Source organism: Streptomyces chartreusis (assembly GCF_008704715.1).
GTDB classification, from domain to species: domain Bacteria; phylum Actinomycetota; class Actinomycetes; order Streptomycetales; family Streptomycetaceae; genus Streptomyces; species Streptomyces chartreusis.
In genome coordinates, this window is record NZ_CP023689.1 from 7,085,852 (window position 1) to 7,201,194 (window position 115,343).

The window sequence follows — 115,343 nt, forward strand, 5'->3', positions numbered from 1 at the left end:
ACAGCGCGAAGAAACAGGAAGCCACGGATTCCCGACCGGAAACCGTGCCGCGTAGCGGCACAGCAACCAGTCAGGGAAGGCCAGAATCCTCGCCCTTCAGGGCGAGGAGCAAGTCAATTCCAGGTGTCGTTCGTCGAGTACTCCGAGGAAGTGCCCGTGGTGTACGACCGGTTGGCGCCGGACTCCCAGGTCACGTTCCCCGATCCGTCCTTCTTGATGTACTTGAACTCGAAGGCGGTGCTCCTCGGCACGATCACCGTTCCGCTCCACTTCGGGTAGGACGCCGGCGACAGCGGGATCGCGTCGGCCGGGTTCCAGGAACCCAGGGCCGCGATGGAGCCGACGACGAAGACGTTGGTGCCCCAGACGGTGGTGGCGGTGACGTTGAAGGTCATGTCGGTGCCGTCGCCCGGCTCCTCGCATGAGGTGTCGCAGGGCGTGAACTCGCCGTCGTAGAAGGCGACCGCGCTCTTCGCGGAGATCGTGAGGGTGGCGTTGCCGCCGGAGACCGTCACCGTCGTGGCGCCGTTGTCGGTGACGTTCGCGTACGTGCCGTCGGCCATGCCGGTCGCGAAGGTGTACGTCGCCGCCGACGAGCCGTTGTTGATCGCGACGTAGCCGGCCGTGCCGCGGCCGAAGCCGATCACGCTCGACGACTTCGTCGCCCAGTTGGTCACCGCCTCCGCGCCCACCGCGTTGTGCCACTTCACCATGCCGATGACGGCGGTGTCGCGCTGGAGGCAGTACCAGCCGCCGGAGCAGTTCGTGTCCGTGACGAAGCCGCCGGAGTTGGGCGGGGCCTGGTCGGAGGAGGAGAACTCGAAGCCCGAGTAGACCGTCGGCGTCGACCACTTGTAGGCGAGCTGGAAGACGTTCGCGAGCCGGTAGGTGTCGCCGTCCTTGTAGCTCATGTGCAAACCGTTGCGTTCGGTGTCGTGGTTGGTCACGAAGGACACCGAGTTGGCCGGCGGCAGCACACCCGAGGCCGGCAGCGACTCCAGGTCGCTCACGGTCCCCTGGAACGCCGACTTCACGCGGCTCGCGTACGTGAAGTCCAGGACGTCACCGACCGGGTAGTAGTCGGAGGCCGCCGGCGTCGAGCCCGGGTACACCTCCTGGAAGACGTACGGCTCGGCGCCCGACGTGGTGTCCGTCAGCTTCGCCCGGATCGCGTCGAGGTCGGCGACCGGCATGTGCTTGGCCGCGTCGACGCGGAACCCGTCCACACCCAGCGCGATCTGCTTGTTGAGGAAGGCGGCGATGCCGGAGCGGACGTCGTCGTCCTCGGTCTCCAGGTCGGGCAGGCCGAGCAGTTCGCAGTTCTGGATCTCGGCGAGGTTCGACCAGTCGTCGATGATCAGGTCGGAGTCGTTGCACTCCGCGGACGTGTGGTAGTCGTCGGGGTCCCAGTCGGGGGTGTCGTACTTGTTGGTGATCGTCGTGCCGTTGTAGCCGGTGCCGGTCTGCGCGGCGGTGTGGTTGATCACCGCGTCCGTATACACCTTCACGCCCGCCGCATGGCAGGCGGTGACCATCGAGGCGAACTCCGCCGCCGTGCCGAAGCGGCCGCTGAGCTCGTACGAGTAGGGCTGGTAGACGTCCCACCAGTAGTAGTTCGGCTGCTTGAGCGACTCGGCCGGCGGGGCCACCCAGACCGCGCCGTAGCCGTTCGGTCCGAGTACGTCCGTGCACTCCGAGGCGACCGAGTCCCAGTTGTAGGACCACAGGTTGGCGATCACATCGCCCGAGGTCGTGGCGTCGGCGCGGGCGGGGGACGCGGGCAGGGCCACGGCCCCGGCGAGGGCGAGCGCGCCGGCTGCGACGGCGCTCAGGGTGCGGCGCAGTGCGCCGGGGGAACGAGGTCTGGTCGTCATGTGCGGCTCCGTATGCGGATGGCGTCGGATGTCGATCACAGGCCAGAGGTTCAACCACGAGTGAGCGTGAGGGAGTTGAGAAGGGCACGTCAAGGTTGCGGATGAAAGTACTTGCTATGACTTTCAACTCTCTTGCTGTAAACCTTTCGCGGCGGTACGGTCACGCCGGCGCCCGGCAACGACGCCTGGCCGTCATCGCAAGGAGTCACGCCTGTGATATCGAGATGGTCCGTCACCGCGACCGCGCTGGCCGCCACTTCGGCGGCCCTGATGGCCCCCGCCACCCCCGCCGCCGCGGCTCCGCCCGGCACCAAGGACGTCACCGCGGTGATGTTCGAGTGGAACTTCGCCTCGGTCGCCAAGGAGTGCACCAACACCCTCGGCCCCGCCGGCTACGGCTACGTCCAGGTCTCCCCGCCCGCCGAGCACATCCAGGGCTCGCAGTGGTGGACCTCGTACCAGCCGGTGAGCTACAAGATCGCCGGCCGTCTCGGCGACCGCACCGCCTTCCAGAACATGGTGAACACCTGCCACTCGGCCGGTGTCAAGGTCGTCGTCGACACGGTCATCAACCACATGTCGGCGGGCAGCGGCACCGGCACCGGCGGCTCGTCGTACTCGAAGTACAACTACCCCGGTCTGTACTCGTCGTTCGACTTCGACGACTGCACCAGTCAGATCAGCAACTACCAGGACCGCTGGAACGTCCAGCACTGCGAGCTGGTCGGCCTCTCCGACCTCGACACCGGCGAGTCCTACGTCCGCGGAGCCATCGCCGGCTACATGAACGACCTCCTCTCGCTCGGCGTCGACGGCTTCCGCATCGACGCGGCCAAGCACATGGACGCCGCCGACCTCGCCAACATCAAGTCCCGGCTCAGCAACCCGTCGGTCTACTGGAAGCAGGAGGCCATCTACGGCAGCGGGGAGGCCGTCCAGCCCACCGAGTACACGGGCAACGGCGACGTCCAGGAGTTCCGCTACGCCTACGACCTCAAGCGGGTCTTCAACAACGAGAACCTCGCCTACCTGAAGAACTACGGCGAGGGCTGGGGCTACATGAACAGCTCCGTCTCCGGCGTCTTCGTCGACAACCACGACACCGAGCGCAACGGCTCCACGCTCAGCTACAAGGACAACGCCAACTACACGCTGGCGAACGTCTTCATGCTGGCCTACCCGTACGGCGCCCCGGACATCAACTCCGGCTACGAGTTCTCCGACACGGACGCCGGCCCGCCGGGCGGCGGCTCGGTGACCGCCTGCTGGCAGAACGGCTGGAAGTGCCAGCACAACTGGCCGGAGATCAAGTCGATGGTCGCCTTCCGCAACGCCACGCGCGGCCAGGCCGTCACCAACTGGTGGGACAACGGAGCCGACGCCATCGCCTTCGGCCGGGGCGGCAAGGGCTACGTCGCCATCAATCACGAGTCGGGCAGCCTGAGCCGCACCTACCAGACGTCCCTGCCCGCCGGGACGTACTGCAACGTGCAGAACAGCACGAGCGTGACCGTGAACTCCAGTGGCCAGTTCACCGCCACCCTCGGCGCCGACACGGCTCTGGCGATCTACGCCGGCAAGTCGAGCTGCTGAGCGGCCAACTGAAAGTTTTTGCCGATGGTTTCAAGCCTCTTGCTGTAAGTGTTGCGGCGGCGATACGGTCGCGCGGGGTCGGACCCAAAGAGCCGTAATCGCAAGGAGCCCATCTGTGATACCGAGATGGCCGACGCCGTCGAGGCGCCGAACCGCCCATGCCGGACGGGTCGCTGCGGTCACCGTGACCGCGCTGGCCGCAGCGCTTGTCCAGCCACTCGCGGCGCGGGCCGACACACCGCCCCCGCCTCCCTCCGACGCCCGGCTCGCCGCAGAGCCGGCCCGGCACGACGTCACCCGTGACCAGTTCTACTTCGTTCTGCCGGACCGTTTCGCCAACGGTGACACCGGCAACGACAAGGGCGGCCTGACCGGTTCCCGCCTGTCCACCGGGTACGACCCCACCGACAAGGGGTTCTACCAGGGCGGCGACCTCAAGGGCCTGACCAAGCGCCTGGACTACATCAAGGGCCTCGGCACCACCGCCATCTGGATGGCGCCGATCTTCAAGAACCAGCCCGTGCAGGGCACGGGGAGCGACGCCTCCGCCGCCTACCACGGGTACTGGATCACCGACTTCACCCAGGTCGACCCGCACTTCGGCACCAACAAGGACCTCGAGACCCTCATCTCCAAGGCGCACGCCAAGGGCATGAAGGTCTTCTTCGACGTCATCACCAACCACACGGCTGACGTCGTCGACTACGAGGAGAAGTCCTACGACTACCTCGCCAAGGGCGCCTTCCCGTATCTGACGAAGGACGGCAGGCCCTTCGACGACGCCGACTACGCGGACGGAAAGTCCGCCTTCCCGGCCGTCGACAAGGACTCCTTCCCGCGCACGCCGACCGTGCCCGCCGCGAAGAAGAACGCGAAGGTCCCGTCGTGGCTCAACGACCCGACGATGTACCACAACCGGGGCGATTCCACCTTCGCCGGCGAGAGCTCCGCCCACGGTGACTTCTCCGGGCTCGACGACCTGTGGACCGAGCGTCCCGAGGTCGTCGGCGGCATGGAGAAGATCTACCAGCGCTGGGTGCGCGACTTCGACATCGACGGCTTCCGGATCGACACCGTGAAGCACGTCAACATGGAGTTCTGGACCCAGTGGGCCACTGCCCTCGACTCCTACGCGGCCAAGCAGGGCCGCGACGACTTCTTCATGTTCGGCGAGGTCTACTCCGCCGACACCTCCATCACCTCGCCGTACGTCACCGAGGGCCGCCTCGACGCCACCCTCGACTTCCCCTTCCAGGAAGCCGCACGGCAGTACGCCTCCCAGGGCGCCGGCGCGGGCAAGCTCGCGGGCGTCTTCGGCGACGACTACAAGTACACGACCGACAAGGCCAACGCCTACGAGCAGGTCACCTTCCTCGGCAACCACGACATGGGCCGCATCGGGTACTTCCTGAACCAGGACAACCCGAAGGCCACCGACGCCGAGCTGGTGAAGAAGGCGAAGCTCGCCAACGAGCTGATGTTCCTCAGCCGCGGCAACCCGGTCGTCTACTACGGCGACGAACAGGGCTTCACCGGCGCCGGCGGCGACAAGGACGCCCGCCAGACCCTGTTCGCCTCGAAGACCGCCGACTACCTCGACGACGACCAGCTCGGCACCGACCGCACCCACGCGAGCGACGCCTACGACACCAAGGCCCCGCTCTACCGGCAGATCAGCGCGCTCTCCGAGCTCCGCAGGGCCAACCCGGCCCTCGCCGACGGCGTCCAGACCGAGCGCTACGCGGCCGACGGCGCCGGTATCTACGCCCTCTCCCGCACCGACGCCCGCACGGGCACCGAGTACGTCGTCGCCTTCAACAACGCGGGCGACGCGAAGACGGCGACCTTCGCGACCGGTTCGGCCGGCATGACCTTCAAGGGGATCCATGGCGCCGACGGCTCTGTGAAGAGCGGCGCCGACAAGAAGGTAACCGTCACGGTCCCTGCCGGTTCCGCGGTCGTCTACAAGGCGGCCGGCAAGCTCGCCAAGCCCGCCACCGCACCGACGATCGGCCTCAAGGCCCCGGCCGCCGGCGCCACCGGCACCGTCGAGATCGGCGCCGATGTCGACGGCGGACAGCTCAACCGTGTCGTCTTCGCCGCCCAGGTCGGCAGCGGCAAGTGGAAGACCCTCGGCTCCGCCGACCACGCCCCGTACAAGGTCACCCAGGTCATCGGCGAGGACGTACCGGCAGGCACCGCCCTGCGCTACAAGGCCGTCGTGATCGACACGGCGGGCCGCACGAAGAGCGCCACGGCGGCCTCCACCACGGGCACCCCGCCCGCGCCCGAGACGCCCACCGCCTCCTCCCGCGACTACGCGGTCGTCCACTACAAGCGCGCCGACGGCGACTACGCGAACTGGGGCGTGTACGCCTGGGGCGACATCGCCGAGGGCGAGTCCACGAACTGGCCGGACAGCCACCCCTTCACCGGCCGTGACTCCTACGGCGCCTTCGCCTACGTCAAGCTGAAGCCGGGCGCCTCGTCCGTCGGCTACCTCGTCATCGACAAGGACGGCAACAAGGACGTCTCCGCCGACCGCACGATCGACGTCACCAAGACCGGCGAGATCTGGGTCGAGCAGGGCAAGGAGGCCGTACGCACCGAGAAGCCGGCGGCCGACTACCCGGCGCCGGACAAGTCCAAGGCGGTCCTGCACTACCACCGGGCCGACGGGAACTACGACGGCTGGGGACTGCACACCTGGACGGGTGCCGCGAACCCCACCGAGTGGTCGAACCCCCTGAAGCCGGTGAAGACTGACAGCTATGGTGCGGTCTTCGAGGTACCGCTCACCGACGGTGCCACCAGCCTCAGCTACATCCTCCACAAGGGCGACGAGAAGGACCTGCCCTCCGACCAGTCGCTCGACCTCACGGCGAACGGCCACGAGGTGTGGCTGTTGAGCGGCCAGGAGAAGTACCTGCTCCCGCAGCCGGCCGGGTCCGCCGCCGCGCTCGACCTGACCACCTCCAAGGCGGTCTGGATCGACCGGAACACGCTCGCCTGGAACGGCTCCGAGGCCGCCGCCTCCACCCAGCTGCTGTACAGCCGGGACGGCGACATCGCGGTGAAGGACGGCGCGCTGACCGGCGACGCCAAGTGGCTGCGGCTGTCGAAGGGCTCCCTCACCGACGCCCAGAAGGCGAAGTTCCCGCACCTCAAGGACTACACCGCCTTCTCCGTCGACCCACGTGACCGCGACCGGGTCCGCGAGGCCCTGAACGGTCAGGTCGTGGCCTCGCAGCGCGCCGCCAACGGCGCCGTGCTCGCCGCGACCGGAGTGCAGATCGCCGGCGTCCTCGACGACCTGTACCCCGCGGCGACGAAGGCGGACCTCGGACCGACCTTCGACAAGGGCCGTCCGACGCTCTCCGTGTGGGCGCCCACGGCGCAGTCCGTGAAGCTGGAGATCGGCGACTCCACGGTCGCCATGAAGCGCAGCGACTCCACGGGCGTCTGGTCCGTCACGGGCTCCAAGTCCTGGAAGAACAAGCCGTACCGGTACGTCGTGAAGGTCTGGGCGCCCAGCGTCCGCAAGGTCGTCACGAACAAGGTCACCGACCCCTACTCGGTCGCCCTCACCGCGAACTCCGAGCGCAGCCTCCTCGTCGACCTCGACGACCGGACCCTGGCGCCCAGCGGCTGGTCCACGTACACCAAGCCCAGGGCCGTGCCGCTGAAGGACGCGCAGATCCAGGAACTGCACGTGCGGGACTTCTCGGTGGCGGACAAGACGGTGCCCGCGAAGGACAAGGGCACCTACCTAGCCTTCACCGACAAGCTCAGCGACGGCTCCAAGCACCTGAAGAAGCTGGCCGAGGCGGGCACGTCGTACGTCCATCTGCTGCCGGCCTTCGACATCGCCACCATCCCCGAGAGGAAGTCCGACCAGGCGAGCCCCGACTGCGACCTCGCCTCCTTCCCGGCCGACTCCGACAAGCAGCAGGAGTGCGTGGCGAAGACCGCCGCGAAGGACGCCTACAACTGGGGCTACGACCCGTACCACTACACCGTCCCGGAGGGCTCCTACGCCTCCGACCCGGACGGCACCGCGCGCACCGTCGAGTTCCGCAGGATGGTCAAGGCGCTGAACGAGGACGGCCTGCGCGTCGTCATGGACGTCGTCTACAACCACACGGCGGCCAGCGGCCAGGCGGACACCAGCGTCCTGGACCGCATCGTCCCCGGCTACTACCAGCGGCTCCTGCCCGACGGCTCGGTCGCGAACAGCACCTGCTGCTCCAACACCGCGACCGAGAACGCGATGATGGGCAAGCTGGTCGTCGACTCGATCGTCACCTGGGCCAAGAAGTACAAGGTCGACGGCTTCCGCTTCGACCTGATGGGCCACCACCCGAAGGCCAACATCCTGGCGGTCCGGGGGGCCCTGGACGCGCTGACCCTCGCCAAGGACGGCGTCGACGGCAAGAAGATCATCCTGTACGGCGAGGGCTGGAACTTCGGCGAGGTCGCCGACGACGCCCGGTTCGTCCAGGCCACCCAGAAGAACATGGCCGGCACCGGCATCGCCACCTTCTCCGACCGCGCCCGTGACGCGGTGCGCGGCGGCGGCCCCTTTGACGAGGACCCCGGCGTCCAGGGCTTCGCGTCCGGGCTGTACACCGAGCCCAACTCGTCGAAGAACAACGGCACCGAGGCGGAGCAGAAGGCGCGCCTGCTGCACTACCAGGACCTGATCAAGGTCGGGCTGTCCGGCAACCTCGCCGACTACCGCTTCACCGACACCGACGGCAAGGAGGTCAAGGGCTCCGGGGTCGACTACAACGGCGCACCCGCCGGCTACGCGGCCGCCCCGGGCGACGCCCTCGCCTACGCGGACGCACACGACAACGAGTCCCTGTTCGACGCGCTGACGTACAAGCTGCCCGCCACGACGAGCGCGGCCGACCGCGCCCGGATGCAGGTCCTCGCCATGGCCACCGCGACCCTGTCGCAGGGCCCGGCGCTCTCCCAGGCCGGCACCGACCTGCTGCGCTCCAAGTCGCTGGACCGCAACTCCTACGACAGCGGCGACTGGTTCAACGCCATCCACTGGAACTGCGCCGACGGCAACGGCTTCGGGCGGGGGCTGCCGCCGGCGGCCGACAACGCCTCCAAGTGGCCGTACGCCAAGCCGCTGCTCGGCACGGTGAAGGTCGGCTGCGAGCAGATCGACGGCGCTTCGGCGGCCTACCGCGACCTGCTGCGCATCCGTTCGAATGAGAGCACCTTCTCCCTCGACACCGCCGAGCAGGTGCAGTCGAAGCTCTCCTTCCCGCTGTCCGGCAAGGAGGAGACGCCCGGCGTGATCACCATGCGGCTCGGTGACCTCGTCGTCGTCTTCAACGCGACGCCGGACCGCCAGGAGCAGCGCGTGGCGTCACTCACCGGCGACGGGTACCGGCTGCACCCGGTACAGAGCGCGGGCGCGGACCCTATCGTCAAGTCCGCCTCCTTCGACGGGAAAACGGGCACGTTCGCCGTTCCGGGGCGTACTGTCGCGGTCTTCACCCGATCCCTCTGATACCGCACTAGCGTGAGTGGGGCGGACCCGGCCATCGGGTCCGCCCCACTCACGCGTATCCGAGGGCTCTCGACGATGACCGATGACGTCAAGCAGTCGGACACGACCGTGATGGTCGTCGACGACGTCCCGACCAACCGCTACGCCATGGGCGCGGTGCTGCGCCGCGCCGGCCACCATGTCGTACCGGTCGCCAGCGCGGGCGAGGCACTGAGCGAACTCGACATACGGCTGCGAGCGGGCGCCCTGCCGGACGTCGCCCTCGTCGACGTCGGACTGCCGGACATGAGCGGCTTCGAGCTGTGCCGCCGGGTCAAGTCCACGCCTTCCACGGCCGCGCTGCCCGTCGTCCACTTCTCCGCGACGGCCGTGGACGCGAAGGACCGGTGCCGGGGACTGGACGCGGGCGCCGACGCCTTCCTGCCCGTGCCGGCCGAGCCCAGGGAGATCCAGGCCGTCGTCCACGCGGCGGTCCGCAGAGCGCGCCGGCGCACCGACGCCGAGGCGCTCGCCCACCGGCTGACGCTGCTGTCCCAGGTCATCATCACCGTGCAGACAGCACGCTGCCTGGGAGAACTGGCCGACGCGGCAGCCGCGGGCGCGGCCCGCCTGACCGGAACACCGGCGGTCGTCTTCGTCATCGGCCCGGACGGCGAAGCCCACCACGGCACGTCCCGCAGTCGGCTGGCCCTGTCCGACGCGGGCCCACACCAGGCTGCGGCCCGGCTGATCACACGGATCGCGGACCGCAGGGCCGGCGTGCACAGCACAGTCGTCCCGGCACCCCTGTGGCCGACGGGCCTCTTCCGCCCCGGCGCCCGGGACGACGCCCACCTGGTGCTGGCGGCGACGAAGGAGGGCCGAGCCCGGGTCTGTGTGGCGACTCCGGCAATTGCCGCGCCCCCAAGGGGCGCGGGGAACTGCGCGCTCGGCCAGGACGCAGCCGCGCACGACCGACGGCATCACGCGGCACTCTCTGTCGCGGAGCGCCTCGCACAGGCCACCGCGCTCGCCGCCGAACCCCTCCTCATGTACCAGGCAGAACGGGACATCGCCCTCACCCTCCAGCACAGCTTCCTGCCCCAGCCGCACCGGCTGCCCCACCTGCCGGGCGTGGACCTCGTCGTCCGGTACGTGCCCGCCTCCCGGCACACCGAGATCGGCGGGGACTTCTACGCCGCCCTGCCCACCCGCGACGGCGTGCTCACCGCGGTCGGGGACGTCGTCGGGCACTCGCTGGACGCGGCCACCGTCATGGTCGAGATCCGCCACGCGCTGCGCGCCTACTGCGTCGAGGAGAGCGACCCGCGTGCCCTCGCCGAACGGCTCGACCGGATGCTGCTGCACTATCACCCGGAGGTGACCGCCACGGTCTGCCTGACCCTGCTCGACCCCGGCACGGGCAGGGTCCGGATCGCCAACGCGGGGCACATTCCGCCGGTGATCCTTCGGGACGGCGGCCGGGCCGAGTACGTCCGGGTGTGCGGACCCCTGCTCGGGCTCGCGCTCGACCGCCCCGAGCCGGTGGAACTGGTGCTCCACCGGGAGGACCGCCTGCTCATGGTCACCGACGGTCTCATCGAGACCCGCGGCGTCGACCTCACCACGTCCATGGAGCAGCTGCGCACGGCCGCCGCCGGGGCCCCGCCCGGCCTCGACGCGCTGTGCGACACCCTGCTGGGCTGCTTCGGGCACGACAGGGAGGACGACATCGCGATGCTGGCCCTGCGGTTAGGGTGAGCGCTGCCGACGTAGAACAGGAGTGCTCATGCCGCAGATCACCGTCGACCACTCGAAGACGATCTCCTTCGACCGGGCCGCCTTCGCCCGGGACCTGCACACCGCGACCGTCGAGATCGCGGCGGCCAAGCCGGAGGCGTGCAAGACGCAGTTCCGGCCCGGCGACTTCACGGCCTTCGGCTACGAGGACCCCGAGGAGCAGCGTCACGCGGTCGTCCACGTCACCCTCGGCCTGCTCGCCGGCCGCAGCGACGAGACCAAGGCGAAGCTCACCGAGACGGTCCTGGAACTGCTCCGCAAGCACATCGAGGACGACGGAATCGTGCTGCACGCCTCCGCCGAGATCCGCGACCTCGACCCGTCCTACCGCAAGTTCGAACGCTAGGCCGGGCTCAGGAAGCCAGCGAGATCAGCCGGGTGACCAGGTCCGCGAACGGGCCGTCGTCCGGCTCGTCCTTGAGCATGCCGCGCAGCAGCGTGCCCATCTCCTCGTCCTGAGCGGCGCTGACGGCGGCCAGCGCGGCGAAGTCGTGCACGAGCTGGACCTCCAGCTCGCCGCGCGGGATGCGCCGGCCGTCCAGCCAGATCAGCGCCGTGGACTCGGCGAGCGAGATCCAGGAGCGGACGACCAGTTCCAGTCGCGCGGGCGGATCCTGCACGCCCAGATGCGAAAGGATTTGGACATACGCGGCCTGCCGCACGGAGTCGATGAGCGCGTTGGTCGCCGAGGAGCCGACGGCCGGACCGCCGCGCATCAGCGCCGAGAAACCGGGGCCGTGCTCGTCGACGAAGTCGAAGAAGCGCCGCATCACCCGCAGCAGCCGCGCCCCCAGCGGCCCCTCGTGCGGCTCGACGAAGCGGCCCGCGAGATCCTCCGAGGCACGCTTCAACGCAGCCTCGTACAAGCTGAGTTTGCCGGGGAAGTAGTGGTAGACCAGCGGGCGCGAGATGCCGGCGGCCGACGCTATCTCGTCGATGGAGACAGCGTCGGGCGAGCGTCGGCTGAACAGGTCGAGGGCGACACCGATCAACTGCTGCCGTCGCTCCTCGACGCCCATCCTTCGCCGTATCCCGGTAGTCATGCGAACACCTTACCGATCGATTCCGGCCCCGAACGGACCGGACCGACCATGGACGTTCACATGTCCAGTACGAGTCGATCACCCCGCGCCCGCGAGACACAGATCAGCATGGAGTCCGCGCGCTCCGCGTCGGTCAGCAGTTCGTCCCGGTGGTCCACCTCGCCCTCCAGCACCCGCTGTTGGCAGGTCCCGCAGAAACCCTGCTCGCAGGAGTACAGGGTGTTCGGGAACTCCTCGCGCACCGCGGCCAGTACGGTCGAGTCGGCGGCGACACTCAACGTCCGCCCGCTGCGCCGCAGTTCGACCTCGAAGGCGTCCCCGCCCGAGGCGCGCGGCGCGAACCGCTCCAGCCGGACCCGCGGGAACCGCTCCTCCACCGCGGCCATCAGCCCTTCCGGCCCGCAGCAGTAGACGGCGGCACCCTCGGGCACGTCAGCGAGGAACCCGTCGAGGTCCGCCGGCCCCTCCACGACCGTCACACGGTCCCGGCCCAGCTTCTCGACGTCCTCCAGGAACGGCATCGACGCCCGGTCCCGCCCGCAGTACAGCAGCCGCCACTCGGCGCCGTCCGGCAGCGCCCGCAGCATCGGCAGGACGGGCGTGATCCCGATGCCGCCCGCGACGAAGACGTACGACTCGGCCTCGACGAGCGGGAACCGGTTCCGCGGCCCCCGCACCTCCAGCTCCATGCCCGCACGGATCTGCTCGTGCACCTCCCGCGAGCCGCCCCGCCCGTCCGGCACCAGCCGGGTCGCCACGGTGTACGACGAGTCGTCCTCCGGGTCGCCGCACAGCGAGTACTGCCGCACGAGCCCCGACGGCAGCACGAGGTCGAGATGCGCGCCGGGCTCCCAGCCCGGCAGATCGTGCCCCTCAAGGCGTAGTTGTACGACCCCCTCGGCGACCTCCTCGCGCGCGGCCACCAGCATGCGCAGCGCCCGCGACCGGGGCCGCCCCGAGACCGGCTCCTGAAGGGCGGGCATCGGCCACAGCGGCGAGGTGCGGATACGGCGCCGCATCGCCCGCCGGACCAGCAGGGCGGTACCAGCGACGACGGCCACGGTCCGGAGCTTCGGCATCAGGCGGCACCCTTCGCGGACTGCTCGGCCGTCTCGGCGGCCAGAGCGGCGGGGGAGGAGGCGAGATACGCGACGGCCTGCTCCGTGGAGCCCTCGTGCGAGGGGTGGTACGCGCGGCTCAGATACCGCGGGATGGACTTGAGCATCTCCCCGGTCGCGGGCAGCGTGCCGTGCCGGCCGCGGACGTAGAAGTCCTTGAAGGTGGCGCGGCCGTCGATCAGCGTCGGGTCGTTCTCCATGAAGAACCGCGCCCCGCGCTGCCAGAGGAAGACCAGGGCCGTGAAGGCGGTCGCCCAGGTCCGCACCCGCCGCCGGTAGCCGCCGTCGACGTGCATGAACAGATCGAAGGCGACCGAGCGGTGCTCGACCTCCTCGGCGCCGTGCCAGCGCAGCAGGTCCAGCATGGTCGGGTCGGCGCCCCGGCGGTCCAGCTCCTCGGCGTTGAGCACCCAGTCGCCGAGGAAGGCGGTGTAGTGCTCGATGGCCGCGATCAGCGCCACGCGCTCCATCAGCCACCAGCGGCGGGCCCGGCCCGGCGGCAGCGTGCGGTCGCCCAGCAGCTTCTCGAAGAGCCAGTCGACCTGCGCGGTGTACGGCGTCGGATCGAGCCCCTGCTCCCGCAGGTGCGGCAGCACCTCGTCGTGGGCCTGCGAGTGCATCGCCTCCTGCCCGATGAACCCGAGCACGTCCTCGCGCAGTTGCTCGTCGCGTATGTACGGCAGCACCTGCTTGTAGACGTGCACGAACCAGCGCTCACCGGCCGGCAGCAGCAGATGCAGCACGTTGATGGTGTGCGTGCTGAACGGGTCCCCGGGCACCCAGTGCAACGGGGTGTCGTCCCAGGAGAAGGACACCTTGCGGGCCTTGAGGGGCACGCGGTCCGGCGTGTTAGACATGGCGTCAATGTACTGACGGGTAGGGCTCTGGTGAACCCTCCTGCCCGCCCTTATTTACATTTCTGTCAGCAGGGCGGGTTCCCGTGTCGCACCGGGACGCCCCGGTCTCACTGGAGCCCGTTGATCACGCGGCCGCTGTTCAGCGTGCCCTTCAGCTTGGCCTGGGCGCCCTGCTCCGCCTCCGTGGCCAGCAGGTTGTTCCCGGCCGTGCCCTGAACCCCGCCCGTCGCGGTGATCGACGCCGTGTCGGCGGTGCCGGCCGCCAGCAGGTACCAGCCGCCCGCCTTCGCCTTCCACAGCACCCCGGCCAGCACATGCGGGTCACGCTCCCCGCACGCCGGAACGTTCTGCGCCTTCGCCGCCACCGCCCCGACCTTCGAGCCCGGCGTGCGGAACTGCGCCAGCACCCGCTCGCCGCCGCCCCGCCAGGTCTCGGCGCGGGTGCACACCCAGTCCGCCGTACCCGTGCCGTCGGGCAGCGGCTGCGCGGCGAACGACCAGGCGTTCACCGATCGGATCCCCGCCGAGCGCATCGCGCCCAGCCAGCAGGAGTACGGCGCCCAGGTGTGCAGCGCCCGCGCCCCGGTCACGTCCTCGGCGGCCCCGGGACGGCCCGTGGTGAGCCGGGCCGGCACCAGTTCGGCGAGGTCGGTCAGCAGCCGTGTGCCCGTCCTGTCGGTCACCTGAAGGACGTTCCACGACGAGCACGCCCCGGTCTGCTGGCCGATCGGGCTGGACAGCGGCGAGGTGATGCCCTCCCGCACCCCGAGATCCATCGCCCCGGCACCCGGCTTCAGCAGGTCCCGCTCGGCCGCGTCCTTCACCCAGGGCGCCAGCAGGTAGCGGACATTGCCGTCGGCGCGGCTCAGGACCACCGCGCTCGCCTCCGCACGGCCCGCGCCGTCGACACGGGAGAAGTCCAGGGCGGCGCCGGCCGTGCCGTCCGTCGGCTCGGCGTAGCGGGCGATGCGCAGACCGTCGTAGAGGATCACCACGCGCGCGGTGTCGACCGTCCCCGCGTACAGCAGCTGCGGCGCGCCGGGCGGGCCGCCCGCCGGGGTGCCGGGGGTGGCCGAGACGGTGACCGTCTCGCCGGGGCGGGCCCACACGGCGAGGGCGCGGCGCAACAGGGCCGAGTCGCCGGTGAGGTCGCCGCGCGCCGGCCACACGGAGAAGTCGGTGCGGGTGGCGGACTGCCAGGCCAGCGCCGGGACCTTGGTCAGCTGGGCCGGGTCGAGGGCGGCCTCGGCCGCCGGGTTCTGCGCGTACGAGGGCGCGGCGGGACCGTCGGGGCCCCAGCCCTCGCCGGGCAGCCCGAGCAGCGCCCCGCACACGAGCAGGGCGGCCCCGGCGGCGAGCGCGGCCCGCAGATGCTGCCTGCGCCGCATCAGGTCGGTGGGCCGCGCCTGGAGCGAGCAGGGGTCGAACTCGGGGGAGTCGAGCAGTGCGTACTGCGCCGGTACGGCGTCGGCCTCCTCCAGCGCGTCGTCCGCGTCCTCGACGCCGGCCGCCGTCAGCACCTCGCGTACGTCACCGTCCGGGAGCTTCTCCAGGCCGCGCAGGACGTAGGCCGCCCGCGCCGGGCCGGACAGCGCCGACAGCCGCTGGTCCAGGGCGAGTTCGTCGGCGCCGCCCGACCTGGGGAAGAGGCGCAGGCCCCAGACCTGGGGCAGCAGGGGCGGCAGTTGGGAACGCTTGGGCCAGGCGGCGCGCTTGAGCGTCCAGCCCGCCTCCAGTGCCGTACGCAGCACGCGCAGCCGCAGGAAGGCGTACCCGGGGTCGCTGTCGCGGCCCGTCGACTGCGCCGGGATCACGGGTGCCGCCGCCGTCCGGCCGCTGGGCAGCGCGCGCTGGGTGAGGGAGTGCGCGGTCAGGACGCGCCGGTTGCGGCCGAGGCTCGGAGGCAGCACCAGGTAGGCGAGCCGGACCAGACGCGGGTAGTGCTCGACGAGCGCGGCCTCGGCCCGCTCGACGTCGACGACCGGGTCGGCCGAGGCGGGCGCGGGGCGAGAGGCGACATCCTGTGACTGCACGTTCAGCAGAACGAGCGAATGGCGGGTAGGTCACAGCCAACGGTTCGGCAGCGCCGCCCAGGGGCGCGGGGAACTGCGCGACCAGCCACGACGCACCCGCAGACGCCACACGACCAATCCCGGCAATTCCTACGGCGCATCCACCAGGGCCCGCGCATAATTCGCCATCGACCTCTGATATCGAGGCAAATGCGCGGCCAGCGCACCCAGCACCAGCGACAGCCCCTCCCGGTCCCGCCCGAGACTCGACAGACACAGCGCCAGCGTCGCCCGCACCGCGTCGTCCAGCTCGTCCGACGGCGCGTCCAGCTCGGGCGTCAGCAGCGCGACCCCCTCCTCGGCCTGCCCGACGTTCCGCAGCGAGCTGGACAGCTGGATCTTGGCCCGCCGCCCCTTGTAGCCGTTCAGTCCGAGCTTCAACGCTTCCCGGTACAGCGGCACCGCCTTGTCCGAGTGGCCCGTGGAGTCCCACGCGCAGGCCTGCTCGAACGGCCCGAGCGGGCTGCCGGCGGGCAGTTCGGCGACGAGGGCGTCGACGACGGCGCGGAAGTCGGCCGCCTCCGCCTCGGCGTAGGTGTCGAAGGACGCCCATGCGGCGGCCACGCGGTCTTCCCAGTCCTGGTTCACCGGCCCACACTCGCACACCCGTGCCCATGAGAGCCTGCTGTTTGAGCGCATCGCCCGTCACAGCCGTATGGGAGACGAGGGCCCTTGCCGGGGCTCCGTGCGGCATGGACCGGAGGAACAGATGACATTGACCCGACCGATGCTCGCGCTGACCGGCGCGGTGGCAGTGCTCGCGCTGGCCGGCTGTGGCGCCGGCGGCGACAAGGCGGCCGACATGCCCGAGACGGCGACCGGCAGCCTGGAGCATCTGGCATCGATGGCCAAGTGCGACCCGAACATGCAGACCGACGCCGACGAGATCCGCCAGGCCATCTGCAAGACCGGCAAGGACAAGTACATCCTCGCCACCTTCGCCACCGACCGCGGCCAGGCCGAATGGCTGAGCGGCGCGAAGGACTACGGCGGCTACTACCTCGTCGGCCGCAAATGGGTCGCCGTCGGCCAGGAGAAGACGGTCACCACGCTCCAGAGCAAGCTCGGCGGGACCATGGAGGAAGGCTCCGCGCACATGAACCCCGGCGGCAGCCACAACAGCGGCGGCCATCACAGCTGATCGCGAATCGAGCACAGCAGAAAGCCGGCGGTGGGAATTCCCACCGCCGGCTTCCTACTGGATGAGGACTACTGGCAGTCCTGCCCGCTGTTGATGCACTGGACCATCTCGTTCATCGTGTTCTCGTCGAAGAAGTTGATGAAGTCGTTGTGGTCGGTGATGGCCTTGTGCAGCTGGTCCGGGAAGGAGTCCACCGCGAAGGCGTTCTGGACCTGCCCGTTCTGGATCTGCGGCGCCTGGACGTCGTAGACCAGGCGGACCTGGAGCTGGGGGATCGCCTGGAAACCGTTGGCGCAGGTGCCGTCGCCCTGGACGAACGCCACGTGCGTACGGTGGTTGGCGCTGTCGATGTTCTGACCGTCCCAGCAGCTCTGGAAGTTCGACGTCCGCACCACGGAGCTGCCCTCGGGGCAGATCGGGAGCTTGTCGTGCAGCTGGACCTTGTCCTCGAAGCCGGTGCAGCTCCAGTTCGCGTTGGCGTTGTTGTTGCCGTTCACGAAGGACTTGGCGTCACCGGTGATGATGCGCAGGGCCTGCGGCATCGCGACGACATCGCTGTTCTTGTTGCCGACGAACTTCAGCTGGGCCTCGCTGGCCTGGACGATCGTGCCGACGTTGCCGTCCTGACCGCCACCGGGGGCGTTCGCGTCGATGTCGTTCTGACCGTCCTGCACACGCAGCACGGGCCAGAAGTACGACGACCGGTCACCCTGGTTCTGGCAGGTGGTGTCGCCGTTGGCCAGGTCCTGGTCGCTCGCGAAAGCGTTGTTGGCCTGGTTGCCGACGTAGTCGTGCTGGTGCTGCGCACCGTTGCTGACACCGGGAGCGACGATCACGTTGTCCGAGTTGCGATTCTCGTTCTCGTTGGTGCCGCAGCTCGTGGTGAAGCTGCCGGTCGAACCGCCGTCCCCGTTCGCGGGGAGGCCGTTCGCGCCGACGCCCAGCTGCGCGTTGCCCTGGACCTGCGTGATGTCGACGAAGTCGTCCGCCGACGGGCCGTTGCCGGCCTGACCGCCGTTGCCGCCCTGGTCCTGTCCGCCGCCGTCCTGGCCGCCCTGGTCCTGACCGCCGTTGTTCTGGCCGTCCTGGTTCTGGTCCTGACCGTCGTTGTTCTGGTCCTGACCGTCCTGGTTCTGGTCGCCGCCCTGCTGACCGTCGTTGGTCTGGGGCTGTTCGGCCGGGACGCCCTGGCACTGGGCGAGCTGGTCGAGGTTCTGCGGTCGCTTGCCGCCGGCCCGGTTGATGTTGATGCCGATCCGGTCGAGCGTGGCCACGCGCTTGGACTTCAGCGGGCTCAGGATGGCGTTGTTGACGTAGTTGGCGTCCCCCGCCTGGGCCTGCCGCGTCTCGGCGAGACGCTTGTAGGCATCCGTGACCTGCCTGTCCAGCAGCGCCAGCTCCTTGGCGACGCCCCTGCGTGCGCTCCGCGGCACCTTCGTCAGCTTCTGGCCGACATCAGGGCAGTTGATCGTCGCGACGCGGGCGTTCGTGGACTTCGTCCGGTTCCACCCGGAGTTGTCCTCGTGTGCCGAAGCATAGAAGTTGGCCCATACAAGCCCGCCCCCACCGAGCGCTAGGGCCGCCGATGCGGCTATGGCCTTGGTGGCCAGCGGCGTACGGCGTTTTCGAATGTTGCGTCCCATGGAACTCCTCTGACTTCCTTTTTCGGGGCATCGAGGCGCCCGACAGGAGTGAAGCGGCTCCCTTTCATACGGAGGGGGTCCCAGGGGTGTTCAGCCGCCACAGAAATTGTTGAGAGATTCGTGAGAACACTGTGTCCCCAACAACCCCTGAAATACCTGGAGTTGTTGATCCCGTACGGCGGGTGAATGGGCGGGTCCGGTTTTACCGGCCATGGTCGAGATATGCGAGAACCGCCAGCACGCGACGGTTGTCGTCGTCCGACACCTCCAGGCCCAGTTTGGCGAAGATGTTGGCGGTGTGCTTGGCGATGGCCCGTTCCGTGACGACGAGCCGCTCGGCGATCGCCGCGTTCGACCGCCCCTGCGCCATCAGCTCCAGCACCTCCGTCTCCCGGGGTGTGAGCCTCGCCAGCGGCTGGTCGTCGGCCGCGCGCCGGCTCAGCAGCTGCTGGATCACCTGCGGGTCCATCGCGGTGCCGCCCGCCGCGACCCGCCGTACGGCGTCCACGAACTGGTCCGCGTCGAACACCCGGTCCTTCAGCAGATACCCCACCCCGCCGCTGCCGTCGGCGAGCAACTCCCGCGCGTACAGCTGCTCCACGTGCTGCGACAGCACCAGCACCGGCAGCCCCGGCTTCCTGCGGCGGGCCTCCAGCGCGCACTGGAGGCCCTCGTCGGTGTGGGTCGGCGGCAGGCGTACGTCGACGACGGCGACGTCGGGCTCCAGCTCGGCCAGCGCCCGGGACAGCTCGGGCCCGGTCTCGACGGCCGCCGCGATCTCGAAGTCGTAGGCCTCCAGAAGCCGGACGAGCCCGTCGCGCAGCAGGAACAGGTCTTCGGCTAGGACAACGCGCAAGGAATCTCCATGGTGACCATGGTGGGGCCGCCCGCGGGCGAGCTGACGGCCAGGACGCCGTCGAATGTACCCAGTCGCCGCTCGACCCCGGCCAGCCCCGAGCCGGCCCCGATCACCGCACCGCCCTTGCCGTTGTCGGTGACGTTGATCCGCAGCATGCCGGCGCCCTCGTGCACGTGATGCAGGTCGATCCAGATCCGGTCGGCGCCCGCGTGCTTGACCGCGTTGGTGAGCACCTCGCTGACCGCGAAGTACGCCGCCGACTCCACGGGCGCCTCCGCACGCCCGGGCAGCTCCACGGTCACCTCGGTCGTCACCGGCAGCCGCAGCGCCAACGCCCGTACGGCGTCGCCCAGTCCGCGTTCGGCGAGGACGGGCGGGTGGATGCCGCGCACCAGGTCGCGCAGCTCCGAGAGCGCGTCGGCGGACGACCGGCGGGCCTGCGCGACGAGCTGCCTGGCCTTCTCCGGGTCCTTGTCGAGCAGCATCTCGATCGTCCCGAGGTCCATGCCCATCGCCACCAGCCGTGCCTGCGCCCCGTCGTGCAGATCCCGCTCGATACGGCGCAGCTCGGCGGCCGAGGTGTCGACGGCGTCCCGCCGGGTCTCCGTCAACACCCGCACGCGCTCGGCCAGTTCGCCCTGGTTGGAGCCGAGGACCGCCCGGGTGAGCCGGAAGTGGGCCTGGAGCAGGCTCGGGGTGTAGAAGTGCGCGAGGAAGAGCAGTCCGACGCCGAGAGCGGCGGCGCCGAACGCGGACGTCTGGTCGGTGACCGGCACGAAGCCGTACCAGTACGTGCCGCCCGCGTCCGTGAAGACCCGCCACAGGCCCGCCGCGATCGCGAACCCCTCCAGCGGGTAGAGCAGCAGCACGGCCGGCAGCAGCGCGGTGAAGAACCCCGCCGTCATGTCGACCGGCAGCCACAGCAGGTCCCGACGGGTCGCCGGGTCGGCCAGCATCCCGAAGGTGCGGGTCCACGGGTTGGCGTCCTTCGGCAGCGGCCGGTACGCGGGCGGGATCCGCACCCCACCCCACTCGGCCGCGAGGACCCGCCGCCAGTCGGCGAACGCCCGTACCCCCGTCAGCACCCACGGCGTCGTGACGATGCCGACGCCGATCGGTATCAGTGCGATGGAGACGAGGGAGAGGACGAGACAGAGGACGGATCCCGGCAGGGACACCAGCGCCAGCGCCAGCCCGCGCACCGCGGCGATCCCCATGCCCCGCGCCCTCGAACCCGTACCGGGGCCGCTCTTCGTGTCGTTGGTCATGCCGTTCAGTCTCGCCGAGCCGGCAGCGGTGGTCACTGGGCCGGGCCCCCGGCTCAGGGGGTGGTGCCAGGTACACCCTGAGCCGACGCCGCGAGCACCTTCGCCTCCACCTCCGGATCGAGGCCCTTGACAGCCCGCGCGGCTCCCGTGGGGACCGTACCGCCGATGTCCCCGAGCCAGGCCCAGGTGTCGGCGACGGTCTCGGTGACGGGACGGCAGCGCAGCCCCGTGGCGACGGCCCGGGACACATCGGCCGAGTGCAGGGCGTCATGCACGTCGCTGCCCGGCGGCACCCACGCGGGCAGCTGCGTCCACGGCTCGATGCCCGCGTCCAGGATCACCTCCGGGTCGGTCCAGCGCAGCTCGGCACTCCCGCCGACGGTGGCCACGCAGGCGTCGAGCAACTCGCCCATGGTGGCGTGCCCCTGCGGGCTCGTGAGGTTGTACGGCCCGCTCAACCCCTGTTCCACAGCGCCGAGGATCCACTCCGAGTGGTCGCGGATGTCGACGTACTGCAGGGGCAGGTCCCGCGGCCCCGGCGCCAGCACCGGACCGCCGCGCGCGATCCGGCCCAGCCACCAGGGCAGCCGCCCGACGTTCTCGTACGGTCCGAGCAGCAGCCCCGCCCGCACCAGCACGGAGCGGTCCACCCCGAACTCCTCGACCGCCGCCAGCTCGCCGCCCCGCTTGTCCCGCGCGTAGTCGGTCTGCTCCGCACCGGCCTCGGCGCCCTGGACGAGAGGCGCGTCCTCGCCGTATCCCGCGGCCGGAGCCCACTCGTACACCGAACGGCTCGACACGTACACATACCGCCCGGCGCGGTCCCGCAGCAGCCGCGCCGCGTCCCGCACGGCACGCGGCGCCGCCGACCAGGTGTCGACGACGGCGTCCCACTCGCCCTCGGCGAGGGCGGTGAGCCCGTCCGGCGAGGTGCGGTCACCGCGCAGGGACCGCACCCCGGCGGGGGACTCGTGCCGCCCCCGGTTGAAGACGGTGACGTCCCAGCCCCTTCCGAGGGCCGCCTCCACGACGGCCCGCCCCGCGAACTCCGTACCACCCAGCACCAGAAGTCTCATACCGCCGACTCTGCCCGGTGGCGGGGCGGGACGGAACAGGACTCTGCTGTCGGCAGACAGCCTTCGCGGGGGCGGGCCGGGGGATCAGCGCCCGGTCGGCGGGGCGTACTTGTATCCCACCCGGCGCACCGTGCGGATGGTGTCGCGGTGCTCGGCGCCCAGCTTGCGGCGCAGCCGGGCGATGTGGACGTCGACCGTACGGCCGTCTCCCACATGCCCGTAGCCCCACACCGTGGTGACCAGCTGGTCGCGGCTGTGCACCCGGTGGGGGTTGGCCACCAGATGGGCGAGGAGCTCGAACTCCAGGTAGGTGAGGTCGAGTTCACGCCCTTCGACGGCGGCGGTGCGCCGCACGGAGTCGATCCGGACGAGCGGCTCGGCGTCGGTGTCGACGGCCGCCGGGACCGGCGGCCGGTGGTCGGCCGGGACGAGCACCAGGTAGCCGATCATCGGCGGCTGCCCCGGCAGCGTGGGCAGGGAGTGCTGGGGAGCGGGCAGCCAGGTGGCGCCCGGCGGCAGCAGGTCCGCGACATCGATCCCCAAGCTCTCAACTACGTTCGAGCGGGGGAGACCCCAATCCTCGTCCCGGTCCACGGCACGCAGATGATGCCGTGGCGCGTTCGAGGCGGGGTTGAGCGGGGCGGTGGACAGAGAACGAGTGGTCGCCATGAGAGGTCAGCTCTTTCGCGCGAGAGGTCCGTCGTGGGGGAGGAACGTCGTTCGCGCTGGCCGAAGGCCGGGTGACGGCTTTAGAGGGCCCGCGCGTTCATCGCGCGGCAACACACCCGGTCGAAGTCGTGGTGCTGACGGGAAGGCCAGAAGGGCTCGAGGTCATGGCGACCTGTCGCGGAGTGCTTCTGGATGCTGGCCATGCCCCCATTGAAGCAGAAGCTGTCCACGGAAAGGACCCTTCTCTCACTGGTCGGACGCTTCCCTGACGCCGATCCGGTGTCGCGTGCCTCACCCCTGAAGCCGTCGGCGCCAGTCCAGCGGCGTCACGCCGATCGATGTGCCCGGCGACCCGTCCCACTGCGTGGACAGCCCCGCGGCGTCCAGCGCGGCGACGACCTCGTGCCCGATGCCCGCGGTAGTCTCCTCGGAGCCGTCGAAACCGCCGTAGTACAGGGCGAGCCCGTGCCCCTCGGCGGCGTGCTCGACGACCTGAGCGTGGAAGAACACGAACCCGCGCGCGTCCTCCCGCTCCGCGCCGATCTCCGCCATCCCGCAGCCCCGGCAGCAGGTGAAGTTCTCGCGGGCCGTGATGCCGCTGGCCTCCAGCGCCCGGAAGGCCGCGGTGAGTCGCTCCGGGTCGGTCACACCCTCCCACGCCGCCTGCTCGTCCAAGCGCTCCAGCCACAGCCGGTCGACCAACTCCCGGGCCTGCGCGTCGGAGACGGGCCGGCTGTCGCCGTCGACCAGATACTCCTCGGCGGCCTCGGCGAGCGCCGCCCGGTCGTCGTACCCGCACCGCAGCAGCACACGCACCCGGTGCTCCACCTCCGCGCGCACGGTGGGCGCAAGCTCGGGCACCTCCCGCGGCGGATCCATCTCGACCGGCGACCAGGCGAACCCGCTGTCCCAGCCGCCCCGCTGCCGGGCCCACCCCACCAGCGCGCCGGTCACCGCCGCTGCCTCCGGGACCGCCGCGGCGACGAAGCGCTCGCGGCTCTCGCGGTGCTCCAGTTGGTAGTCCCCGCCCCGCTCGTGCCACACCTGCGCGAACACGTCCGGCACGTCCGGTATCCGCTGCATCACCAGCCAGTGGTCGCCGCGCCCGCCGAGCCGGTGCACCAGGTCGCTCAGCTGCTCCTCGGACGGCCGGACGTACGTCTCGCCGTGCTCCGTCTGCACCTTGACGGCCAGACCCTCGTCGTTCTGCATGCCGTCCACGATGGCATCCGTCACTGACAACCGGGCCGACGTACGGCGAAGGGGCGCCCACCCGTCGGTGGACGCCCCTTCACGGAGCTGTGCGAGCCCTGCCGGGATCAGACCTGGCCGGCCTTCTCCAGCGCCGAGCAGCAGGTGTCGACGAGCAGCCGCGTCACGACGTACGGGTCGACGTTGGCGTTCGGGCGGCGGTCCTCGATGTAGCCCTTGCCGTCCTTCTCGACCTGCCACGGGATACGGACCGAGGCGCCGCGGTTGGAGACGCCGTAGGAGTACTCGTTCCACGGGGCGGTCTCGTGCAGGCCCGTCAGGCGGTCGTCGATGCCGGCGCCGTAGTTCTTGACGTGGTCGAGGGGCTTGGAGCCCTCGCCGAGCGACTCGCAGGCGGTGATGATGGCGTCGTAGCCCTCGCGCATCGCCTTGGTGGAGAAGTTGGTGTGCGCGCCGGCACCGTTCCAGTCGCCCTTCACCGGCTTCGGGTCCAGCGTCGCGGAGATGCCGAAGTCCTCGGCGGTGCGGTAGAGCAGCCAGCGGGCGACCCACATGTGGTCGGAGACCTCCAGCGGGGAGACCGGGCCGACCTGGAACTCCCACTGACCGGGCATGACCTCGGCGTTGATGCCGGAGATGGCGAGGCCCGCCTTGAGGCAGTTGTCGAGGTGGGCCTCGACGACGTCACGGCCGAAGATCTCGTCGGCGCCGACACCGCAGTAGTAGCCGCCCTGCGGGGCCGGGAAGCCGCCCTTGGGGAAGCCCAGCGGGTAACCGTCCTGGAAGAACGTGTACTCCTGCTCGATGCCGAAGATCGGCTCCTGCGCGGCGAACTTCTCGGCGACCTCGGCCAGCGCGGCACGGGTGTTGGACTCGTGCGGCGTCATGTCGATGTTGAGGACCTCGCACATGACGAGGACGTCGTCGCCGCCGCGGATCGGATCCGGGCAGGTGAAGACCGGCTTGAGGACACGGTCCGAGGCGTGGCCCTCGGCCTGGTTCGTGGAGGACCCGTCGAAGCCCCAGATCGGCAGCGCGTCCAGACCGGCGGGCGCGCCCGCGATGATCTTGGTCTTGGAGCGGAGCTTGGCCGTCGGCTCGGTGCCGTCGATCCAGATGTACTCAGCCTTGAAGGTCACGGGCCACATCCTTCGGGGGTGGGTCTAGGCGCACTTGCGGGTGCTGGCGGCGCTGCGGCACTGAGGCGCCGCGTTGATGCCCGCGAGCCTGTCAACAGGCGATTTCCCGGTCATTGCTCCAATGTGAACCCCGTGTTACCTGGTGTTCGTGTGGCGCGATTCACGTGGCGTGCGTGGCCTGTACAAATACGCGGGTGCACATACGCGGGCCCTGCCACTCGTGGCCGCGAGTGGCAGGGCCCATGACACGTACGAAGTCGACGCTCTCGGCGTCACCCCACCTTCTCGATCACCGCACGGCGGATGAGGAACTTGCCGGCCTCGCGCACCTGCTCGAAGGCCGCGTTGTTCAGCAGCACACAGCTGCCGGACACCGAGGTGACCTCAACCGTCGTGGACTTGTTGTTGTCCAGGTTGGTGACCTTCAGCTTGGTGCCGGCCGGGAACTGGTTGCTGGACGCGGCCGGAGCCCCGCCCTCGCCGGAGAGCGTGACGGTGGAGCCGTTGCAGACCTGCTGCCCGGCCGCGGCACCACCACCGGCGTTGCCCGCGTTCCCGGCGTTGCCCGCGTTCTGGTCGCCCCCGGCGTCACCGGCACCCGCATTTCCGGCACCCGCGTTACCGGCGTTCCCGGCACCCGCGTTCCCGGCGTCGCCCGCGGGGGCGCTCGGCTGTGCGGCCTGGGAGTCCTGAGCCGACTCCCCGGCAGCGCAACCGGACGCTTCCTGCTGGACCTTGATCTGCGCGATGACCGCCTCGCGGTTGGCGATCCGGGCCGCGGACTGGGCGTCGGGGTTGGCCTTCTGCCCGTCGATGAACTTCTGGTTGTTGCCGAGGGCGGTGGCGAGCCCCTGGCACACGGTCGAGTCCGCGGCCGACTTGACCGTCGGTGTCTGCGAGGCGTTCGAGGTGCTCGCCATGACGAAGGCACCGCCACCCGCCACCGTCGCCGCACTGACCAGCAGAGCGATCTTCTTCTTCGTGCCGAGAGTTCTCCTGCGCGACATGCGCGCCTCCTGAGCGGTAGGGGAGCGTACGTCGGTATGTACGAGATACCGAACGGAGTTACTCAGCGGTTACGAGAGTCTCTGAAGTAACCTGCGTCACATCGCGCCTGACGGAGGTTCAGCTCTTGCGGGACAGGGCGTCCTGGACGGCCTCGTCCGTGCGGCCGACGACGGCCGTACCGTCCTGCGCGGTGATGATCGGCCGCTGGATCAACTTCGGGTGCTCGGCGAGCGCCTTCACCCACCGGTCCCGCGAGGCCTCGTCCCGCGCCCAGTCCTTGACCCCGAGCTCCTTGGCGACGGCCTCCTGGGTGCGGGTGATGTCCCACGGCTCGAGTCCCAGCCGGTCCAGCACCTCGCGGATCTCGTCCTCGCTCGGGACGTCCTCCAGGTAACGGCGGACGGTGTAGTCGGCCCCCTCGGCGTCGAGCAGGGTGAGGGCGCTGCGGCACTTGGAACAGGCCGGATTGATCCAGATCTCCATACGGCCCACGGTATCCCGCACCCACTGCGGACCCGCCGTCGACCGGGGCTCCGACCCCCGCCTCGGCGCCCGCCTCCGGAAGGTCTCTGTTCGAATTCCCCGGTGCCCCTCGCGCATCCCCTTGATCCGGTGTGACACGGTGACAGTTTCATTGCTGACCTGGGGATTTCCTGGCCGTATCAGGTTCCTCGATTGTCAGTGGCGGGCACTAAACTGTAAGCAGTGTTCGAGAGTGTCGCCGGGGAACCCGGCCGGCGCTCGACCGCGACAGGAGGATGCCTGTGCCCGCTGCCGCACTGAAGCCGAAGCCGACCCGCAAGCCGTTGCCCACCCAGTCCACCGCCAAGCACCCGGTGCTGCTCGACCTGCCGTACGCGCCGGTGGAGAAGCGAGCGCTGCCGCCGGGGCGCCCGCGCGAGTGGTACGTCACCCACAACCGCCGTCTCAAGGCCATGCGCCTCGCGATAGCGCTCCTCGACTCGGGCGTCTACATGCCGAACCAGGCACGCAACGACACGATCAGGACCGCAGCGGAGACGATCGGCGTCCACCCGCCGTCGGACACGACCTGCCACATGGTCCGGGCGCTCATGAGGTACTCCAGGTAGGCCCGGACGCCGGGTGCGCCGCGTATCGGGGCGCGCCCGGTGTTCGCGCGGCGAAGGGGGCGGGGCGGACCCGGCGTTCGCGTGAGGACGGGGGCGGGGCGGACCCGCGGCGGGCTCGTCCACGGCCGCGCCCGCCGCACCGACCGTCGGAGGGGGGCCTGTCAGGCCGACAGCTCCTTCTCCACCGGAGTCCGGAACCGGGGCGTCACCCGGGCCGCCCCCATCCACCCCCGCAGCCGCTCGGCCTGCGCCGCGACCGCCGTCTCGGCCGCCTGCCGCTCCTCGCCGCCGAGGTCCGCGAGCAGCCGCCAGACGATCTCGCCGTCCCCGCGCTGGGCCCAGCCGCCCACGACACGGCCGTTCCACCACACCGTCGGGCCGACGTTGCCGCTCCCGTCGAACAGCGACGGCCGCAGCTCCGGCGCCAGGTACCAGTCGCGCTGCTGCCAGCCCATCGCCGTGGGGTCGAGCCCGGGCAGCAGCGCCGCCCACGGCTCCGCGGGGTCGTCCACCGGTCCGGCGTCGCCCTGGACGACGTACCCCGTCCCCTCGTCCACGGACACGGCCTGCGCCCCGATCGCCGAGAGCGCCCGGCGGACCTCCGTGACCTTCCACCCGGTCCACCACTTCAGGTCGGCCTCCGTCGCCGGCCCGCACACCGTGAGCCAGCGCCGCAGGAGTTCTGCCTGGGCGGCGGCCGCGTCCAGTTCGGGATGCTCGGGCGTGACGGCCCACCGGAACTGCGAGGACGTCCAGGAGCCCAGCGGCCGGCCGCGCACGACCTTGCCCTCGACGCCGAGCACCCGGAGCAGCCGCGTCGAGACGGTGTGCACGCCCTCGTAGCTCTTCCCGGCCGCGTACACGAACCGCTCGCGCAACCGCGGCTCGTCCTGGGCGAGTTCGGCCGCCGTGGCCTGTCCGCGCCGGGCGAGCGCGGTGAGCGCCGACTCCTCGACCTCCGCCAGCCAGGCCGCGTCCGGCGCCCCGGCCTTCGCCATGCTCTTGATCAGCGAGGCACGTTCCCGGGCGGCGACCGCGAGGCCCGTGGAGGCGTGCACCACGGCGGTCAGCTCCGTGGGGAAGACGAACACGGTGTGCCGCATGCCGTGCATCCGGACCAGCGTCCGGTCCTCGTACAGCGCACGCTCGGTGTCGGCGACGGTCTTCGCGGGGTCGGCCAGTCGCGCGCCGACGGCCAGGTACACGGTCGCCGGATCGGTGCCGTGCAGCGCGACCAGCGAGTCGGCGACCCCGGCCGGGTCCTGCGCCAGTGTGGCGCCGGTCAGCCGGTGCCGCAGCCCCAGCCGGGCCCGTCGCTCCGCCGTGCCGATGTACCGCACCCCGTCACCCATCCCGGCCTCCACCCGTCACACCATCGCTCCGCCGCGGCGCCGGACGGTCACGCCGCCGAGTCCGCACACCACTGCCCGCATCCTCCCGGACACCACTGACAGCGTGCGCTTTTCCTGCCGTGGCAGCGCCCCGTGCCCGCTCCCCGCACGCCCCCCGCTCACCCTCCGCCATCACCCGAAACGCCTCCCCGACGTGCGCGGACGCGTCGCGCCGCTTTCACTGCGATCAGGAGGTGGCGGACCTCCCCCAACGGGCTGCGGGCAGTGGGAGGTGCGATGGGCAGGTTCGGCGGGCGACAGCCGCGGTGCACGTCGGTCCGACACGGGGCCCTCGTCCGATGACCAGCCCGACCACCCCCGCCGACCGGTTCCTGCGCGGCAAGGCCGCCCGCAAGCGCGCCCCGCGTTCCGCGCACGCCGCCTGGATCCCGTCCGTCGACCGCCCCGACCCGGTCGTCGTACTGGAACGCCAGGGCCGCGACCGGCTGCCCGAGCTGCTGCCGATCCGCTACGGGCGGATGGCGGCGTCCCCGTTCGCCTTCCTGCGCGGCGCCGCCGCCGTGATGGCCGCCGACCTCGCCGCCGCCCCGAACTCCGGCCTCACCGTGCAGCTGTGCGGCGACGCCCACCTGCTCAACTTCGGCCTGTACGCCTCCCCGGAACGCACGCTGCTCTTCGACCTCAGCGACTTCGACGAGACGTACCCCGGCCCGTTCGAGTGGGACGTCAAACGGCTCGCCACCTCCGTCGCCGTGGCCGCCCGCGAGAACGGCCACCCGGATCCCGCGGTCGCCCGCGCGGCCCGCGAGTCGGCCGCCGCGTACCGCACCGCGATACGCCGGCTGGCCAGGCGCGGCGAGCTCGACGTCTGGTACACCCGCATCGAGGCCGAGCAGCTGCTGCCCCTGCTCCGCACCGGCCGACGGCACCACCGCGTCGAGGCCAGCCTCGGCCGCGCACGCCGCCGCACCAGCCTGCGCGCCTTCGGCAAGCTGACCGAGACCGTCGACGGGCACCGGCGCATCATCCACGACCCGCCGCTCCTGGAACGCGCGGGCACCTCCGACATGGCCGGCCTGCGCAAGACCTTCAGCGACTACCGCTCGACCCTCTCCGAGGAGCGCCGCCTGCTCCTGGACCGCTACCGCTTCGCCGACGCCGCCCGCAAGGTCGTCGGCGTCGGCAGCGTCGGCCTGCGCTGCTTCATCGTGCTGCTCGTCGGACGCGACGCCGGCGACCCCCTGTTCCTCCAGATCAAGGAGGCCCGGCAGTCCGTACTGGAGGAACATCTGCCGAGCGGGCCGTACGTCCATCCCGGTCACCGTGTCGTCGCCGGGCAGCGGCTGTTGCAGGCCGCGGGCGACATCTTCCTGGGCTGGATGTCGGGGCCGCAGGGGCGCGCGTTCTACTGGCGCCAGCTGCGCGACATGAAGGGCACGGCGGACGTGGCCTCGATGGGCCCGGCCGACCTGTGCACCTACGCCCGCCTGTGCGGCACCGCCCTCGCGCGGGCCCACGCCCGCTCCGGCGACCGCATCGCCATCGCCGGCTACCTCGGCGGCGCCGACACCTTCGACCGCGCGGTGGCCGACTTCGCGCTGGCCTACGCCGACCAGACCACCAACGACCACACGGCTCTGGGCGCGGCGGTGGAGGCGGGCGTGGTGCGGGCCGTACCCGGCGCCTGACCGGCGCTCAGCGGTCGCCGTCGGTGGCCAGTACGGCCTTGACGAACTCCCGCCGGTCCTCGGGGTGTTCCTCGAACCACATCCCCAGCATGTGCTCGGCGCCGGGCACGTCGAACCGCGTGAACCGCGCCTTGGCGGCCAGGGCGTCCTGCACCGCCGCCGTCACCTCCGGCGGGATGATCGCGTCCGTCCCCGGCACCGCCAGCACCGCACGCCCCTCGTAGGCGCGCAGCACGTCCAGCGCGGGCGTCCCGCGCCAGCCGTCCGGCCTGCGGATGATCTCGCTGAACCGCCCGTCCCCCTCGCCGAAGGGCACGTCCCACGCCTCCTCGGCGTACACGGCCGGCGCGCACAGGCCCACCGCCGTCACCCGCTCCCCGTAGTGCCCGACGAGATCCGTCACTGTCTGTCCGCTCATGCTGAACCCGACGACGATCAGCGGGCCGTCCGCCGGCACCCGCGCGTCGATGACCGCGACCGCCTGTTCGAAGCGCCGGCGCAGGCTCAACTCCCGCAGTTCGCCGCTGCTTTCACCGTGCCCGGAGAAGTCGAAGGCCAGTCCGTGGCAGCCCCGGGACACGAACTCCGCGAGCATCGGGAGCAGCCGTTCCTTGCTGCCGATGCCCGCGCCGTGCAGCAGAACGGCCGTGGCCGCGGGGCCGTCGGCGGCACTGCCGTGGACCCCGCTGAGGAGTTCGCCGTCATGGGCGTGGGTGAAGGAGGAGAGCTCGGTCATGCGCTCCATTCATTCACACCGGACACCGGCCGAACTCCCGCCCCCGGAAAAGGAGATGCACACGCAGTGACGGGATCCCTACCCTGGACATGCGTAACGGAGCAGTTCACGCCGCTTCCCGCAGGGAAGGCGTCACCCTGCGGACCCGGGGCTACTCTCTACGCACCGACGGACGGCCGCCCGTCCCCCAGCGCCCCGTCGGAGACATTCACGCACCGCTCAGTACCGACCCACGCCCACGGAGGCCCGTGATGGGCACCATCGTCATGTCCGGGACTGTCGTCCTGGTGATCCTAGGATTCGGAAACCACGTCTACTGGCTGGCCGCGGTCGCCGTGCTCTTCCTCTACCTCCAGTACGGCCGGAGCCCCTCCGCGCCGACCGGCAGGCCCGGGGGAGGGCCCGGCGGAGGATCCTCGTCCGGAGGCGCCATGCCCGCGGACTACCGCTCCTACCGCGACCGCCGCGACATGCAGGCCAAGTGGGAGCGCCGCTACCGCCGCGAGCGCCCCCTTGAGTCCCGTCGTCAGGAGCGCGAGAAGAGCAAGTGAGACCACCTGTGGTGGTGACCCGAGGTTGAGGGTGCCCCCGGTCACAGGCCGGGGGCACCCCACACCGGGAACCAGCGGTTCAGGTCCTGCTCGATCCGCAGGTCGCCCGCGAGGGCGGCCTTCACCCGCAGCTCCAACGGGTTGTCGCGCCGCTCGGCCGCGCCGGGAAGCGGCGCGAAGGGATAGAAGGTGCCGCGCTTGTAGAGATAGACGAGCGCGAGCCGCTGGTCCCTGTCGTCCTCGAATCCCACCAGCGAGCACAGCAGCTGCGGGCCGAAGCCGTTGACCTCCATCGCGCTGTTCACCGCATGCAGGTCGTTGACCAGGTCCGGGAGCTGATCGGGCGCGCGCCGGGAGACCAGCCACGAGTAGCCGTAGTCGTCCCGGGCGAGCTGCACCGGCCGGCCGTCGCGCTCGGCGTCCGCGTCGAGCAGCGCCTGGACCTCGCGGTGCGTCTGGTCGAAGGCGGCACCCTCGACCGTGGCGAAGCACACCGCCCCGCTGCCGGTCGGCCGGAACCCGGCCGCCGCCTCCAGCGTCACCGCCGCCGAGGGCAGCGCGAACAGCCGGTCGAGATCGGGCGCGACCGGTTTCGTACGGCCGAGCAGGATGTCGAGCAGCCCCATCTCACGCCCCTTCGGGAGTCGCCGCCTCGCCCAGCTCGGCGGAGATCCGCCCCAGCTGTTCGAGTCGCTGCTCCAGCCTCGGGTGGGTGGAGAAGAGCTGGGCGATACCGGGGTCACGGCCCAGCGCCGGGGTGAAGTAGAAGGCGTTGAAGGCCTGCGCGGTCCGCAGGTCCTTCGTCGGGATCCGGGCGATGTCGCCGGAGACCTTGGTCAGCGCGGACGCCAGGGCCGAGGGACGCCCGGTGAGCAGGGCCGCGGCCCGGTCGGCGGCGAGCTCGCGGTACCGGGACAGGGCCCGGATCAGCAGGAAGCTGATCGCGTAGACGGCCGCGGACACCCCGAGCACCATGGCGAAGATCGCGGCGGTGTTCTGGTCCCGGCGTCCGCCGCCGAACAGCTGGCTGTAGAAGGCGAACCGCACGATCAGCCCCGCGATCACCCCGAGGAACGAGGCGACGGTGATGACGGCGACGTCCTTGTGCGCCACGTGCGACAGCTCGTGCGCGAGCACACCCTCCAGCTCGTCCGGCTCCAGCCGCCGCAGCAGTCCCGTGGTCACACAGATCACGGCGTGATCGGCGTTGCGCCCGGTCGCGAACGCGTTCGGCATGTCCATCTCCGACACGGCGACGACGGGCTTCGGCATGTCCGCGATGGCACACAGCCGGTCTACGACCCCGTGCAGCGCGGGATACTCCTCCCGCTCCACGACCCGCCCGTGCATCCCGAACAGCGCGACCCGGTCGGAGAACCAGTACTGGGCACCCAGCAGACCGGCCGCCACGACCACCACGAGCACCCAGGACTTCAGCAGCACGACCAGCGCGGCCACGAAACCCACGTACAACAACCCGAGCAGAAACAGCGTGACGCCCATACGAGCGGTCAACTGCCGATCACTCCGGAAGCGGCTCTGCATCTTGCACCACCCCGCACTCAGGCACTCGTCCCACTGCCAGTGTGCCTCCGCCCCACCCCATGAAGCGGTCCCGAAGGACCCTAGGAGCGGCAAAGGGTCCCTATGGATCGGGGGCGGCGTGGTCGGGGGCGGCGGTCACGGGGCGGTGAAGGCCGTGACGAAGGACCGCCCGCCGCTAGCGGCCCACCCCCGCCTCCCACTTCCTGCGTCGCAGCACGTAGGAGCTGAAGAGGTGGGTGCAGCGGTCCAGCAGCGCCTCCACCTCCGCTTCCCCGCCGGGCAGGCCGGCCGGCGGATGCCACCGCTGCACGGCCTGCTCGGCCCAGCCGCGCAGCTTCGGATCCGGATCCTCCAGCAGCTCGACCGCCGCACGCAGCGGCACGATCCCGGACCCCGCGCTCAGCAGCCGGAACGCCGTCACCCGCACATGCCGGGGCCACCGTTCCCCGAGGCGCTCCATCAGCCAGTCCGCGGGCAACTCCTGCGCGGACGGCAACAACGCCAGCCCGGTCTCCCGTACGACACCGGGCGCGGGGTCCTCCAGAAGCGGCCGCAGCCGACCGGCGTCCACCACGTCCAGCAGCCTCAGCCCAGCCACGGCCCGCGCCCGCACCGCCGGCACCGGATGCGCGAGCAGCGGCCACAGCAGCACGGCATCCGCCCGCTCCCCGCACTCGGCGAGCCCGATCACAGCCCCGGGCACGGGCACGAACGAGCCGCGCTCCGGGCCCTGGCCACTTTCCGGCTCCCGGGCGTGACCGGTCTCCGGCTCCGGCTCCCGCGCCTGGCCCGGCGCCGGCTCCCGCGTCTGGCCCGTATCCCGGAGCCCGATCACAGCTCCGGGCACGGGCACGAACGAGCCGCGCTCCGGGCCCTGGCCACTTTCCGGCTCCCGGACGTGACCGGTGTCCGGCTCCGGCTCCCGTACCTGGCCCGGCGCCGACTCCCGCGTCTGGCCCGTATCCCGCTTGGGCTCCCGCGTCTGGCCCGTATCCCGCTCCCCACCCGCCTCCGGCCCCAGCTCCGAGCACCAGGCCCGATACAGCGGCAGCGGATCCGTCCCGAGCCGGCGTACGACATACCGCGCACACGCCCGCACCACAGCGGACCGGTCGGTGAGGAACCGCTCGGCCTCCGCCGCCCGCCCGGCCCGCCGCAGTGCGGTGACGCCGGAGGAGCGGGCTCGCGGATTGCGGGCGGTGAGCAGCGGTCGCAGCACGTCGTCGCCCACGTCCGCGGACACGGTCTTCAGCACCGCCTCCGCACACAGGTCCTGGATGACGGCGTCACCGTCCCGGGCCGCCGAGCGGGCCAGCTCGGCAGGGGAGAGGAACCCCTCCGCCACGGCCAGGCGGTGGGCGAACCGGCGCACGGTGCGGTCGGCGGAGCCGTAGAGCGGGCCCAGCCGCTCGCCCGGTGCCCGGCGCAGCACCTCACCCAGCAGCCGTACGCCGAAGTCACCCCGGCCACGGCGCCCCACCAGCAGGATCAGCGGCGCCAGCGCGACGGCGGCGTCCACGTCGAGGACGTCACGCAGCAGCTCCCGGGCGGCTTCGCGCACCGGCTCCGCCCAGTCGGCCGCACGGACGACGATCAGCGGCAGCAGATCCGGGTACTCCCGGGCCCGGGCGAGCGCCGCCCCGCGGACCCGGCCGTCGGGATGGCACAGGGCGAGTGCGAGCAAGGGCTCGACGGACTCCACGGCGTCTTCGGCGCCCCGCTCGCGCCGCAACCGGCCGACCGTGGCGGCGATCAAGGAGGAGACGGTCGACCCACTCCGGCCCTCCACCCACGCCAGGCCCGGCGGCAGCCCCGGCCGATACCGGGCGGACGCACGCACTTCCACATCCAGGTCGATCCAGGAACCCGGCGCGCCCACATCGAGGACATCCCGCAGCGGCACCCCCGAGGCCAGCCGCTCCACCGTCGACCCGGTCACGGCACGCACCTCCCGCAGAGGCGCGCCCGACGCCCGCCGCGCTCCCACCGACTCGACCACGCCGCCGACGTCTCCCAGCCGCGCCACCGCGCCCTCGTCCCGCCCGTCGTCCTCCCGCATGCCCGCCCCCGCTCAGCCCGATCCGTCGGGTGATCGTAGGCCGGGGGAGACGGTCCGGTCGCGGGAAATATCGGCACCGGGGGACACCGCCCGGTCGTGGGGAATGTCGTGCCGTCCTCCCCGGTGGGACCCGCCCCGGGGTGTGGCTAGTACGGCGCTCGGAAGTTGATGTATCCCAGCAGGACGATCACCGCGACCACGCAGCCCAGGACCACCGTCGTCGACACCCAGGACGAGCGGCCGCGGGAGGCGACATGGTCCGGGTCGGCTCGGAAGGGCTGCGGCTCGGGCGGGTTCTCCTTCCAGCGGGCGGCGAGCATGCGGGCCCGTGCCGAGGGCTCCTTGTGCTCGGCGTTGTCCGCCCACCTCAGGTCGAACTCCCGCTCGTGATCGTCCTGTTCGTGCTCAGGCATCCCGTCCACCCCCGTGTCGTGTCACCGGCAGAATAGAACATACGCCCGCGCCCCCGCCGTCGGTACGACAGCGGGGGCGCGGGCGTGGTTGCCTCGGTCAGGCGTCGATCACACGTCGAAGTACATCTCGAACTCGTGCGGGTGCGGACGCAGCTGGAGCGGGGCGATCTCGTTCGCGCGCTTGTAGTCGATCCACGTCTCGATCAGGTCCGGCGTGAAGACGTCGCCTTGGAGGAGGAACTCGTGGTCGGCCTCGAGGCGGTCGAGGACGGCCGGGAGGGAGGTCGGGACCTGGGCGACGCCCGCGTGCTCCTCGGGAGCCAGCTCGTAGAGGTCCTTGTCGATCGGCTCGGCCGGCTCGATCTTGTTCTTGATGCCGTCCAGGCCCGCGAGCAGCAGGGCCGAGAACGCCAGGTACGGGTTGCCGGAGGAGTCGGGCGCACGGAACTCGACGCGCTTGGCCTTCGGGTTCGAGCCCGTGATCGGGATACGCATCGCGGCGGAGCGGTTGCGCTGCGAGTACACCAGGTTGATCGGCGCCTCGAAGCCCGGCACCAGACGGTGGTACGAGTTCACCGTCGGGTTGGTGAAGGCGAGCAGCGACGGAGCGTGCTTGAGGATGCCGCCGATGTAGTAGCGGGCGGTGTCCGACAGGCCCGCGTAACCGGCCTCGTCGTAGAACAGCGGCTGGCCGCCGGTCCACAGCGACTGGTGGACGTGCATGCCCGAGCCGTTGTCACCGAAGATCGGCTTCGGCATGAAGGTCGCGGTCTTGCCGTTGCGCCAGGCGACGTTCTTCACGATGTACTTGAAGAGCTGGAGGTCGTCGGCCGCGGCGAGCAGCGTGTTGAACTTGTAGTTGATCTCGGCCTGGCCGGCGGTGCCCACCTCGTGGTGCTGGCGCTCGACCTGGAGGCCGGAAGCGGCCAGCTCCAGGGAGATCTCCGCGCGCAGGTCGGCGAAGTGGTCGACCGGCGGGGCCGGGAAGTAACCACCCTTGTAGCGGACCTTGTAACCGCGGTTGTCCTCCAGCGCGCCCGTGTTCCAGGCACCCGCCTCGGAGTCGATGTGGTAGTACGCCTCGTTCTCGGCGGTCTTGAAGCGCACGCTGTCGAAGACGTAGAACTCGGCCTCGGGGCCGAAGTACGCGGTGTCGGCGATACCGGTGGAGGCGAGGTAGGCCTCCGCCTTCTTCGCCACGTTCCGCGGGTCACGGGAGTACTGCTCGCCCGTGATCGGGTCGTGGATGAAGAAGTTGATGTTGACCGTCTTGTCGCGGCGGAAGGGGTCGACGCGCGCGGTGGACAGGTCGGCGCGGAGCGCCATGTCGGACTCGTGGATGGCCTGGAAGCCGCGGATCGAGGAGCCGTCGAACGCGAGCTCTTCGGCCGGGTCGAAGGCCGTGGCCGGGATCGTGAAGTGCTGCATCACACCCGGCAGGTCGCAGAACCGGACATCAATGAACTTGACGTCCTCGTCCGCGATGAACTTCTTGGCCTCGTCAGCGTTCTGGAACATCCAGCTCCTCCTACTCCCGGCCCGTCCGTGCCGGGGTGGTAGTTCGTTCGTGCGGCCAGTGCGGTGGCACACGCTGACCTCGACCCTAGGGACGGGTGATTTCTCGGGCGTGACCCATTTGTTTCGCACACGTTAACCGGACATCCCGCTCCTCACCCCTCCTGTCCACATCCCAAAACGGGCGCAGTACCGTGGTCGCGTGGACAAGAGGCAAGCAATCGGATCCTGGCTCTCGGGCCCTCGCGCGGCCGCCGAGGACGCCGGTGTCGACTTCGGATACAGGGGTCAGCAGCTCGGCCTCCCGGAGGAGGGGCCGGGCTCCATCGCCCGCCCGGGGCGACGGCTCGGAGCACTCGTCGTGGACTGGGGTCTCTGCGTCTTGATCGCATACGGTCTCATCACCGACGGCTACGGCCAGGCGACCAGCAACTGGGCCCTGCTGCTGTTCTTCGTGCTGGGCGTCCTGACCGTCGGCACCGTCGGCTTCACCCCGGGCAAGCGCCTCTTCGGCCTGCGCGTGGTCGCCCTGGAGAGCGGCACGGTCAACCCGCTGCGCGCCCTGCTGCGCACGGCCCTGCTGTGCGTCGCCATCCCGGCCCTGATCTGGGACCGCGACGGCCGCGGCCTGCACGACCGGCTCGCACAGACCGTGGAAGTCCGCATCTGACGGCGGTCCGGCGAGGACGCCGGCACGGCCGGAAGACGGCCGTACGACGAAGGGGGCGCCCGGTGTGAACCGGGCGCCCCCTTTCTTGTACGGGGTGATCAGCGAGCCTTCGGCCCGCCCTTCGGCAGCTTCATGCCCTTGGGCATCGGGCCCTTCGGCAACGGCATGTTGCTCATCAGGTCGCCCATGGCCTTGAGCCGGTCGTTGGTGGCGGTCACCTGGGGGCCGGTGAGCACGCGCGGCAGCTTCAGCATGGTGGTCCGCACCTTCTTCAGCTCGACCTGGCCCTCGCCCGTGCCGACGATGATGTCGTGCACCGGCACGTCCGCGACGATGCGGTTCATCTTCCTCTTCTCGGCGGCCAGCAGGGTCTTCACCCGGTTCGGGTTGCCCTCGGCGACCAGGACGATGCCGGCCTTGCCGACGGCCCGGTGGACCACGTCCTGGCTGCGGTTCATCGCCACCGCGGGGGTCGTCGACCAGCCCCGGCCGATGTCGTCCAGTACGGCCGCTGCTGCGCCCGGCTGGCCTTCCATCTGGCCGAATGCGGCCCGCTCGGCCCGGCGCCCGAACACGATCGCCGTCGCGAGGAAGGCGAGCAGCAGGCCCAGGATGCCGAGATAGATGGGGTGACCGATCAAGAAACCGATCGCGAGGAAGACACCGAAGGTGACGATTCCGACAGCCGCGAGTACAAGACCGATCTTCTTGTCGGCCTTGCGGGTCATCTTGTAGGTCAGAGCGATCTGCTTGAGTCGCCCGGGGTTCGCAGCGTCCGCTGCCGTGTCCTTCCTCGCCATGCCACGAAGTCTACGTGGCCGCACAAGCGCCTTCGACGGCAGCGCCCTCAGAGGCGGGGAGCGGGGGTCTGCTCGAGGACGCGCTCGGCCTCCACGCGGTCCTTCGCGCGGCGACGGTCCTCCAGGACGGAGGTCCAGGCGTTGCGGCGGGCGGTGCGCTGGCCGCTGCTCATCAGCAGCGACTCGACGGCACGCAGTGCAGTGGTGAACGACGGGATTGCGGTGGCGCGAACCGGCGCGGCCTGCATGGTGGAGGTCCCCCCTCGGGATGGCGGCTTCGGTGGGTGGTGCACGGGGTGTACAACCAGGGTCACTGATTGGTGTTACCAGGGCGTGACCGACCGGTCAAACACCAATGAAGCCTTAATGCGCCGTCCGAAAAACTTGACGCGGCCCTGATGAGGCCCCTATCTGCGGGGACGTCCAGGACCGCGTCAATCGGCTTCCGCCTGCAGTCAGTTGCTTGTGCGCAGATTCACATGCGCCGAGTGGCACTCCGTGCCATCAGACGGCCTGCGAGGCCACGTACGCGCCACGCTTCTCGACGGCCATCTGGTACAGCCGCCCGGCACGGTAGGAGGACCGCACCAGCGGGCCGGACATCACACCGGAGAAGCCGATCTGCTCGGCCTCGTCCTTCAGCTCCACGAACTCGTGCGGCTTGACCCAGCGCTCCACGGGGTGGTGGCGCACGCTCGGGCGCAGGTACTGCGTGATGGTCACGAGCTCGCAGCCGGCCTCGTGCAGCTGCTTCAGCGCCTCGCTGACCTCCTCGCGGGTCTCGCCCATGCCGAGGATCAGGTTGGACTTGGTGACCAGGCCGTAGTCGCGGGCCTCGGTGATGACCTTCAGGGAGCGCTCGTAGCGGAAGCCGGGGCGGATCCGCTTGAAGATCCGCGGCACCGTCTCGACGTTGTGCGCGAAGACCTCGGGGCGGGAGGAGAAGACCTCGGCCAGCTGCTCGGGGACCGCGTTGAAGTCGGGGGCGAGGAGTTCGACCTTGGTGTGCCCGCCCTCGCGGCCGGCCGTCTGCGCGTGGATCTGGCGCACGGTCTCGGCGTACAGCCAGGCGCCGCCGTCCTCCAGGTCGTCGCGGGCGACGCCGGTGATGGTGGCGTAGTTCAGGTCCATGGTGACCACGGACTCGCCGACGCGGCGCGGCTCGTCACGGTCGAGCGCCTCGGGCTTGCCGGTGTCGATCTGGCAGAAGTCGCAGCGCCGGGTGCACTGGTCGCCACCGATGAGGAAGGTCGCCTCGCGGTCCTCCCAGCACTCGTAGATGTTGGGACAGCCGGCTTCCTGGCAGACCGTGTGCAGGCCCTCGCTCTTCACGAGGCTCTGCATCTTCGTGTACTCGGGACCCATTTTCGCCCGGGTCTTGATCCACTCGGGCTTGCGCTCGATGGGGGTCTGGCTGTTGCGGACCTCCAGGCGCAGCATCTTGCGTCCGTCCGGTGAGACTGCGGACACGTCGGCTCCCTGTGCTTCGATTCGTCGGCGTACACCAGGGTACGCCCGTGTTTACTCAGCCCTGCCGTCAGGCCAACCCCATGACTTCCGGGCTGATTCCTTCCTCAGGCGGTCGCGGTCTCGATCAGCCGCGGCTTCAGGTCCGCGTTCTCCAGTACGTCCCGCAGATGCCGCTCGACGACCGGCAGCACCTCGTCGATGGTGACGTCCCGGCCCAGCTCGGCGGCGAGCGAGGCGACCCCCGCGTCCCGGATCCCGCACGGGATGATCCGGTCGAACCACTTGTTGTCCGGGTTCACGTTCAGTGCGAAGCCATGCATGGTCACGCCCTTGGCCACCCGGATCCCGATCGCCGCGATCTTGCGGTCCTCGCGCCGCTGGCCGGCGTTGGAGGGCGCGTACTCGGGGCCGTTCAGCCGCGGGTCGAACTCCTCGTCGGTGAGCCGCGGGTCGAAGTCCAGGGCCAGTCCGCCGAGCGCTGGGCGCTGCTCCACCGGGTCGCCCAGCACCCATACGCCGCTGCGGCCCTCGACCCGGGTGGTCTCCAGGCCGAACTCCGCGCACGTGCGGATCAGGGCGTCCTCCAGGCGTCGTACGTGCGCCACGACGTCCACCGGACGGGGCAGCTTCTGGATCGGGTAGCCGACCAGCTGGCCCGGGCCGTGCCAGGTGATCTTGCCGCCGCGGTCCACGTCGATGACCGGCGTGCCGTCCAGGGGCCGCTCGTTGTCCGCCGTGCGCCGGCCCGCCGTGTAGACCGGAGGGTGTTCGAGCAGCAGGACCGTGTCGGAGATCTCGTCCGCGAACCGCGCCGCGTGCACCCGGCGCTGCTCGTCCCACGCCTGCTGGTACTCGACGGCCTCCGCGCCGAATCCCATGCGGACGAACCGCAACTCACTCACGGCAAGCGCCTCCCTGGAAGAGCCCAGAACGTCGTAAGGCACAAAGCGTGCCTACGCCACTGTACGACCGGCCCGTTCGAGTGCGATCCCGCGGCCCGCGTCAGCCCGGTGGGGCAATCCTCACACGATCGGATGAATGGACGCCGAAATGTGCGATCGGCTGCTTACTCTCCGCTACATTCGCGCCGTTCGAGAGGCCAAAATGGCTGCTCACCGGCAATCCGGGCACTCGCCGGCCACATGGCCCCGCGAGGCCCGAAAGGCAGGAGACCGCACCGCAGATGACGGAACGACCCGCGCAGCGCACTCCCAACCGCCAGCTCGCCGCGCTCATCGCAGAAGCGGGATTCTCCAACGCGGGTCTCGCCCGTCGGGTGGACCAGCTCGGGCTCGAACACGGGCTTGATCTGAGATACGACAAGACATCGGTCACCCGCTGGCTGCGCGGGCAGCAGCCGCGCGGCACGACCCCGGCCCTGATCGCCGAGGTCTTCACCCGGCGCCTCGGCCGCCGGCTCAGCGCCCAGGACCTGGGCCTCGACGCCTGCGCGCCCGTGTACGCGGGCCTGGAGTTCGCCGCGACCCCCGAGGAGGCCGTCGACATCGTCAGCGGCCTGTGGCGCAAGGACTCCGGCAGCCACGCCGAACTGCGCAAGATCGCCTTCACCCCGGCCGGACTCGTCGTGCCCAGCCGGGACTGGCTGATCGGCCGCGCCGACGACAAGGTCGCCCGCGGCGAGCCGATCGCCCGCATCCCGGCCCAGGGCCGTCCCGTCGCCTCCCCGAAGTTCCCGGCCCCGCTCGAACCCGGCGGAACCCCGTCCCGCCAGCGCCCCCAGGCCGAGCGCGGTCCCGGGCAGAAGGTCACCGGTGGTGACATCGCCGCCCTGCGTTCGGTCGGCGAGCTGTTCCGCTCCCTGGACGACATGTACGGCGGCGGCCACGCCCGGCAGGCGCTCGTGCGCTACCTGGAGCACGAGTGCGAGCCGATGCTGCGCGGCACCTACGGCGAGCAGACCGGCCGGCGCCTCTTCGCGGCCGCCGCCGACCTGACCCGGCTCGCGGGCTGGACGTCGTACGACATCGCCGCGCACGGACTCGCGCAGCGCTACTTCGTGCAGGCGCTGCGGCTCGCCCAGGCCGCCGGGGACCGGCCCTACGGCTCCTACGTCCTCGTCACGATGAGCCGCCAGGCGGTCTACCTCGGGCACGGCCGGGAGGCCGTCCAGCTGGCGCGGGTGGCCCAGCAGGGCGTGGGCACGAGCGCGCCGCCGGTCGTCCAGGCCCTGCTGCACGCGTGCGAGGCGCGCGGGCACGGCGTACTCGGCGAGGTGCGTGCCTGCACGGCCTCGCTGGTCCGGGCGGAGCGCTCCCTGGAAGGGGCCAGGCCCGGCGACGACGTCCCGTACTGGGCCCGCTTCTTCGACGAGGCCCAGCTCGCCGACGAGTTCGGGCACTGCCACCGGGACCTGCAGCAGTTCCGCGCGGCGGCCCAGCACGCCGAGCGCTCCCTGCAACTGCGCGCCCCCGCCTACGCCCGCAGCCGGCTGTTCAGCCGGGTCGTCCTCGCCTCCGCCCGGCTCGGACTCGGCGAGCTGGACCAGGCCTGCGCGCTGGGTGCGGAGGCGGCGGGCGCCGCCTCCGAGATGCGGTCGGTGCGGGCGGTCGAGTACGTCCGGGACTTCGAGCGGAGGCTGGAGCCGTATCGGGATGCTGCGCCGGTGCGGGGGTATCGCGACAAGGTCGCTGCGCTGGGGTAGGCCGACGGGGCGGCGCCGTGACTCCGGCCGGTTGTGTGCCGGGTGCGGGTTCGTCGCGGCTGATCGCGCAGTTCCCCGCGCCCCTGAAGGTGCGCGGGTGCGCGGTCGGCTTTCAGGCAGCTGCCCGTAACGGTTCCGCACGGCCCCGCGCCCCCAGGACAAGGGCGCGGGGATCCCGCGAGATCTATGCAGCTGCCCGTAACGGTTCCGCGCGGTGCAGTGAGCCCGCCGATCCCAGGTCCGCCAGGATGGCCGCCGCCGCCCTGTGGGCCGAGTGGAGGGCGCCCTGGACCGTGCTGGTGTCGCGGTGGTCACCGCAGACGTACAGGCCCGCCAGGAGGCGCACCGGGCGGCGCAGGTCGTGCGGTGGGCGCATCGCCGGGACCGCCTCCGGGGTGTGGTGCACGGCGAGCGTCTCCCAGCGGGACGTGGAGGTGCCGTAGAGCCGGGAGAGGTGCATCCGTACGGCCGTGTCGATGTCGGGCGGCGGGGTGCCGAGGACCGTCGAGGAGATCAGGGCCCGGCCCGCCGGTGCGCGGGTCGGGTCGACCTGACTGATCAGTGCCGTGTGCGCGACCGGTCCGCCCCGGTCGGCGTCCAGGAGCAGGGACGCGCCGGTCGTCGGCGGCTCGTCGGTCGTGTGGTGGACGACGGTGACCGGGTGGAAGTCGGGTACGCGCAGGCCCGGCAGCAGCTCGGCGGCGGTCCGTGCGTCCGTCGCCAGCAGCACGGCCCGGCACCGTATCTCGCCGTGCTCGGCGGTGGTCACGGACGTCGTGGCGATCGACGTCACCCGCACCCCGGTGTGCACCGTGCCCGGCGGCAGTGAGCGCGCCAGCAGTTCCGGCAGTGCCTCGGCGCCGCCCTCGGGCACGCACAGCCGTCCGCTCGCGAAGGCGCGCAGCGCGAGGTCCGCGCACCGGCTGGACGTGGTCAGCTCGGGGTCGCACAGCAGGGCGGCCAGCAGCGGCCGCAGGAAACCGTCGACCGTCCGTGCCGGAACCCCCCGCTCCGCGAGTGCCCGGCCGGCCGGCAACTCGGGCCGGGCCAGCAGCCGTTCGACGGGCGAGGAGGCCAGCCGGGCCAGCGCGGCACCGAGCCGGGCCTGGTCGACGGCGCTGCCCAGCGGGGCGCCCGCGCGCACCCTCGGGACCGAGGACTGCCCCGGGACCCGTGCGGCCCCCGTCCGAGGGGCGCTTGCCAGGGCGCGCACCGCGTGCAGTGCGCCCCTCGCGCGCCTTGCGCCCATCGCGCTCGGTACCGCGCCCGCGCGCTGCCGGCGTCCGTCGCTGTGCAGCAGCACGCCGGGGGCGAACGGGCGCAGCGCGAGCGCGTCGAGGCCGGGTGTCAGGCGTAGTTCGGGATACGACGTCGACAGGAGTTGCCCGATCCGGTCGAGTCGGAACCCGTCGACCTTCTCGGTCGACATGCGGCCGCCCGGGTAAGGGGCGGCCTCCAGGACTGCGGTCGTTACTCCTGCGCTGGTCAGCCGATGCGCCGCGGAGAGTCCGGCGACCCCGGCTCCCACGATGACGACGTCCGCCTGGTACGCGGGCTCAAGCACGTGCCCCTCCTCGAGGTTGCGCGGCCGGTGGAGACGTCATGCCCCCAACAGGCTCCGGGGATACCCGAGTTCGGGTCGAGGTTAGGGCCGTGATCGGTCAGGAACAGTCGCGCATCGACAGAGCACGGTCGCACGGTGGTCGCATGCAGACCCGGGTGTCCGCCCGGTCTGCTACCCGGCGGCCGCCCTGATCGCACCCTCGATCTCCGGGAACGCGAAGACGAACCCCGACTCCAGCAGCCGCGCCGGCAGCACCCGCTGACTGCCCAGCACATCCCCCGCCATCTCGCCGAGCACGGTCTTCAGTACCGGCGCGGGGACCGCGAACAGGGTCGGCCGGCGCAGCACCCGGCCCATCGCCTCGGTGACCTCACGGTTCGTCACCGGCTGCGGCGCGGTCACGTTGAACGGCCCCGACAGACCGTCGGTGTCGAGCAGATGCCGGATCGCGGCCACCTCGTCGTGCAGCGCGACGAACGACCAGTACTGCCGCCCGTCGCCCATCCGTCCGCCGAGCCCCGCCCTGAACAACGGGAACAGCCGCTCCCAGGCTCCGCCCTCGCGGGCCACCACCAGCCCCGTGCGCGGGAACACCGTCCGTACGCCCGCCTCCTGGGCCGGGGCCGCCGCGGCCTCCCAGTCGACGACCAGCGACGGCAGGAAGCCCTCACCGGCCGGGGCGCTCTCGTCCACGGCACGCCCGCCGGTCTCGCCGTAGTAGCCGATCGCGCTGCCGTTGACGAAGACCCGCGGCCGCTCCTCGGGCCTCAGCGACGCGATGGCCTGCGCCAGCGCCGCCGTGCCCCGCACCCGGCCGGACCGCAGCGTCGCCTTGTACTCCTCCGTCCAGCGCCGCGAGCCCACGTTCGCCCCGGCGAGGTTGACGACCGCGGCGCACCCGGCGAGCCCCGCCGTGTCCACCGAGCCGTTCTCCGGGTCCCAGCGCACCTCGTCCCTGGACCTGGGCGCCCGGCGCACCAGCCGTACGACCTCGTGGCCGTCGGCCGTCAAGGAGCGCACCAGTGCCCCGCCGATGAGTCCGGAGGAGCCCGCCACGGCGATTTTTGAAAGTTCCATAACTCCATCCTGCCTCTGACCGCATGAAACCCCGGTGGGGTTCGCGCACCCGGGACTTAGGGTGGCGCTCATGCCCGAGCCCCACCAGTCGCCGTACATACGCATCGCCCTGCCGGACGACGAGGAGGAACTCTCCCTCCTCGACCGTCGCACGTGGTCGCATCTGCATGCGGTCACGCCGCGCCCGCAGCCGCCCTACTCGCCGTTCTTCGACGAGCGCCACGCCCCCGGCGACCATCTCGTCGCCGAACTCGACCGCCGCATCGTCGGCTACGTCCGTCTCGGATTCCCCACCCCGCTCGCCTCGAACGCGCATGTGCGCCAGATCCAGGGCCTCGCCGTCTCCGACGAGGCGCGGGGGCACGGCGTCGGGCGGGCGCTGATCCGCGCGGTCGTCGAGGAGGCCCGCCGCAGGGGAGCGCGCCGGCTCACCCTGCGCGTCCTCGGCCACAACACACCGGCCCGCAAGCTGTACGAGTCCGAGGGGTTCGTGGTCGAAGGGGTGCTGCCCGAGGAGTTCTTCCTGGAGGGCGGTTACGTGGACGACGTGATCATGGGGCGGACGCTCTGAAGCCGGCTTGACGGCCGTCGACCGATCCCGCGCGCCGTCCGCGCGCCTTGGGCGGCCTCAGGAACTGACTAGTTCGCCCGTGTCCACCGCTTGGGTCGCGTTCGCCGCGCGTCTGGCGTCGGAGGCCACCTCGGCCGCCGTCAGGACGTAGCCGGTCTCGTCGTCGGAGGTGGAGCGGGCGAAGACCACGCCGAACACCTTGCCGTCGGTGGTCAGCAGCGGGCCGCCGGAGTTGCCGGGGCGGACGGTCGAGCGGATCGAGTAGATCTCGCGCGTGACGGTGTCGTCGTTGTAGATGTTCTGGCCCGTCGCCCGCACACGGTTCGCGACGGTCGCCGCCTGGAGGTTCAGGTCGCCGTCCTCCGGATAGCCCGCCACGACCGCCGAGTCGCCGCGGGCGGCCTCGTCGTCGAACTTCAGGACCGGGGCGCGCAGTTCGGGGACGTACAGCACGGCCACGTCCCGCTCCGGGTCGAAGAGCACCACCCGTGACTCGTACGACCGCCCGACGCCGCCGACGCGGACGCTCGGCTCGTCGATGCCGGCCACCACGTGGGCGTTGGTCATCACGTGCCGCGGGGAGTACACGAAGCCGCTGCCCTCGCGGCCCTGGGTGCCCGAGGAGCCCTCGATCTTGACGGTGCTGAGCTTGGCGGCGTTCGTCGCTGCGGCCGTGACGCTGTCGCCGGTGGGCTTGGCGACCTCGGCCGTCGACTCGTTCTCGAACGGGTTGAAGACCTGCGGGAAGCCGGCCTCGGTGAGGGCGGAGGTGGCCCGCGAGAACCACGCCGGGGTCGTGTCCGGCATCGCGTCCTGGACGGTGCCGAGCAGGCGGGAGTCCCGGATCGCCGAGGTGAGCAGCGGGGAGGAGGAGGCGGCGAGGACGCTGGCGGCGACCCAGGCGACGATCAGTACGGCCACCGAGTTGGCCACGGCCCCGCCGACGCCGTCGGCCACTCTGAGCGGGCCGCGGTCCAGTTCCCGGCGCAGCCGCAGGGCCAGCCTTCCCGCGAGCTCGTGCACCGCCACGGCCGGGACCAGCACGGTGAGCACCGCGGTCACGGTGGCCTGCGTCGTACCCGGTGTGACCAGGTCCATCATCCACGGCAGGATCCATACGCCGATCACCGCGCCGCCGACGAAACCGGCGAGCGAGACGCAGCCGGCGACCAGGCCGCGGCGGTAGCCGGACGCCGCGTAGGCCAGGATCACCAGCAACAGCAGGATGTCGAGCAGGTCCACAGAGCCGCCTTTCCCTCGGACCCCTTAGTACGTGCGGAAAGCTCCCGTTGATCAGCACACACGCCCGCGCCGCAGGGAACCGGCCACGCCGCGTGCACCTGGAGAAACGCCTCGGACCGGGACGATGGTTCCACTGCGTGTGACACCACACATCGCGGGCGGACCGGATCCGTCGGACAGTAGGACCATGTCTGTCTTCCGACGGGTAACCCGAGGGGTCTTCCGGAGAACACGGGGGAGACGAAGACCTCGAGCCGTACGAATACCTTGGGCTGCGCGGATACCGGGGGCGGGGTGGGGCGCGCGGGGTGCTTCCGGCGAGGCGGTGCGGGGTGCGCGAGGCGCTGCCGGCGAGACCTTAGGGGGTGCGCGGGGTGGCTCCGGCGGGGGCGTGGAGGGTGCGCGGGATGCTTCCGGCCGGGTCGTGGAGGGTGCACGGGATGGCTCCGGCGGGGTCCTGGAGGGTGCCGGCGCGCGGGATGAGGCGACCGGGGCTGCGGGTAGCGCGGTCGGTGGGGGTGTGGGGGCTGCGCGGCCCGAGTCCACCGGGGTGGAGGGGGCACGCTGCGGCGGTGCGCGGCCTGTGGAGGGGGCGTCCGGGGCTTCGCGGGCGGTGGAGGGTGAGCGGGCGGGGGCGGTCGGGGCGGAAGATTCGGCAGGGCCAGATCAAGCGGTGGTGGGGGAGCGAGGCGTCGAGCGCCAGGGGCCTGCTCCGCAGGAGCGACCTGTCGTGCGGGATGAGTCGACTCCCGATGGGCCGCCTTCCGGGCCGGAACAGTCGGCCCAGGGGGCGCGGCGTCCCGCGTCGGCAGAGCAGGTCCCGCAGGCCGAGCTCCTCGCGTCGGAGCAGTCGGTCCCGCAGGCGTCGTCCTTTGGGCCTGAGCGGCCGGCCGCCCGGCAGGTCCAGCCCCTCGGGCCGGAGCGGTCGGCTGCTTCGCAGGTCGACCCCCTCGCGTCGGAGCAGCGGGCCCCGCAGGCGCCGCTCCTCGGGCCGGAGCGGTCGGCCGCCCCGCAGGTCAAGCCCTTCGGGCCGGAGCGGTCGGCCGCCCCGCAGGCCGAGCCCCTCTCACCGGAGCAGCCGGAAGTCGTGCAGGGCCGGCCCCCTGCCGCCCCACAGGTTCGGGCCTCTACGGTCGCCCCGGCTCATGCCGAGCGGCGGGCTCGGCGGCGGGTGTTGCGGGGACGTGGGCGGGCGTCGGTCGGGAAGGTGGGCGGGGAGCGGCGGGAGGCCGTCGAATCGGGCCCTGCTCGAACGGCGGCCTCTGCTCGGGCGGCGGCTCCTGCTCGGGAGTCGGCGCCTGCGGCTCGGGAGTCTGCCCGTGCTCGGGGATCGGTTCCTGCTCGGGAGTCGGCCTCTGCTCGGAGATCGGTCCCCTCTCGGGAGTCGGTTCGGGCTCGGCGGCGGTTGCGGGCGCGGCGGTGGGGGCGGATTCGGGGGCAGGGGGAGCCGGGGGCCAGGGCCGGGGGCCGGGCGTCGGGTGGTGGCAGGGCGTTGACGGGGCGCGGGTGTCCGGGGTGCTGGTCGTGTTGCTCGCCTGCGTTCCCGGGCTCGCCGCCGTTCTCGCGCTGCTGCTGTGCGCGCAAGGCGTCGAGCGGAGTGTCGCCGAGGAGGAGCGGCCCGTCGCGGCCCGGCCCGTCGGGGCGTATCAGGCGGCCCGGCCGGAGATCGTGCCCAGGTCCGCCTGGCTGGGCGGCGACGCCCGGCGCGCTCAGCCGCCCCCGCGCTACGACGACAAGGTCGTCGCCGTGTTCGTCCATCACACCGACTCGCCCAACGGCTACGACTGCGCCGACACGCCCCGCATCATCCGCTACCTGTACGCGGGCCAGACCGGCTCCCGCGACTGGGACGACATCGGCTACAACTTCCTCGTCGACCGGTGCGGCACGATCTACGAGGGCCGTGCGGGCGGCGTCGACCGCGCCGTCACCGGCGCCCACACCCAGGGCTTCAACCACCGCACCGCCGGCATCGCCGCCCTCGGCACCTTCACCGCCGGTGTCCCCGTCCCCAAGGCCATGACCGACGCGATCGCCGCGATCGCCGCGTGGAAGCTCGGGCTCTCCGAGACGGACCCCCGGTCGACGGTCCCGCTGACCTCCAGCAACAGCCTCAGCCGCTACTCCAGAGGCACCACGGCCGACCTCCCGGCCATCGCCGGCCACAACGAGGGCTACATGACCACGTGCCCCGGCGCGGCCCTGAGCGCCCGCCTCCCGGACATCAGAGAAACAGCCGCCCGCCTCCAGGGCAGACACTGACCACGCCCACCGGTCCCACGCCCCAGCCGGCCCCACCAACCGCGCGCACCTGCCGTCTCCACAGCAGTGCCCCGGCAGGCAGCCCCTCACCACGCGCCGCCCCCGGCACCTGCCGTCTCCCCACCGGCGCCCCATGAGCCAGGCCCTGACCACGCGCCGCCCCCCGGCACCCGCCGTCTCCTCACCGGCGCCCCAGCAGCCAGGGCCTGACCGCACGGCCGCCCCGGCACCTGCCGTCTCCCCACCGGCGCCCCAGCAGGCAGGCCCTAACCGCTCGCCGCCCCGCCCCTCACCGCCGCCCCAGATAAACCCCCACCGCCCGCTGCAGCGCCTTCCCCTGGCTGCCCACCGGGCGTTCCCACTCGCCCAGGTACTCCACGGCCCTGCCGCCCGCGCCCGTCTTGAACAGGAGGCGGCCGAGGAGGCGGTCGTCCGTCAGGGTCGGGGTGATGGAGCGCAGGTCGTACGTGCGGGCCCCGGCCTGTCTCGCGTCGCCCAGCATTCGCCACAACAGCACGCTGCTCGGGCGCAGTTCACGGCCCCGGCGCCCGGAGGACGCGTAGGAGTGCCAGACGCGGGAGCCGACGCCGATCATGAGTGCGGCGGAGAGGACCTCGCCGTCGTACTCGGCGAGGTAGACCCGCACCCGGTCGCCGTCCACCGCGTTCAGGGCCGCCCACAGACGCTGGAAGTAGCTCAGGGGCCGGGCCCGGAACCCGTCCCGTTCCGCGGTCGCGGTGTACAGGCGGTAGAACTCCGGCAGGTCCGCCGCCGTGCCCCAGGACACCAGGACCCCCGCCCGCTCGGCGGTGGCCAGGGACTGCTGCCAGCGCGGCGCGAGGGCGTCCCGCAACTCGTCCGTCGAGCGGCCCGCCAGCGGCACCTGACAGCCGTAGCGCGGCTGGCCGAGGCCAAAACCGCTGCCGTTGCCGTCCGCGCACCGCCGCCACCCGAACCGCCCCAGCCGCTCCGCGAGGTCCAGCGCGTATCCGTCGAGGCCGTCCGCGGGCAGGTCGTGCAGATGCCGTACGTCGGGGTCGGCGACGCCCGCCGCGACGGTGTCCGCCTCCCAGTGCCGCACCACCAGCGGCGGCCCCATCCGCAGCGAGAACGCCCCGCGCCGCTCCACATGGGCGACCAGGGCGTCCAGCCACCGGTCCACCCGCGGGGCCCGCCAGTCGATCCCCGGCCCGTCGGGGAGATAGGCGAGACAGCGCCGGGTGCCGGGCAGCGGGCGGTACAGGACCAGCGCCGACGCGATCAGGACCTCCCCGGCGGGCCCGTCCTCGAACCAGCCGACGCTCTCCGCCCGCCAGTCGGGCTTCACATCGCCCCACTCGGGGATCTGGAGATGGCTCGCGTCGGGGTACAGCCGCAGATGGGACAGATGGTCCTCGCGCGTGATCTCCCGTACGTACGGGCTGGTCATGGACTCGATGCTCCTGTTCGGGGCGGCCACCGTAAGCCGCCGATCACGCAACCGGTCAAGAGACCGCAGGTGAACCTTCTCCACAGGTTTCTCGTAGCCGGCTCAAGGACCCTCCCGAGGCGGCCTCCCTATGGTCATGAACACGCACTGACCGGAGGTGGGGATCATGAGCAGCAGCAACAGCGGGCACGGCGGCAAGCGGGTCTGGACGGCTCTCTGCGCGGTCGCGACCGTCGTCCTGGGGCCGGCCGCCGTCACGGCGTCCGCGCTGGACCAGGCCAACAAGGCACCGATGCACCACGCGGTGACGGTCGAGCGGACGCAGGCGTACATCCCGTCGGACCCGGGCCGCAGGCGGGCCGTGGCCTGAGACGCGAGGCCGAGGCCCTGAGACCCGGGCGCCCGGGCTCAGTCCTTGAACCGCTCCCACAGTTTCGGGAAGCGCTCCGCCAGCACCCGCGCGTTCTCGAAGTCCACCGGCGTGCCCTCCGGCTCCGGGGGCGCGGGCGGGATGCCGAGGTCGGGGGCGACCGTGCCGGTGAGCTGCTCGTAGGCCTCGTCCGCGGCGTAGCCGAGCTCCTCGCCGTCGCCGTCGAACTCCTCGTCGAAGTCGTCCAGCAGGTCCGCCAGCGAGTCGGGGTCGTGCACCCCGCCCTCGTACACCTCGCGGCCCTGGCCGATCAGCCAGCACCGGAAGAAGTCGAACGCGTCGTCGCTGGCCCCGTCCAGCAGGACCCAGGCGGCCCCCCACAGGTCCCAGGTGTACGCGCGGTTGTAGCGGGCCTCGAAGTGACGGGCGAAGTCGAGCACGGCGTCGGGGTCCAGTTGCAGCAGCCGGTCCACGAGCAGGTCGGCCTGCTCCTCGGGGTCACCCTCGGCGCCCTCACGCGCGCCGTCCACCAGCTCCCAGAACTCCGTCTCGTCCATCACGGGTCAAGCATCGGCCCTGGACGGGTGGGGCGCACGTGGAGTGTGGCGGATTGTTATGCGCCGACGCTCATCCGCCGTACAGCGTCGCCGGCCGTATCGCGTCATCCGCCGTACAGCGTCGCCAGCCGTATCGCGTCGCCCGCGAAGCGCTCCCGCAGCGAGGGCGGCTGAAGCACCTCGATCTCCGGGCCGAGCGACGCGAGCTGGGTGTGGGCGACCTCCTCGGACTCCACCGGCAGCGTCAGCGTCACCCAGCCGTCCCCGTCCGGGGCGCCCGCCGCCTCCACCGCCTCCCGCGCGGACTGCGGATCCACGGTGTACGGCAGTCTGCGCACCCCGCCCGGGGACACCCGCACCACGACCTCGGACCGCAGGATGGACCGCGCGAACTGCTCGGCCCGCTCGTCCCAGAACTCCGGCAGGTCGAACTCCCCGTCCCGCTCGAACCGCTCGCCCGCGGCCTCCACGGCCGTGAACCGGTCGATGCGGTACACCCGGTACGACCCCTGCCCGGCGACCCGGGCGCACAGGTACCAGACCCCCGCCTTCAGCACGAGCCCGTACGGCTCCAGCTCCCGCTCGGCCTCGCTCTGCGCCTCCCCGCGCCGGTAGCGGGCCACGATCCGGCGGTCGTCCCACACCGCGTCCGCGACCGCGGGCAGCAGCTGGGGGGTCTTCGGTTCCTTGAACCAGTTCGGGGCGTCCAGATGGAAGCGCTGCGCTGCCGTACGGGAGGCGTCGCGCAGGGACGGCATCAGGGCGGCGGACACCTTCAGCCGGGCCGCGGACGCGGTGTCCTCCAGCCCCATCTCCCGCAGCGCCCCCGGCACCCCGGAGAGGAACAACGCCTCGGCCTCGCTGCGCCCGAGCCCCGTCAGCCGGGTCCGGTACCCGCCGATCAGCCGGTACCCCCCGGCCCGCCCCCGGTCCGCGTACACCGGGACACCGGCCTCGGACAGGGCCTGCGCGTCCCGTGTGACGGTCCGTTCGGACACCTCCAGCTCGCGCGCCAGCTCGGCGGCGGTCATCGAGGGCCGGGACTGCAACAGCAGCACCATCTTGATCAGCCGGGCAGCACGCATACGGCCATCATGCCGGGACCCACCGACAACGAAGGGGCACGGCCGCGGCCGTACCCCTTCGTCGTCGTCACTCGGTCCTACAGGCCGTACTTCTCCCGGGCCTCCTTGACCGCCGTCGCCTTGACCTCGCCGCGCTTCGCGAGCTGGGCCAGGGCCGCCACGACGATCGACTCGGCGTCGACGCCGAAGTGGCGGCGGGCCGCCTCTCGGGTGTCGGAGAGACCGAAGCCGTCGGCGCCGAGGGAGGAGTAGTCCTGCTCGACCCACTGCGCGATCTGGTCCGGGACCTGGCGCATGTAGTCGGAGACCGCCAGCACCGGGCCGTCGGCGCCCTGCAGCGCCTGCCGGACGAACGGGACGCGCTCCTCGCCGCGCAGCAGCGCGGCGTCCGCCTCCAGGGCGTCGCGGCGCAGCTCCGTCCAGGACGTCGCCGACCAGACGTCGGCCGCCACGCCCCACTCCTCGGCGAGCAGCTTCTGCGCCTGGAGCGTCCAGTGGATCGCCGTGCCGGAGCCGAGGAGCTGGATCCGCGGGGCGTTCGCGACCGGGCTGAGGCCCGCCGACTCCGCCGTGTTGAAGCGGTACAGGCCCTTGACGATGCCCTCGTCGATGCCGAGCCCGGACGGCTTCGCCGGCTGCGGCATCGGCTCGTTGTAGACGGTCAGGTAGTAGAAGACGTCCGGGTCCTCGCCCGGCGCGGCCTCGCCGTACATCCGGCGCAGACCGTCCTTGACGATCGCCGCGACCTCGTAGGCGAAGGCCGGGTCGTACGTCAGCGCGGCCGGGTTGGTCGCCGCGATCACCGGCGAGTGGCCGTCGGCGTGCTGCAGGCCCTCGCCCGTCAGGGTCGTACGGCCCGCGGTGGCGCCGACGAGGAAGCCGCGGCCGAGCTGGTCGCCGAGCTGCCACATCTGGTCGGCCGTGCGCTGCCAGCCGAACATCGAGTAGAAGATGTAGAACGGGATCATCACCTCGCCGTGCGTCGAGTACGCGGTGGACGCGGCGATGAAGTCGGCCATCGAACCGGCCTCGGTGATCCCCTCGTTGAGGATCTGGCCGTTCTTGGCCTCCTTGTAGTACATCAGCTGGTCACGGTCGACCGGCTCGTACGTCTGGCCCTTGGGGGAGTAGATGCCGAGCGACGGGAAGAGCGACTCCATACCGAAGGTGCGCGCCTCGTCCGGGACGATCGGCACCCAGCGCTTGCCCGACTCCTTGTCGCGGACGAGGTCCTTGATCAGGCGGACGAAGGCCATGGTGGTGGCCACGTTCTGCGAACCGGAACCCTTGTCGAAGGACGCGAACGCCTTCTCGGCCGGGGCCGGCAGCGGGGCCACCGGGTGCACACGGCGGGCCGGGGCCGGACCGCCGAGGGCCGCGCGGCGCTCCTGGAGGTAGCGGACCTCGGCGGAGTCGGCGCCCGGGTGGCCGTAGGGCACCTGGCCGTCGGCGAAGGCGCTGTCGGAGATCGGCAGCTCCAGCAGGTCGCGCATCGTCTTGAACTCGTCCACCGTCAGCTTCTTCATCTGGTGGTTGGCGTTCTTCGACGCGAAGCCGGCACCGAGGGTGTGGCCCTTGACCGTCTGGGCCAGGATCACGGTCGGCGCGCCCTTGAACTCGACGGCGGCCTTGTAGGCGGCGTACACCTTGCGGGCCTCGTGGCCACCGCGGGAGAGGTGGAAGCACTCGATGATCTTGTCGTCGCTCAGCAGCTTCGCCATCTCGACCAGCGCGGGGTCGGCGCCGAAGAAGTCCTGGCGGATATAGGCCGCGTCGCGGGTCTGGTACGTCTGCACCTGCGCGTCGGGTACCTGGCGCAGGCGGCGTACGAGCGCGCCGGTGGTGTCGAGCTGGAACAGCTCGTCCCAGGCCGTGCCCCACATCGTCTTGACGACGTTCCAGCCGGCGCCGCGGAACTGCGCCTCCAGCTCCTGCACGATCTTGAAGTTCGCGCGGACCGGGCCGTCGAGGCGCTGGAGGTTGCAGTTGATGACGAAGGTCAGGTTGTCCAGACCCTCACGGGAGGCCAGGGCGAGTGCCGCCGTGGATTCCGGCTCGTCCATCTCGCCGTCGCCGAGGAAGGCCCAGACGTGGGAGTCGGAGACGTCCTTGATGCCGCGCGCCGTCAGATAGCGGTTGAAGCGCGCCTGGTAGATCGCCGACAGCGGGCCGAGGCCCATGGACACCGTCGGGAACTCCCACAGCCAGGGCAGCCGGCGCGGGTGCGGGTACGACGGCAGGCCGTTGCCGCCCGCCTCCTGGCGGAAGTTGTCGAGGTGCGCCTCGGTGAGGCGCCCGTCGAGGAAGGCACGGGCGTAGATGCCGGGGGAGGCGTGGCCCTGGATGTAGAGCTGGTCGCCGGACCCGTCGGCCTCCTTGCCCTTGAAGAAGTGGTTGAAGCCGGTCTCGTAGAGCCAGGCCGCGGAGGCGAAGGTGGCGATGTGGCCGCCGACGCCGTATTTGGAGCCGCGGGTCACCATGGCGGCCGCGTTCCAGCGGTTCCACGCGGTGATCTTCCGCTCCATCTCCTCGTCACCGGGCACGGTCGGCTCGGCGGCGGTCGGGATGGTGTTGACGTAGTCGGTCTCGAGGAGCTTCGGCAGCGCGATGCCGCCCGCCTCGGCCCGCTCCAGCGTGCGGCGCATCAGGTATGCGGCGCGGTGCGGACCTGCCGCCTTGGCGACCGCGTCCAGCGAGGCCTGCCATTCGGCGGTCTCCTCCGGATCACGGTCGGGGAGCTGGTCGAGCGCGCTCGGCTGGATGGCGTTGGGGTCGGTCATGTCGCCGCCTTCCTCAGTCGAAGGGGGTTCCCTCATCGGTAAGGGTTCGGGGTTGCCCTTTGTCTTTGGCAGGACAGGGCGAAGACCTCGGTGGAGGTCCGTCGGCGACAATAACTCTCTGATCGATGATCGATCAAAGGGTAGAGGGTGAAAACCTCTTGATCACGAGAAAGTCGGCACGCGGTGCCTTTCGGACAGGCACCGGGTGCCGCGTTTTTCCCGGGTTTTCGCAGGTGAGGCCACGTATGAGCGGGGCCGCGCTCAGGACTCGTGCCGGGGGGCGCAGCCGAGCACATGCGCCTTGACGATCTCGGCGATCCGGGGGTCCCGGCGCCGGAACGCCGCCACCAGCTCCTCGTGCTCCTCCGCGTACGACTGCTGCACGGTGCCCAGCCAGCGGATGGACAGGGCCGTGAAGACCTCGATGCCGAGGCCCTCCCAGGTGTGCAGCAGCACGGAGTTGCCGGCGGCGCGGACCATCTCGCGGTGGAAGGCGACCGTGTGCCGGACCTGGCCCGTGCCGTCGGAGTTGCGGTCGGCGTCGTAGAGCGCGGTGACGTGCGGGTCCAGGGCGGAGCAGTCCTCGGCGAGGCGGTCGGCGGCGAGCTCGGCGGCGATGGCCTCCAGGCCGGCCCGGACCGGGTAGCTCTCCTCCAGGTCGGCGGCGGTCAGGCTGCGGACGCGTACGCCCTTGTTCGGCGCCGACTCGATCAGGCGCAGGGACTCCAGCTCGCGCAGTGCCTCGCGTACGGGGGTCTGGCTGACCTCCAGCTCGGTGGCGATACGCCGCTCCACGATCCGCTCGCCCGGCTGCCAGCGACCGCTGATGATCCCCTCCAGGATGTGCTCGCGGATCTGTTCGCGCAGCGAGTGGATGACGGGGGCGGTCATGAGGGCTCCTTAGGGCGCGTTGACGTTTAGACAATACGGCCGTGGCGCTCCGCTGGGTGAGCCGACAAGGGGGTCTTGGTGCAGGTGAGACGAGACTTACACGGGGTTGGGGTGGGGTGGGCGCCCAATGGGTGGGTTCGACTGTCGGCGGGCGGGTGCGGGTAGTCGTGGGCTCGTCGCGCAGTTCCCCGCGCCCCTTAGGGGCGTACATCGCACCCACCTCAAGGGGCGCGGGGAACTGCGCGACCAGCCACGACCCGCCCGCACCCGCCCGACAACCCCGCGCACCGAGCTCTCAGGCGCCCCAAAAAGCGACGCCCCGCCCGGAGAAGTTCCGGACGGGGCGTCGTACCGCTTCGTCGGCGATTACAGACCGAGCTCGACCTCGAACTCGCCGGCCTCCAGGATCGCCTTGACCGCCGTCAGGTAACGGGCCGCGTCGGCGCCGTCGACCAGGCGGTGGTCGTAGGAGAGGGTCAGGTAGGTCATGTCGCGGACGCCGATGACCGTGCCCTCCTCCGTCTCGATGACGGCCGGGCGCTTGACCGTGGCGCCGATGCCGAGGATCGCGACCTGGCCCGGCGGCACGATGATCGTGTCGAAGAGCGCACCGCGCGAACCGGTGTTGGAGATGGTGAAGGTCGCGCCGGACAGCTCGTCGGGCGTGATCTTGCTGGCGCGGACCTTGCCGGCCAGGTCGGCCGTGGCCTTGGCGATGCCGGCGATGTTCAGGTCGCCCGCACCCTTGATGACCGGGGTCATCAGGCCCTTCTCCGAGTCCACCGCGATTCCGACGTTCTCGGAGTCGAAGTAGGTGATCGTGCCCTCGGCCTCGTTGATCTTGGCGTTGATGACCGGGTGGGCCTTCAGCGCCTGGGCCGCCGCCTTCACGAAGAACGGCATCGGGGAGAGCTTGACGCCCTCGCGCGCGGCGAAGGAGTCCTTGGCCTGCGTGCGCAGACGCATCAGACGGGTCACGTCGACCTCGACGACCGAGGACAGCTGCGCCTGCTCGTGCAGCGCCTTGACCATGTTGTCGCCGATGACCTTGCGGATGCGCGGCATCTTGACGGTCTGGCCGCGGAGGGGAGAGACCTCCAGGGCCGGTGCCTTCTTGGCGGCGGCCGGGGCAGCGGCGGCGGCCGGAGCCGGAGCGGCAGCGGCGGCCTTCGCGGCCTCGGCGGCGGCGATGACGTCCTGCTTGCGGATACGGCCGCCGACGCCGGTGCCCTTGACGCTGGCCAGGTCGACGCCGTTCTCGGCGGCGAGCTTGCGCACCAGCGGGGTGACGTAGGCGCCCTCGTCGGTCGCCTGGGCGGCGGCCGGAGCGGCCGGAGCCGGGGTGACCGGGGCCGGAGCGGCCGGCGCGGGAGCCGGAGCCGCGGGGGCGACCGGAGCCGGGGCGGCAGCGGCGGGCGCGGCCGGAGCGGCGGGGGCAGCCGGGGCTGCGGGCGCGGCCGGAGCCGGAGCAGCGGGGGCGGGGGCCGGAGCCGCCGGGGCCGGGGCGGCCGCCGGAGCGGCACCCGCGACACCGATGACGGCCAGCTTGGCGCCGACCTCGGCCGTCTCGTCCTCGCCGACCACGATCTCCAGCAGCGTGCCGGAGGTGGGCGCGGGGATCTCGGTGTCGACCTTGTCCGTCGACACCTCCAGCAGCGGCTCGTCGGCCTCGACGCTGTCGCCGACCGACTTCAGCCAGCGGGTGACGGTGCCCTCGGTGACGGACTCGCCGAGCGCGGGCAGGACGACGTCCGTGCCCTCGGCGGAGCCGGCGCCGGCGGTGGCCTCGGCGGTGGGCGCCGGAGCCGGGGCGGCCTGCTCGGTGGACGGGGCAGCGGCCTGCGGGGCCGGCTCCGGCTGGGCGGGCTCGGCGGCCGGGGCCGGGGCGGCAGCGGGGGCACCCGTGCCGTCGTCGATGACGGCCAGCTCGGCGCCGACCTCAACGGTCTCGTCCTCGGCGACCTTGATGGAGGCGAGGACACCGGCGGCGGGCGAAGGGATCTCGGTGTCGACCTTGTCGGTCGACACCTCGAGCAGCGGCTCGTCGGCCTCGACGCGCTCGCCCTCGGCCTTCAGCCAGCGGGTGACAGTGCCCTCGGTGACGCTCTCGCCGAGCGCCGGAAGGGTTACGGAAACCGCCATGGTTTCGGTTGCTCCTTACGAATTGCGGAAGTCTGTGTCGTCGCTTCGTGACCGAGGGTCAGTCGTGAGCGTGCAGCGGCTTGCCGGCCAGGGCCAGGTGGGCCTCGCCGAGCGCCTCGTTCTGCGTCGGGTGGGCGTGGATGAGCTGGGCGACCTCGGCCGGCAGCGCCTCCCAGTTGTAGATCAGCTGGGCCTCGCCGACCTGCTCGCCCATACGGTCGCCGACCATGTGGACGCCGACCACCGCACCGTCCTTCACCTGGACGAGCTTGATCTCGCCCGCGGTGTTGAGGATCTTGCTCTTGCCGTTGCCCGCCAGGTTGTACTTCAGAGCGACGACCTTGTCCGCACCGTAGATCTCCTTGGCCTTGGCCTCGGTGATACCGACGGAGGCGACCTCCGGGTGGCAGTAGGTCACGCGGGGGACACCGTCGTAGTCGATCGGGACGGTCTTCAGACCGGCCAGACGCTCCGCAACCAGGATGCCCTCGGCGAAGCCGACGTGCGCGAGCTGGAGCGTGGGCACCAGGTCACCGACGGCGGAGATGGTCGGGACGTTGGTGCGCATGTACTCGTCGACGAGGACGTAGCCGCGGTCCATGGCGACGCCCTGCTCCTCGTAGCCGAGGCCGGCGGAGACCGGGCCGCGGCCGACGGCGACCAGCAGGACCTCGGCCTCGAACTCCTTGCCGTCGGCGAGGATGACCTTGACGCCGTCGGCGGTGTACTCGGCCTTGGAGAAGAAGGTGCCCAGGTTGAACTTGATGCCGCGCTTGCGGAACGCGCGCTCAAGAAGCTTGGAGGAGTTCTCGTCCTCGACCGGGACGAGGTGCTTCAGGCCCTCGATGACGGTGACCTCGGAGCCGAAGGACTTCCACGCCGAGGCGAACTCGACGCCGATGACGCCGCCGCCCAGGATGATCGCGGACTTGGGCACGCGGTCCAGGACGAGGGCGTGGTCGGAGGAGATGATCCGGTTGCCGTCGATCTCCAGGCCCGGCAGCGACTTCGGCACGGAGCCGGTCGCCAGCAGGACGTGGCGGCCCTGGACGCGCCGGCCGTTCACGTCGACGGAGGTGGGGGAGGACAGTCGGCCCTCACCCTCGATGTACGTCACCTTGCGGGAGGCGACAAGACCCTGGAGGCCCTTGTACAGGCCGGCGATCACGCCGTCCTTGTACTTGTGCACACCGGCGATGTCGATGCCCTCGAAGGTGGCCTTCACGCCGAACTGCTCGCTCTCACGAGCCTGGTCGGCGATCTCGCCCGCGTGAAGCAGGGCCTTGGTGGGGATGCATCCCCGGTGCAGGCAGGTGCCGCCGACCTTGTCCTTCTCGATCAGGGCGACGTCCAGGCCCAGCTGCGCCCCGCGCAGGGCCGCAGCGTAACCACCGCTACCACCGCCGAGGATCACTAGGTCGAAAACGGTGCTGGCGTCGTTCGCCACGTCACGTCCTCCATGCATGTGCGCCGTACGCCGGTCAGCGTTGACCGGGCGGCGGCTGGTGTCCGGCCGCTCTTTCTTCGGCCCTGTGGTGGGGGCCCTGTCCTGCCGAGCCCCATCTTCGCACTTGTCCACACCGAACGAGACGCCGGGCCGGTGTGTGAGACGTCCCACGTTCAGCTGAGCGCACGGGAGAGGCGGGCATGGAAGAGGGGCTCCGCCCTACCCGCGCGCGGAGCCCCCTCAACCCGAACGACGTCAGCCCAGGTCGCCCGCGGCCGTCAGCTCGGCGAGCCGGACCAGGGTGCGCACGGCGGAACCGGTACCGCCCTTGGGCGTGTAGCCGAAGGGGCCGCCCTCGTTGAACGCCGGCCCCGCGATGTCCAGGTGCGCCCAGGTGATCCCCTCACCCACGAACTCCCGCAGGAACAGACCGGCGACCAGTCCACCGCCCATGCGCTCACCCATGTTGGCGATGTCGGCGGTGGGCGAGTCCATGCCCTTGCGCAGGTGCTCCGGCAGCGGCATAGGCCACGACGGCTCCCCGACCTCCTCGGCGGCCTCCACGATCGCGGAGCGGAACGCCTCGTCGTTGGCCATCACGCCGAAGGTGCGGCTGCCGAGCGCCAGCACCATGGCGCCGGTCAGCGTGGCCACGTCCACGATCGCGTCCGGCTTCTCCTGCGAAGCGGCCCACAGCGCGTCGGCGAGCACGAGCCGGCCCTCGGCGTCGGTGTTGAGCACCTCCACGGTCTTGCCGCTGAACATGCGCAGCACGTCACCGGGGCGCACCGCGGATCCCGAGGGCATGTTCTCGGCCAGCGCCAGCCAGCCGGTGACGTTCACCTGGAGCCCGAGGCGGGCCGCCGCGACCACGCCGGCGAACACGGCGGCCGCGCCGCTCATGTCGCACTTCATCGTCTCGTTGTGCCCGGCCGGCTTCAGCGAGATGCCGCCCGAGTCGTAGGTGATGCCCTTGCCGACGAGCGCGAGGTGCTTGCTCGCCTTGGAGTGCGTGTACGTCAGCTTCACCAGCCGCGGACCCGCCTGCGAGCCGGAGCCGACGCCGAGGATGCCGCCGTAGCCGCCCTTGGTGAGCGCCTTCTCGTCGAGCACCTGCACCTTGATGCCGTGCTCCTTGCCGGCCGCCGTGGCGATCGCGGCGAACGACTCGGGGGTGAGGTCGTTGGGCGGGGTGTTGATCAGGTCGCGGGCGCGGTTGAGCTCCTCGGAGACGGCGGTGGCGCGCTCGATCGCGGCCTTGTGCTCCTTGTCGCGGGGCTTGCCGCCGAGCAGCGCGGCCTCGGCGAGGGGGGCCTTGCCGTTCTTCTTGCCCTGGGCGCCGGAGTCCTTGCCGTTCTCCTTGTACACGTCGAAGGCGTACGCCCCGAGCAGCACGCCCTCGGCGACGGCGCCGATGTCGGCGGCGTCGCCCAGCGGCAGCGCGAACGCGGCCTTCTTGGAGCCGGCGAGGGCGCGGGCGGCGACACCGCCGGCCTTGCGCAGCACCTCGGCGTCGTAGTCGGCGTCCTTCTCGGGCTCGGCGCCCAGCCCCACCGCCAGCACGAGCGGGGCCTTGAACCCGGCGGGGGCGGGGAGCTTCGTCACCTCGCCCTCGGCGCCGGAGGCACCGAGGGTCTCAAGGACGCCGGCGAGCCTGCCGTCGTACGCCTTGTCCACGGCCTCGGCGCCCGGTGCGACGACGAGTCCCGCGGACTTGGACGCAGCGCCCTTGGCGACACCGATCACGATCGCGTCGGCCCGCAGGCCGGGCGCCGCGGCGGTGCTGAGAGTGAGAGCAGTCACGGTGGTGAAATCTCGCTTCCGATGTGAAGTTGCGATGGCCGAATAGTGTGGGTCGACCGGGCCCGACGGCCGACCCTAGTTCCGACCTGTGGGTGCGTTGGCAGCGGGGCCTTCCCCGGTACGGCGAACACTCGGGACGAGCCTACGCTCGTGTGAGCGTTCGCTCATTCCTACGGACGTTCACCTGTGAGTGGCGTCGCGGCCGTTTCCTGATCCTCGCGACCGGCGAGCGAGCCACACTCTGTCTGGTTCCGGCGAGCCGCTCGCTCGCCGTTTCGCATGATTTCCATGGATCCTCTGCCGATTCTTCGCAATCGGCCTGCAAGGGGACCTTCTGGGGGGAAGGAAAATCAATGGCGCACACCGCGCACAGATGGAGAAACGCGGCAGCTGTCGCCGCGGCGGCCGGTCTGCTGACGCTGGGGCTCTCGGTGCCCGGCGCCGCGGCCGCCGAGGACCCGCGCATCGATCTCAGGGTCCTGGTCGTGGACAACGGCGACAGCTCCGTGAAGGCCATCACCGACCAGCTGAAGACCACCGGCATCCCGTACACCACCGTCGACCTGAACGCCTCGAACCGCCCGGCCATCACGTCGGCGTTCCTCAGCGACACCGTCAACGGCAGGCCCCGCGCCAAGTTCCAGGGCGTCGTATCGCCCAACGAGGCACCGTTCGGGGCGGGTTCCGCCGAGCAGGCGGCGCTGGAGAACTACGAGCGGACCTACGGCATCCCGCAGGTCGACGCCTACACCTGGGCCCACCCGGGCGTCGGCCTCGACTACACCACCGAGGGCGGTTGGGCCGGCTCCCTCGACGGGCACGAGGCGTCCGTGACCGCCGAGGGCCGGGCCGGCTCCTTCGGCTATCTCGACGGCGCCTTCGCCTTCGAGGACAACGACCCGTCCGTGCCGGAGAGTTACGGCTACGCGGCCCGGCCCCGCGCCGGCTTCACCAGCTACGTCGACGTGCCCGTGCCCGGCGGCACCGGGCGCGGCAGCCTGGTCGGCGAGTACAGCCACGACGGGCGCCGCGAACTGGTCGTGACCTTCGCCTACAACCAGTACCAGCAGCAGTTCCGGCTCCTCGCCCGCGGCATCGTCGAATGGCTGACCCAGGGCATCCACCTCGGCCAGGCGCGCAACTACTTCGCCGTGCACGTCGACGACGTCTTCGCGCCCGACGCCCGCTGGGACACCGAGCGCAACTGCACGCCCGGTGACATCGACTGCGTGGGCGGTGGCGGCGAGGAGGCCCCGCCCATCCGGATGACCGCCGCGGACGCGACGTACGCCGCCCAGTGGCAGCGCGATCACGGCTTCAAGCTGGACATGGTCTACAACGCCGGCTCCGGCGAGGAGTGGAAGACCGAGAACGGCGGCACCGACGCCCTCGCCGACCGGCTGCTCGCCGACAAGGCGCAGTACCGCTGGATCAACCACACCTACACGCACCCGTTCCTCGGCTGCGTCCAGGACACCTCGACCGTGCCGTGGAGCTGCGCGAAGAACGCGAACGGCTCGACGCAGTACATGAGCCGCTCGGAGATCTCGGCGCAGATCAGGAACAATTACAACTGGGGCGTCAACAAGGGACTTCCGCTCGACCGCACGGAACTGGTCACCGGCGAGCACTCGGGTCTGAAGACCCTGCCGCAGCAGCCCGCCGACAACCCCAACCTGGCCGGTGCCCTCGCCGACAACGGCGTCAAGTGGATCGCCTCGGACAACTCCCGTGAGCCCGCGCAGCGTTCGGTCGGCGCCGCGCTCACCGTGCCCCGGTACCCGATGAACGTGTACTACAACACGGGCACCGAACAGGAGATGGCCGACGAGTACAACTGGATCTACACCTCGACGGCCGACGGCGGCAGCGGCATCTGCGAGAACAACCCCGCCTCCACCTGTCTGCCCGAGCCGCTGGACACCGCCACCGGCTACGACGACCACATCGTGCCGCAGGAGGCCCGCATCGCCCTCGGGCACGTGATCGGCAACGACCCGCGTCCGCACTACGCCCACCAGTCCAACCTGGCCGAGGGCCGCATCCTGTACCCCGTCCTCGACCGGGTCCTCGCCGACTACCAGGCGCTGTTCGCCGCCGACACCCCTGTGGAGAACCTCGCGCAGGGCGCCATCGGCACCGAGCTCCAGCGCCGGGCCGCCTGGCAGAACGCGGTCGCGAACGGCTCCGTCACGGCGTACCGCATCGGCAGGACCGTGACCGTCAACGCGCCGTCCGGGACCCAGATCCCGGTGACCGCACCCGAGGGCACCGTCAAGCAACTCCTGCTCGGCACCTCCGCGTTCGGGACCCCGTACGCCGGAAAGCGCTCGGCCTGGACCACGCCGGCGCTGCTGCAGTCAGCGGTGACGCTCAAGCTGCCCTGAGGGCGACGCCCCTGAAAGGGGCGCGGGACTGTATTCGATCCGCGGCTGCCGCCGCGTGGGCGCGACCTGCCCCCATGCGGCGGCAGCCCGGCTCCCGAGCGCAGTTCCCCGCATACCATCCGCATCACAGGGGGGAGCCGGGCTGCGATGCGCCCTGGCCGTCACGTCACCATGCTCACCGAAGGCACCTATCCACATGTCCACGGCGGGGTCAGCACCTGGTGCGACCAGCTCGTCAAGGGCATGCCGGAGGTCGACTTCCACATCGTCTCGCTCACCGGGACCGGCCGCGAACCCGTCACCTGGGAGCTGCCGCCCAACGTCCACCGGCACACCTCCGTACCCACCTGGGGCCCACGTCCGGGCCGGAAACGAGCGCCGCGGGGCCGGGCCCGGCGCCGTTTCACCGACGCCTACGAGCGGTTCCTGCTCTCCTTCCTCGACCCCGGGGCCGACGGAGAAGACTTCGGCGACGCACTGGACGAGCTGGCCGAACTCGCCCGCGACGGACGCCTGTCGGCGGCGCTGCGCTCCGAGCCGGCGCTCAGGTCGCTGATGTGGATGTGGACGATGCCGCATCTGCCGACCGCGGCCGCCCGACCCACCGTGCACGACGCCCTGACCGCGACCGACCTGCTGGAACACGCCCTGCGCCCGCTCGGCATCCGGATCGCCGAGGACAGTGTCGTCCACGCCGTCAGCAGCGGCCTCGCCACCCTCCCGGCCCTCGCCGCCCGCCGGCTCGACGGCGTGCCCTTCCTCCTCACCGAGCACGGCATCTACCTGCGCGAGCGCTACCTCGGCTACCGCAGCGCCGCCCAGCGCTGGCCCGTGAAGGCGTTCATGCTCGGCTTCTACCGCGAGCTGAACTCGCACGGGTACCGCACGGCCGACCTGATCACCCCGTGCAACCGGTACAACCGCCGCTGGGAGGAGCGCGGCGGCGCCGACGCCGACCGGATCCGCACCGTCTACAACGGCGTCGACCCGCACGCCTTCCCGCACGCAGGACCCGAGCCGGACGTCCCCACCCTCACCTGGTGCGGCCGCGTCGACCCCATCAAGGACCTGGAGACCCTGCTGCGGGCCTACGCCATGGTCCGCGCCGAACTCCCCGAGACCCGGCTGCGGCTGTTCGGCCCGGTCCCGCCCGGCGGCGAGGCCTACCGCACGAAACTGGAGAAGCTCGCCGCCGAACTCGGCGTGACGGACGGCCTGACCTTCGAGGGCCGCATCACCGAGGTCTGGCGCGCCTACGCCGCAGGCCACCTCGTCATGCTGTCCTCCATCTCCGAGGGCTTCCCGTTCTCCATCATCGAGGCCATGTCCTGCGGCCGTACGACCGTCTCAACGGACGTCGGGGGAGTGCGTGAGGCCGTCGGCGACACCGGCATCGTCGTCCCGCCGCGCGAGCCGGAGAAGATGGCCGCGGCCGCCCTGACCCTCCTCAAGGACGACGAACGGCGCCTGGAACTGGGCGAGTTGTCCCGCCAACGGGTCATCGACCGGTTCACGCTGCGCCGCTCCGTCGACAACTTCCGGGCCATCTACGAGGAGCTCGCCGGCAGCACCGAGGTGTACGAGCCCACGCTGGAGACGGTCGCCGACTGGACCGCCGAACTGCACGACCCCTGGTACGAGAAGGTCGCGACGGACGGAACCGACTGGTGAGCGGCAGCCTCTGGATGCCGCCGGGCTCCCGCCCCGAGACCCTCCCGGTGGTCCCCCGCCAGCGCGCCGCACCTGGCTGGGCCCGCCCCGACCCCCTCGACGAACTCGCCGCCCGCCTCGACGACTTCACGGCAGCCGCCGTCCACCCGGACGAGATCGCCGCCCTGCTGGAGTCCGACGGCCTCTCGGACGACCAGATACGCGAGCGCTACGGCGTGAAGAACTCCTTCGCCCTAGCCGAGGAACTCTACGAACGGACCGAACGCCGCTACCCCGAGCCGGAGGACCCGCCCCACGACCCCTGGCGGGCGGGCCTGATCGGCTGCCTCCTACGGGGCCTGCTCTTCGCCCTGCCCGGCCTCGGCTACGTCCTCGGAGCCCCCCTGCTCGCGGGCCCCCGCGACGCCTCCGGCCTCCCACCGGCCACGCTCCCGCTGCTCGCGGGCGCCCTGGTCGGCTGGACCTGGAACCAGGGCCTGGCGCATCGGGCGTACGTCTGGCTGGGACTGGGCGACCGTGCTGCCGCCCGTCGGACCCTGCTCCTCGGCGCCCCGGCCGGCGCACTGCTCGGCACCCTGATCGCGCTGACCGTAGCGGGCACGTCCGGCACGACGGCCATCGCCTTCGCCGCCGGGCAGTCCTGCTACCTCGGCGCCGCCACCGTACTGCTGGTCATGGGCCGCGAACGCGCCCTGCTGGTGGCCCTGTTGCCGATGGCGGCGGGCGCGGTCCTGGCCTTGTCCGAGCCGGTGCCCGACACGGCAGGACTCGTGCTGCTGCCGGCCTCTCTCTTCGCGGTGGCGCTGCTCGCTCTGCATGAGGTCGCCCCCGCCGTACGCGCCCCGAAGGGGCTCGGGGTGCGACGGACAACGGGCCCCCGCCTCTCCGCCTCCCTCCCGTACGCCCTGTTCGGCCTGGCCACCGGCGTCCTCGTCCTCTGCACGGCCGTCGAGGACACACTGGCGGGCGAGCGGCACAGCGCCCTGGCACCCGCGGCCGTCGCCCTCACCCTCAGCATGGGCCCCGCCGAATGGCTCCTGTACCGCTTCCGCAGCGGCACCCTGACCGGCCTGCGCTCCACCAGCACCGCACGGGCGTTCCGACGGGCGACGATGCGCACGGCCGGACGATGCCTGGCGGCCTACCTCGCCGCCCTGCTCGGCCTCGTCCTGGCCACCTCGGCCGTCTGGCCCGGCACGCCACAGATCACCGGTGTCCGCCTCGCCGGCCTGCTCCTCCTCGGCGTGGTCCTGTGGACGGGCCTGCTGCTCCAGTCCTTCGGCGCGGTGCTCGGCACGGCCGCGATCTGCTGCACGGCGGCCCTCGCCCAGACGCTCGCGCTCCTCACCCACACCGGCAGCCCGCACTGGACCGCCCCGATCGTCCACGGAACGGCCGCACTGGCCCAGGCCACCCTCGTCTGCGTCCTCCTGGGAAGGGCGACCGCACACCGATGACCGACCTGCTGATCCCCTATTACGAGCACCCGTCCGACCGCCCCGCCGAATGGGACGCGATCATCGCCGCCGCGCCCCGGCTCCACGGTGTCGTGCTGAACCCGGCCAGCGGCCCCGGCGACGCGCCCGACCCGGCGTTCGCCGAGGTCGCGGCCCGGCTGGCGAGCGCGGGCGTGCGGGTGCTCGGCTACGTCGACACCGACTACGGCCGCCGGCCGCACGCCGAGGTCGTCCGCGACATCGCCCGCCACCGCGACTGGTACCGGGCAGACGGCGTCTTCCTCGACCAAGTCGCCACGAGCCGCGCTGAGTTCGCGTACTACCAGCGGCTCGCGACGGCCGCGTGGGGTGCCGGCTGCGGCACGCTCGCCCTGAACCACGGCACGGAAGCGGACCCGGCGTACGCCAGGATCGCCGACCTCCTGGTCACCTTCGAGGGCCCGTACGCCTCGTACACCCGGCTCGTCCGGCGGCACCGGCGGCCCGCCACCGGAGCGCGGCTGTGCCACCTGGTCTACGGCGTCCCGCCCGGCGTCGACCTGACGGAGACGGCCCGGTCCCACGGCGCCTCGGTGCACTGCGCGGTCCCCGGCAGGGGCCGGCATCCCTGGGGCACGCTGCCGCACACCGTGGAACATCCGCCGTGATCCGGCCCGGCCTCGCTCGGCCCGGCCACCGCACGACGACCCGCTCAGCCCAGGGAGAGCACCACGAGCGCGGTCGTCGCCGCCGTCTCCGCGAGGCCGCCGAAGACATCGCCGGTGATGCCGCCGAAGCGGCGCGTGCAGTGCCGTAGGAGGAGTTCGGCGACGGCGAGTGCGGCGAGGACCGCGAGGGCGGTGCGGGCGAGGTCGTCCGTCCCGAGCAGTGCTCCCGCCGCGGCGGCGGCCCCGGTCACGGCCAGGGCGACGGCCACCGCACCCCGTACCGGGACGACGCCGGCCACCGCGGCCCCCAGCCCCTCCGGCCGGGCGGCGGGTACGCCGGTCCGGGCGGCGAGGGTCAGGGCGAGGCGGGCGGCGACGGCCGCGACGACGGTGGCGAGGGCACCCCGGGCCCATGAGTCGTCGTACAGCCGCGACAGCGCGGCCACCTGCGCGAGCAGCACGAACACGAGCGTGATGACGCCGAACGGCCCGATGTCCGACTGCTTCATGATCCGCAGGGCGTCCTCGGCGGGCTTGCCGCTGCCGAGCCCGTCGGCGGTGTCGGCGAGCCCGTCGAGATGCAGCCCACGGGTCAGCGCGGCGGGCACGGCGGCGGCCGCGACGGCGGCGAGGAGGGAGCCGGCGCCGAGGAACAGCAGCACCAGCGCGAGCAGGGCGGCACCGCAGCCGAGCACGACCCCCACCAGCGGGGCGCAGAGCATCCCGCCGCGTGCCGCCTCCCGGTCCCAGCGGCTCACCCTGACGGGGATCACGCTCAGGGTGCCGAAGGCGAAACGGAGACCGTGCAGGTGCGGCGGGGTCATGGACACGCCCGCAGGGTAGCCCGGACGTCGTTCCCACCAGGCAGCCCACCCCTGCCCGGCAGACACTGAGAGCATGGGTGACTGGTGGCAGACCAACATCGTCGAACCGGGCAAGCTCCCGCTGCTCCTCGCCCTGACCGCGTTCGTGGTCACCTTCTTCGTCACCCGGCTCATCACCCGTCTCATCCGGGCGGGCAAGGGCCCCTTCCGCAACATCGAGACCGGCGCCGTCCACATCCACCACGTCGTCCCCGGAGTGGTCCTCACCGTCATCGGCGGCTTCTGCGCGGTCGCCGGCGGGCAGCGCGGCTTCGGCTCGGCGGCGGCCGCCGTGATCTTCGGGGTGGGCGCGGGTCTGGTCATGGACGAGTTCGCGCTGATCCTGCACCTCGACGACGTCTACTGGACCAAGGACGGCCGCAAGAGCGTCGAGGTGGTCGTGATCACCATCGCCCTGGTCGGCCTGCTCCTGATCGGCTACGCGCCGTTCGGGGTGAACGATCTCAACGACAGCGAGATGCAGAACCGCGGGACAGTGCTCAGCACGATCGCCGTGAACTTCCTGATCGCCCTGATCGCCCTGTTCAAGGGCAAGCCCAAGATCGCGCTCTTCGGGGTGATCATCCCCTTCGTCGCGCTGTTCGGCGCGATCCGGCTGGCCCGTCCGACGTCCCCCTGGGCGAAACGCTTCTACCGCCGCCGGCCACGCGCCCGCGCCAAGGCGATGCTGCGCTCCTACCACCACGACCGGCGCTGGCTCGGTCCCAGCCGCAAGTTTCAGGACTGGATCGGCGGCGCCCCCGACGTGGAACCGGCGCGTGCCCTGGAGCGCCGCTGACGCACCGCCGACACCGCGCACAGCACCAGCACCGCCGTGACGGCCGCGACGTGCTCCTTCCCGGCGAGGTTCGGCTTCAGCGCGACCTCGGCGACCATCGCCGCGACCACCACACCGGCCGTGACGTACGCCCCGTACCGCCAGCCGAGGAACACGGCCAGCCCCACGACGGCCGCCGACGGCCCGGTGTCCACGACCCGCGCGTCCGAGGCGGGCAGCCCGAACGGGCTGTCCGGGCCGATCGCGATGGCCACGCGCGCGTACAGGGTGCCGGCGAGGGTCGCGACGTAGGCGATGACCAGCGTGCGCCACCGGCCCAGGCACATCTCGGCGATCCCGAACGCGATCAGGACCTGCGCCAGCGCACCCCACACCGGCAGGTCGAGCGCGGGCACGAACAGCGACAGCGGGGTCCGCAGGAGTGCCAGCCACAGAGGGTCCTCGGCACGTACGGCGCCGAGATCCTGGACGATCCGGTAACCCCAGGACCGGTTCTGCACGACCTGAGTGACTCCGGTCAGACACACGACCCCGACGGTCATGGGCGCGGCCCGCCACCGCCGCTCCACCACGGCCCCCCGTACGGCGAGGTACAGCGCCCCCCACTCGGCACGGGCCCAGCGACCGAGGGTGTCAACTGTCACAAGTTGTGATCATATGTCCACTCTCGATGCCGGTCCCGCTGAGCCTGCGGCCGTCTATTCGGCTTCCTGCGCCTCGGAGTCCTCCGGCTTCACCGGCTCCTCCAGCTCTTCCGCCTCCTCCGGCTTCTCCGGCAGCTCCGCCGCCAGTGCCGCGGCGGCCTGGACCGTCGGCAGTGCGAGCAGACCCCCGGCCCCCTCGCCCACCCGCACAGCGTGGTCGAGCACCGGCTCCAGGGCCATCCGGTCCAGCGCCTTCGCCTGACCCGGCTCCCCGCTGTCGTGCGCGGCCAGCCACCAGTCCGGCGCCCGGAACGCGATCCGCTGGCCCACCAGCGCGCAGGCGGCCACGACGACGCCGTCCAGCACCACGGGGAGCTTGCGCACCGCGCTCTGGAGCAGGAACCCGGTGATCGCGGCGAGGTCGGCCCCGCCCACCGTCGCCAGCAGCTGGAGCTGGTCCCCGAGCACCGGCCGGGCCCGCCGCAGCGCGTCCCGGATCGCCGCGCACTTGCGCATCCATACGAGGTCGTCGATGGCGAGGCCGCCCCGCCCGGTCACCACGGACGCGTCGGTCCCGCACAGCGCGGCGACCAGCACCCCCGCGGCCGTGGTCCCGCCGACGCTCACATCGCCGAGCACCACCAGATCCGTACCGGAGTCGGCCTCCTCGTCGGCCACCGCGACGCCGGCCCGGAAGGCCGCCTCGGCCTCCTCGAGCGTCAGTGCGTCCTCGATGTCGATACGGCCGCTGCCGCGCCGCACCCGATGCCGTACGACCGTCTCCGGCAGCGACTCCGGGTCGCAGTCCAGCGACATGTCGACGACCCGCACCGGAACCCCGAGCCGCCGCGCGAGCACCGACACGGGCCGGCCGCCCGCCAGGATCTCCCGCACCAACTCCCCGGCGCCGCCCGCGGGCCGCGCCGACACGCCCAGCTCCGCGATGCCGTGATCGCCGGCGAACAGCACGACCCGCGGCTGTTCGATCGGCCGCACCGGCACCGCGGACTGCGCCGCCGACAGCCACTCGCCCAGTTCGTCGAGGCGGCCCAGCGCACCGGGCGGCACGATCTGACGCTCACGGCGGGCCTCGGCGTCACGGCGCACCCCACCGTCGGGGCGCTCGATCAGGTCGGAGAAGTCGTCGAGATTAAGCGAGCTCATTCGCCGAACAGTACCGGCACCGGTCGAACAGAACGGCGCCACATGGCCACCACGAGGTTCGCCACGTCACCCCCGTATCCACGCGACGTCGTTGCACCCTAGATCCTCATCCCATACGTTCCGTTTTGCAGTGGATTGTCGGGGCATGCTCGGACCGTCTCGCACCGCCTGTGCCGTACGCCCCTCTCGTACGCCCCCACGCCCGGGAGCCGCCATGACCGCGACCGCACCCCCCGAACGCCCCCGCGCCGACTGCGCGTTCACCCCCGCCGGGTGCCGGGAGCACACCTACGTCCCGCGCCACCTGGGACTCACCCGGCGCGGCCCGCGCCGGCTGCGCGCCGCGGCCCGCGTGGCGCTCCCCCTCCCCGAGCCGGAGAGCTGGCTGGATGTCGGCACGGGTTACGCCCGCTTCCCGGAGACGGCGAAGGAGGTCTTCCCCTACACGGCGTTCGACGGCCTGGACCCGACCTACCGGGTCCTGCACGGACGGGTGGCCGAGCGGGTCGAGGAGGCCCACGTCGGCAGCCTCACCGACCCGCGCGTCACCGCCCGCCTGCGCGCCCGCTACGACGTCGTCAGCATGTTCCGCCACCTGGAACACGCCCCCGACCCCCGCGAGGAACTGCGCGCCGCCCTCACGGTCCTGCGCCCGGGCGGCCATCTCCTCCTCGAACTGCCCAACCCCCGCTGCCTGTTCGCCGGCCTGCTCGGCAGACTCTGGGTCCCGCACAGCCCTCCGGGCCATCTGCACCTGCTGCCCATGGAGACCCTGTGCGACGAACTCCGCGCCCAGGGCTGCACGATCGTCGCGACGGGCCACCGCACCGCCCACATCCCCTACGACCTCGCGGCCGCGACCTCGCTGGTGTTGTCGTACCTGCTGCCGGGCCTGCTGTCGCCCCTGGGCTCCCCCCTGGTGGCCGCCGCCTGGACCCTGGACCACCTCCTGGCCCCACTCCTGCGGGCCACCCGCTACTCGAACGCCTACCGAGTCATCGCCCGCAAGGAACCGACCTGAGTTACGCGCAATACACCAATCCGCCGCACTCTCATCCGCGCAGCACAACCGCCTGCCCCGCCACCACCAGAACAACCTGCTCGCACTCACCCGCGAACGCGGCGTTCAACCGCCCGAGCTCGTCCCGATACCGCCGCCCCGACGCCGTGGCCGGCACGATCCCCGACCCCACCTCGTTCGACACGGCGACAACGGTCCGCCTAGTGGCCCGCACCGCCTCCGTGAGCCCGCGCACGCGATCCCGCAGCGCCCGCTCCCCACCCTCCGCCCACACCGCGTCGTCCCACGCCCCGACGGAGTCCATCGCGTCCGTCAGCCACAGGGACAGACAGTCGATCAGCAACGGCGCCCCGTCCTCGGAGAGGAGCGGCACCAGGTCGCACGTCTCCGCCGTACGCCACGACCCCGGCCGCCGCTCCCGGTGCACGGCCACCCGCTCCGCCCACTCGTTGTCCCCGCCCCGCGTGCCGCCGGTCGCGACGTACAGCACGTCCGGGAAGGACTCCAGCCGCCGTTCCGCCTCGACGGACTTGCCCGACCGGGCGCCGCCCACCACCAGGGTCCGCCGCGGCACGTCCGGCACGTCCTCGTACGCCCCCACTTCCAGCGTCGTCCCGTCCGGCACCGCCCGCGCGCCCGCCGCGGCCAGCCGGCGCCGCAACTCCGCGCCCGGCGCCGCGTCATGGTCCAGATGGACGGCGATGACGTCAGTCGTGGGCCCCACGGCCCCCACCGCCCGCAGCTTGGCCAGGGCGTCCGGCCGCCCCACCACATCGGCGACGACCATGTCGTACATCCCGTCGGCGCCGTTCTCCAGCCCGGCCGGCGCGCCCCCGGGCGGCAGGTACAGCAGCCGCTGCCCGTCCGGCCCGGTCACCGCGTACCCGGTGCCCGGCGCGTCCATCGCCACCGCCCGCACCCGATGCCCCGTCAGCAGCGCCAACTCCCGCCCGTCCGGCACCCGCCCGGGCTGCGGCAGCCCGGCCGGCACCTCGACGGCGGGCCCGTCGTGCGGATGCGACAGCAGCACCTGCCGTACGTTGCCCAGCGAACGGCCGGCGCGCGCCGCCGCGAACGCCGCCCCGGGCGTCAGATCGAGCAGCAGCGCCCCGTCCACGAGCAGCGCGGTGGCCGCCCGGGCGTCACCACCTAGCGCACTGGCACACGCAGCGCACGGACAGTCGGGGCGGGGGAGTCCCGCGGGGGCACCGGTGCCGAGGAGAGTCAGTTCCACGCACTGATTTTCGCCGCTCGCCGCTCGTCCCGCGTGATGGAGGCCCCCTAAGGAGCAGACGCACACGAACCGCATACGCTGGTGCACTCAACGTGCTGACACCTTGGAGGCGTACATGGCGGCATGGACGTGGCGGTTCGAGAAGGCCGACGGGGCGGAGATCCAGCCCGCGGTGCAGCCCGAGGAGTTCACCACCCAGGGGGACGCGGAATCCTGGATCGGGGAGCACTGGAAGGCACTTCAGGAGGGCGGCGCGGACCAGGTGCGGCTGTTCGAGGACGCCACCGAGATCTACGGGCCGATGAGCCTGCACGCCGAGGCGTGACCGGACGGGGGGCGAGGGGCACACCCCTTCGCCCCCGTCACTGTTCGCCCAGCGTCACATCGGCCTTCTTCCGGTCACCGTCGCGGGTGTACGTCACCGTCGTCCGGTCTCCCGGCTTCTCGTCGGCCAGTGCCTCGGACAGCGAGGTGATGGTCGTGATGTCCGTGTCCCCCAGCCGGGTGATGATGTCCCCGGGCTGCAGACCGGCCTCGTCGGCCGCCCCGCCCTCCTCCACCTCGACCACGGCCACACCGGCCGCCTGATAGGCGTCGTTCACGACGGTACGGCCGGTGATGCCGAGCGCGGCCCGGCCCGAGTCGGTGACCCGGCCGTCCTCGATGATCTGGTCGGCGATGTTGCGCACCGTCGACGCCGGGATCGCGAACCCGATGCCGGGCGCCGCGCTGTCCCCGACGTCCGGGTCCACGGCGGCCAGCGTCGGCACGCCGATGACCTCGCTGTCCAGGTTCACCAGGGCGCCACCGCTGTTGCCGGGGTTGATGGCCGCCGACGTCTGCACCATGTTGGCGATCGTCGCGCCCGTGGTGCCGTCGCCGCCCTCGGTGACGGTCCGTCCGGTCGCCGAGACGATGCCCTGCGTCACGCTGGACGACAGCCCGAGCGGCGAGCCCATCGCCAGCACGATCTGCCCCACCTCGACCTTCGAGGAGTCCCCGAACTTCGCCGCCTTCAGCCCGTCCGGCGGGTCCTGGAGCTTGACCACGGCGAGGTCCTGCTGCGGATAGGAGGACACCAGCTGGGCGGTGAACTCCTTCTCGCTGCCGGCGGTCGTCACGCGGAAGGTCTTCTCGTCGCCGACGACGTGCGCGTTGGTGACGATGTGCCCCTGGTCGTCGTAGACCACGCCCGACCCCAGATCACGTCTGCCCTGGATCTGCACGACCGACGGCAGCACGTTCCTGATCACCTTCAGATAGCCGTCCTGGAGGTCGTCCACCGCCCGGAGCGCCCTCGGCAGGGCGGCCTGGGTCGTCGAATCCCCCTCCTCACGCGACGACGAGGAGAAGGGGGAGGACGAACAGGCTGACAGGAGGCCGAGGCAGCACAGGAGGGCGAGGACCGCGACGACCGGACGCCGGGTCCGCAAACGGCGAGCATCCATGCCCCGAGTCTCACCGCGGGGCGGGCGACCGGCGCGTGCTGCTCACCCGAACGGGGTCAGCCGCGGACCCCGCACAGATGCAGCAGCGCCGCAACGCTCCGATACGGATCGGCCTTCCCGGCCCGCTCCTCGACCGCCAGCAGCGCCTCGACGTCCGCCGGGACCCCGGCCCCGTCCGCCGCCGTGTCGGTGAACACCCGCACGCCGTACCAGGCGTGCAGCGGCGCCCCGATCCCCGCGAGCGTCGCCGTCAGGTCCGACAGCCGGTCGGCCCGTACGTCGCCCCCGGGCCGCACCGGGCTCCCGCCGTCGTCCGAGGTCACCCGCGGATGGGGCAGATGGGCGGTGGCGTCGAAGGCGGACAGTGCCCCGGACCAGTCCCCGGACAGGCCGGGCCGCATCGCGAGCGCGTCGCCGTTGCACACGAGCAGCGAGAGCAGACCGCCCGGCGCGAGCATCCGGGCCAGCCCGGCCAGCATCGGATCGGGCTCCTCGATGTGCATCAGCACGCCGTGGCACAGCACGACGTCGAAGCTGCCCGGCAGGAAGTGGACGCCGGTGTCCCGCCCGTCGCTCTGGACGAGCCGCACCCGCTCCCGGATCCCCTCCGGCTCACCGGCCAGCTCCGCACGGGCCGCGGAGATCAGCGTCGCGTCCTGCTCGACACCGGTCACCTGGTGCCCGGCGCGGGCCAGCCGAAGCGCCTGAGCGCCCCCGCCCATCCCGACGTCGAGCACCCGCAGCCGCTGCCCGACCGGGAAACGTCCCGCTATCTGCTCGTCGAGCTGCCGGGCCACCAGCTCCTGTCGTACGAATTCACGCAGCCCACCCGGCCCATCGATCAGGGCCTCGGCCGCACCCCCGGGGACAGCGGCAGCGCTCAGGGCCGCTCTCCGCGCTTGACCTGCGGCTTCGGCAGCCGGAGCCGGCGCATCTGGAGCGAGCGCATCAGCGCGTAGGCGACGGCGCCGCGCTTGTTGTCGTCGGGGAAGCGCTCCGCGAGCCGCTTCTTGATCCGGAAGCCGGTGACGACCGAGTCCAGCACGATGAGGACGATCACGATCAGCCACAGCAGCAGCGCGATGTTCTGCAACGCGGGCACCTGCACGATGCTCAGCACGAGGATGACCACGGCCATCGGCAGGAAGAACTCCGCGATGTTGAAACGCGAGTCGATGAAGTCACGCGCGAACTTGCGGACCGGACCCTTGTCACGGGCCGGCAGGTACCGCTCGTCGCCCCCGGCCAGCGCGTTGCGCTGCTTCTCCATGGCGGCACGGCGCTCTTCGCGTCCGCGCTTGGCGGCCTCCTTGCGCGTCGTCGGCGTGTTGGCCACGCTGCGACGCTGGGACTGGGCCGCACTGCGCTTGGGCGTGGGCCGGCCCTTCGGGGCCTCGGGGTGACGGGTCTCATTGGAGTCGGTCACCAGCGCCTTGTCGGCGGTCTGGGCCTTCTCTTCCTTCGCACGGCTACGGAACACAAAACCCAAGGGTACGGGGTGCCCGGGGTTGGACCCCAGCCCCGTGGGGAACGATCCGGCAACACCAGTCGTCGTAAGGGGACAGAGGGGACGTCGCAGACGGTTCGTCCGGCGGCCACGGGGGAGGCACGTGGGCGGCACCGGGTGGGCACCCGGGAGTCACCTACTCCTTACGCCGGAGCGCGATCGTACGCAGTCGTCCTTGGGGATGAGCGCATCCGTCCCCGAACAGTGCGTCAATGGATGCAGGGCCCGTACTGTGGGTTCTGTCGCAGAGCTGGAGCTGGACGTCAGAAGGGGGCGCGCGAAGCCCATGAGCGGTGTCATGAAGCGTATGGGGATGATCTTCCGCGCGAAGGCGAACAAGGCCCTTGATCGGGCCGAGGACCCGCGCGAGACCCTCGATTACTCGTACCAGAAGCAGCTGGAGCTGCTCCAGAAGGTGCGCCGCGGCGTCGCCGACGTCGCCACGTCGCGCAAGCGTCTGGAGCTCCAGCTGAACCAGCTGCAGCAGCAGTCGTCGAAGCTGGAGGACCAGGGCCGCAAGGCGCTCGCGCTGGGCCGCGAGGACCTGGCCCGCGAGGCGCTCTCGCGCCGCGCCGCCCTCCAGCAGCAGGTGACGGACCTGGAGACCCAGCACGCGACCTTGCAGGGCGAGGAGGAGAAGCTCACCCTCGCGGCCCAGCGGCTCCAGGCCAAGGTCGACGCCTTCCGCACCAAGAAGGAGACGATCAAGGCCACGTACACCGCGGCCCAGGCCCAGACCCGGATCGGCGAGGCGTTCTCCGGCATCTCCGAGGAGATGGGCGACGTCGGCCTGGCGATCCAGCGGGCCGAGGACAAGACGGCCCAGCTCCAGGCCCGCGCCGGCGCCATCGACGAGCTGCTCGCCTCCGGTGCCCTGGACGACCAGTCGGGCATGCACAAGGACGACATCCAGGCCGAGCTGGACCGGCTCTCCGGTGGTACGGATGTAGAGCTGGAACTGCAGCGCATGAAGGCGGAGCTGGCGGGCGGCCCGTCGGGCGGCCAGCAGGCCATCGAGGGCGGCTCGGGCCAGCAGTCCCAGCAGCAGCCGCAGGACACCCCGCGCTTCGACAAGCAGTAGCCGACGGCCGGGGCCCACGCCTAGGAGGGCGCGATGGGCGACATGATCGTCCGGATCATGGGTGAGGGGCAGGTGAAGCTGTCCGACAGCCACCTGCCCGAGCTCAACAAGCTCGACGACGAGCTCCTCGTGGAGATGGAGAACGGCGACGGCCCCGGCTTCCGCCGCACCCTCACCGCTCTCCTGTCCAAGGTCCGCGAACTGGGCACGCCCCTGCCCGACGACTCCCTCGAACCGTCGGAACTGATCCTGCCGTCCTCGGACGCGACCCTCGAAGAGGTCCGGGAGCTCCTCAGCGACGACGGTCTGATTCCGGGATAGGTGAATCAGCCCGGGCCGCGACGCCGCGTTCGAATCGTGCGGAACCTCAAGTCCACCCCCGTTCCAAGCCCCGCAGCGACGCCGTACCGTAATTCAGCGTGAGCACCCTCGAACGCGCCAGGCGGCACCTCAAAGCACACCCCATGGCGCTGGACACGGCGCTGGCGGTCGGTGTGCTGGCGTGCATGGTGGCCGGCTCGTTCGTGGACCCGCACGGGAAGAGCGGCGTCACCTGGGCCCTGCGCACCCCGGACGTGCTCAGCCTCCTGCTCATCACCCTCGGCTCCGCGGCCCTGGCCTTCCGCCGCCGCGCCCCCATGACGGTGCTCGCCCTGACCGGCGCGGTCTCCCTCGTGGAGTCCGTCACCGGTGACCCCCGCGCCCCGGTCGCCATGTCCGCGGTCATCGCCCTCTACACCGTCGCCTCGACCACCGACCGCACCACCACCTGGCGCGTCGGCCTGCTCACCATCACCGTGCTGACCGGCGCGGCGATGCTCGCAGGACCGCTGCCCTGGTACGCCCAGGAGAACCTCGCGATCTTCGCCTGGACCGGCATCGGCGCCACCGCGGGCGACGCGGTCCGCAGCCGCCGAGCCGTCGTCGCCGCCATCCGCGAGCGCGCCGAGCGGGCCGAGCGCACCCGCGAGGAGGAGGCCCGCCGTCGCGTCGCCGAGGAGCGGCTGCGCATCGCCCGGGACCTGCACGACGTCGTCGCCCACCACATAGCCCTGGTCAACGTGCAGGCAGGCGTCGCCGCCCACGTCATGGACCGGCGGCCCGACCAGGCCAAGGAGGCCCTCGCCCACGTGCGCGAGGCGAGCCGCTCCGCGCTGAACGAACTGCGGGCCACCGTCGGTCTGCTGCGGCAGTCCGGCGACCCGGAGGCGCCCACCGAACCCGCCCCCGGCCTCGACCGCCTCGACGAACTCGCGGGCACCTTCCGCAGCGCCGGCCTCCCCGTCGAGGTCGCCCGCACCGACCAGGGCACCACCCTCCCGGCCGCCGTGGACCTGGCCGCCTACCGGGTCATCCAGGAGGCGCTCACCAATGTGCAGAAGCACGCGGGCACGGCCGCCAAGGCCGAGGTGAGCGTCGTGCGCGTCGGGCCGAACGTCGAGATCACCGTCCTCGACGACGGCGCCGGCGACGACGACACCGTCGAGGGCGGCGGCCACGGCCTGCTCGGCATGCGCGAGCGCGTCACCGCCCTGCGTGGCACCCTCACCACCGGCCCGCGCTACGGCGGCGGCTTCCGCGTCCATGCGATCCTGCCGGTCAAGAGCCGTACCCGCGCCGCCGAGGACGCCGTATGACGACGCCGCGGAACTCAGGAGCCCCCCGCGGCAGTTGTCGTATCAGCAAGCCGTCCGCCCCGTGAACCGCTGAGGACTCCGCATGACCATCCGCGTCCTGCTCGCCGACGACCAGGCCCTGCTGCGCAGCGCCTTCCGGGTGCTGGTCGACTCCGAGCCCGACATGGAGGTCGTCGGCGAGGCGTCCGACGGTGCCGAGGCGGTGCGCCTTGCCAAGGAGCGCGGCGCCGACGTCGTCCTGATGGACATCCGGATGCCCGGCACCGACGGCCTCGCCGCCACCCGCATGATCAGCGCCGACCCGGCCCTCGCCCACGTCCGCGTCGTCATCCTCACCACCTTCGAGGTCGACGACTACGTCGTGCAGTCCCTGCGCGCGGGAGCCTCCGGATTCCTCGGCAAGGGCTCCGAACCCGACGAACTCCTCAGCGCCATCCGCGTCGCGGCCGGCGGCGAGGCGCTGCTCTCGCCGGCCGCCACCAAGGGCCTGATCGCCCGCTTCCTCGCCCAGGGCGACGGCGCGGACGACGACCGCGACCCGGCGCGCGCCGAGCGGCTCGACGCCCTCACCGGCCGCGAGCGCGAGGTCCTGGTCCAGGTCGCCGGCGGACACTCCAACGACGAGATCGCCGAGCGCCTGGAGGTCAGCCCGCTGACCGTGAAGACGCACGTCAACCGGGCCATGTCCAAGCTCGGCGCCCGCGACCGGGCCCAGCTCGTGGTGATCGCGTACGAGTCGGGGCTGGTACGTCCAAGGGTGGAGTGAACCCGGCCGCGCATACTGCGCCCGGAGTATGCGCCGTATAAGGAAATGGACCTGGGGCCTACGAAACGGGGCTTGCCGATGGCTGAGGGTGTAGGGGCGGGAGCTGCCCGCTTCTGCCGCTCACAGAAGAGAGACCCTCACCCATGTCCTGGCTGTCCCGATTCAGCCTCGCCCAACGCGCCCTGATAGGCCTGATCTCGATCATCGCGATCGCCTTCGGCGCGATCGCGATCCCTCAGCTCAAGCAGCAGCTCCTGCCCTCCATCGAACTGCCCATGGTGTCCGTCCTCGCGCCGTACCAGGGCGCGTCGCCGGACGTGGTCGAGAAGCAGGTCGTCGAGCCGATCGAGGACAGCCTCGAAGCCGTCGACGGCATCACCGGCGTCACCTCCACCGCCAGCGAGGGCAACGCCGTGATCATGGCGTCCTTCGACTACGGCCCCGACACCCAGCAGCTCGTCGCCGACGTCCAGCAGGCCGTCAACCGGGCCCGGATCCAGCTGCCCGACGACGTGGACCCGCAGGTCATCGCCGGCTCCACGGACGACATCCCGACCGTCGTCCTCGCCGTCACCTCCGGCAAGGACCAGCAGGCCCTGGCCGACCAGCTCGACCGCACCCTGGTGCCGGACCTGAAGGACATCGACGGCGTCGGCCAGGTCACCGTCGACGGTGTGCGCGACCTCCAGGTCACGATCACGCCGAACGACGCCAAGCTGGCGAAGGCCGGCCTGACCGCGCAGTCCGTCTCCCAGGCCCTCCAGGCGGGCGGCGCCACCGTGCCGGCCGGCTCCTTCGACGAGGACGGCAGCAACCGCACCGTCCAGGTCGGCGGCGGCTTCACCTCGATCCAGCAGATCGAGGACCTGATGGTGAGCGGCGAGCCGGGCGCCGGCAAGCCGGTCCGCCTCGGCTCGGTCGCCTCCGTGAAGCAGGAGCAGGCCCCGGCCGACTCCATCACCCGCACCGACGGCAAGCCGTCCCTCGCGGTCGCGGTCACCATGGACCGCGACGGCAGCGCGGTCGCCATCTCGGACGCCGTCGAGGACAAGCTCCCGGAGATCCGCAAGGACCTCGGCTCGGACGCCACGGTCACCGTGGTCAGCGACCAGGGCCCGGCCGTGAAGAAGTCCATCGACGGTCTGACCACGGAGGGCGCGCTCGGTCTGCTCTTCGCGGTGCTGATCATCCTGGTCTTCCTGGCGTCGATCCGCTCGACGCTGGTCACCGCGGTCAGCATCCCGCTCTCCGTCGTGCTGGCCCTGATCGTCCTGTGGACCAGGGACCTCTCCCTGAACATGCTGACGCTCGGCGCGCTCACCATCGCCATCGGCCGGGTCGTCGACGACTCGATCGTGGTCCTGGAGAACATCAAGCGGCACCTCGGCTACGGCGAGGAGCGCGAGGACGCCATCATCAAGGCGGTCCGCGAGGTCGCCGGCGCGGTGACCTCCTCGACGCTCACCACAGTGGCCGTGTTCCTGCCGATCGGCCTGGTCGGCGGCATGGTGGGCGAGCTGTTCGGCTCGTTCAGCCTGACCGTGACGGCCGCGCTGCTCGCGTCGCTGCTGGTCTCGCTGACGGTCGTGCCCGTCCTGTCGTACTGGTTCCTGCGCGCCCCGAAGGGCACCCCGGAGGACGCCGACGAGGCACGCCGGATCGCCGAGGAGAAGGAGGCGAAGAGCAGACTCCAGCGCATCTACGTCCCCGTCCTGCGGTTCGCGACGCGGCGCCGGCTGACCAGTGTGCTGCTGGCGATCGTCATCCTCGTCGGCACGTTCGGCATGGCGCCGCTGCTGAAGACGAACTTCTTCGACCAGGGCGAGCAGGAAGTCCTCACCGTCAAGCAGGAGTTGAAGCCCGGCACCAGCCTGGCCGCGACCGACGAGCAGGCGAAGAAGGTCGAGCGGCTGCTCGCCGACACCAAGGGCGTCAAGGACTACCAGGTCACCATCGGCTCGTCCGGCTTCATGGCGGCCTTCGGCGGCGGCACCGACACCAACCAGGCGTCGTACCAGGTGATGCTGGAGGACTCCGCGTCCTACGACGACGTCCAGGGCCGCATCGAGGCGGGCCTGAAGAAGCTCGACGGCGTCGGCACCACCACGATCGCCGCCGGTGACGGCTTCGGCGCCCAGGACCTGAGCGTCGTCGTGAAGGCGGCCGACGGGGACGTGCTGCGCAAGGCGTCCGAGCAGGTCCGCGAGGCGGTCGCCGGACTGGACGACGTCACCGACGTCACCAGCGACCTGGCGCAGAGCGTGCCCCGCGTCTCGGTGAAGGCCAACGACAAGGCGGCCGCGGCGGGCTTCAACGACCAGACCCTCGGTCTCGCCGTCGCCCAGGCGGTGCGCGGCAACACCGCCGCCCAGGCGACCCTGGACGACACCGAGCGCGACATCGTCATCAGGTCGGCGAAGCCGGCGACGACCCTGAAGCAGCTTCAGGGCCTGCGCCTCGGCCCGGTGAAGCTGGGCGACATCGCGGACGTGAAGCTGGTGGACGGCCCGGTCTCGATGACCCGGATCGACGGCCAGCGCGCGGCCACCGTCACCGCGAAGCCGACCGGCGACAACACGGGCGCGGTCAGCGCGGACCTCCAGTCGAAGATCGATCAGCTGACCCTCCCGGCGGGCGCGACGGCCTCGATCGGCGGTGTCTCCGAGGACCAGGACGAGGCGTTCGTCAACCTGGGCCTGGCGATGCTCGCGGCCATCGCGATCGTCTTCATGCTGCTGGTCGCGACGTTCCGCTCGCTGGCCCAGCCGCTGATCCTGCTGGTGTCGATCCCGTTCGCGGCGACCGGCGCCATCGGCCTCCTGGTGGCGACCGGCACCCCGATGGGCGTCCCCGCGATGATCGGCATGCTGATGCTGATCGGCATCGTGGTGACGAACGCGATCGTGCTGATCGACCTCATCAACCAGTACCGGGGGCAGGGTTACGGCGTCGTCGAGGCCGTGATCGAGGGCGGCCGGCACCGGCTGCGCCCGATCCTCATGACGGCCCTGGCGACGATCTTCGCCCTGCTGCCCATGGCCCTGGGCGTCACCGGCGAGGGCGGCTTCATCGCCCAGCCGCTGGCCGTGGTCGTGATCGGCGGTCTGATCACCTCCACCCTGCTGACCCTCCTCCTCGTCCCGACGCTCTACGCGATGCTGGAGCTCCGCAAGGAGCGCCGGGCGAAGAAGCGCGCGGCGAAGCGGGCGAAGAAGGCGGGGCTCGCCGAGCAGCCGGCGAAGGACGCCGAGGACGCTTCCTCGGACGAGGCGGAGCCCGCGTCCGTGTGAGCGGGTGACCCCGTGAGCGAGTGACCCGCGATGGCCGGGTCCCGAACCGGAAAGCACGGTTCGGGACCCGGCCATCGTCGTCCGGGCGTTACGTATCCTGAGCCCCGGACTGCATCACGGGGGAGGGGTACCGGGCGTGCCGCTGCACAAGGACGATCCGAAGTCGGTCGGTGGCTACAGACTCGTCGGCCGGCTCGGGTCCGGGGGCATGGGCGTCGTCTACCGGGGCAGGGCACGCTCGGGGCGCGAGGTCGCCGTCAAGGTGGTGCACGCGCAGTACGCCGAGGACGCCGTCTTCCGCGCCCGTTTCCGGCAGGAGATCGAGGTCGTCCGCAAGGTCAGCGGCGCCTTCACCGCCCCGGTGCTGGACGCCGACGCCGACGCGGTACGGCCCTGGATGGCGACCCAGTACGTGCCCGGGCCCTCCCTCGCCGCCAGGATCCGCGACGGGGGCCCGCTCAAGGGCACCGAACTGCGGCGGCTGGTCCTCGGCCTGGTGGAGGCGCTGCGGGACATCCACCGGGCGGGCGTCGTGCATCGCGACCTCAAGCCCGCCAACGTCCTGATGGCCGAGGACGGCCCCCGCGTCATCGACTTCGGCATCTCCCGCGCCGCCGAGAACCACAACACCCTCACCGAGACCGGGCAGATGATCGGCACCCCGCCGTTCATGTCCCCGGAACAGCTCACCGACGCCCGCTCGGTGGGCCCCGCCTCCGACGTCTTCTCCGTGGGCGCCCTGCTCGTCTTCACGATGACGGGCCGGGGCCCCTTCGACGCCGACAGCCCCTACCTCACCGCCTACCGGGTGGTCCATGACGCCCCCGTCCTGGACGGAGTGCCGCAGCCGCTGCACGCGGTCCTGGAACGCTGCCTGGCCAAGGACCCCGCGGACCGGCCCGAACTGGACGAAGTGGCACGGGAGTTCGTGGCCGCGCTGCCCGAGTCGGGCGAGGACGACCAGGCCACCGTGACACTGCGCACGGACGAGGTGGCCATGGTCCGCACCCGGCCCGCCTCGGCCGCCGACCAAGCGGCCCCCGTTAGGCGCCGGAGCCGGGTACGAGCGTGGGCCACGGCCGGTGCGGTCGGCGCTCTCGCGCTCGGACTGACGGGATACCTGCTGATGGGGCCTGGGCTCGAGGACGACGACGCCCGGACTGGTGCCGACACCGCCGCCCCTTCCCGGTGGGCGGCGCTACCGTCCGGCTGGAAGCCCTGGCAGACGACGGCGGACGCCACCGCCACGCGGGGCGTCAAGGACGTGACCGATGTCGCCGGCTACGGCCCGGAGCGAACCCCCGAGTGCGAGGTGTACGAGGGCGCGGTCCACTGCGCGGGCAACGGAGTCCTGCCCATGCGCATCGACGCCCTCACCGGCCGGGTCGTCTGGCGGGCCGACGGGGTGCCGTCCGCCCTGGACAAAGGGACGTACATCTTCTCCGTCCTAGGTGTCGTCGACGACACGATGGTCGTCGAGCAGGAGTACCGCCCGGGGACGGGGGACGACGCGGAGGTCTCGGTGACCGCCCTCGACACGGGGACCGGAAAGAGGCTCTGGCACCGTGCTGTGAACACGCTCCAGGTCCGCCCGCACCTTTCCGGCGACCTGGTGATCGTCCCTGACGACAACGGCAGTTCGGTGACAGCCCGCTCACCGCGAACCGGCACCGAACGCTGGACGGCACCGCTGCCGGCAGGGCTGTACTGCAACTGGGCGGATGCCGGCGAGGATCCCTACGTCCGGTGCGTCCCGGAGCTGACGGGTGGCAAGGAAGCGCTGCTCCTGGGGTGGGACCGGGCCGACGGCTCGGCGCGGCGCCAGACGGTGCCCAGGGACGGAACTCTCGTCGGGACGTTCGACGGCGGCCTGCTCTTCCTCGACCCTGTCGAGGACAAGAGCGTGGAGGCGTTCTCCCGGATCCGGCTGCTGGATCCGTTCACGGGCAGGACCACTACGACGAAGCTGGCGGAGGAGTTCGAGGGCAACGCGACTCTGTCGGACGACACCCTGTGGTTCGCCACGTCCTCCGGCCAGGTGACCGCCGTGTCGGCCCGGACGGGAGAACGGCAATGGCAGACCCGGACGAGCCTGGAGCAGCCGAGCGACATTACCCACGACCCGCGCGCCCGGGTGCTCTACATGTCCAGCGCCAGCGGCCGGGTCGCCGCCCTCGACACCAGGAAGGGCACGCTGCTGTGGGAGACCCTGCCGCGTGCCCAGCGGGTGACCAACCAGGGCTGGTCGCTGTCCGAGGTGCTGCTGCACCGGGGTGCCCTGGTCGTCGCCACCCCGGACGGCGACGTATTCACCCTCGACCCGGCTCACCCCGACCGGAAACCCGTGTCGGGGTGAGCCTTTCGAGCAGGGGCTACGGCAGCGCCAGCATGCGCTCCAGCGCCAGCTTCGCGAACGCCTCGGTCTCCTTGTCGACCTCGATCCGGTTGACCAGGTTGCCCTCGGCCAGCGACTCCAGCGCCCAGACCAGGTGCGGCAGGTCGATGCGGTTCATGGTCGAGCAGAAGCAGACCGTCTTGTCGAGGAAGACGATCTCCTTGCCCTCGGGCGCGAAACGGTTCGCCAGCCGGCGGACCAGGTTCAGCTCCGTGCCGATGGCCCACTTGGAGCCGGCCGGGGCGGCCTCCAGGGCCTTGATGATGTACTCCGTCGAACCGACGTAATCCGCCGCGGCCACGACCTCGTGCCTGCACTCGGGGTGGACCAGGACGTTCACCCCCGGGATGCGCTCGCGCACGTCGTTCACCGAGTCCAGGCTGAAGCGGCCGTGCACCGAGCAGTGGCCGCGCCACAGGATCATCTTCGCGGCGCGCAGCTCGTCGGCGGTCAGCCCGCCGTTCGGCTTGTGCGGGTTGTACAGGACGCAGTCCTCCAGGGACATGCCCATGTCCCTGACGGCGGTGTTGCGGCCGAGGTGCTGGTCCGGCAGGAAGAGCACCTTCTCGCCCTGCTCGAAGGCCCAGTCCAGCGCGCGCTTGGCGTTGGATGAGGTGCAGATCGTGCCGCCGTGCTTGCCCGTGAACGCCTTGATGTCGGCGGACGAGTTCATGTACGACACCGGCACGACCTGCTCGGCTATGCCGGCGTCGGTCAGCACGTCCCAGCACTCGGCGACCTGCTCGGCCGTCGCCATGTCGGCCATCGAGCAGCCGGCGGCGAGGTCGGGCAGGACGACCTTCTGGTCGTCGGAGGTCAGGATGTCCGCCGACTCCGCCATGAAGTGCACACCGCAGAACACGATGTACTCGGCCTCCGGGCGCGCGGCCGCGTCCCGGGCGAGCTTGAACGAGTCACCGGTCACGTCCGCGAACTGGATGACCTCGTCGCGCTGGTAGTGGTGGCCGAGCACGAAGACCTTGTTGCCGAGCTTCTCCTTGGCGGCGCGGGCACGCTCGACCAGGTCCGGGTCGGACGGCGAGGGCAGGTCGCCGGGGCACTCGACGCCACGCTCGCTCCTCGGGTCGGCCTCACGGCCGAGGAGCAGCAGGGCGAGGGGCGTCGGCTGTACGTCGAGCTCCTGGGTCTGGGCGGTGGTCACGACACGCACCCTTTCTGTTCTGCGGCTCGCCGGGACCGGAGGATCCGGTCCCGGCGGGTCAAGCGGGACACCTTCACCGACTTCTCGTCGGATTGACGCTATCTATCATAACCGGTTCACGTCAGTTTGACGATGGCCATCGTGTCGATGTGACGTGAATCCCGGTGACCGACCCGCGCAATCCCGAATGAGGCGTTTTCCGCTCCGCGCGCCGTGTGCGAGCATGAAGAAGGACCGAAAGACAAGCATCCGGCCCCGGAATGAATCCGCCGACCCGCCGGTTGCAATGGTTGGCAAGCAGTCTCCGTACAACCCGGGAGAGATGTAGATGTCCGTATCGGACGAGACCAGCACCGCCACCGACGGCATCGTTCTGAGCGACGCCGCCGCGGCCAAGGTGAAGGCCCTGCTCGACCAGGAAGGCCGTGACGACCTCGCCCTGCGTGTGGCCGTCCAGCCCGGTGGCTGCTCGGGTCTGCGCTACCAGCTCTTCTTCGACGAGCGTTCCCTCGACGGCGACGTCGTCAAGGACTTCGGCGGCGTCAAGGTCGTCACCGACCGCATGAGCGCCCCGTACCTGGGCGGCGCGTCCATCGACTTCGTGGACACCATCGAGAAGCAGGGCTTCACGATCGACAACCCGAACGCGACGGGCTCCTGCGCCTGCGGCGACTCCTTCAGCTGATCCCAGCCGAATGTCCGGCAGATCCAGGCCGGACACACGGAAAGGCGGCGACCCCCTCCGACGGGGCCGCCGCCTTTCCTTGTCCGAGGACCCTTACCGGGCCCCGGACGTCTCCGGTGCGTCCGGGAGCATGCCGGGCTTCTCCAGCGGAACCGCCTGACCGTCCGTGCCCACGACCTTCCGGTCCCCGAGCGGCTTGTCCAGCTGCACGGTCTTGTGGAACACCTTGGCGATCAGGATGCAGACCTCGTCCGGCTGTGAGGTCTCGGTCACCCGGACGGTCACCTCGTCACCGCTCTCGCTCGCCGTCACCTTGTAGTCGGCGCACACACCGCCGGTGAAGGCGACGGTCAGCTTCGAGTCGTCGGCCTTGTACGCGTCCACGCCCCCGTTCCGGGTGACCGGCGACGCCGTCGAGTCGTCCTTCGGCCCGGTCGGCCGCGGGCTCGGCTGCCCGGACGGCTCCTGCGAGGGCGTGGCCGAGTCCAGGTACTTCGGGTCGATCGCCGGGTACGTCACCGTGAAGCTGTCCTGCGCGCCCTGCGTCCGCACCTCGAACAGCCACGACGGCACCAGCGCCTGCCGGGCGTCCACGTAGTGCGAGGCCAGCCCGAACACGGCCTTCTCCACGGTGATGGTGTCCTGCTCCGGCGGCGCACCCGTCGACCCGGACGCCTGCATCGACGCCTCCGCACCGCAGGGCGCCTCCATCCGGTCCTTCAGCGGTACGGGGCTGGCGCAGCCCCCGATGCCCATGCGGTGGTCGGCCTTCGGCGCCGCGTTCATCAGCCTGAGCGTCTTCTCCGCGCTCAGCACGGGGTACGTGTCCGTCTTCACCGGCGCCTTCAACTGGCCGCTGCCGCCGACCACTTCACCCTGGGCGTTCACGGTGACCCCGGTCGTCCAGCCGTAGGTGGGCAGTCCGCCGACCACCGGATCGGCGTTCACCACCCGCTGGTCGCCCATGACCTGGCCCGCGTCGAGCTTCGCGTCGTCCTGACCGATCGCCTTGAGTACCGGCGCGGCGGCCTTCTTCGCGGCGTCCTCGCTCACCGGGTCGCCGGCCCGGTCGGCGGGGGCCTTCGCGCACACGGTGGTGCTCTGACAGTTGTCCGTGCCGGGCGCGTAACGGTAGAAGGTCCAGGTCCCCGGCGCCTGCTTGTTCACCTGGAGGCTCGGCCCCGCGCCGTCCGACGCGCCGACCCTCCAGGTCTCACCCTGCGCCACCGGCGTCCCGTCCACCCCGAGCGCCTCGGCCAGCCGCGCCACCTCGGCCGCGCCGACCTCGCCGCCGGCCCGGTACACCGGCGCCGACCCGGGCCCGTCCGGCAGATCGCCGCCGGCCTTGTAGGTGGCGCCGTACGGGTTGGGCTCCCCGGGCGCGATGCCGCCGGTGCCGCCGCCTGCCTCGGTGTAGCCGTCGAGGTGCAGCGGCGGGGGAGTCTCACCGCCGGGCGCCCCGGACGACGTACCGCCGTCCGAACCACCGGACGCGTTCGCGGCGAGATAGGCCCCACCGCCCCCGACCAGCAGCACGGCCGCGGCGACGGAGGCGATGATCGCGGGGGATCGGCGACGTGCACCGCCGTCCAGTTCGTCCGGCCCGTGGGTGGGCGTGGCGTCGTGAGCCTCGACGGCGGGCGGGACGGGAGAGCCGGGCTCGGCAGGGCCGGCGTCGGCACTCTCCGAGGCGCTCTCGTCGGCCGAGGCACTCTTTTGGCCGAGAGCGGGCTCCTGGCCGGAAGCGGACTCCTCGCCCGAGGCACTCGCGTCGTCCGAGGCGCCCGCGTCGCGCGACGCCCCTTCGTCCTCGGCGGCAGCCTCGTCGGCCCGGTCGGTCCCGCCGGCCGACTCGGTCCCGTCGGCCTTCCCGGTCCCCTCGACCTCGCCGTCAGCAGCTCCGCCTGCCGTCCCGCTCTCGTCGGCGAGCCCGTCGGCGTCGGCGGCGTGCTGCTCCGCCCGTGCCTCCTCCGCGTCCTTGCCGGAGGCGCCCGCGTCGTCGTTGTCGGGTCGCTCGGTGTTCACCGCATCGCTCCTTCGGCTGCGCACATGTCCCAGGACCCTGACCCGACCCTGTCAAAAGGCCGGTCCACCGGGTCGTATCCCGCATCCCCTTTACGGGGGACGCCGATGGGACGCAGCGGGGGAGCGCACGGTTCCCTGAAAAGCGCCGATCGGGCTGCCGGAGTTCGATCGGCCTCCCGGTCAGTCGCCGTAGTCGGACATCGCGTCCAGCAGTCGCGCCGACTTCGAGGGCACGGTCACCCCGTGGATGCGTGACGGAGAGACCGGACGGGAAAGGACACGGTCGGGGGCGGCCCAGTGCGGAGCCATCCGCGCGCAGTCACCCAGCAGTGACGCCAGGTCGACCTCCAGGTCGGCCGGAGCGGGGGCACGGACCTCGAATTTCGTCATAGCTGCACCGTATGCTCGCTCGAGCCCGCGAAGAAAGATCTACTATCAGGTAGTTTTGGCTGCTTCTGTGTCCCGGTCACGAACGGTAGCGTGGATTGTCAATTCCACCTCCCCGCAGGAGACCTCACGCCGTGCGCATCGCAGTCACCGGCTCCATCGCCACCGACCACCTCATGACCTTCCCCGGCCGCTTCGCCGACCAGTTCGTCGCGGACCAGCTGCACACGGTCTCGCTGTCCTTCCTGGTCGACAACCTGGACGTACGCCGGGGCGGCGTAGGCGCGAACATCGCCTTCGGCATGGGTCAGCTGGGCACGAAGCCGATCCTCGTCGGCGCCGCGGGCTCCGACTTCGACGAGTACCGGGCCTGGCTCGACCGGCACGGAGTCGACACCGGATCGGTCCGTATCTCCGAGACCCTGCACACCGCCCGCTTCGTCTGCACCACCGACGCCGACCACAACCAGATCGGCTCCTTCTACACGGGCGCGATGAGCGAGGCCCGGCTGATCGAGCTGAAGACCGTCGCCGACCGCGTCGGCGGCCTGGACCTGGTCTCCATCGGCGCCGACGACCCGGAGGGCATGCTCCGCCACACCGAGGAGTGCCGCTCCCGCTCGATCCCCTTCGCCGCCGACTTCTCCCAGCAGATCGCCCGGATGAACGGCGACGAGATCCGGATACTGCTGGACGGGGCGACCTACCTCTTCTCCAACGAGTACGAGAAGGGGCTCATCGAGTCCAAGACCGGCTGGTCGGACGAGGAGATCCTGTCCAGGGTCGGCCACCGTGTCACCACCCTCGGCGCGCGCGGCGTACGCATCGAGCGGGCCGGCCACGACCCGATCGAGGTCGGCTGCCCCGAGGAGGAGCGCAAGGCCGACCCCACCGGCGTCGGCGACGCCTTCCGTGCCGGGTTCCTGTCCGGACTGGCGTGGGGCGTCTCCCTCGAGCGCGCCGCCCAGGTCGGCTGCATGCTGGCCACGCTCGTCATCGAGACGGTGGGCACGCAGGAGTACCAGCTGCGCCGCGCCCACTTCATGGACAGGTTCACCAAGGCGTACGGCCACGACGCGGGCGAGGAGGTCCGGACGCACCTGGGCTGAGGTCCGCCTCGGCGGGTTCGTCGTCGGCTGCGGGCGCGTGGGGGCTGTTCGCGCAGTTCCCCGCGCCCCTCAAGGGGCGTTCAGCTCACCCGGCGCACGAGATATGCGGCCCCGCGCTCAGCCGACTCCTCGCCCACGTACTCCTGCCCCCGCATCTCGCACCACGCCGGGATGTCCAGGCGGGCCGCCTCGTCGTCGGACAGGACCCGGACCAGGCCGCCCACCGGCACGTCCCCGATGACCTTGGCGAGCTCGATGACGGGGATCGGGCACCGCTTGCCGAGGGAGTCCACGACGAGGACGTCCTCGTCCCGTACGACCTTCTCCGCCGTCGGCGCCCCGAGCTTCTCGCGCATCCCGGCGACCGCCGGCGCCAGCACCCGGAGGAACCGCTCGACGTCCTCCTCCGGCGTCCCGAACGGCAGGGACACGCGCACGTTCCCCTCGCTCAGCACCCCCATCGCCTTCAGCACATGGCTGGGCGTCAGCGTGCTGCTCGTGCAGGACGAGCCGGAGGAGACCGAGAAGCCGGCCCGGTCCAGCTCGTGCAGCAGTGTCTCCCCATCGACATAGAGACAGGAGAAGGTGACGATCCCGGGCAGCCGCCGCTCCGGGTCGCCGACCACCTCCACGTCCGGCACCAGCCGCGGCACCCGGGCCCGGATCCGCTCCGTCAGCTCCCGCAGCCGTACCGCCTCTTGGGCAGCCTCCGCCCGCACGGCCCGCAGCGAAGCCGCCGCGGCGACGATCGCCGGGATGTTCTCGAACCCGGCGGCCCGCCCCGACTCCCGCTCGTCCACGGGCCCTTGCGCGGCGAACCGCACCCCCTTGCGCACGACGAGCAGCCCGACCCCCGACGGACCACCCCACTTGTGGGCACTCCCGGTCAACACCGACCAGTCGCCCTCGACGCGTCCCCAGCCGAGCGACTGCGCCGCGTCCACCAGCAACGGCACCCCGGCCTCCCGGCACGCGGCGGCCACCTCGGCCACCGGCTGCTCGGTGCCCACCTCGTGGTTGGCCGACTGGAGACACGCGAGCGCGGTGTCCGGACGCAGGGCCTGCGCGTACGCCCCCGCGTCCACCGCCCCGCTCCGGCCCACCGCCACCTGACTGACCGAACCCCCGCCGGCCTCGTGCGTGTCAGCCGCATGGAGCACAGAGGAGTGTTCGACCGCGGACACGATCAGGTGGCTTCCGATCCGGCGACGGCCCGCCAACACGCCCGCGACGCCCGAGTGCACGGCCCGCGTCCCCGACGAGGTGAACACCAACTCGTCCGCCCGGCAGCCCACGGCCTCGGCCGCCGTCTCCCGAGCGGCGTCCAGGAGCATGCGCGCCCGTCGCCCCTCCCTGTAGAGACGGGCCGGATCGGCCCATCCCTCATCAAGGGAGGCCAGGAGCGCCTGCCGGGCGACGGGATGAAGAGGAGCACTGGAAGCAGCGTCGAAGTAGGCCACACAGCAACGCTAGACGTCCGGTCACCGGGGCGCCCAAAAGGGGCGCGGGGCGGTGGTGTCAGCGGCTCCGCCGCGGGGCGCGACAAGCCACGACGGGCCTTCAGCCGCCAATCCAGCGAACCCCCCACTCCAGTAGGCCCCCCTCCCCGCGAACCCCCGGAGGGCGTCGGCTAGGGTTTGGTCCGCATAAACATCCAAACCCCTGCCCGACGCAGGGCGGCGACCGACCAGCGAGAAGGCCAGGCCGCAGCCGATCCGCGCGGGCGAGACTCTCGGGAAGGCGCTACGTGAGTCCCAACGGCTCCGACCGCTCGCCGCGGCGCCCGATGCGGCGGAAGCTGCTGCAAGGCATGACCGCGGGCCTGGTCCTGGCGACAGCCAGCGGTTGCTCGTACAACTGGGAAGACTTCCCCCGCCTTGGTATGCCCACCCCGACCACGGAAGAGGCTCCGCGGATCCTCTCCCTGTGGCAGGGCTCCTGGGCGGCTGCGCTCGCCGTCGGCGTGCTGGTGTGGGGTCTGATCCTGTGGAGCGCCATGTTCCACCGGCGCAGCCGCACCAAGGTCGAGGTACCTCCGCAGACCCGGTACAACATGCCCATCGAGGCGCTGTACACGGTGGTCCCGCTCATCATCGTCTCGGTCCTGTTCTATTTCACGGCCCGCGACGAGTCGAAGATCCTCAGCCTCAAGGACAAGCCCGACGTCACCGTCAACGTCGTCGGCTTCCAGTGGAGCTGGTGCTTCAACATGATCGCGCCCGTGGAAGGCTCCACGGGCGACGCCAAGACCTCCAAGGAACTGGCCGCGATCCCGGACCGGTTCAAGGAGGACTTCCCGGCGAACGCCGGCGGTGTGTACGACTGCGGCACGCCCGGCACGCGCAACCCTCAGACGGGCAACCCGGGTCCCACCCTGTGGCTGCCGGAGGGCAAGACGGTCCGCTTCGTCCTCACCTCGCGTGACGTCATCCACTCCTTCTGGGTGGTGCCGTTCCTCATGAAGCAGGACGTCATCCCGGGCCACACCAACGCCTTCGAGGTGACCCCCAACAGGCAGGGCACCTTCCTGGGCAAGTGCGCCGAACTGTGCGGCGTCGACCACTCCCGGATGCTGTTCAACGTGAAGGTCGTCTCCCCCGAGCGCTACGAGCAGCACCTCAAGGACCTCGCCAAGAAGGGGCAGACCGGTTACGTTCCCGCCGGCATCGCGCAGACGAGCCACGAGAAGAACCGGGAGACGACAAACCTGTGAGCATCCTCAACGAACCCCAGGGTGCCGCGGCAGCTGAGGACTCGTACGAGAACGAGCTGCCGGTCCGGCGCAGGCAACCCGGCAACGTCGTGGTCAAGTGGCTCACCACCACCGACCACAAGACGATCGGCACGCTGTACCTCGTCACGTCGTTCGCGTTCTTCGTGATCGGCGGCGTGATGGCGCTCTTCATGCGCGCCGAGCTCGCCCGACCCGGTCTTCAGATCATGTCGAACGAGCAGTTCAACCAGGCGTTCACGATGCACGGCACGATCATGCTGCTGATGTTCGCGACGCCGCTGTTCGCCGGCTTCACGAACTGGATCATGCCGCTCCAGATCGGCGCGCCGGACGTGGCGTTCCCCCGGCTGAACATGTTCGCCTACTGGCTCTACCTGTTCGGCTCCCTCATCGCGGTGGGCGGCTTCCTCACCCCCGACGGTGCCGCCGACTTCGGCTGGTTCGCCTACAGCCCGCTGTCGGACGCGGTCCGCTCGCCGGGCATCGGTGCCGACCTGTGGATCATGGGTCTGGCCTTCTCCGGCTTCGGCACCATCCTCGGCTCGGTCAACTTCATCACCACGATCATCTGCATGCGTGCGCCGGGCATGACCATGTTCCGCATGCCGATCTTCGTGTGGAACGTGCTGCTGACCGCGGTGCTCGTCCTGCTCGCCTTCCCCGTCCTGGCGGCGGCGCTCTTCGCGCTGGAGGCGGACCGCAAGTTCGGCGCCCACGTCTTCGATGCCTCGAACGGAGGAGCGTTGCTATGGCAACACCTCTTCTGGTTCTTCGGCCATCCAGAGGTGTACATCATCGCGTTGCCGTTCTTCGGCATCATCAGTGAGGTCATCCCGGTCTTCTCCCGCAAGCCGATGTTCGGCTACATGGGTCTGATCGCGGCGACCATCGCCATCGCGGGTCTGTCCGTGACCGTGTGGGCCCACCACATGTACGTCACCGGCGGCGTCCTACTGCCGTTCTTCTCCTTCATGACGTTCCTCATCGCCGTACCGACCGGCGTGAAGTTCTTCAACTGGATCGGAACGATGTGGAAGGGCTCGTTGTCCTTCGAGACACCGATGCTCTGGGCGGTCGGCTTCCTCATCACCTTCACCTTCGGTGGTCTGACGGGTGTCATCCTGGCCTCGCCGCCGATGGACTTCCACGTGTCCGACTCGTACTTCGTGGTGGCGCACTTCCACTACGTCGTCTTCGGCACCGTGGTGTTCGCGATGTTCTCCGGCTTCCACTTCTGGTGGCCGAAGTTCACGGGCAAGATGCTCGACGAGCGGCTCGGCAAGATGACCTTCTGGACGCTGTTCGTCGGCTTCCACGGCACCTTCCTGGTCCAGCACTGGCTGGGCGCCGAGGGCATGCCGCGTCGTTACGCCGACTACCTGGCGCAGGACGGCTTCACCGCCCTGAACACGATCTCGACGATCAGCTCGTTCGTGCTCGGCGCGTCGCTGCTGCCGTTCTTCTACAACGTGTGGAAGACCGCCAAGTACGGCAAGAAGGTCGAAGTCGACGACCCGTGGGGCTACGGCCGCTCGCTGGAGTGGGCGACCTCCTGCCCGCCGCCGCGGCACAACTTCCTCACCCTGCCGCGGATCCGTTCCGAATCCCCGGCGTTCGACCTGCATCACCCTGAGATCGCGGCTCTCGACCAGCTCGAGAACGCGCCTCACGGTGAAAAGGCCCTGGCTGGTGGCAAGGAGGCCGGCAAGTGAAGACCCAAGGCACGATGTTCGCCTGGCTGGGCATCTTCGTCCTGGCCATGGCGATCGTCTACGGCGTCTGGTCGAAGGAGCCGGCCGGTACCACGGCCCTCTTCCTGGCCTTCGCGCTGTGCATCATGATCGGCTTCTACCTGGGCTTCACCGCCCGGCGGGTCGACGCGGGTGCGCAGGACAACAAGGAAGCGGACGTCGCGGACGACGCCGGCGAGGTCGGGTTCTTCAGCCCGCACAGCTGGCAGCCGCTGTCCCTCGGTATCGGCGGCGCGCTCGCCTTCCTGGGGATCGCGGTCGGCTGGTGGCTGCTCTACTTCTCGGCCCCGCTGATCCTCATCGGTCTCTGGGGCTGGGTCTTCGAGTACTACCGCGGTGAGAACCGCACCCAGTAGCACGAGCTGAGCTCACAGGAGCCCGGACACTCCGTCAGGAGGGTCCGGGCTCCTTCTTTTGCCGCAACGCATGTCACCCGTACGTGTCCTCCGGCGCGCCGCCGCTGACGCTGCTTCCTAGCGTGAGGCCATGAGCAAAACACCGAGCAAGAGCACCGTCATAGGCTGCACGCTCCTGCTGATAGCGCTCGGCGCGAGCGCCGCCGCATGCAGCAGCGACGGCAATCCGCTGTCCGCGGAGCCGTACGACGCGGCCGACCAGATCGCCTTCAACGGCCCCTCGGGCGACGGCGAGAAGGCCGACCCCGACAAGCCCCTGGAGATCACCGCGGAGGACTCCGACGGACGGATCACCGACGTCACCGCCAAGGACGCCGCAGGGCGCTATGTGACGGGCGAACTCTCCGCCGACGGCACCAGGTGGCACAGCACCTCCCCGCTGGCCGCCAACGCCCGCTACACGGTCCGCGTGAGCACCGAGGACGAGGACGGCGCCCCCGGCCGCAAGGTCCTCACCTTCGACACCAGCAAGCCGACCAGCAAGAAGCACCTGACGGTGACGTTCGGGCCCAAGGCGGGCAAGTACGGCGTCGGCCAGCCCATCACCGCCGAACTGAGCCGGCCCGTCAAGGACAAGAACCAGCGGGCGACGGTCGAGCGGGCCCTGCGGGTCGACTCGGTCCCCGCGGTCGACGGCAACTGGCACTGGGTGGACGACAAGAAGCTCCACTACCGGCCCAAGGAGTACTGGCCCGCCGGCGCCACCGTCCAGGCCCGCAGCGACCTGGAGGGCGTGAGGATCAGCGACCGCCTCTGGGGCGGCAAGGGCAAGCCCCTGAAGGTCACCATCGGCGACCAGGTCATAGCCGTCACGGACGCCTCCACCCACCAGCTGACGCTCTACCGCAACGGCGAGGAGGTGCGGTCCATACCCGTGACGACGGGCAAGCCCGGCTTCGAGACCCGCAACGGCGTCAAGGTGGTCCTGGGCAAGGAGTACTTCGTACGGATGCGCGGAACCAGCATCGGCATAGCCGAGGGCTCCTCCGAGTCGTACGACCTACCCGTCTACTACGCCACCAGGGTGACCTGGAGCGGCGAATACGTGCACGCAGCCCCCTGGTCGGTCGGCTCCCAGGGGTACGCCAACGTCAGCCACGGCTGCACCGGCATGAGCACCGCCAACGCCGAGTGGTTCTTCGACAACGTCCGCGAGGGCGACATCGTCAAGGTCGTGAACTCGTACGGCAACACGATGGAGCCGTTCGGCAACGGCTTCGGCGACTGGAACCTGGACTGGAAGAAATGGCGCAACGGCAGCGCCCTGGTCGCAGGCACCCCTGACGGCCCGAGCCCCGCGGAACGGGCACGGCTGAGGCCACAGAGCGTCTGAGCAGACCGGGCGGCGGAGCCGACCCGGCAGGGGCGCGGGGAACTGCGCGAACAGCCCCCCACGGCCCGCAGCCGCCCGATCACCTGCTGAACCGAGCTCCTAGGCGCTCTGCAGCCGCTTCGTGCGCAGCAGGCCCGCCAACGCCTCCGCGAACTCCACGGGCTCCACAGGCAGCGTCACAGCCGCCTCGGCACGGCTCCACGTGGCCAGCCACGCGTCCTGCGGCCGCCCGATGAGCAGCAGCACCGGCGGGCAGTTGAACACCTCGTCCTTGATCTGCCGGCAGACCCCCATGCCGCCCATCGGCACGGCCTCGCCGTCCAGGACGCAGACGTCGATCCCGCCCTTGTCCAGCTCCTTGATGACGGCCGCGGGCGTCGCGCACTCCACGAACTCCACCACGGGGACGTCCGGAGCGGGCCTTCGCCCGGTCGCCAGCCGCACCTGCTCGCGAGTGTTGGAGTCGTCGCTGTAGACCAGCACCGTGGCGGTCGGCTGCATGCTTCCTCCGAGACGTAAGTGTCGTACGGAAAGACCCGATGCGGCGGATGCTACTCCCTTGAACACCACGTCAACACCGGTACGAACGGCCAAGACACTCCGAACGGCACCCCCCGGAGTGAGGGCGGGATAAGCGACCGACATAATGTCGGTCGTGGCGACAGCAACGACAGTAGAAACCGGGCACGCGCACCCGTCGGTCAACCGGCCGAACCTCACCAGCGTCGGAACCATCATCTGGCTGAGTTCCGAGCTGATGTTCTTCGCGGCCCTCTTCGCGATGTACTTCACCCTGCGATCGGTGACGGGGCCCGAGTACTGGGATTCACAGGCCGAGGCCTTGAACTTCCCGTTCTCGGCGACGAACACCACGATCCTGGTGCTCTCCTCCCTCACCTGCCAGCTCGGCGTCTTCGCCGCCGAGCGCGGTGACGTGAAGAAGCTCCGGGGCTGGTTCATCGTCACCTTCATCATGGGTGCGATCTTCATCGGCGGTCAGGTGTACGAGTACACCGAGCTGGTCAGGCACGAGGGCATCTCGCTCTCTTCCGGCCCGTACGGCTCGGTCTTCTACCTGACCACCGGCTTCCACGGACTGCATGTGACGGGCGGACTCATCGCCTTCCTGTTTGTCCTCGGCCGCACCTACGCGGCCCGGAGGTTCACGCATGAGCAGGCGACCGCAGCGATCGTCGTGTCCTACTACTGGCACTTCGTCGATGTCGTCTGGATCGGCCTCTTCGCCACGATCTACATGATCAAGTAGCCGGGCCCGATCCCGCGCGCGTTCCACAACGCACCTAACAGAAGCATCGACGCAGAAGATCCTGACACCGGGGTAATCCGTGAAAAAGCTCTCCGCACGACGACGCCACCCGCTGGCGGCAGTCGTCGTCCTACTCCTCGCGCTGGCGTGCACGGGGGGGCTGTACGCCGTGTTCGCTCCCGCGGACAAGGCGCAGGCCGAGGAAACCGCCCAGTCCCTCACCATCGAGGAGGGCAAGAAGCTCTACACCGTCGGCTGCGCCAGCTGCCACGGAGCCAGTGGTGAGGGGACCTCCGACGGCCCGAGCCTGGTGGGCGTCGGCGCTGCCGCCGTCGACTTCCAGGTGTCGACGGGCCGTATGCCGGCCGCCACCTCCCAGGGCGCCCAGGTCCCGGCGAAGAAGAACATCTACTCGCAGGCCGAGATCGACCAGCTCGCCGCGTTCATCGCCTCTCTGGGTGCGGGTCCGTCCGTCCCCACCGAGGAGCAGTACGGACCGGAAGGTGCGGACATCGCCAAGGGCGGTGAGCTCTTCCGCAACAACTGCGCCCAGTGCCACAACTTCACGGGCAAGGGCGGCGCGCTGACGAAGGGCAAGTACGCCCCGAGCCTCGAGGGTGTCGACCCCAAGCACATCTACGAGGCCATGCAGACCGGCCCGCAGAACATGCCGTCCTTCCCCGACACCACGCTGTCGGAGCAGAACAAGAAGGACATCATCGCGTACCTCCACGCGGTCAACAGTGACGAGACGGTGAACCCGGGTGGTCTTGAGCTGGGCGGCCTCGGGCCGGTCAGTGAGGGCCTCTTCTCCTGGATCTTCGGTCTCGGTGCCCTGATCGCGGTCGCCATCTGGGTCGCCGCTCGGACCGCAAAGGCCAAGAAGTCATGAGTAGCCAAGACATTCCAGAAGAGAACCTGCCCGCTGAGCAGGACGCCACCGTCGCGGTAGCGGACGAGAAGCACCCCTTCGCCGACCCCGGCCTGCCGCCCCACGAGCACCGGATCCAGGACATCGACGAGCGGGCCGCCAAGCGGTCCGAGCGCACGGTCGCCCTGCTGTTCACGGTCTCGATGCTCGCCACCGTGGGCTTCATCGCCTCGTACGTGGCGATCCCGCACGACAAGTCGATCTTCGTCTTCCCGATCGGTCACCTCAACGCGCTGAACTTCGCGCTGGGGCTGACCCTCGGCGCGGCGCTCTTCTGCATCGGCGCGGGCGCGGTCCACTGGGCCCGCACCCTGATGTCGGACGAGGAGGTCGCGGACGACCGGCACCCGATCGCCGCGGAGCCCGAGGTCAAGGCCAAGGTCATGGCCGACTTCAAGCAGGGCGCCAAGGAGTCGGCACTGGGTCGGCGCAAGCTGATCCGCAACACGATGTTCGGCGCGCTGGCCCTGTTCCCGCTCTCCGGTGTCGTCCTGCTGCGTGACCTCGGCCCGCTGCCCGGGACCAAGCTGCGCCACACCCTGTGGTCCAAGGGCAAGCTGCTCGTGAACATGAACACCAACGAGCCGCTGCGTCCCGCGGACGTCGCGGTCGGCTCCCTCACCTTCGTCAAGCCCGAAGGCCTCGAGGAGCACGACCACGACTTCCAGAACGAGATCGCCAAGGCGGCCCTGATGGTCATCCGGCTCCAGCCGGACGACATCAAGGACAAGCAGGAACTCGACTGGTCCTACCAGGGCATCGTCGCGTACTCGAAGATCTGCACCCACGTCGGTTGCCCGATCTCCCTGTACGAGCAGCAGACGCACCACGCGCTCTGCCCCTGCCACCAGTCCACCTTCGACCTCGCCGACGGTGCCAAGGTCATCTTCGGCCCGGCCGGTCACCCCTTGCCGCAGCTGCGCATCGGTGTGAACGACGAGGGTTACCTTGAGGCGCTCGGCGACTTCACGGAGCCCGTCGGTCCTGCATTCTGGGAGCGCGGATGAGCACTACAGAGACCACCGAGTCCCGCTCTCGCGGGAAGGCACCGGCCGGCGAGCGCGTCGCCGACTGGGCCGACGGCCGGTTGGGGATCTACTCCCTCGCCAAGGCCAACATGCGCAAGATCTTCCCCGACCACTGGTCGTTCATGTTGGGTGAGGTCTGCCTCTACAGCTTCATCATCATCATCCTCACGGGTGTGTACCTGACGCTGTTCTTCCACCCGTCGATGAACGAGGTGGAGTACCACGGCTCCTACGTCCCGCTCCAGGGACAGCTCATGTCGGAGGCGTTCAGCTCCACGCTGCACATCTCCTTCGACGTGCGCGGTGGTCTGCTCATCCGGCAGATCCACCACTGGGCCGCGCTGATCTTCCTCGCGGGCATGTTCGTGCACATGATGCGCGTGTTCTTCACGGGCGCGTTCCGCAAGCCGCGTGAGATCAACTGGCTGTTCGGCTTCCTGCTGTTCGTCCTGGGCATGTTCACCGGTTTCACCGGCTACTCGCTCCCTGACGACCTGCTCTCCGGCACCGGTGTCCGCTTCACCGAGGGCGCGATCCTGTCCATGCCGATCGTCGGCACGTACATCTCGTTCTTCCTCTTCGGCGGCGAGTTCCCGGGCGTCGACTTCGTCGCCCGCTTCTACTCGATCCACATCCTGCTGCTGCCGGGCATCATGCTCGGTCTGGTGGTCGGCCACCTGATCCTGGTCTTCTACCACAAGCACACGCAGTTCGCGGGTCCCGGAAAGACGAACAAGAACGTCGTCGGCATGCCGCTGCTGCCGGTCTACATGGCCAAGGCCGGAGGCTTCTTCTTCCTGGTCTTCGGTGTCATCGCGGTGATCGCGGCGGTCGCGCAGATCAACCCGGTCTGGGCCATCGGTCCCTACCGGCCGGACATGGTCTCCACCGGCGCCCAGCCCGACTGGTACATGGGCTTCGCCGAGGGTCTGGTCCGGTACATGCCGGGCTGGGAGGTCAACTTCTGGGGTCACACGCTGGTCCTCGGCGTGTTCATCCCGCTGGTGCTCTTCGGCCTGGTCCTCGGTGCGATCGCGCTCTACCCGTTCATCGAGTCCTGGGTCACCGGCGACAAGAGCGAGCACCACATCCTGGACCGCCCGCGCAACGCCCCGACGCGTACCGCGTTCGGCGTCGCCTGGGTCACGGTGTACATGATCGGTCTGGTCGGCGGTGGCAACGACCTGTGGGCCACCCACTTCCACCTGTCGATCAACGCCGTCACCTGGTTTGTCCGGATCAGCTTCTTCGCCGGACCGGTCCTCGCGTTCATCGTCACCAAGCGCATCTGCCTCGGCCTCCAGCGCCGGGACAAGGACAAGGTGCTGCACGGCCGCGAGTCGGGCATCATCAAGCGCCTGCCGCACGGTGAGTTCATCGAGGTCCACGAGCCGCTCAGCCAGGACGCGCTGTACACGCTCACCGCGCACGAGCAGTACGAGCCGGCCCAGATCGGCCCCGCGGTCGACGAGAACGGCGTCGAGCGCAAGGTGAAGGGCTCCGAGAAGCTGCGCGCCAAGCTCAGCAAGTCCTACTACGGCGAGGACGGCCAGATCCCGAAGCCGACCGTCGAGGAGTACAAGGAGATCACGAGCGGCCACGGCCACCACTGATCGCTGCGCACGCCACGCCACGGCAGAAGGGCCCCGTCCGATCTTCGGACGGGGCCCTTCTCCGTGTCCCGGGGCTGGATAGGGTGGACTCGTTGAGACTCGCGTCCCGTAGTGCGGGACGCCTGAACCTGGAGCGGCTTATGAGCGCTGTGACCCCCGCTGGAGGCGACACCGCGGCGGGCCGCTCCTGGCCCCTGCTGCTGAACGGCCTGCTGGACGGCCGGGACCTGTCCGCCGACGACACCGCGTGGGCGATGGACCTGATCATGCGCGGCGAGGCGACGGACGCGCAGATCGCCGGGTTCGTGGTGGCGCTGCGGGCCAAGGGCGAGACGGTGCAGGAGATCACCGGACTGGTCCGGACGATGTACGCGCACGCGAATGTGATCGAGGTGCCGGGGCCGACCGTCGACATCGTCGGCACGGGCGGCGACGGCGCGAAGACCGTCAACATCTCCACGATGTCGGCGATCGTCATCGCCGGCACCGGCGCGAAGGTCGTCAAGCACGGCAACCGGGCCGCGTCGTCGGCGTCGGGTGCCTCGGACGTGCTGGAGAAGCTCGGCGTCAATCTGGAACTGCCGGTCGGGCGGGTCGCCCAGGTCGCCGAGCAGGCCGGGATCACCTTCTGCTTCGCGGTGAAGTTCCACCCCTCGCTGCGTCATGTGGCCGCCGCGCGCGGACAGCTGGGCATCCGGACGACGTTCAACGTGCTCGGTCCGCTGACCAACCCCGCCAAGGTGCGGGCCCAGGCGGTCGGGGTGGCCGACCCGCGCATGGCACCGATCGTCGCGGGCGTCTTCGCCGAGCGCGGCAACTCCTCGCTGGTGTTCCGCGGCGACGACGGCCTCGACGAGCTGACGACCACCGCCACCTCGCGGGTGTGGGTCGTGCGCGACGGCAAGGTCACCGAGGAGGCCTTCGACCCGCGCGACGTCGGCATCGAGCTGGTCCCGGTGGAGGCGCTGCGCGGCGCCGACGCCTCCTACAACGCCGAGGTCGCCCGGCGCCTCCTGGACGGCGAGACGGGGCCGGTGCGCGACGCCGTACTGCTGAACTCGGCGGCGGCGCTGGTGGCGCTGGAGCCCGGCGACGGGCCGCTGACGGAGCAGATCGGGGCCGGTATGGCGAAGGCGGCGGAGTCCATCGACTCGGGGTCCGCGAAGCGGACGCTGGAGCGGTGGGTCGCCGCGAGCAACGCCTGACCGGCACCTGACGTCGTCCCGCGATCCGGACACGGGTTGCGGGACGACGATCATTTCACGTACGTTCCTGTACCAGGTCATGAGTGACAGTCATGAGGCCCCGGCCGACTGTCCGGCAACCCTCCGTCCGTGGCGGGGTGCCCCGGGTGAAGACCAGGCCGTAGGCAGCGAGGTCTACGGCAAGCGCGGGCCCCTCTCGAAACCAGGGGTCCTGGTCGTTCGAGGGAGTCTTCCGTGAGCAAGCGAATGCGATAGGGCCGCCGAGCCCCGCCTCCGCGCACCCATTTTCACTTTCTTCTTTCCTCTCACGGGAGTTCCGTCATGTCTGTCTCCACCGCTGCCTCCGTCCAGACCATTTGTGCCCCGCTGCCCGTTCTGGGCCGCGATGTCACCGTCCCGCTCGTCACCGGCGGCGAAGTCACCTACGCAGCGCTGGACTACGCCGCCAGCGCCCCCGCCCTCCAGCGCGTCTGGGACGACGTGGCCGCCTACGCGCCGTACTACGGCAGCGTCCACCGCGGGGCCGGATACCTCTCCCAGCTCTCCACCGACCTGTTCGAGAACGCCCGCCGGACGGTCGCCGAGTTCCTCGACTGCCGGGACGAGGACCAGGTCGTCTTCACCCGGTCCACCACCGACTCGCTGAACCTCCTCGCTGCCGCCCTCCCGGCCGACTGCCAGGTCTTCGTCTTCGAGACCGAGCACCACGCCTCGCTGCTGCCGTGGCGCGACGCCCGCGTCACCTACCTCAACGCGCCCCGCACCCCCCGCCAGGCCGTCGAGACCCTGGAGCGCGCCCTCGCCGACCGTGACCCCTACGGCCCGGCCCTGGTCTGCGTCACCGGCGCCTCGAACGTCACCGGCGAGCTGTGGCCGGTGCGCGAACTCGCCGCCGCCGCGCACGCCCACGGCGCCCGGATCGTCCTGGACGCCGCCCAGCTGGCCCCGCACCACGCGGTCAGCGTCCGTGACCTGGACGTCGACTGGATCGCCTTCTCCGGACACAAGCTGTACGCCCCGTTCGGCTCCGGTGTCCTGGCCGGCCGCTCCGACTGGCTGCGCGCGGCGGAGCCGTACCTCGCGGGCGGCGGCGCCAGCCGCAAGGTGTCCCGGCGCGAGGACGGCGGCGTCGACGTCGAGTGGCACGACAGCGCCGCCCGGCACGAGGCGGGCTCCCCGAACGTCATCGGCGCCTACTCCATCGCCTCCGCCTGCAAGGCGCTCACCGAGGCCGGTTTCGACGACCTCGTCGCCCGTGAGCAGTACCTGATCGAGAAGGTGCGGGCCGGTCTCGCCGAGGTGCCCGAGGTCAGGATCCTCTCCCTCTTCGGCGACGACGCCCCGCGCGTCGGCGTCCTCTCCTTCGTCGTCGCGGGCTGGAACAGCTCCCACTTCGCCGCCGCCCTGTCCGCCGAGTACGGCATCGGAGTCCGGGACGGCCTGTTCTGCGCCCACCCGCTGGTCCGCACCCTGCTCGGCAGCGACCCGCAGGCCCAGGGCGAGTGCGGTGCCCCGGAGGCGGCGCCCGGCGAGAAGTCCCTCAACGCCATCCGCGTCAGCTTCGGTGCCGGAACGCCGGACGAGCACGTCGAGCGGTTCGTGAACGCCGTGAAGGAGCTCGTGACGGACGGCGCGAAGTGGAACTACCGCACCGAGGACGGCCGTTGCGTGCCGGACACCTCCGCGTGAACCGGTAGCCGGGCGCCCAGCAGGATCATCCGCAGGGCGCGTTCGGTCGCGTCCGTGAGGAGTTCGGAGGCCCGCACCAGGGCCTCCGCCAGGGCCATCGGCGCGGGCAGGATGCCGCTGAACGCGTCGACCCCGGGCACCTCGTGCGCGCCCTCGCCCAGCGTGCCCGCCAGCGCGAGCACCGGGCGGCCGTACAGCTTGGCCCGGCGGGCCACCTCGGCCGGGACCTTGCCGCGGGACGTCTGGTGGTCCAGGGCGCCCTCGGCGGTGACGACCAGGTCGGCGCGGGCCAGACGGGCATCGAGGTCGAGGTGGTCGAGGAGCACGTCGAAGCGGGGGAGCAGGCGGGCGCCGAGCGCGGCGAGGCCGGCGCCCAGACCGCCGGAGGCTCCGGTGCCGGGGCCGCCGTAGAGGTCCGTCCCCACGACACCCAGGTCACGGGTGAGGACGCTTGCCCAGTTCTCCAGCCCCGCCGACAAATGCTCCACCTGCGCGGGCGTCGCGCCCTTCTGCGGTCCGAAGACACGGGCCACGCCGCGCTCGCCGCACAGCACGTTGTACGGATTGCACGCCACGAGCAGCTCCACGTCCCGCAGACGCGGGTCGAGGCGGGCCGGGTCGATCCGCGCGAGCCGGACCAACTCGCCTCCACCGTGCGGGAGTTCGAAGCCGTCGGCGTCCAGCAGCCGGGCACCGAGCGCCTGGAGCGCGCCGGCGCCCCCGTCGGACGTGCCGGAGTCGCCGCAGCCGACCAGGATCCGCCGTACGCCGGTGTCCAGCGCGGCGCGGATCAGCTCGCCGACGCCGTACGTCGTCGTGGCGCCCGGGTCGCGCCGGGCCCGGGGGACGAGGGACAGCCCGGCCACCGCGGCCATCTCCACGACCGCCGTGTCCCGGGAGCCGAGCAGCGCGAAGTGCGTGCCGACGCGTTCGCCCACCGGCCCGGTGGCGGGCAGGGCGACGAGCCGCCCGCCGGTCGCGGCGGCCAGCGCGGTGGCGGTCCCCTCACCGCCGTCCACCAGCGGAATCAGATCGAGCACGGCATCCGGCAGCACCCGCCGCACCCCGCCCGCGATGGCATCGGCGGCGGCCTGCGCGGACAACGACTCCTTGAACCCACTGGGGGCTACGACGACGCGGGTCAGCATCAGATCTCCTCAGCAGGTCGGGACAGGACAACGCCCTGAGGGGCAACGCCCCCAAGGGGCGCGGGGAACTGCGCGACCAGCCACAACGGCGCAGCAGCCGAAAGACGACACACACGCGGCACCGTCATCGCGTCACCGGCACACCGAGCACCGGCCACACCACAACGGCGAACAACAGAACGACCGCGGCGGTCGACGGAGCCAGCACCGCAGCCAGCCGCAACAGGTCACGCGGGGTGTAGGTCGGCGTCCCCGGAAGGTCGGAGAAGAGCGTCACCGGCTTCGCCGAAGCCGGCAGCGTATGGCAGAACCCCGCCGCCGCGGTGGACGCGAGCGCCGCCGCGACCGGATTCACCCCGGCCCCCACCGCCGCCGCGACCACCAACGGCACCAGTACCGAGGACCGGGCCGACCGGGACTGCAGGACCAGATGGGCCGCCGTACTGATCACCACCACGACGACCAGGAACAGCAGCGGGCTGACGCCCGACGGGAGCCCGCCGACCAGCCACCCAGCCGCCCCGGAGTCGGCGAGCGCCACACCCATCGCCATCGTCGCCGCCATGAACAGCAGCAGCGCCCACGGAACCGTCTTCAGCGCGTCCTTGAGATGCACCGTCCCCAGCGCGGGCGAGGCCGCCACCACCGCGCCGATCAGCGCCACCACCGCGGGCGGCACCCGGTGCAACGGCTCGCTGCACCACAGCACCACGACCGTGCCGAGCAGCAGCGCACACCGCTTCTCGGCCTGCGACCAGGGCCCCGTGACCGGGTCGTCGCTGTGCTCCTGGATCTGCTCGGCCGTGATGCGCACGGCGCCCTCGCGGTCCGCGCGACGGGTGGTGGTCAGGAGTACGGCCTCGGCGGCCAGGTGCGAGGAGGCCACGGCGAGCGGCAGCCCCAGCAGCAGCCACTCGGTGAAGCCGATCCGGTCACCCGTGGCCTGCCACAGCACCGACACGGTGATCAGATGCGCGCCGGCCCCGATCAGGGTCGCCACCGCCGACAGCAGGATCACGGTCGGGAACAGCAGCGCCAGCATCACGACCAGTCGCCGCCGGTCGGCCAATGCCTTGGCGAGCGCGAGGAACACCGGCAGCGCGAGCGCCGCCCGCCCCGAGGTGGCCGGCACCGCGAACGCCGTGACGACCAGCGCGGCCGTGGTCAGATGCACCAGTTGCCGCACCGTGCGGGCCCCACCGACCAGGAACGCCGCCGCCCGGCCCGCGAGCCCCGTCCGGGTCACCGCGGCCGCCAGCACGAAGGCGCAGATCAGCAGCCACACCGTGGAGTCGCCGAGGGTGCCGAAGAGCGTGTCGCTGCTGATCACGCCGGTCACCGTGAGCGCCAGCCCGGCGCCCAGCGCGATGTACGTGTCGTCGACCGGCGTCGCGATCCAGGCGCTGGTCGCCAGCGCGAACACGGCGAGGGTGAGGCGGGCGTCGGCGCCGAGACCCGCGAAGTTGCCGGGCACCGCGAGCAGCGCGCACAGCGAGAGCGCCACACACAGGGCCGCGAGCGGACGGAGGTTCAGGGTCACGTCATCGAGGGTTCACCTGAGCCGTGAGCCCTCGATGAGCGGTACATGAAGGGGACTTCACGCGGGCAGCCGGTACCCCACGCCGCGGACCGTCTCGACCCGTTCGGCGCCGAGTTTCTTGCGCAGCGCCCGCACGTACACGTCCACGATGTTGGAACCGGGGTCGAAGTCGTAGCCCCACACGTGCGACAGGATCTGCTCGCGGGACAGTACCTGCCCCGGGTGCCTCAGGAACAGTTCCAGGAGCACGAACTCACGGGCCGTCAGATCGACCGTCCGCTCCCCGGACCGGGCCCGCCGGGTGCGCAGGTCCAGGGTGAGCGGGCCGGACCGCAGCACCGTCACCTCGGGCGCCCTGGCCGCCGTACGCAGTCGCAGCCGGACCCGGGCGAGGAGCTCCTCGAAGCGGAACGGCTTGGTCATCCAGTCGTCGGCGCCGCCCTCAAGACCGGCCACCGTGTCCCGTACGGAGTCCCGCGCCGTCAGCACGATCACCGGGACCGTCACCCGGGCCTCGCGCATCTCGCGCAGCACCGTGAAGCCGTCCCGGCCGGGCAGGCCGATGTCGAGGACCACCAGGTCGAAGGCGCCCGTGACGGCGTACTCGTACGCCGCCTCGCCGTCACCGACGACGGTCGTGGTGAAGCCGTTCGAGCGCAGTCCCTTCTCGACGAAGGAGGCGATGCGCTCCTCGTCCTCGACGATGAGGATCCGGTTCACGTGTGTCCCTCTCCCAGTGCCAGTACGAAGGTGGCGCCGCCGCCCTCGGTGGCGCGCAGCCGGACCCGGCCGCCGTGCGCCTCGGCGATGGCCCGGACGATCGACAGGCCGAGCCCGGCCCCGGAGCCGCGGGCGCCACGCCGGGACGTGCCGCGCCGGAACCGCTCGAAGATCACGTCCGCGTCCTGCGGCTGCACCCCGCAGCCGGAGTCGGCGACGTACAGCTCGATGGCGGTCCCGTCCGCACGGGAGCCGATCCGCACCGCCTGCCCGGGCGCGGTGTGCTGCACGGCGTTCTGGGCGAGCTGGACCATCGCCTGGGTGATCCGCTGGGCGTCCAGCTCGGCCTCGACGTCGGCGACCTCGGCGAGCTGCCAGTCCCGCTCGCCGAGGGTGCGGGCCTTGACGTAGACGTCGGCGGTGAGCTCGGCGAGCTGCACCGGCTCCGGGGCGACGAAGTCGGGGCGCTCGGCCTTGGCGAGCAGCAGGAGGTCCTCCACGATGCGGCTCATCCGGTCCAGCTCGTCGGTGACCAGCCGTATCGTCTCCTCGCGCTCGGCCGGGTCGTCGCCCATCAGCTCCAGGTGGCCGCGCACGATGGTGATCGGTGTGCGCAGTTCGTGGCCCGCGTCGTCGACGAACTCGCGCTGGGCGGCGAAGGCGCGCTCCAGCCGGTCGAGCATCGCGTTGAAGGTCTCCGCGAGCGCGGCGATGTCGTCGTGCCCGTGCACGGGGATACGGCGGGTGAGGTCCTGCTCGGTGAGCTGCGCGGCCGCGGTGCGCACCAGCCGTACGGGTTTGAGGATGCGTCCCGCCACCGCCCAGCCGATGCCGGTCGTCAGCAGCAGGGCGACGCCGGAGATGGCCAGCAGGATGCGGAACTCCTCGTTCACCGCGGCCTGTTGGCGCCCCGGGTGGAACGCCACGACGAACGCGGCCTCCGTCTCGCCGCCCGCCCGCGCGACGGCGACCTTCGCCCAGCGGATCTCGCCGGAGGACCGGTCGACCGTGCCCGTGGAGTCGGGGGAGTCGAAGATACGGCGGCGGGCGGCGGCGTCCTCGTGCAGCGGCACGGCCACCGGGATCTCGCGCGGCTGGATGATCTGGGCCGGGGTGTCGCCCGCCCGCCCCACCAGGCCGATCAGCTCCTCGTCGGGGTCGGCGTACTGCCGCACCAGGAACTCCCGCAGCAGCCGCGACGGGTCGGTGAACGGCCGGCCCGTCTCGGGGTCGACGCCCCGCTCCTCGAAGTTGGCGAACTCCCCGGCCTCCTGGGCCAGCAGCCCGTTCGCCCGGTGATCGACGTCCCGCAGCAGGATCGATCGCGTCGTCGTGGCCACGGACACCAGCCCCACGGCCATCACGAGCAACAGCCACAACAGAATCCGAACCCGCGCGGAGACCCGCCGGGGTACGGGGCTAGGGGGTGTCGCCACAGAACACCGTTCCGTGCAGCCGCGCCCCAAAGGGGCGCGGGGAACTGCGCGACCAGCCACAACGAACCCGCGGACGGATGATCACGGCTCTTCCGGCAAGGCGCTCAGCCGTCGTCGCGGTCGTCGTCGGAGGCATCGTCATCGTCGTCACTCGCGGGGCTGTCGGTCACCGGTGGGCGGGAGACGACCTCGTCGCTCGGCGTCGGCGTCGGCGCCGGTGCGGGCCGGGTGGGCGTCGGCGTGGGGGAGCCGCTGTCCAGCTCCACCCTGGTCGGCACCTCGGGCGACTTCGGCTGGTCGGTGAGGGCGAAGCTGGTCGCGGCGATGCCGAGCGGGATCGCCACGACGGCGGCGAGGGCCGCGATCCGGTGCGAGAAGGCCATACGGGCGATCCTGCCCACGGCACACGGCGTTCAGGATGAGCCCAGGATGAAGAACTCCTCATCCTGAGCGGCGGCATCCTGAGCGGCGGCCCCGGGCGTCAGCTGTCCAGGCCGATGGCGAACGCGGCCTCGATGTCGTGCTGGGAGTAGGTGCGGAACGCCACGTGCGTGTCCGTGCCCTCGACGCCGGGGATCTTGCTGATCCGGCCCGGGATGACCTCGGCGAGCTCCTCGTGCTCCGTCACCCGGACCATGGCGATCAGGTCGTAGGTGCCGGTGACGGAGAAGACCTCGGTCACGTTCTCCAGCGAAGCGATCCGCTCCGCGATCTCGGGGATCCGGTCCACGCTGGTCTTGATCAGGACGATCGCGGTGATCACGGCTGGTTCTCTCCCTCGGGGGCCGGAGCTGGGGCGGCTTTCACTCTAGTAGGCCGCCCGAACCGGGCCCACGCGTAGCCGAAGCCCAGCCCGAACCCGACCAGGTGCGCCAGATACGCCACCCCGGGCCCCTGCGCCGCCCGCCCGGCCGCCACCCACTGCAGGGCCGCCCAGAAGGGCAGCACGACCCAGGCCGGGAAGCGCAGCGGCAGGAAGAGCAGGAACGGCAGCAGGCTTGTCACCCGCGCTCCGGGGAAGAGGAAGAGGAACGCGCCGAGGACGGCCGAGATCGCCCCGGACGCGCCGACCAGGGACTGGGTGGAGTCGTCGTTGGCGGCGGCGTAGCCCAGCAGGGCCAGATAGCCGCAGCCGAGGTAGAACAGCGTGAACTGGACGCGGCCCATCCGCTCCTCGGTCATCGCGCCGAAGACGTAGAGGAAGAGCATGTTGCCGAGCAGGTGCACCCAGCTGCCGTGCACGAACAGGGCCGTCGCGGGAGTGAGGACGGCCCGGGGTGCCCCCTCGAACAGCTCCGCCGGCACCACGCCCCAGCGATGGAAATAGGCCCGCTGCGCGGCGATCAGCTCCTCGCCGGAGCCGTACGCCGGATTGAGCCCCGCCGCCGGGCTCAGCAGGAAGAGCAGACAGCACAGGGTGATCAGCCCGTACGTCACCGGCGCCGGCGACGCGAGGGCCGACCGTCCCGCGGCCCTGCCGAACCGAGCCCGGAAATGCGCCACGCTCCAGTTGCCGATCATGGCTACAGAGCATGACGTAACCGGACGCAGTCGCACAGACCGCCTCGCCGCCGTGGACGGACGGGCGACGAGTACCCGCCAGGCCGTAGGGTTACGAGCCACACGCACCGCAGCCCGGCGCGTGGCCGACAATAGAAGGCCTAGAGGAAAAGAGCGCAGTCACGATGACGGTTCCCCTGCCGACCGACACGACGCGGTGGCGTTGCACCCTCTGTGGCAACCTCACCCGCTTCGACGTGACGCGTTCGTCCAAGGTCGTGGAGTACCTGCACCTCGATCTGGCCGGCGAGCCGAAGGTCGAGGAGCGCGAGGTGCTCAGTGAGACGATCGAGTCGGTGCGCTGCCGCTGGTGCAACGCGGTGGACAAGGTGGAACTCGTGGACAGGCCGGGCGCCGGCTCCTGACGATCGGGGACGGCCCCGCACGGATATCGAGGTGTGACGGATGGTGGAGACACAAGGCGGGGGGCCGGGCGACGGCGCCGCCGAGGTGCTCGACCGTCCGCTGCCCGACGGCGTGCGGCGCAAGGTCGTCCAGATCGTGTCCGACGGCTTCGGCGGGCTGACCGTGGGCGAACTGCCCGCGCAGCTCCGCCAGTACGCCAGATTCGCGCCGAACCGGCGGGCCAAGTTCGCCGGCAACGCGATGGCCGCCGCGCTGGAGACCGATCCGCTGTTCCGCCAGCGCATCGGCGAGAAGCTCAGAGAGGCCCAGCCGGAACTCACCGGCGCTCTCGACTCAGGCTCGGCGCCTCCGGCCGCGGACCCGCTCGACGTGGCGGCCGCGGCCTATGTTCTGCGGCCCACCGGCTGGGTCAAGCTGGTCACGGCGGCCGGTGAGGAGGCCCAGCGGGCCGACGCCGAGCGCGCCGACGAGGAGACCCGCGCCGAGCTCGACCGGCTGCGCGAGGAGCTCGCCCACGCCCGGGAGCACACCCGGGACGAGGCCGAGCGGCTGCGCACCGAGCTGGACGCGGCGAAGAAGGAAGCCGAATCACTTCACCGCAAGCTGCGCTCCGCCCTCAGTGACGTCAAGCGCGGTGAGGCCGCCCTGCGCAAGGTGCAGACCGACATCGAGACCGTGCGCGCCGAGGGGCAGGCGCAGGTCTCCGCGGCCGAGAGCGAGACCCGCCGGCTCAAGGCGCGGCTCGGGGAGGCCGAGGCCGCCCTGGAGGGCACGCGCAGAGCGGCACGCGAGGGGCGCAGTGTCGAGGACATGCGCGTCCGGCTGCTTCTGGACACCCTGCTGGACGCCACCCAAGGGCTGCGCCGGGAACTGGCGTTGCCGCCGGTCTCCGTGCGCCCCGCCGAGACCGTGGACGCGGTTGAACCGGGACGAATGACCCCGAAGGACATCGCCGCGCGGGCGCTGTCGGAGAACGACCCCGCGATCCTCGACCAGCTTCTCGCCCTGCCGCAGGCCCACTTGGTGGTCGACGGCTACAACGTCACCAAGACCGGCTATCCCCAGATGCCCCTGGAGAAGCAGCGTCTGCGGCTGCTGGGCCAGCTCTCGCAGCTCGCCGCGCAGACCGGCGCCGAGGTGACCTGTGTCTTCGACGGGGCCGAGCTGGCCGCGCCGGTGCTGCTCGCGCCGCCGCGCGGCGTACGGGTGCTGTTCTCCAAGCCGGGCGTGACCGCCGACGAGCTGATCCGCCAGCTGGTGCGCGCCGAGCCGCCGGGGCGTCCGGTCATCGTCGCCTCCACCGACCGCGAGGTCGCCGACGGAGTGGCGCGCGCCGGCGCACGCCCGGTGGCTTCTGCGGTGCTTCTGAAGCGACTGTCCTGAATCGGTCAACGTACAGGGGCAATGCCCGAATTGGGTGGACCGTCGCGCAACGTAGTGTCAACCGCGCATCACACCATGTGAGTTGTGTGTAAAGAATGCAGTGTGTGACGAGATTTTTCTTGTGAGGATTTGATCTGATCACAGGAGGGTCACTAGGGTCTGGCCTCGAACCTCCGAGCGGGTGATCACTCACAAGAAGGGTTTCACCTCAGTGGCGTCCCACCGTCGACCGAAGCAGCCGAGCCGAGCGCGCGTGACCGTGCTCACCACCGCGGCGGCTGCTGCCGTGGCCATAAGTTCGCAGGCGGCCAACGCGGCCCCCAGCGAGAAGCCGAGCAAGGACGAGGTCAAGGCCAAGGTCGACAAGCTCTACGAGGAGGCCGAGCAGGCCACCGAGAAGTACAACGGGGCCAAGGAGAAGCAGGAGAAGCTCCAGAAGGAGATCTCCACCATCCAGGACAACGTGGCCCGCGGTCAGGAAGACCTGAACGAGCTGCGCGACTCCATGGGCCTGGCCGCCGCCGCCCAGTACCGCACCGGCAGCATCGACTCCTCCCTCCAGCTGTTCCTGTCGTCGAACCCCGACGACTATCTGGACAAGGCGTCCACCGCCGACCAGCTCAGCGCCCAGCAGGTCGAGCAGCTGAAGAAGGTCCAGGAGAAGCAGCGCGAGCTCGCACAGCAGCGCGCCGAGGCCTCCGAGAAGCTCAAGGACCTCGCCTCCACCCGCACCGAACTGGGCAAGAAGAAGAAGCAGGTTCAGGGCAAGCTCGCCGAGGCCCAGAAGCTTCTCAACACCCTGACGGCCGCCGAGAAGGCCGCCATCGCCGCCGAGGAGCAGCGCGCCAGCCGTTCCGCCGCCGACCGCGTCGACCTCGGCAACACCGGCTCCGCCTCCGGCCGCGCCATGGCCGCGTTCCAGGCCGCCCAGAGCCAGCTCGGCAAGCCGTACGTCTACGGCGCCACCGGCACCGCCTCCTACGACTGCTCGGGCCTGACCTCCTGGGCCTACGGCCAGGCCGGCGTCTCCATCCCGCGCACCTCGCAGGCCCAGGCGAACGCCGGCACCCGCATCTACAGTCAGTCGGCCCTCAAGGTCGGCGACCTGGTCATCTTCTACGGCGACCTGCACCACGTCGGCTTCTACGCCGGCAACGGCCAGGTCCTGCACGCCCCGCGCAGCGGCACGGTCGTGCGCTACGAGTCGATCAACAACATGCCGTTCCAGTTCGGCGTCCGGATCTGATCCCGGCTCGACGCCCGCAAGATCAACACAGAGTGCCGCCCGAACGAGCGAATTACGGCACCCCCGACTGACCCAACGCCCCGCCGATGACCTGCGTCAGAGGCGGGGCGTCACTTTGTGTGCCCGCCACGGTCGTTGGTCGCCGCCCCCGCACGGAGCTACTGTCTGCCGCGTTTCCCCGACGCCGGGGAAACGGTCCTGTCCGCCAGCGGAAGGAGAGCGGCTTCCCGTGGGGTCCCATCGTCGCCTTGCATCGCCCGGGTTCGACCGGGGCGCCAACGCAGCGCTCTGCGTCATGTCGGCCGCCGCCGCGGCCCTAGGGGTCACTCCGGCCACGGCCGCGCCACAGGACGACACCCGCGCCAAGGTGGACCGCCTCTACGAGGAGGCCGAGAAGGCCACCGAGGCCTACAACAAGGCCGACGAGCGCGCCGACGCGCTCCGCGAGCAGGTGGGCCGGGCCCAGGACCGCATCGCCCGGCAGCAGGAGCACATCAACTCCAAGCGGGACGTGCTCGGTTCGCTGGCCGGCGCGCAGTACCGCTCCGGCGGCCTCGACCCGTCCCTCGCCCTGCTGCTCTCCGACGACCCCGAGGACTACCTCGACAAGGCCGCCGCGCTCGCCCGCATCACCGCCCACCAGGCCGGTGAGCTGAAAGAGCTCCAGGACGCCATGCGCGAACTCGCCCAGGAACGCGCCGAGGCCACCGGGAAGCTCGTCGAGCTGGAGAAGAGCCGCAAGGCCGTCGCCGGCCACAAGCGGACCGTCGAGCGCAAGCTCGCCGAGGCCCGCAGACTCCTCAACACCCTGACGGCGAGCGACCGCGCCGCCTACGACCGGGCCTCGCGATCCGGCCGGCTGGACCTGCCCGACCTCGGCGGCGTCGGCCCCGCCTCGGGCCGCGCCGCGGCCGCCGTAGCCGCCGCCCAGTCCGCGCTGGGCCG

At 71.1% G+C, this 115,343-nt stretch carries 99 protein-coding genes and 1 riboswitch (2 of these 100 running past the window's edge); of the genes, 43 read left to right on the top strand and 56 right to left on the bottom strand.

All coding sequences use genetic code 11. From position 1 onward, the window contains the following. Positions 1-55: the 3' portion of an RNA-guided endonuclease InsQ/TnpB family protein gene (locus CP983_RS31170; protein WP_150503284.1), read on the top strand. Its footprint begins 1,169 nt before the window's first position; the window shows 55 of its 1,224 coding nt (coding positions 1,170-1,224); the start codon falls outside the window, past its left edge; it ends in the stop codon at positions 53-55. 58 nt (positions 56-113) lie between these two features. Here the strand turns inward: CP983_RS31170 and CP983_RS31175 are convergent, their stop codons facing one another. After that, the gene (locus CP983_RS31175; protein WP_150503286.1) at positions 114-1,874 is read right to left on the bottom strand and encodes a carbohydrate-binding module family 20 domain-containing protein; all 1,761 of its coding nucleotides are present in this window, start codon (positions 1,872-1,874) and stop codon (positions 114-116) included. A 270-nt stretch (positions 1,875-2,144) separates the two neighbouring features. On the opposite strand from CP983_RS31175, the gene CP983_RS31180 reads away from it, so the two are divergent. The 4 genes from CP983_RS31180 to CP983_RS31195 all read left to right on the top strand — a co-directional run bounded on the left by CP983_RS31180 (position 2,145) and on the right by CP983_RS31195 (position 11,122). Then, a complete protein-coding gene (locus CP983_RS31180) occupies positions 2,145-3,467 on the top strand; it encodes an alpha-amylase (RefSeq protein ID WP_150506996.1) in 1,323 nt (440 codons plus the stop codon). 115 nt (positions 3,468-3,582) lie between these two features. After that, a complete protein-coding gene (pulA, locus tag CP983_RS31185; protein WP_150503288.1) occupies positions 3,583-8,997 on the top strand; it encodes a pullulanase-type alpha-1,6-glucosidase in 5,415 nt (1,804 codons plus the stop codon). Positions 8,998-9,072: 75 nt separating this feature from the next. After that, positions 9,073-10,737 (top strand): fused response regulator/phosphatase, encoded by a 1,665-nt coding sequence (locus tag CP983_RS31190; protein ID WP_150503290.1) that lies wholly within the window; start codon positions 9,073-9,075, stop codon positions 10,735-10,737. Positions 10,738-10,765: 28 nt separating this feature from the next. Next, positions 10,766-11,122 (top strand): 5-carboxymethyl-2-hydroxymuconate Delta-isomerase, encoded by a 357-nt coding sequence (locus CP983_RS31195; protein ID WP_150503292.1) that lies wholly within the window; start codon positions 10,766-10,768, stop codon positions 11,120-11,122. 7 nt (positions 11,123-11,129) lie between these two features. Here the strand turns inward: CP983_RS31195 and CP983_RS31200 are convergent, their stop codons facing one another. The 5 genes from CP983_RS31200 to CP983_RS31220 all read right to left on the bottom strand — a co-directional run bounded on the left by CP983_RS31200 (position 11,130) and on the right by CP983_RS31220 (position 16,505). Further along, positions 11,130-11,819 (bottom strand): TetR/AcrR family transcriptional regulator, encoded by a 690-nt coding sequence (locus CP983_RS31200; RefSeq protein ID WP_107906947.1) that lies wholly within the window; start codon positions 11,817-11,819, stop codon positions 11,130-11,132. Between the two features lie 56 nt (positions 11,820-11,875). Beyond that, positions 11,876-12,898: a PDR/VanB family oxidoreductase gene (locus CP983_RS31205; RefSeq protein ID WP_150503294.1), complete on the bottom strand. Its 1,023-nt coding sequence runs from the start codon at positions 12,896-12,898 to the stop codon at positions 11,876-11,878. Next, a complete protein-coding gene (locus CP983_RS31210; protein WP_093745751.1) occupies positions 12,898-13,794 on the bottom strand; it encodes a metal-dependent hydrolase in 897 nt (298 codons plus the stop codon). The genes CP983_RS31205 and CP983_RS31210 overlap by 1 nt, the downstream gene beginning before the upstream one ends. Positions 13,795-13,901: 107 nt before the next feature. Next, positions 13,902-15,827, bottom strand: a complete 1,926-nt coding sequence (locus CP983_RS31215; protein ID WP_150503296.1) for a hypothetical protein — start codon at positions 15,825-15,827, stop codon at positions 13,902-13,904. Between the two features lie 129 nt (positions 15,828-15,956). Then, on the bottom strand, positions 15,957-16,505 hold the full coding sequence (locus tag CP983_RS31220; RefSeq protein ID WP_189748623.1) for a tetratricopeptide repeat protein: 549 nt from the start codon (positions 16,503-16,505) through the stop codon (positions 15,957-15,959). 70 nt (positions 16,506-16,575) lie between these two features. Here CP983_RS31220 and CP983_RS31225 point away from each other — a divergent pair, with 70 nt between their 5' ends. Beyond that, a complete protein-coding gene (locus CP983_RS31225) occupies positions 16,576-17,007 on the top strand; it encodes a hypothetical protein (RefSeq protein WP_093745748.1) in 432 nt (143 codons plus the stop codon). A 68-nt stretch (positions 17,008-17,075) separates the two neighbouring features. Here the strand turns inward: CP983_RS31225 and CP983_RS31230 are convergent, their stop codons facing one another. The 9 genes from CP983_RS31230 to CP983_RS31270 form a co-directional block, all read right to left on the bottom strand. After that, positions 17,076-18,650, bottom strand: a complete 1,575-nt coding sequence (locus CP983_RS31230) for a DUF1996 domain-containing protein (RefSeq protein ID WP_107906951.1) — start codon at positions 18,648-18,650, stop codon at positions 17,076-17,078. Between the two features lie 202 nt (positions 18,651-18,852). After that, entirely contained in the window at positions 18,853-19,506 is a 654-nt protein-coding gene (locus CP983_RS31235; protein WP_125526102.1) for a LuxR C-terminal-related transcriptional regulator, read from the bottom strand. After that, positions 19,491-20,777, bottom strand: coding sequence for a sensor histidine kinase (locus tag CP983_RS31240; RefSeq protein ID WP_150503299.1), 1,287 nt, complete (start codon positions 20,775-20,777; stop codon positions 19,491-19,493). The genes CP983_RS31235 and CP983_RS31240 overlap by 16 nt, the downstream gene beginning before the upstream one ends. Positions 20,778-20,830: 53 nt before the next feature. Further along, positions 20,831-21,853: an SDR family oxidoreductase gene (locus CP983_RS31245; protein ID WP_150503301.1), complete on the bottom strand. Its 1,023-nt coding sequence runs from the start codon at positions 21,851-21,853 to the stop codon at positions 20,831-20,833. Positions 21,854-21,937: 84 nt separating this feature from the next. After that, positions 21,938-22,522, bottom strand: a complete 585-nt coding sequence (locus tag CP983_RS31250) for a winged helix-turn-helix domain-containing protein (RefSeq protein WP_150503303.1) — start codon at positions 22,520-22,522, stop codon at positions 21,938-21,940. Positions 22,523-22,813: 291 nt separating this feature from the next. Further along, positions 22,814-23,734 (bottom strand): DUF6891 domain-containing protein, encoded by a 921-nt coding sequence (locus tag CP983_RS31255; RefSeq protein ID WP_150503305.1) that lies wholly within the window; start codon positions 23,732-23,734, stop codon positions 22,814-22,816. Between the two features lie 107 nt (positions 23,735-23,841). After that, a complete protein-coding gene (gene glnII / locus CP983_RS31260) occupies positions 23,842-24,873 on the bottom strand; it encodes a glutamine synthetase (RefSeq protein ID WP_125526107.1) in 1,032 nt (343 codons plus the stop codon). Between the two features lie 272 nt (positions 24,874-25,145). Further along, positions 25,146-25,880, bottom strand: coding sequence for an RlpA-like double-psi beta-barrel domain-containing protein (locus CP983_RS31265; RefSeq protein WP_150503307.1), 735 nt, complete (start codon positions 25,878-25,880; stop codon positions 25,146-25,148). 118 nt (positions 25,881-25,998) lie between these two features. Beyond that, on the bottom strand, positions 25,999-26,364 hold the full coding sequence (locus CP983_RS31270) for an arsenate reductase family protein (RefSeq protein WP_176577415.1): 366 nt from the start codon (positions 26,362-26,364) through the stop codon (positions 25,999-26,001). A 281-nt stretch (positions 26,365-26,645) separates the two neighbouring features. On the opposite strand from CP983_RS31270, the gene CP983_RS31275 reads away from it, so the two are divergent. Then, positions 26,646-26,972, top strand: coding sequence for a hypothetical protein (locus CP983_RS31275; protein WP_107906959.1), 327 nt, complete (start codon positions 26,646-26,648; stop codon positions 26,970-26,972). A gap of 161 nt (positions 26,973-27,133) precedes the next feature. Here the strand turns inward: CP983_RS31275 and CP983_RS31280 are convergent, their stop codons facing one another. Further along, entirely contained in the window at positions 27,134-28,324 is a 1,191-nt protein-coding gene (locus CP983_RS31280) for a winged helix DNA-binding domain-containing protein (RefSeq protein ID WP_150503308.1), read from the bottom strand. 338 nt (positions 28,325-28,662) lie between these two features. On the opposite strand from CP983_RS31280, the gene CP983_RS31285 reads away from it, so the two are divergent. Continuing rightward, entirely contained in the window at positions 28,663-30,012 is a 1,350-nt protein-coding gene (locus tag CP983_RS31285; RefSeq protein ID WP_150503310.1) for a DUF2252 domain-containing protein, read from the top strand. A 7-nt stretch (positions 30,013-30,019) separates the two neighbouring features. Here the strand turns inward: CP983_RS31285 and CP983_RS31290 are convergent, their stop codons facing one another. Beyond that, positions 30,020-30,748 (bottom strand): alpha/beta hydrolase, encoded by a 729-nt coding sequence (locus CP983_RS31290; protein WP_189748620.1) that lies wholly within the window; start codon positions 30,746-30,748, stop codon positions 30,020-30,022. Between the two features lie 251 nt (positions 30,749-30,999). Between CP983_RS31290 and CP983_RS31295 the strand changes: the two genes are divergently transcribed. Continuing rightward, complete coding sequence (locus CP983_RS31295; protein ID WP_126903979.1) at positions 31,000-31,299, top strand: hypothetical protein; 300 nt, start codon at positions 31,000-31,002, stop codon at positions 31,297-31,299. Between the two features lie 41 nt (positions 31,300-31,340). On the opposite strand, the gene pspAB is transcribed toward CP983_RS31295, so the two are convergent. The 5 genes from pspAB to glnA form a co-directional block, all read right to left on the bottom strand. Beyond that, positions 31,341-31,925: a PspA-associated protein PspAB gene (pspAB, locus tag CP983_RS31300; RefSeq protein ID WP_150503314.1), complete on the bottom strand. Its 585-nt coding sequence runs from the start codon at positions 31,923-31,925 to the stop codon at positions 31,341-31,343. 1 nt (position 31,926) lies between these two features. Beyond that, a complete protein-coding gene (htpX, locus tag CP983_RS31305) occupies positions 31,927-32,844 on the bottom strand; it encodes a zinc metalloprotease HtpX (RefSeq protein ID WP_150503316.1) in 918 nt (305 codons plus the stop codon). Positions 32,845-33,019: 175 nt separating this feature from the next. After that, positions 33,020-34,903, bottom strand: a complete 1,884-nt coding sequence (locus tag CP983_RS44850; protein WP_229914730.1) for a hypothetical protein — start codon at positions 34,901-34,903, stop codon at positions 33,020-33,022. Positions 34,904-35,049: 146 nt separating this feature from the next. Further along, on the bottom strand, positions 35,050-35,316 hold the full coding sequence (locus tag CP983_RS31315) for an SCO2583/SCO2584 N-terminal domain-containing protein (protein ID WP_125528403.1): 267 nt from the start codon (positions 35,314-35,316) through the stop codon (positions 35,050-35,052). Positions 35,317-35,424: 108 nt separating this feature from the next. After that, positions 35,425-36,834 (bottom strand): type I glutamate--ammonia ligase, encoded by a 1,410-nt coding sequence (gene glnA / locus CP983_RS31320; protein ID WP_125528402.1) that lies wholly within the window; start codon positions 36,832-36,834, stop codon positions 35,425-35,427. A 199-nt stretch (positions 36,835-37,033) separates the two neighbouring features. Here glnA and CP983_RS31325 point away from each other — a divergent pair, with 199 nt between their 5' ends. Further along, positions 37,034-37,501, top strand: coding sequence for an RDD family protein (locus tag CP983_RS31325; RefSeq protein WP_125528401.1), 468 nt, complete (start codon positions 37,034-37,036; stop codon positions 37,499-37,501). Positions 37,502-37,599: 98 nt separating this feature from the next. Here CP983_RS31325 and CP983_RS31330 read toward each other — a convergent pair whose 3' ends face one another. The 4 genes from CP983_RS31330 to lipB all read right to left on the bottom strand — a co-directional run bounded on the left by CP983_RS31330 (position 37,600) and on the right by lipB (position 40,673). Continuing rightward, positions 37,600-38,301, bottom strand: coding sequence for a DUF4191 domain-containing protein (locus tag CP983_RS31330; RefSeq protein WP_150503318.1), 702 nt, complete (start codon positions 38,299-38,301; stop codon positions 37,600-37,602). A 47-nt stretch (positions 38,302-38,348) separates the two neighbouring features. Then, complete coding sequence (locus CP983_RS31335) at positions 38,349-38,549, bottom strand: SCO2195 family GlnR-regulated protein (RefSeq protein ID WP_107906968.1); 201 nt, start codon at positions 38,547-38,549, stop codon at positions 38,349-38,351. Positions 38,550-38,805: 256 nt separating this feature from the next. Continuing rightward, complete coding sequence (lipA, locus tag CP983_RS31340) at positions 38,806-39,771, bottom strand: lipoyl synthase (RefSeq protein ID WP_030944407.1); 966 nt, start codon at positions 39,769-39,771, stop codon at positions 38,806-38,808. A gap of 104 nt (positions 39,772-39,875) precedes the next feature. Next, on the bottom strand, positions 39,876-40,673 hold the full coding sequence (gene lipB, locus CP983_RS31345) for a lipoyl(octanoyl) transferase LipB (protein WP_107906970.1): 798 nt from the start codon (positions 40,671-40,673) through the stop codon (positions 39,876-39,878). Positions 40,674-40,954: 281 nt separating this feature from the next. Here lipB and CP983_RS31350 point away from each other — a divergent pair, with 281 nt between their 5' ends. Next, entirely contained in the window at positions 40,955-42,433 is a 1,479-nt protein-coding gene (locus CP983_RS31350) for an NsdA family TPR-like regulatory protein (RefSeq protein WP_150503320.1), read from the top strand. Between the two features lie 184 nt (positions 42,434-42,617). On the opposite strand, the gene CP983_RS31355 is transcribed toward CP983_RS31350, so the two are convergent. Both CP983_RS31355 and CP983_RS31360 read right to left on the bottom strand, forming a co-directional pair. Then, complete coding sequence (locus tag CP983_RS31355; RefSeq protein ID WP_150503322.1) at positions 42,618-43,997, bottom strand: NAD(P)/FAD-dependent oxidoreductase; 1,380 nt, start codon at positions 43,995-43,997, stop codon at positions 42,618-42,620. Positions 43,998-44,168: 171 nt separating this feature from the next. Then, the gene (locus CP983_RS31360) at positions 44,169-45,074 is read right to left on the bottom strand and encodes a TIGR01777 family oxidoreductase (protein WP_150503324.1); all 906 of its coding nucleotides are present in this window, start codon (positions 45,072-45,074) and stop codon (positions 44,169-44,171) included. A 70-nt stretch (positions 45,075-45,144) separates the two neighbouring features. On the opposite strand from CP983_RS31360, the gene CP983_RS31365 reads away from it, so the two are divergent. After that, entirely contained in the window at positions 45,145-45,645 is a 501-nt protein-coding gene (locus CP983_RS31365; RefSeq protein WP_150503326.1) for a GNAT family N-acetyltransferase, read from the top strand. Positions 45,646-45,702: 57 nt separating this feature from the next. Here the strand turns inward: CP983_RS31365 and CP983_RS31370 are convergent, their stop codons facing one another. Next, entirely contained in the window at positions 45,703-46,887 is a 1,185-nt protein-coding gene (locus CP983_RS31370) for a MarP family serine protease (RefSeq protein WP_107906974.1), read from the bottom strand. A 1,524-nt stretch (positions 46,888-48,411) separates the two neighbouring features. Here CP983_RS31370 and CP983_RS31375 point away from each other — a divergent pair. Further along, the gene (locus tag CP983_RS31375; RefSeq protein ID WP_189748671.1) at positions 48,412-49,149 is read left to right on the top strand and encodes a peptidoglycan recognition protein family protein; all 738 of its coding nucleotides are present in this window, start codon (positions 48,412-48,414) and stop codon (positions 49,147-49,149) included. Positions 49,150-49,438: 289 nt separating this feature from the next. Here CP983_RS31375 and CP983_RS31380 read toward each other — a convergent pair whose 3' ends face one another. Continuing rightward, the gene (locus tag CP983_RS31380; RefSeq protein ID WP_150503328.1) at positions 49,439-50,578 is read right to left on the bottom strand and encodes a lipid II:glycine glycyltransferase FemX; all 1,140 of its coding nucleotides are present in this window, start codon (positions 50,576-50,578) and stop codon (positions 49,439-49,441) included. 166 nt (positions 50,579-50,744) lie between these two features. Between CP983_RS31380 and CP983_RS31385 the strand changes: the two genes are divergently transcribed. Beyond that, on the top strand, positions 50,745-50,948 hold the full coding sequence (locus tag CP983_RS31385) for a hypothetical protein (protein WP_107907380.1): 204 nt from the start codon (positions 50,745-50,747) through the stop codon (positions 50,946-50,948). Between the two features lie 38 nt (positions 50,949-50,986). Here the strand turns inward: CP983_RS31385 and CP983_RS31390 are convergent, their stop codons facing one another. The 7 genes from CP983_RS31390 to CP983_RS31420 form a co-directional block, all read right to left on the bottom strand. Then, the gene (locus tag CP983_RS31390; protein WP_030951856.1) at positions 50,987-51,505 is read right to left on the bottom strand and encodes a DUF4240 domain-containing protein; all 519 of its coding nucleotides are present in this window, start codon (positions 51,503-51,505) and stop codon (positions 50,987-50,989) included. A gap of 104 nt (positions 51,506-51,609) precedes the next feature. After that, a complete protein-coding gene (locus CP983_RS31395) occupies positions 51,610-52,590 on the bottom strand; it encodes a helix-turn-helix transcriptional regulator (RefSeq protein WP_150503330.1) in 981 nt (326 codons plus the stop codon). Between the two features lie 77 nt (positions 52,591-52,667). Continuing rightward, positions 52,668-55,370 carry a pyruvate dehydrogenase (acetyl-transferring), homodimeric type gene (aceE, locus tag CP983_RS31400; RefSeq protein ID WP_150503332.1) on the bottom strand — a complete coding sequence of 901 codons (2,703 nt, stop codon included), beginning with the start codon at positions 55,368-55,370 and terminating at the stop codon, positions 52,668-52,670. 261 nt (positions 55,371-55,631) lie between these two features. Further along, positions 55,632-56,261 carry a GntR family transcriptional regulator gene (locus CP983_RS31405; RefSeq protein ID WP_030951853.1) on the bottom strand — a complete coding sequence of 210 codons (630 nt, stop codon included), beginning with the start codon at positions 56,259-56,261 and terminating at the stop codon, positions 55,632-55,634. A gap of 366 nt (positions 56,262-56,627) precedes the next feature. Further along, entirely contained in the window at positions 56,628-58,403 is a 1,776-nt protein-coding gene (sucB, locus tag CP983_RS31410) for a 2-oxoglutarate dehydrogenase, E2 component, dihydrolipoamide succinyltransferase (RefSeq protein WP_150503334.1), read from the bottom strand. Positions 58,404-58,461: 58 nt separating this feature from the next. Continuing rightward, entirely contained in the window at positions 58,462-59,850 is a 1,389-nt protein-coding gene (gene lpdA / locus CP983_RS31415; RefSeq protein ID WP_163017014.1) for a dihydrolipoyl dehydrogenase, read from the bottom strand. Positions 59,851-60,105: 255 nt separating this feature from the next. After that, entirely contained in the window at positions 60,106-61,653 is a 1,548-nt protein-coding gene (locus tag CP983_RS31420) for a leucyl aminopeptidase (protein WP_150503336.1), read from the bottom strand. Between the two features lie 353 nt (positions 61,654-62,006). On the opposite strand from CP983_RS31420, the gene CP983_RS31425 reads away from it, so the two are divergent. The 4 genes from CP983_RS31425 (at position 62,007) to CP983_RS31440 (ending at position 67,815) form a co-directional block, all read left to right on the top strand. Then, positions 62,007-64,040 (top strand): hypothetical protein, encoded by a 2,034-nt coding sequence (locus CP983_RS31425; RefSeq protein ID WP_150503338.1) that lies wholly within the window; start codon positions 62,007-62,009, stop codon positions 64,038-64,040. 147 nt (positions 64,041-64,187) lie between these two features. Beyond that, positions 64,188-65,711 (top strand): GT4 family glycosyltransferase PelF, encoded by a 1,524-nt coding sequence (gene pelF, locus CP983_RS31430; RefSeq protein WP_150503340.1) that lies wholly within the window; start codon positions 64,188-64,190, stop codon positions 65,709-65,711. Next, a complete protein-coding gene (locus CP983_RS31435; RefSeq protein ID WP_150503342.1) occupies positions 65,708-67,168 on the top strand; it encodes a hypothetical protein in 1,461 nt (486 codons plus the stop codon). The genes pelF and CP983_RS31435 overlap by 4 nt, the downstream gene beginning before the upstream one ends. Then, on the top strand, positions 67,165-67,815 hold the full coding sequence (locus CP983_RS31440; protein WP_150503344.1) for a spherulation-specific family 4 protein: 651 nt from the start codon (positions 67,165-67,167) through the stop codon (positions 67,813-67,815). The genes CP983_RS31435 and CP983_RS31440 overlap by 4 nt, the downstream gene beginning before the upstream one ends. 44 nt (positions 67,816-67,859) lie before the next feature. On the opposite strand, the gene CP983_RS31445 is transcribed toward CP983_RS31440, so the two are convergent. Next, positions 67,860-68,639, bottom strand: coding sequence for an adenosylcobinamide-GDP ribazoletransferase (locus CP983_RS31445; RefSeq protein ID WP_150507000.1), 780 nt, complete (start codon positions 68,637-68,639; stop codon positions 67,860-67,862). 73 nt (positions 68,640-68,712) lie between these two features. Between CP983_RS31445 and CP983_RS31450 the strand changes: the two genes are divergently transcribed. Continuing rightward, positions 68,713-69,477: a hypothetical protein gene (locus tag CP983_RS31450; RefSeq protein WP_107906985.1), complete on the top strand. Its 765-nt coding sequence runs from the start codon at positions 68,713-68,715 to the stop codon at positions 69,475-69,477. Here the strand turns inward: CP983_RS31450 and CP983_RS44495 are convergent. Together CP983_RS44495 and cobT are read right to left on the bottom strand one after the other, a co-directional pair. Beyond that, positions 69,417-70,121 (bottom strand): hypothetical protein, encoded by a 705-nt coding sequence (locus CP983_RS44495; protein ID WP_189748616.1) that lies wholly within the window; start codon positions 70,119-70,121, stop codon positions 69,417-69,419. The two genes, CP983_RS31450 and CP983_RS44495, sit on opposite strands and share 61 nt — an antisense overlap. 54 nt (positions 70,122-70,175) lie before the next feature. Further along, complete coding sequence (cobT, locus tag CP983_RS31460; protein WP_150503346.1) at positions 70,176-71,285, bottom strand: nicotinate-nucleotide--dimethylbenzimidazole phosphoribosyltransferase; 1,110 nt, start codon at positions 71,283-71,285, stop codon at positions 70,176-70,178. Positions 71,286-71,499: 214 nt separating this feature from the next. Between cobT and CP983_RS31465 the strand changes: the two genes are divergently transcribed. Next, entirely contained in the window at positions 71,500-72,306 is an 807-nt protein-coding gene (locus tag CP983_RS31465) for a class I SAM-dependent methyltransferase (RefSeq protein WP_150503347.1), read from the top strand. Positions 72,307-72,337: 31 nt separating this feature from the next. Here the strand turns inward: CP983_RS31465 and CP983_RS31470 are convergent, their stop codons facing one another. Continuing rightward, positions 72,338-73,540: a bifunctional adenosylcobinamide kinase/adenosylcobinamide-phosphate guanylyltransferase gene (locus CP983_RS31470; RefSeq protein ID WP_163017015.1), complete on the bottom strand. Its 1,203-nt coding sequence runs from the start codon at positions 73,538-73,540 to the stop codon at positions 72,338-72,340. Between the two features lie 115 nt (positions 73,541-73,655). Between CP983_RS31470 and CP983_RS31475 the strand changes: the two genes are divergently transcribed. Continuing rightward, a complete protein-coding gene (locus tag CP983_RS31475) occupies positions 73,656-73,865 on the top strand; it encodes a hypothetical protein (protein WP_030967709.1) in 210 nt (69 codons plus the stop codon). Positions 73,866-73,902: 37 nt separating this feature from the next. Here CP983_RS31475 and CP983_RS31480 read toward each other — a convergent pair whose 3' ends face one another. From CP983_RS31480 to CP983_RS31490, 3 genes are all read right to left on the bottom strand, one after another. Beyond that, on the bottom strand, positions 73,903-74,988 hold the full coding sequence (locus tag CP983_RS31480) for a S1C family serine protease (RefSeq protein WP_150503349.1): 1,086 nt from the start codon (positions 74,986-74,988) through the stop codon (positions 73,903-73,905). Positions 74,989-75,044: 56 nt separating this feature from the next. After that, complete coding sequence (locus tag CP983_RS31485) at positions 75,045-75,785, bottom strand: class I SAM-dependent methyltransferase (protein ID WP_150503351.1); 741 nt, start codon at positions 75,783-75,785, stop codon at positions 75,045-75,047. An 83-nt stretch (positions 75,786-75,868) separates the two neighbouring features. Continuing rightward, a complete protein-coding gene (locus tag CP983_RS31490; RefSeq protein ID WP_125525241.1) occupies positions 75,869-76,507 on the bottom strand; it encodes a DUF3043 domain-containing protein in 639 nt (212 codons plus the stop codon). 295 nt (positions 76,508-76,802) lie between these two features. Between CP983_RS31490 and CP983_RS31495 the strand changes: the two genes are divergently transcribed. The 6 genes from CP983_RS31495 to CP983_RS31520 all read left to right on the top strand — a co-directional run bounded on the left by CP983_RS31495 (position 76,803) and on the right by CP983_RS31520 (position 85,625). Continuing rightward, entirely contained in the window at positions 76,803-77,576 is a 774-nt protein-coding gene (locus CP983_RS31495) for a PspA/IM30 family protein (RefSeq protein WP_125525242.1), read from the top strand. 42 nt (positions 77,577-77,618) lie between these two features. Continuing rightward, entirely contained in the window at positions 77,619-77,897 is a 279-nt protein-coding gene (gene pspAA, locus CP983_RS31500) for a PspA-associated protein PspAA (RefSeq protein WP_107907384.1), read from the top strand. A 98-nt stretch (positions 77,898-77,995) separates the two neighbouring features. Next, positions 77,996-79,213: a sensor histidine kinase gene (locus tag CP983_RS31505; protein WP_150503353.1), complete on the top strand. Its 1,218-nt coding sequence runs from the start codon at positions 77,996-77,998 to the stop codon at positions 79,211-79,213. Positions 79,214-79,295: 82 nt separating this feature from the next. Continuing rightward, positions 79,296-79,979 (top strand): response regulator, encoded by a 684-nt coding sequence (locus CP983_RS31510; RefSeq protein WP_125525227.1) that lies wholly within the window; start codon positions 79,296-79,298, stop codon positions 79,977-79,979. A gap of 143 nt (positions 79,980-80,122) precedes the next feature. Continuing rightward, positions 80,123-83,269, top strand: a complete 3,147-nt coding sequence (locus tag CP983_RS31515) for an efflux RND transporter permease subunit (RefSeq protein WP_150503355.1) — start codon at positions 80,123-80,125, stop codon at positions 83,267-83,269. A 136-nt stretch (positions 83,270-83,405) separates the two neighbouring features. Next, complete coding sequence (locus CP983_RS31520) at positions 83,406-85,625, top strand: protein kinase domain-containing protein (RefSeq protein ID WP_150503357.1); 2,220 nt, start codon at positions 83,406-83,408, stop codon at positions 85,623-85,625. A gap of 16 nt (positions 85,626-85,641) precedes the next feature. Here the strand turns inward: CP983_RS31520 and nadA are convergent, their stop codons facing one another. After that, positions 85,642-86,826: a quinolinate synthase NadA gene (gene nadA / locus CP983_RS31525; protein WP_150503359.1), complete on the bottom strand. Its 1,185-nt coding sequence runs from the start codon at positions 86,824-86,826 to the stop codon at positions 85,642-85,644. A gap of 328 nt (positions 86,827-87,154) precedes the next feature. On the opposite strand from nadA, the gene CP983_RS31535 reads away from it, so the two are divergent. Continuing rightward, complete coding sequence (locus CP983_RS31535; RefSeq protein WP_107906994.1) at positions 87,155-87,511, top strand: iron-sulfur cluster assembly accessory protein; 357 nt, start codon at positions 87,155-87,157, stop codon at positions 87,509-87,511. Positions 87,512-87,604: 93 nt separating this feature from the next. On the opposite strand, the gene CP983_RS44130 is transcribed toward CP983_RS31535, so the two are convergent. Both CP983_RS44130 and CP983_RS31545 read right to left on the bottom strand, forming a co-directional pair. Beyond that, positions 87,605-89,536 carry a hypothetical protein gene (locus tag CP983_RS44130; RefSeq protein ID WP_167537792.1) on the bottom strand — a complete coding sequence of 644 codons (1,932 nt, stop codon included), beginning with the start codon at positions 89,534-89,536 and terminating at the stop codon, positions 87,605-87,607. 180 nt (positions 89,537-89,716) lie between these two features. Continuing rightward, complete coding sequence (locus tag CP983_RS31545) at positions 89,717-89,926, bottom strand: hypothetical protein (protein WP_030967407.1); 210 nt, start codon at positions 89,924-89,926, stop codon at positions 89,717-89,719. A 131-nt stretch (positions 89,927-90,057) separates the two neighbouring features. Here CP983_RS31545 and CP983_RS31550 point away from each other — a divergent pair, with 131 nt between their 5' ends. Next, on the top strand, positions 90,058-91,032 hold the full coding sequence (locus CP983_RS31550; RefSeq protein ID WP_107906996.1) for a carbohydrate kinase family protein: 975 nt from the start codon (positions 90,058-90,060) through the stop codon (positions 91,030-91,032). 80 nt (positions 91,033-91,112) lie between these two features. On the opposite strand, the gene CP983_RS31555 is transcribed toward CP983_RS31550, so the two are convergent. Continuing rightward, complete coding sequence (locus CP983_RS31555; protein ID WP_150503361.1) at positions 91,113-92,492, bottom strand: cysteine desulfurase/sulfurtransferase TusA family protein; 1,380 nt, start codon at positions 92,490-92,492, stop codon at positions 91,113-91,115. Between the two features lie 287 nt (positions 92,493-92,779). On the opposite strand from CP983_RS31555, the gene ctaC reads away from it, so the two are divergent. The 4 genes from ctaC to CP983_RS31575 all read left to right on the top strand — a co-directional run bounded on the left by ctaC (position 92,780) and on the right by CP983_RS31575 (position 97,266). Beyond that, positions 92,780-93,745, top strand: coding sequence for an aa3-type cytochrome oxidase subunit II (gene ctaC / locus CP983_RS31560; protein WP_125525234.1), 966 nt, complete (start codon positions 92,780-92,782; stop codon positions 93,743-93,745). Beyond that, positions 93,742-95,478 carry an aa3-type cytochrome oxidase subunit I gene (gene ctaD, locus CP983_RS31565; protein WP_107906999.1) on the top strand — a complete coding sequence of 579 codons (1,737 nt, stop codon included), beginning with the start codon at positions 93,742-93,744 and terminating at the stop codon, positions 95,476-95,478. The genes ctaC and ctaD overlap by 4 nt, the downstream gene beginning before the upstream one ends. Further along, positions 95,475-95,873, top strand: a complete 399-nt coding sequence (locus CP983_RS31570; RefSeq protein WP_030967416.1) for a cytochrome c oxidase subunit 4 — start codon at positions 95,475-95,477, stop codon at positions 95,871-95,873. Before ctaD ends, CP983_RS31570 begins: the two co-directional genes overlap by 4 nt. Positions 95,874-96,003: 130 nt before the next feature. Then, positions 96,004-97,266, top strand: a complete 1,263-nt coding sequence (locus CP983_RS31575) for a L,D-transpeptidase (protein ID WP_150503363.1) — start codon at positions 96,004-96,006, stop codon at positions 97,264-97,266. Positions 97,267-97,365: 99 nt separating this feature from the next. On the opposite strand, the gene CP983_RS31580 is transcribed toward CP983_RS31575, so the two are convergent. Then, positions 97,366-97,767 carry a response regulator gene (locus CP983_RS31580; protein WP_150503365.1) on the bottom strand — a complete coding sequence of 134 codons (402 nt, stop codon included), beginning with the start codon at positions 97,765-97,767 and terminating at the stop codon, positions 97,366-97,368. A gap of 145 nt (positions 97,768-97,912) precedes the next feature. Here CP983_RS31580 and ctaE point away from each other — a divergent pair, with 145 nt between their 5' ends. The 6 genes from ctaE to CP983_RS31610 all read left to right on the top strand — a co-directional run bounded on the left by ctaE (position 97,913) and on the right by CP983_RS31610 (position 104,999). Further along, complete coding sequence (gene ctaE, locus CP983_RS31585) at positions 97,913-98,533, top strand: aa3-type cytochrome oxidase subunit III (protein WP_107907002.1); 621 nt, start codon at positions 97,913-97,915, stop codon at positions 98,531-98,533. Between the two features lie 79 nt (positions 98,534-98,612). Beyond that, the gene (qcrC, locus tag CP983_RS31590; protein WP_107907003.1) at positions 98,613-99,425 is read left to right on the top strand and encodes a cytochrome bc1 complex diheme cytochrome c subunit; all 813 of its coding nucleotides are present in this window, start codon (positions 98,613-98,615) and stop codon (positions 99,423-99,425) included. Beyond that, a complete protein-coding gene (gene qcrA, locus CP983_RS31595; RefSeq protein WP_107907004.1) occupies positions 99,422-100,471 on the top strand; it encodes a cytochrome bc1 complex Rieske iron-sulfur subunit in 1,050 nt (349 codons plus the stop codon). The genes qcrC and qcrA overlap by 4 nt, the downstream gene beginning before the upstream one ends. Further along, positions 100,468-102,105, top strand: coding sequence for a cytochrome bc1 complex cytochrome b subunit (gene qcrB / locus CP983_RS31600; RefSeq protein ID WP_150503367.1), 1,638 nt, complete (start codon positions 100,468-100,470; stop codon positions 102,103-102,105). Before qcrA ends, qcrB begins: the two co-directional genes overlap by 4 nt. A 140-nt stretch (positions 102,106-102,245) precedes the next feature. Next, the gene (trpD, locus tag CP983_RS31605; protein ID WP_150503369.1) at positions 102,246-103,310 is read left to right on the top strand and encodes an anthranilate phosphoribosyltransferase; all 1,065 of its coding nucleotides are present in this window, start codon (positions 102,246-102,248) and stop codon (positions 103,308-103,310) included. Between the two features lie 75 nt (positions 103,311-103,385). Then, positions 103,386-103,502: riboswitch (SAM riboswitch) on the top strand. A 129-nt stretch (positions 103,503-103,631) separates the two neighbouring features. Continuing rightward, entirely contained in the window at positions 103,632-104,999 is a 1,368-nt protein-coding gene (locus CP983_RS31610; protein ID WP_150503371.1) for an aminotransferase class V-fold PLP-dependent enzyme, read from the top strand. Here the strand turns inward: CP983_RS31610 and CP983_RS31615 are convergent. The 7 genes from CP983_RS31615 to CP983_RS31645 all read right to left on the bottom strand — a co-directional run bounded on the left by CP983_RS31615 (position 104,954) and on the right by CP983_RS31645 (position 111,364). After that, complete coding sequence (locus CP983_RS31615; protein ID WP_150503373.1) at positions 104,954-106,147, bottom strand: glycerate kinase; 1,194 nt, start codon at positions 106,145-106,147, stop codon at positions 104,954-104,956. The genes CP983_RS31610 and CP983_RS31615 overlap by 46 nt on opposite strands. A gap of 124 nt (positions 106,148-106,271) precedes the next feature. Beyond that, entirely contained in the window at positions 106,272-107,687 is a 1,416-nt protein-coding gene (locus tag CP983_RS31620; protein WP_167537793.1) for an SLC13 family permease, read from the bottom strand. 57 nt (positions 107,688-107,744) lie between these two features. After that, a complete protein-coding gene (locus tag CP983_RS31625; RefSeq protein ID WP_030963086.1) occupies positions 107,745-108,407 on the bottom strand; it encodes a response regulator transcription factor in 663 nt (220 codons plus the stop codon). After that, a complete protein-coding gene (locus tag CP983_RS31630) occupies positions 108,404-109,768 on the bottom strand; it encodes a sensor histidine kinase (protein ID WP_150503375.1) in 1,365 nt (454 codons plus the stop codon). The genes CP983_RS31625 and CP983_RS31630 overlap by 4 nt, the downstream gene beginning before the upstream one ends. Positions 109,769-109,947: 179 nt before the next feature. After that, the gene (locus CP983_RS31635; protein WP_150503377.1) at positions 109,948-110,226 is read right to left on the bottom strand and encodes a small secreted hydrophilic protein; all 279 of its coding nucleotides are present in this window, start codon (positions 110,224-110,226) and stop codon (positions 109,948-109,950) included. 98 nt (positions 110,227-110,324) lie between these two features. Continuing rightward, on the bottom strand, positions 110,325-110,606 hold the full coding sequence (locus tag CP983_RS31640; RefSeq protein WP_030953305.1) for an Lrp/AsnC family transcriptional regulator: 282 nt from the start codon (positions 110,604-110,606) through the stop codon (positions 110,325-110,327). Then, a complete protein-coding gene (locus tag CP983_RS31645) occupies positions 110,603-111,364 on the bottom strand; it encodes a rhomboid family intramembrane serine protease (protein ID WP_107907009.1) in 762 nt (253 codons plus the stop codon). Before CP983_RS31645 ends, CP983_RS31640 begins: the two co-directional genes overlap by 4 nt. A gap of 164 nt (positions 111,365-111,528) precedes the next feature. Here CP983_RS31645 and CP983_RS31650 point away from each other — a divergent pair, with 164 nt between their 5' ends. The 4 genes from CP983_RS31650 to CP983_RS31665 form a co-directional block, all read left to right on the top strand. Further along, positions 111,529-111,768: a hypothetical protein gene (locus CP983_RS31650; RefSeq protein ID WP_030953300.1), complete on the top strand. Its 240-nt coding sequence runs from the start codon at positions 111,529-111,531 to the stop codon at positions 111,766-111,768. A 40-nt stretch (positions 111,769-111,808) separates the two neighbouring features. Continuing rightward, a complete protein-coding gene (locus CP983_RS31655; RefSeq protein WP_125529425.1) occupies positions 111,809-113,152 on the top strand; it encodes an NYN domain-containing protein in 1,344 nt (447 codons plus the stop codon). A gap of 211 nt (positions 113,153-113,363) precedes the next feature. Continuing rightward, positions 113,364-114,398 carry a C40 family peptidase gene (locus CP983_RS31660; protein WP_150503379.1) on the top strand — a complete coding sequence of 345 codons (1,035 nt, stop codon included), beginning with the start codon at positions 113,364-113,366 and terminating at the stop codon, positions 114,396-114,398. Positions 114,399-114,627: 229 nt separating this feature from the next. Beyond that, positions 114,628-115,343, top strand: partial view of a C40 family peptidase gene (locus CP983_RS31665; protein ID WP_150503381.1) — the 5' portion only. It continues 298 nt past the right edge of the window; 716 of the gene's 1,014 nt are visible here — the first part of the coding sequence; it begins with the start codon at positions 114,628-114,630; its stop codon lies beyond the right edge, outside the window.

What these genes read in the sequence shown, in the direction of transcription:
- CP983_RS31175 (WP_150503286.1), bottom strand. Translation starts at nt 1,874, where the DNA reads ATGACGACCAGACCTCGTTCCCCCGGCGCACTGCGCCGCACCCTGAGC.
- CP983_RS31180 (WP_150506996.1), top strand. Translation starts at nt 2,145, where the DNA reads ATGGCCCCCGCCACCCCCGCCGCCGCGGCTCCGCCCGGCACCAAGGAC.
- CP983_RS31190 (WP_150503290.1), top strand. Translation starts at nt 9,073, where the DNA reads ATGACCGATGACGTCAAGCAGTCGGACACGACCGTGATGGTCGTCGAC.
- CP983_RS31195 (WP_150503292.1), top strand. Translation starts at nt 10,766, where the DNA reads ATGCCGCAGATCACCGTCGACCACTCGAAGACGATCTCCTTCGACCGG.
- CP983_RS31200 (WP_107906947.1), bottom strand. Translation starts at nt 11,819, where the DNA reads ATGACTACCGGGATACGGCGAAGGATGGGCGTCGAGGAGCGACGGCAG.
- CP983_RS31205 (WP_150503294.1), bottom strand. Translation starts at nt 12,898, where the DNA reads ATGCCGAAGCTCCGGACCGTGGCCGTCGTCGCTGGTACCGCCCTGCTG.
- CP983_RS31210 (WP_093745751.1), bottom strand. Translation starts at nt 13,794, where the DNA reads ATGTCTAACACGCCGGACCGCGTGCCCCTCAAGGCCCGCAAGGTGTCC.
- CP983_RS31220 (WP_189748623.1), bottom strand. Translation starts at nt 16,505, where the DNA reads ATGCGCTCAAACAGCAGGCTCTCATGGGCACGGGTGTGCGAGTGTGGG.
- CP983_RS31225 (WP_093745748.1), top strand. Translation starts at nt 16,576, where the DNA reads ATGACATTGACCCGACCGATGCTCGCGCTGACCGGCGCGGTGGCAGTG.
- CP983_RS31230 (WP_107906951.1), bottom strand. Translation starts at nt 18,650, where the DNA reads ATGGGACGCAACATTCGAAAACGCCGTACGCCGCTGGCCACCAAGGCC.
- CP983_RS31240 (WP_150503299.1), bottom strand. Translation starts at nt 20,777, where the DNA reads ATGACCAACGACACGAAGAGCGGCCCCGGTACGGGTTCGAGGGCGCGG.
- CP983_RS31245 (WP_150503301.1), bottom strand. Translation starts at nt 21,853, where the DNA reads ATGAGACTTCTGGTGCTGGGTGGTACGGAGTTCGCGGGGCGGGCCGTC.
- CP983_RS31250 (WP_150503303.1), bottom strand. Translation starts at nt 22,522, where the DNA reads ATGGCGACCACTCGTTCTCTGTCCACCGCCCCGCTCAACCCCGCCTCG.
- CP983_RS31255 (WP_150503305.1), bottom strand. Translation starts at nt 23,734, where the DNA reads ATGCAGAACGACGAGGGTCTGGCCGTCAAGGTGCAGACGGAGCACGGC.
- CP983_RS31265 (WP_150503307.1), bottom strand. Translation starts at nt 25,880, where the DNA reads ATGTCGCGCAGGAGAACTCTCGGCACGAAGAAGAAGATCGCTCTGCTG.
- CP983_RS31270 (WP_176577415.1), bottom strand. Translation starts at nt 26,364, where the DNA reads ATGGAGATCTGGATCAATCCGGCCTGTTCCAAGTGCCGCAGCGCCCTC.
- CP983_RS31280 (WP_150503308.1), bottom strand. Translation starts at nt 28,324, where the DNA reads ATGGGTGACGGGGTGCGGTACATCGGCACGGCGGAGCGACGGGCCCGG.
- CP983_RS31285 (WP_150503310.1), top strand. Translation starts at nt 28,663, where the DNA reads ATGACCAGCCCGACCACCCCCGCCGACCGGTTCCTGCGCGGCAAGGCC.
- CP983_RS31290 (WP_189748620.1), bottom strand. Translation starts at nt 30,748, where the DNA reads ATGACCGAGCTCTCCTCCTTCACCCACGCCCATGACGGCGAACTCCTC.
- CP983_RS31295 (WP_126903979.1), top strand. Translation starts at nt 31,000, where the DNA reads ATGGGCACCATCGTCATGTCCGGGACTGTCGTCCTGGTGATCCTAGGA.
- pspAB (WP_150503314.1), bottom strand. Translation starts at nt 31,925, where the DNA reads ATGGGGCTGCTCGACATCCTGCTCGGCCGTACGAAACCGGTCGCGCCC.
- htpX (WP_150503316.1), bottom strand. Translation starts at nt 32,844, where the DNA reads ATGCAGAGCCGCTTCCGGAGTGATCGGCAGTTGACCGCTCGTATGGGC.
- CP983_RS44850 (WP_229914730.1), bottom strand. Translation starts at nt 34,903, where the DNA reads ATGCGGGAGGACGACGGGCGGGACGAGGGCGCGGTGGCGCGGCTGGGA.
- CP983_RS31315 (WP_125528403.1), bottom strand. Translation starts at nt 35,316, where the DNA reads ATGCCTGAGCACGAACAGGACGATCACGAGCGGGAGTTCGACCTGAGG.
- glnA (WP_125528402.1), bottom strand. Translation starts at nt 36,834, where the DNA reads ATGTTCCAGAACGCTGACGAGGCCAAGAAGTTCATCGCGGACGAGGAC.
- CP983_RS31330 (WP_150503318.1), bottom strand. Translation starts at nt 38,301, where the DNA reads ATGGCGAGGAAGGACACGGCAGCGGACGCTGCGAACCCCGGGCGACTC.
- CP983_RS31335 (WP_107906968.1), bottom strand. Translation starts at nt 38,549, where the DNA reads ATGCAGGCCGCGCCGGTTCGCGCCACCGCAATCCCGTCGTTCACCACT.
- CP983_RS31350 (WP_150503320.1), top strand. Translation starts at nt 40,955, where the DNA reads ATGACGGAACGACCCGCGCAGCGCACTCCCAACCGCCAGCTCGCCGCG.
- CP983_RS31360 (WP_150503324.1), bottom strand. Translation starts at nt 45,074, where the DNA reads ATGGAACTTTCAAAAATCGCCGTGGCGGGCTCCTCCGGACTCATCGGC.
- CP983_RS31365 (WP_150503326.1), top strand. Translation starts at nt 45,145, where the DNA reads ATGCCCGAGCCCCACCAGTCGCCGTACATACGCATCGCCCTGCCGGAC.
- CP983_RS31380 (WP_150503328.1), bottom strand. Translation starts at nt 50,578, where the DNA reads ATGACCAGCCCGTACGTACGGGAGATCACGCGCGAGGACCATCTGTCC.
- CP983_RS31385 (WP_107907380.1), top strand. Translation starts at nt 50,745, where the DNA reads ATGAGCAGCAGCAACAGCGGGCACGGCGGCAAGCGGGTCTGGACGGCT.
- CP983_RS31390 (WP_030951856.1), bottom strand. Translation starts at nt 51,505, where the DNA reads ATGGACGAGACGGAGTTCTGGGAGCTGGTGGACGGCGCGCGTGAGGGC.
- CP983_RS31395 (WP_150503330.1), bottom strand. Translation starts at nt 52,590, where the DNA reads ATGCGTGCTGCCCGGCTGATCAAGATGGTGCTGCTGTTGCAGTCCCGG.
- aceE (WP_150503332.1), bottom strand. Translation starts at nt 55,370, where the DNA reads ATGACCGACCCCAACGCCATCCAGCCGAGCGCGCTCGACCAGCTCCCC.
- CP983_RS31405 (WP_030951853.1), bottom strand. Translation starts at nt 56,261, where the DNA reads ATGACCGCCCCCGTCATCCACTCGCTGCGCGAACAGATCCGCGAGCAC.
- sucB (WP_150503334.1), bottom strand. Translation starts at nt 58,403, where the DNA reads ATGGCGGTTTCCGTAACCCTTCCGGCGCTCGGCGAGAGCGTCACCGAG.
- CP983_RS31425 (WP_150503338.1), top strand. Translation starts at nt 62,007, where the DNA reads ATGGCGCACACCGCGCACAGATGGAGAAACGCGGCAGCTGTCGCCGCG.
- pelF (WP_150503340.1), top strand. Translation starts at nt 64,188, where the DNA reads ATGCGCCCTGGCCGTCACGTCACCATGCTCACCGAAGGCACCTATCCA.
- CP983_RS31440 (WP_150503344.1), top strand. Translation starts at nt 67,165, where the DNA reads ATGACCGACCTGCTGATCCCCTATTACGAGCACCCGTCCGACCGCCCC.
- CP983_RS31445 (WP_150507000.1), bottom strand. Translation starts at nt 68,639, where the DNA reads ATGACCCCGCCGCACCTGCACGGTCTCCGTTTCGCCTTCGGCACCCTG.
- CP983_RS31450 (WP_107906985.1), top strand. Translation starts at nt 68,713, where the DNA reads ATGGGTGACTGGTGGCAGACCAACATCGTCGAACCGGGCAAGCTCCCG.
- cobT (WP_150503346.1), bottom strand. Translation starts at nt 71,285, where the DNA reads ATGAGCTCGCTTAATCTCGACGACTTCTCCGACCTGATCGAGCGCCCC.
- CP983_RS31465 (WP_150503347.1), top strand. Translation starts at nt 71,500, where the DNA reads ATGACCGCGACCGCACCCCCCGAACGCCCCCGCGCCGACTGCGCGTTC.
- CP983_RS31475 (WP_030967709.1), top strand. Translation starts at nt 73,656, where the DNA reads ATGGCGGCATGGACGTGGCGGTTCGAGAAGGCCGACGGGGCGGAGATC.
- CP983_RS31480 (WP_150503349.1), bottom strand. Translation starts at nt 74,988, where the DNA reads ATGGATGCTCGCCGTTTGCGGACCCGGCGTCCGGTCGTCGCGGTCCTC.
- CP983_RS31495 (WP_125525242.1), top strand. Translation starts at nt 76,803, where the DNA reads ATGGGGATGATCTTCCGCGCGAAGGCGAACAAGGCCCTTGATCGGGCC.
- pspAA (WP_107907384.1), top strand. Translation starts at nt 77,619, where the DNA reads ATGATCGTCCGGATCATGGGTGAGGGGCAGGTGAAGCTGTCCGACAGC.
- CP983_RS31510 (WP_125525227.1), top strand. Translation starts at nt 79,296, where the DNA reads ATGACCATCCGCGTCCTGCTCGCCGACGACCAGGCCCTGCTGCGCAGC.
- CP983_RS31515 (WP_150503355.1), top strand. Translation starts at nt 80,123, where the DNA reads ATGTCCTGGCTGTCCCGATTCAGCCTCGCCCAACGCGCCCTGATAGGC.
- CP983_RS31535 (WP_107906994.1), top strand. Translation starts at nt 87,155, where the DNA reads ATGTCCGTATCGGACGAGACCAGCACCGCCACCGACGGCATCGTTCTG.
- CP983_RS31545 (WP_030967407.1), bottom strand. Translation starts at nt 89,926, where the DNA reads ATGACGAAATTCGAGGTCCGTGCCCCCGCTCCGGCCGACCTGGAGGTC.
- CP983_RS31575 (WP_150503363.1), top strand. Translation starts at nt 96,004, where the DNA reads ATGAGCAAAACACCGAGCAAGAGCACCGTCATAGGCTGCACGCTCCTG.
- CP983_RS31580 (WP_150503365.1), bottom strand. Translation starts at nt 97,767, where the DNA reads ATGCAGCCGACCGCCACGGTGCTGGTCTACAGCGACGACTCCAACACT.
- ctaE (WP_107907002.1), top strand. Translation starts at nt 97,913, where the DNA reads ATGTCGGTCGTGGCGACAGCAACGACAGTAGAAACCGGGCACGCGCAC.
- qcrA (WP_107907004.1), top strand. Translation starts at nt 99,422, where the DNA reads ATGAGTAGCCAAGACATTCCAGAAGAGAACCTGCCCGCTGAGCAGGAC.
- qcrB (WP_150503367.1), top strand. Translation starts at nt 100,468, where the DNA reads ATGAGCACTACAGAGACCACCGAGTCCCGCTCTCGCGGGAAGGCACCG.
- trpD (WP_150503369.1), top strand. Translation starts at nt 102,246, where the DNA reads ATGAGCGCTGTGACCCCCGCTGGAGGCGACACCGCGGCGGGCCGCTCC.
- CP983_RS31610 (WP_150503371.1), top strand. Translation starts at nt 103,632, where the DNA reads ATGTCTGTCTCCACCGCTGCCTCCGTCCAGACCATTTGTGCCCCGCTG.
- CP983_RS31615 (WP_150503373.1), bottom strand. Translation starts at nt 106,147, where the DNA reads ATGCTGACCCGCGTCGTCGTAGCCCCCAGTGGGTTCAAGGAGTCGTTG.
- CP983_RS31630 (WP_150503375.1), bottom strand. Translation starts at nt 109,768, where the DNA reads ATGGCCGTGGGGCTGGTGTCCGTGGCCACGACGACGCGATCGATCCTG.
- CP983_RS31635 (WP_150503377.1), bottom strand. Translation starts at nt 110,226, where the DNA reads ATGGCCTTCTCGCACCGGATCGCGGCCCTCGCCGCCGTCGTGGCGATC.
- CP983_RS31645 (WP_107907009.1), bottom strand. Translation starts at nt 111,364, where the DNA reads ATGATCGGCAACTGGAGCGTGGCGCATTTCCGGGCTCGGTTCGGCAGG.
- CP983_RS31650 (WP_030953300.1), top strand. Translation starts at nt 111,529, where the DNA reads ATGACGGTTCCCCTGCCGACCGACACGACGCGGTGGCGTTGCACCCTC.
- CP983_RS31655 (WP_125529425.1), top strand. Translation starts at nt 111,809, where the DNA reads ATGGTGGAGACACAAGGCGGGGGGCCGGGCGACGGCGCCGCCGAGGTG.